The organism is Domibacillus enclensis, from assembly GCF_900156125.1.
Classification (GTDB): Bacteria; Bacillota; Bacilli; order Bacillales; family Domibacillaceae; genus Domibacillus; species Domibacillus enclensis.
Genome location: NZ_FTLX01000006.1, coordinates 1 through 115,343, shown reverse-complemented (window position 1 = coordinate 115,343; position 115,343 = coordinate 1). Strand labels below are relative to the sequence as shown.

Annotated in this window: 106 protein-coding genes, 2 tRNA genes, 1 rRNA gene and 1 pseudogene (1 of these 110 running past the window's edge); 40 read left to right on the top strand and 70 right to left on the bottom strand. The window is 47.4% G+C overall.

Annotated elements, in window-relative coordinates; translation table 11 throughout:
- Positions 1 to 778: the 3' portion of a Leu/Phe/Val dehydrogenase gene (locus BW952_RS13125; protein ID WP_045851169.1), read on the top strand. Its footprint begins 371 nt before the window's first position; the window shows 778 of its 1,149 coding nt (coding positions 372-1,149); its start codon lies beyond the left edge, outside the window; its stop codon occupies positions 776 to 778.
- A gap of 20 nt (positions 779 to 798) precedes the next feature.
- Here BW952_RS13125 and BW952_RS13120 read toward each other — a convergent pair whose 3' ends face one another.
- From BW952_RS13120 to hppD, 6 genes are all read right to left on the bottom strand, one after another.
- A complete protein-coding gene (locus BW952_RS13120) occupies positions 799 to 1,107 on the bottom strand; it encodes a YerC/YecD family TrpR-related protein (RefSeq protein WP_045851232.1) in 309 nt (102 codons plus the stop codon).
- 127 nt (positions 1,108 to 1,234) lie between these two features.
- Entirely contained in the window at positions 1,235 to 2,635 is a 1,401-nt protein-coding gene (gene nhaC, locus BW952_RS13115; protein ID WP_045851170.1) for a Na+/H+ antiporter NhaC, read from the bottom strand.
- Between the two features lie 141 nt (positions 2,636 to 2,776).
- Complete coding sequence (locus BW952_RS13110) at positions 2,777 to 3,937, bottom strand: homogentisate 1,2-dioxygenase (RefSeq protein WP_045851171.1); 1,161 nt, start codon at positions 3,935 to 3,937, stop codon at positions 2,777 to 2,779.
- Positions 3,934 to 5,232, bottom strand: coding sequence for a fumarylacetoacetase (gene fahA, locus BW952_RS13105; protein ID WP_045851172.1), 1,299 nt, complete (start codon positions 5,230 to 5,232; stop codon positions 3,934 to 3,936). Before fahA ends, BW952_RS13110 begins: the two co-directional genes overlap by 4 nt.
- Positions 5,233 to 5,242: 10 nt before the next feature.
- On the bottom strand, positions 5,243 to 6,112 hold the full coding sequence (locus tag BW952_RS13100) for a hypothetical protein (protein ID WP_045851173.1): 870 nt from the start codon (positions 6,110 to 6,112) through the stop codon (positions 5,243 to 5,245).
- Positions 6,113 to 6,116: 4 nt separating this feature from the next.
- A complete protein-coding gene (gene hppD / locus BW952_RS13095; protein ID WP_045851174.1) occupies positions 6,117 to 7,238 on the bottom strand; it encodes a 4-hydroxyphenylpyruvate dioxygenase in 1,122 nt (373 codons plus the stop codon).
- 219 nt (positions 7,239 to 7,457) lie between these two features.
- Between hppD and BW952_RS13090 the strand changes: the two genes are divergently transcribed.
- Both BW952_RS13090 and BW952_RS19825 read left to right on the top strand, forming a co-directional pair.
- Positions 7,458 to 7,679 (top strand): DUF1450 domain-containing protein, encoded by a 222-nt coding sequence (locus tag BW952_RS13090; RefSeq protein WP_045851175.1) that lies wholly within the window; start codon positions 7,458 to 7,460, stop codon positions 7,677 to 7,679.
- Positions 7,680 to 7,706: 27 nt separating this feature from the next.
- Positions 7,707 to 7,838 carry a hypothetical protein gene (locus BW952_RS19825; protein ID WP_269430736.1) on the top strand — a complete coding sequence of 44 codons (132 nt, stop codon included), beginning with the start codon at positions 7,707 to 7,709 and terminating at the stop codon, positions 7,836 to 7,838.
- 17 nt (positions 7,839 to 7,855) lie between these two features.
- On the opposite strand, the gene BW952_RS13085 is transcribed toward BW952_RS19825, so the two are convergent.
- Positions 7,856 to 8,725, bottom strand: coding sequence for an aldose 1-epimerase family protein (locus tag BW952_RS13085; protein WP_045851176.1), 870 nt, complete (start codon positions 8,723 to 8,725; stop codon positions 7,856 to 7,858).
- Positions 8,726 to 8,743: 18 nt separating this feature from the next.
- On the bottom strand, positions 8,744 to 9,796 hold the full coding sequence (locus tag BW952_RS13080; protein ID WP_045851177.1) for an LLM class flavin-dependent oxidoreductase: 1,053 nt from the start codon (positions 9,794 to 9,796) through the stop codon (positions 8,744 to 8,746).
- Positions 9,797 to 10,392: 596 nt separating this feature from the next.
- On the opposite strand from BW952_RS13080, the gene BW952_RS13075 reads away from it, so the two are divergent.
- On the top strand, positions 10,393 to 11,526 hold the full coding sequence (locus BW952_RS13075; protein ID WP_045851178.1) for a Fic family protein: 1,134 nt from the start codon (positions 10,393 to 10,395) through the stop codon (positions 11,524 to 11,526).
- 201 nt (positions 11,527 to 11,727) lie between these two features.
- Here the strand turns inward: BW952_RS13075 and BW952_RS13070 are convergent, their stop codons facing one another.
- On the bottom strand, positions 11,728 to 12,264 hold the full coding sequence (locus BW952_RS13070) for a chromate transporter (protein ID WP_045851179.1): 537 nt from the start codon (positions 12,262 to 12,264) through the stop codon (positions 11,728 to 11,730).
- Positions 12,264 to 12,866 carry a chromate transporter gene (locus BW952_RS13065; RefSeq protein ID WP_045851180.1) on the bottom strand — a complete coding sequence of 201 codons (603 nt, stop codon included), beginning with the start codon at positions 12,864 to 12,866 and terminating at the stop codon, positions 12,264 to 12,266. The genes BW952_RS13070 and BW952_RS13065 overlap by 1 nt, the downstream gene beginning before the upstream one ends.
- A 117-nt stretch (positions 12,867 to 12,983) precedes the next feature.
- On the opposite strand from BW952_RS13065, the gene BW952_RS13060 reads away from it, so the two are divergent.
- Both BW952_RS13060 and BW952_RS13055 read left to right on the top strand, forming a co-directional pair.
- Positions 12,984 to 13,925 (top strand): agmatinase family protein, encoded by a 942-nt coding sequence (locus tag BW952_RS13060; protein WP_045851181.1) that lies wholly within the window; start codon positions 12,984 to 12,986, stop codon positions 13,923 to 13,925.
- 28 nt (positions 13,926 to 13,953) lie between these two features.
- On the top strand, positions 13,954 to 15,162 hold the full coding sequence (locus BW952_RS13055; protein ID WP_231581409.1) for an Nramp family divalent metal transporter: 1,209 nt from the start codon (positions 13,954 to 13,956) through the stop codon (positions 15,160 to 15,162).
- 227 nt (positions 15,163 to 15,389) lie between these two features.
- Here BW952_RS13055 and BW952_RS13050 read toward each other — a convergent pair whose 3' ends face one another.
- The 3 genes from BW952_RS13050 to BW952_RS13040 all read right to left on the bottom strand — a co-directional run bounded on the left by BW952_RS13050 (position 15,390) and on the right by BW952_RS13040 (position 17,208).
- Positions 15,390 to 15,911 (bottom strand): PTS sugar transporter subunit IIA, encoded by a 522-nt coding sequence (locus BW952_RS13050; RefSeq protein WP_045851183.1) that lies wholly within the window; start codon positions 15,909 to 15,911, stop codon positions 15,390 to 15,392.
- Between the two features lie 30 nt (positions 15,912 to 15,941).
- Positions 15,942 to 16,865 carry a ribokinase gene (gene rbsK / locus BW952_RS13045; protein ID WP_045851184.1) on the bottom strand — a complete coding sequence of 308 codons (924 nt, stop codon included), beginning with the start codon at positions 16,863 to 16,865 and terminating at the stop codon, positions 15,942 to 15,944.
- Between the two features lie 73 nt (positions 16,866 to 16,938).
- On the bottom strand, positions 16,939 to 17,208 hold the full coding sequence (locus BW952_RS13040; RefSeq protein WP_045851185.1) for a hypothetical protein: 270 nt from the start codon (positions 17,206 to 17,208) through the stop codon (positions 16,939 to 16,941).
- 176 nt (positions 17,209 to 17,384) lie between these two features.
- Between BW952_RS13040 and BW952_RS13035 the strand changes: the two genes are divergently transcribed.
- The gene (locus BW952_RS13035) at positions 17,385 to 19,418 is read left to right on the top strand and encodes a sensor domain-containing protein (RefSeq protein ID WP_045851186.1); all 2,034 of its coding nucleotides are present in this window, start codon (positions 17,385 to 17,387) and stop codon (positions 19,416 to 19,418) included.
- 17 nt (positions 19,419 to 19,435) lie between these two features.
- Here the strand turns inward: BW952_RS13035 and BW952_RS19580 are convergent, their stop codons facing one another.
- Both BW952_RS19580 and mobB read right to left on the bottom strand, forming a co-directional pair.
- Positions 19,436 to 19,906: a COG4315 family predicted lipoprotein gene (locus BW952_RS19580; protein WP_052698468.1), complete on the bottom strand. Its 471-nt coding sequence runs from the start codon at positions 19,904 to 19,906 to the stop codon at positions 19,436 to 19,438.
- Positions 19,907 to 20,002: 96 nt separating this feature from the next.
- On the bottom strand, positions 20,003 to 20,488 hold the full coding sequence (mobB, locus tag BW952_RS13025; RefSeq protein ID WP_045851188.1) for a molybdopterin-guanine dinucleotide biosynthesis protein B: 486 nt from the start codon (positions 20,486 to 20,488) through the stop codon (positions 20,003 to 20,005).
- 43 nt (positions 20,489 to 20,531) lie between these two features.
- Between mobB and mobA the strand changes: the two genes are divergently transcribed.
- Positions 20,532 to 21,101 (top strand): molybdenum cofactor guanylyltransferase, encoded by a 570-nt coding sequence (gene mobA, locus BW952_RS13020; protein ID WP_045851189.1) that lies wholly within the window; start codon positions 20,532 to 20,534, stop codon positions 21,099 to 21,101.
- Between the two features lie 295 nt (positions 21,102 to 21,396).
- On the opposite strand, the gene nasC is transcribed toward mobA, so the two are convergent.
- The 3 genes from nasC to BW952_RS19820 are packed head-to-tail and all read right to left on the bottom strand — an operon-like array spanning position 21,397 to position 25,910.
- Positions 21,397 to 23,478 (bottom strand): assimilatory nitrate reductase catalytic subunit NasC, encoded by a 2,082-nt coding sequence (gene nasC / locus BW952_RS13015; RefSeq protein ID WP_045851190.1) that lies wholly within the window; start codon positions 23,476 to 23,478, stop codon positions 21,397 to 21,399.
- A 12-nt stretch (positions 23,479 to 23,490) separates the two neighbouring features.
- Positions 23,491 to 25,758: a nitrite reductase large subunit NirB gene (gene nirB, locus BW952_RS13010; RefSeq protein WP_045851191.1), complete on the bottom strand. Its 2,268-nt coding sequence runs from the start codon at positions 25,756 to 25,758 to the stop codon at positions 23,491 to 23,493.
- 23 nt (positions 25,759 to 25,781) lie between these two features.
- Positions 25,782 to 25,910 (bottom strand): hypothetical protein, encoded by a 129-nt coding sequence (locus tag BW952_RS19820; RefSeq protein ID WP_269430737.1) that lies wholly within the window; start codon positions 25,908 to 25,910, stop codon positions 25,782 to 25,784.
- A 194-nt stretch (positions 25,911 to 26,104) separates the two neighbouring features.
- On the opposite strand from BW952_RS19820, the gene BW952_RS13005 reads away from it, so the two are divergent.
- The 3 genes from BW952_RS13005 to BW952_RS12995 all read left to right on the top strand — a co-directional run bounded on the left by BW952_RS13005 (position 26,105) and on the right by BW952_RS12995 (position 28,588).
- On the top strand, positions 26,105 to 27,304 hold the full coding sequence (locus BW952_RS13005) for a nitrate/nitrite transporter (RefSeq protein WP_045851192.1): 1,200 nt from the start codon (positions 26,105 to 26,107) through the stop codon (positions 27,302 to 27,304).
- A gap of 143 nt (positions 27,305 to 27,447) precedes the next feature.
- Positions 27,448 to 28,302 carry an aldo/keto reductase gene (locus BW952_RS13000; protein ID WP_045851233.1) on the top strand — a complete coding sequence of 285 codons (855 nt, stop codon included), beginning with the start codon at positions 27,448 to 27,450 and terminating at the stop codon, positions 28,300 to 28,302.
- Positions 28,303 to 28,381: 79 nt separating this feature from the next.
- Positions 28,382 to 28,588 (top strand): hypothetical protein, encoded by a 207-nt coding sequence (locus BW952_RS12995; RefSeq protein WP_045851193.1) that lies wholly within the window; start codon positions 28,382 to 28,384, stop codon positions 28,586 to 28,588.
- Between the two features lie 67 nt (positions 28,589 to 28,655).
- Here BW952_RS12995 and BW952_RS12990 read toward each other — a convergent pair whose 3' ends face one another.
- Positions 28,656 to 29,087, bottom strand: a complete 432-nt coding sequence (locus BW952_RS12990; RefSeq protein ID WP_045851194.1) for a DUF2269 family protein — start codon at positions 29,085 to 29,087, stop codon at positions 28,656 to 28,658.
- Positions 29,087 to 29,431, bottom strand: a complete 345-nt coding sequence (locus BW952_RS12985; protein WP_045851195.1) for an ASCH domain-containing protein — start codon at positions 29,429 to 29,431, stop codon at positions 29,087 to 29,089. Before BW952_RS12985 ends, BW952_RS12990 begins: the two co-directional genes overlap by 1 nt.
- A gap of 289 nt (positions 29,432 to 29,720) precedes the next feature.
- On the opposite strand from BW952_RS12985, the gene BW952_RS12980 reads away from it, so the two are divergent.
- Positions 29,721 to 30,131, top strand: a complete 411-nt coding sequence (locus BW952_RS12980) for a DUF4395 domain-containing protein (protein ID WP_045851196.1) — start codon at positions 29,721 to 29,723, stop codon at positions 30,129 to 30,131.
- Between the two features lie 36 nt (positions 30,132 to 30,167).
- Here BW952_RS12980 and BW952_RS12975 read toward each other — a convergent pair whose 3' ends face one another.
- The 4 genes from BW952_RS12975 to BW952_RS12960 form a co-directional block, all read right to left on the bottom strand.
- Entirely contained in the window at positions 30,168 to 30,413 is a 246-nt protein-coding gene (locus BW952_RS12975) for a hypothetical protein (RefSeq protein ID WP_045851197.1), read from the bottom strand.
- 59 nt (positions 30,414 to 30,472) lie between these two features.
- A complete protein-coding gene (gene rlmN / locus BW952_RS12970) occupies positions 30,473 to 31,528 on the bottom strand; it encodes a dual-specificity RNA methyltransferase RlmN (protein ID WP_045851198.1) in 1,056 nt (351 codons plus the stop codon).
- 112 nt (positions 31,529 to 31,640) lie between these two features.
- The gene (locus BW952_RS12965; protein WP_045851199.1) at positions 31,641 to 31,871 is read right to left on the bottom strand and encodes a hypothetical protein; all 231 of its coding nucleotides are present in this window, start codon (positions 31,869 to 31,871) and stop codon (positions 31,641 to 31,643) included.
- Positions 31,868 to 32,485 carry a class I SAM-dependent methyltransferase gene (locus BW952_RS12960; RefSeq protein WP_045851200.1) on the bottom strand — a complete coding sequence of 206 codons (618 nt, stop codon included), beginning with the start codon at positions 32,483 to 32,485 and terminating at the stop codon, positions 31,868 to 31,870. Before BW952_RS12960 ends, BW952_RS12965 begins: the two co-directional genes overlap by 4 nt.
- Positions 32,486 to 32,684: 199 nt before the next feature.
- Here BW952_RS12960 and BW952_RS12955 point away from each other — a divergent pair, with 199 nt between their 5' ends.
- The 7 genes from BW952_RS12955 (at position 32,685) to BW952_RS12925 (ending at position 41,124) form a co-directional block, all read left to right on the top strand.
- The gene (locus tag BW952_RS12955; protein WP_045851234.1) at positions 32,685 to 34,121 is read left to right on the top strand and encodes an NAD(P)-binding domain-containing protein; all 1,437 of its coding nucleotides are present in this window, start codon (positions 32,685 to 32,687) and stop codon (positions 34,119 to 34,121) included.
- A 252-nt stretch (positions 34,122 to 34,373) separates the two neighbouring features.
- Entirely contained in the window at positions 34,374 to 35,483 is a 1,110-nt protein-coding gene (locus BW952_RS12950; protein ID WP_045851201.1) for a DNA alkylation repair protein, read from the top strand.
- A gap of 1 nt (position 35,484) precedes the next feature.
- Entirely contained in the window at positions 35,485 to 36,165 is a 681-nt protein-coding gene (locus tag BW952_RS12945; RefSeq protein ID WP_045851235.1) for a response regulator transcription factor, read from the top strand.
- On the top strand, positions 36,158 to 37,168 hold the full coding sequence (locus BW952_RS12940; protein WP_045851202.1) for a sensor histidine kinase: 1,011 nt from the start codon (positions 36,158 to 36,160) through the stop codon (positions 37,166 to 37,168). Before BW952_RS12945 ends, BW952_RS12940 begins: the two co-directional genes overlap by 8 nt.
- Positions 37,169 to 37,267: 99 nt before the next feature.
- The gene (locus BW952_RS12935) at positions 37,268 to 38,029 is read left to right on the top strand and encodes an ABC transporter ATP-binding protein (protein WP_045851203.1); all 762 of its coding nucleotides are present in this window, start codon (positions 37,268 to 37,270) and stop codon (positions 38,027 to 38,029) included.
- On the top strand, positions 38,019 to 39,965 hold the full coding sequence (locus BW952_RS12930; RefSeq protein ID WP_045851204.1) for an FtsX-like permease family protein: 1,947 nt from the start codon (positions 38,019 to 38,021) through the stop codon (positions 39,963 to 39,965). Before BW952_RS12935 ends, BW952_RS12930 begins: the two co-directional genes overlap by 11 nt.
- Positions 39,966 to 40,074: 109 nt before the next feature.
- Complete coding sequence (locus BW952_RS12925; protein ID WP_045851205.1) at positions 40,075 to 41,124, top strand: potassium channel family protein; 1,050 nt, start codon at positions 40,075 to 40,077, stop codon at positions 41,122 to 41,124.
- Between the two features lie 187 nt (positions 41,125 to 41,311).
- On the opposite strand, the gene BW952_RS12920 is transcribed toward BW952_RS12925, so the two are convergent.
- Entirely contained in the window at positions 41,312 to 42,859 is a 1,548-nt protein-coding gene (locus tag BW952_RS12920) for a bifunctional GNAT family N-acetyltransferase/carbon-nitrogen hydrolase family protein (protein ID WP_045851206.1), read from the bottom strand.
- Between the two features lie 143 nt (positions 42,860 to 43,002).
- Between BW952_RS12920 and BW952_RS12915 the strand changes: the two genes are divergently transcribed.
- Positions 43,003 to 44,406, top strand: a complete 1,404-nt coding sequence (locus BW952_RS12915) for an RQC-minor-2 family DNA-binding protein (RefSeq protein WP_045851207.1) — start codon at positions 43,003 to 43,005, stop codon at positions 44,404 to 44,406.
- Positions 44,407 to 44,455: 49 nt separating this feature from the next.
- Here the strand turns inward: BW952_RS12915 and BW952_RS12910 are convergent, their stop codons facing one another.
- Positions 44,456 to 45,958, bottom strand: a complete 1,503-nt coding sequence (locus BW952_RS12910; RefSeq protein WP_045851208.1) for a malate:quinone oxidoreductase — start codon at positions 45,956 to 45,958, stop codon at positions 44,456 to 44,458.
- 318 nt (positions 45,959 to 46,276) lie between these two features.
- Between BW952_RS12910 and BW952_RS12905 the strand changes: the two genes are divergently transcribed.
- On the top strand, positions 46,277 to 46,816 hold the full coding sequence (locus BW952_RS12905) for an ECF transporter S component (RefSeq protein ID WP_045851209.1): 540 nt from the start codon (positions 46,277 to 46,279) through the stop codon (positions 46,814 to 46,816).
- A 168-nt stretch (positions 46,817 to 46,984) separates the two neighbouring features.
- On the opposite strand, the gene BW952_RS12900 is transcribed toward BW952_RS12905, so the two are convergent.
- The 7 genes from BW952_RS12900 to BW952_RS12870 all read right to left on the bottom strand — a co-directional run bounded on the left by BW952_RS12900 (position 46,985) and on the right by BW952_RS12870 (position 52,638).
- A complete protein-coding gene (locus tag BW952_RS12900) occupies positions 46,985 to 47,551 on the bottom strand; it encodes a DUF4256 domain-containing protein (protein ID WP_414735811.1) in 567 nt (188 codons plus the stop codon).
- Positions 47,552 to 47,565: 14 nt separating this feature from the next.
- Complete coding sequence (locus BW952_RS12895; protein WP_231581412.1) at positions 47,566 to 48,303, bottom strand: DNA alkylation repair protein; 738 nt, start codon at positions 48,301 to 48,303, stop codon at positions 47,566 to 47,568.
- Positions 48,304 to 48,335: 32 nt separating this feature from the next.
- Positions 48,336 to 49,187 carry a MurR/RpiR family transcriptional regulator gene (locus BW952_RS12890; protein ID WP_045851211.1) on the bottom strand — a complete coding sequence of 284 codons (852 nt, stop codon included), beginning with the start codon at positions 49,185 to 49,187 and terminating at the stop codon, positions 48,336 to 48,338.
- A gap of 153 nt (positions 49,188 to 49,340) precedes the next feature.
- The gene (locus tag BW952_RS12885) at positions 49,341 to 49,616 is read right to left on the bottom strand and encodes a hypothetical protein (protein ID WP_076496318.1); all 276 of its coding nucleotides are present in this window, start codon (positions 49,614 to 49,616) and stop codon (positions 49,341 to 49,343) included.
- 16 nt (positions 49,617 to 49,632) lie between these two features.
- A complete protein-coding gene (locus BW952_RS12880) occupies positions 49,633 to 50,985 on the bottom strand; it encodes a TRAP transporter large permease subunit (protein WP_045851212.1) in 1,353 nt (450 codons plus the stop codon).
- A gap of 72 nt (positions 50,986 to 51,057) precedes the next feature.
- A complete protein-coding gene (locus tag BW952_RS12875) occupies positions 51,058 to 51,936 on the bottom strand; it encodes an NAD(P)-dependent oxidoreductase (RefSeq protein ID WP_045851213.1) in 879 nt (292 codons plus the stop codon).
- An 18-nt stretch (positions 51,937 to 51,954) separates the two neighbouring features.
- Positions 51,955 to 52,638: an S-adenosylmethionine--2-demethylmenaquinone methyltransferase gene (locus tag BW952_RS12870; protein ID WP_045851214.1), complete on the bottom strand. Its 684-nt coding sequence runs from the start codon at positions 52,636 to 52,638 to the stop codon at positions 51,955 to 51,957.
- 437 nt (positions 52,639 to 53,075) lie between these two features.
- On the opposite strand from BW952_RS12870, the gene BW952_RS12865 reads away from it, so the two are divergent.
- The 7 genes and pseudogenes from BW952_RS12865 to BW952_RS12830 all read left to right on the top strand — a co-directional run bounded on the left by BW952_RS12865 (position 53,076) and on the right by BW952_RS12830 (position 61,185).
- On the top strand, positions 53,076 to 54,128 hold the full coding sequence (locus BW952_RS12865; RefSeq protein WP_045851215.1) for an iron-siderophore ABC transporter substrate-binding protein: 1,053 nt from the start codon (positions 53,076 to 53,078) through the stop codon (positions 54,126 to 54,128).
- A gap of 1 nt (position 54,129) precedes the next feature.
- Positions 54,130 to 55,164 (top strand): FecCD family ABC transporter permease, encoded by a 1,035-nt coding sequence (locus tag BW952_RS12860; RefSeq protein ID WP_175607582.1) that lies wholly within the window; start codon positions 54,130 to 54,132, stop codon positions 55,162 to 55,164.
- Entirely contained in the window at positions 55,161 to 56,192 is a 1,032-nt protein-coding gene (locus BW952_RS12855; protein ID WP_045851216.1) for a FecCD family ABC transporter permease, read from the top strand. Before BW952_RS12860 ends, BW952_RS12855 begins: the two co-directional genes overlap by 4 nt.
- A complete protein-coding gene (locus BW952_RS12850; protein ID WP_045851217.1) occupies positions 56,192 to 57,013 on the top strand; it encodes an ABC transporter ATP-binding protein in 822 nt (273 codons plus the stop codon). The genes BW952_RS12855 and BW952_RS12850 overlap by 1 nt, the downstream gene beginning before the upstream one ends.
- Before the next feature lie 495 nt (positions 57,014 to 57,508).
- A pseudogene (locus tag BW952_RS12840) lies at positions 57,509 to 58,959 on the top strand (spore germination protein).
- A gap of 4 nt (positions 58,960 to 58,963) precedes the next feature.
- Positions 58,964 to 60,076, top strand: coding sequence for a GerAB/ArcD/ProY family transporter (locus BW952_RS12835; protein WP_045851219.1), 1,113 nt, complete (start codon positions 58,964 to 58,966; stop codon positions 60,074 to 60,076).
- A gap of 5 nt (positions 60,077 to 60,081) precedes the next feature.
- Positions 60,082 to 61,185, top strand: coding sequence for a Ger(x)C family spore germination protein (locus BW952_RS12830; RefSeq protein WP_045851220.1), 1,104 nt, complete (start codon positions 60,082 to 60,084; stop codon positions 61,183 to 61,185).
- A gap of 224 nt (positions 61,186 to 61,409) precedes the next feature.
- Here the strand turns inward: BW952_RS12830 and BW952_RS12825 are convergent, their stop codons facing one another.
- Positions 61,410 to 61,628, bottom strand: a complete 219-nt coding sequence (locus BW952_RS12825) for a hypothetical protein (protein ID WP_045851221.1) — start codon at positions 61,626 to 61,628, stop codon at positions 61,410 to 61,412.
- Between the two features lie 150 nt (positions 61,629 to 61,778).
- Between BW952_RS12825 and BW952_RS12820 the strand changes: the two genes are divergently transcribed.
- From BW952_RS12820 to BW952_RS12810, 3 genes are all read left to right on the top strand, one after another.
- Positions 61,779 to 62,291 carry a type 1 glutamine amidotransferase domain-containing protein gene (locus tag BW952_RS12820; protein ID WP_045851222.1) on the top strand — a complete coding sequence of 171 codons (513 nt, stop codon included), beginning with the start codon at positions 61,779 to 61,781 and terminating at the stop codon, positions 62,289 to 62,291.
- Between the two features lie 47 nt (positions 62,292 to 62,338).
- Entirely contained in the window at positions 62,339 to 63,055 is a 717-nt protein-coding gene (locus BW952_RS12815; protein ID WP_045851223.1) for an SDR family oxidoreductase, read from the top strand.
- A gap of 63 nt (positions 63,056 to 63,118) precedes the next feature.
- Positions 63,119 to 64,147 carry a zinc-binding alcohol dehydrogenase family protein gene (locus BW952_RS12810; RefSeq protein ID WP_045851224.1) on the top strand — a complete coding sequence of 343 codons (1,029 nt, stop codon included), beginning with the start codon at positions 63,119 to 63,121 and terminating at the stop codon, positions 64,145 to 64,147.
- Positions 64,148 to 64,283: 136 nt separating this feature from the next.
- On the opposite strand, the gene rlmH is transcribed toward BW952_RS12810, so the two are convergent.
- Complete coding sequence (rlmH, locus tag BW952_RS12805; protein WP_045851225.1) at positions 64,284 to 64,763, bottom strand: 23S rRNA (pseudouridine(1915)-N(3))-methyltransferase RlmH; 480 nt, start codon at positions 64,761 to 64,763, stop codon at positions 64,284 to 64,286.
- A gap of 252 nt (positions 64,764 to 65,015) precedes the next feature.
- Here rlmH and BW952_RS12800 point away from each other — a divergent pair, with 252 nt between their 5' ends.
- On the top strand, positions 65,016 to 66,749 hold the full coding sequence (locus tag BW952_RS12800) for a glycerophosphodiester phosphodiesterase family protein (protein ID WP_045851226.1): 1,734 nt from the start codon (positions 65,016 to 65,018) through the stop codon (positions 66,747 to 66,749).
- A gap of 93 nt (positions 66,750 to 66,842) precedes the next feature.
- On the opposite strand, the gene BW952_RS12795 is transcribed toward BW952_RS12800, so the two are convergent.
- The 35 genes from BW952_RS12795 to rpmH all read right to left on the bottom strand — a co-directional run bounded on the left by BW952_RS12795 (position 66,843) and on the right by rpmH (position 104,611).
- Positions 66,843 to 67,001, bottom strand: coding sequence for a CxxH/CxxC protein (locus BW952_RS12795; RefSeq protein ID WP_076496317.1), 159 nt, complete (start codon positions 66,999 to 67,001; stop codon positions 66,843 to 66,845).
- Complete coding sequence (locus BW952_RS12790) at positions 67,001 to 68,200, bottom strand: S1C family serine protease (protein ID WP_045851227.1); 1,200 nt, start codon at positions 68,198 to 68,200, stop codon at positions 67,001 to 67,003. The genes BW952_RS12795 and BW952_RS12790 overlap by 1 nt, the downstream gene beginning before the upstream one ends.
- A gap of 151 nt (positions 68,201 to 68,351) precedes the next feature.
- On the bottom strand, positions 68,352 to 69,146 hold the full coding sequence (locus tag BW952_RS12785; RefSeq protein WP_045851228.1) for an MBL fold metallo-hydrolase: 795 nt from the start codon (positions 69,144 to 69,146) through the stop codon (positions 68,352 to 68,354).
- A 25-nt stretch (positions 69,147 to 69,171) separates the two neighbouring features.
- Positions 69,172 to 69,975: a two-component system regulatory protein YycI gene (locus BW952_RS12780; protein ID WP_045851229.1), complete on the bottom strand. Its 804-nt coding sequence runs from the start codon at positions 69,973 to 69,975 to the stop codon at positions 69,172 to 69,174.
- A complete protein-coding gene (locus tag BW952_RS12775) occupies positions 69,962 to 71,281 on the bottom strand; it encodes a YycH family regulatory protein (protein WP_045851230.1) in 1,320 nt (439 codons plus the stop codon). Before BW952_RS12775 ends, BW952_RS12780 begins: the two co-directional genes overlap by 14 nt.
- Complete coding sequence (gene walK, locus BW952_RS12770) at positions 71,278 to 73,104, bottom strand: cell wall metabolism sensor histidine kinase WalK (protein WP_045851231.1); 1,827 nt, start codon at positions 73,102 to 73,104, stop codon at positions 71,278 to 71,280. Before walK ends, BW952_RS12775 begins: the two co-directional genes overlap by 4 nt.
- 5 nt (positions 73,105 to 73,109) lie before the next feature.
- On the bottom strand, positions 73,110 to 73,820 hold the full coding sequence (gene yycF, locus BW952_RS12765) for a response regulator YycF (RefSeq protein ID WP_045851239.1): 711 nt from the start codon (positions 73,818 to 73,820) through the stop codon (positions 73,110 to 73,112).
- A gap of 184 nt (positions 73,821 to 74,004) precedes the next feature.
- Positions 74,005 to 74,077 (bottom strand) — tRNA-Phe (locus BW952_RS12760).
- A gap of 119 nt (positions 74,078 to 74,196) precedes the next feature.
- A tRNA-Asp gene (locus BW952_RS12755) sits at positions 74,197 to 74,273 on the bottom strand.
- 731 nt (positions 74,274 to 75,004) lie between these two features.
- On the bottom strand, positions 75,005 to 76,291 hold the full coding sequence (locus BW952_RS12750) for an adenylosuccinate synthase (RefSeq protein ID WP_045851715.1): 1,287 nt from the start codon (positions 76,289 to 76,291) through the stop codon (positions 75,005 to 75,007).
- A 170-nt stretch (positions 76,292 to 76,461) separates the two neighbouring features.
- Positions 76,462 to 77,826: a replicative DNA helicase gene (dnaB, locus tag BW952_RS12745; protein ID WP_045851716.1), complete on the bottom strand. Its 1,365-nt coding sequence runs from the start codon at positions 77,824 to 77,826 to the stop codon at positions 76,462 to 76,464.
- A gap of 55 nt (positions 77,827 to 77,881) precedes the next feature.
- Positions 77,882 to 78,331, bottom strand: a complete 450-nt coding sequence (gene rplI / locus BW952_RS12740; RefSeq protein ID WP_045851717.1) for a 50S ribosomal protein L9 — start codon at positions 78,329 to 78,331, stop codon at positions 77,882 to 77,884.
- Positions 78,328 to 80,301: a DHH family phosphoesterase gene (locus BW952_RS12735; RefSeq protein WP_076496315.1), complete on the bottom strand. Its 1,974-nt coding sequence runs from the start codon at positions 80,299 to 80,301 to the stop codon at positions 78,328 to 78,330. Before BW952_RS12735 ends, rplI begins: the two co-directional genes overlap by 4 nt.
- Before the next feature lie 65 nt (positions 80,302 to 80,366).
- The gene (locus tag BW952_RS12730; RefSeq protein ID WP_045852240.1) at positions 80,367 to 81,296 is read right to left on the bottom strand and encodes a YybS family protein; all 930 of its coding nucleotides are present in this window, start codon (positions 81,294 to 81,296) and stop codon (positions 80,367 to 80,369) included.
- Between the two features lie 122 nt (positions 81,297 to 81,418).
- Entirely contained in the window at positions 81,419 to 83,395 is a 1,977-nt protein-coding gene (locus BW952_RS12725) for a methyl-accepting chemotaxis protein (protein WP_045852237.1), read from the bottom strand.
- Between the two features lie 125 nt (positions 83,396 to 83,520).
- Complete coding sequence (locus BW952_RS12720) at positions 83,521 to 85,524, bottom strand: methyl-accepting chemotaxis protein (protein ID WP_076496314.1); 2,004 nt, start codon at positions 85,522 to 85,524, stop codon at positions 83,521 to 83,523.
- 157 nt (positions 85,525 to 85,681) lie between these two features.
- The gene (locus tag BW952_RS12715; protein ID WP_076496312.1) at positions 85,682 to 87,688 is read right to left on the bottom strand and encodes a methyl-accepting chemotaxis protein; all 2,007 of its coding nucleotides are present in this window, start codon (positions 87,686 to 87,688) and stop codon (positions 85,682 to 85,684) included.
- Positions 87,689 to 87,833: 145 nt separating this feature from the next.
- Complete coding sequence (rpsR, locus tag BW952_RS12710; protein WP_045852641.1) at positions 87,834 to 88,070, bottom strand: 30S ribosomal protein S18; 237 nt, start codon at positions 88,068 to 88,070, stop codon at positions 87,834 to 87,836.
- Between the two features lie 24 nt (positions 88,071 to 88,094).
- Entirely contained in the window at positions 88,095 to 88,634 is a 540-nt protein-coding gene (gene ssb, locus BW952_RS12705; protein WP_045852640.1) for a single-stranded DNA-binding protein, read from the bottom strand.
- A 56-nt stretch (positions 88,635 to 88,690) separates the two neighbouring features.
- Entirely contained in the window at positions 88,691 to 88,984 is a 294-nt protein-coding gene (gene rpsF, locus BW952_RS12700; RefSeq protein WP_045852639.1) for a 30S ribosomal protein S6, read from the bottom strand.
- Positions 88,985 to 89,310: 326 nt separating this feature from the next.
- The gene (ychF, locus tag BW952_RS12695; RefSeq protein WP_076496310.1) at positions 89,311 to 90,411 is read right to left on the bottom strand and encodes a redox-regulated ATPase YchF; all 1,101 of its coding nucleotides are present in this window, start codon (positions 90,409 to 90,411) and stop codon (positions 89,311 to 89,313) included.
- A gap of 133 nt (positions 90,412 to 90,544) precedes the next feature.
- Complete coding sequence (locus BW952_RS12690; RefSeq protein WP_045852636.1) at positions 90,545 to 90,742, bottom strand: DUF951 domain-containing protein; 198 nt, start codon at positions 90,740 to 90,742, stop codon at positions 90,545 to 90,547.
- 3 nt (positions 90,743 to 90,745) lie between these two features.
- Complete coding sequence (locus tag BW952_RS12685) at positions 90,746 to 91,663, bottom strand: mechanosensitive ion channel family protein (protein WP_045852637.1); 918 nt, start codon at positions 91,661 to 91,663, stop codon at positions 90,746 to 90,748.
- A 76-nt stretch (positions 91,664 to 91,739) separates the two neighbouring features.
- Complete coding sequence (locus BW952_RS12680) at positions 91,740 to 92,717, bottom strand: ABC transporter permease (RefSeq protein ID WP_156149438.1); 978 nt, start codon at positions 92,715 to 92,717, stop codon at positions 91,740 to 91,742.
- 1 nt (position 92,718) lies between these two features.
- The gene (locus BW952_RS12675; protein WP_076496309.1) at positions 92,719 to 94,212 is read right to left on the bottom strand and encodes a sugar ABC transporter ATP-binding protein; all 1,494 of its coding nucleotides are present in this window, start codon (positions 94,210 to 94,212) and stop codon (positions 92,719 to 92,721) included.
- 71 nt (positions 94,213 to 94,283) lie between these two features.
- Positions 94,284 to 95,384 carry a sugar ABC transporter substrate-binding protein gene (locus BW952_RS12670; RefSeq protein ID WP_045852625.1) on the bottom strand — a complete coding sequence of 367 codons (1,101 nt, stop codon included), beginning with the start codon at positions 95,382 to 95,384 and terminating at the stop codon, positions 94,284 to 94,286.
- Between the two features lie 217 nt (positions 95,385 to 95,601).
- A complete protein-coding gene (locus BW952_RS12665; RefSeq protein ID WP_076496307.1) occupies positions 95,602 to 96,450 on the bottom strand; it encodes a ParB/RepB/Spo0J family partition protein in 849 nt (282 codons plus the stop codon).
- Positions 96,443 to 97,204, bottom strand: coding sequence for a ParA family protein (locus tag BW952_RS12660; protein WP_076496306.1), 762 nt, complete (start codon positions 97,202 to 97,204; stop codon positions 96,443 to 96,445). The genes BW952_RS12665 and BW952_RS12660 overlap by 8 nt, the downstream gene beginning before the upstream one ends.
- 111 nt (positions 97,205 to 97,315) lie before the next feature.
- The gene (gene noc / locus BW952_RS12655) at positions 97,316 to 98,152 is read right to left on the bottom strand and encodes a nucleoid occlusion protein (RefSeq protein ID WP_045851749.1); all 837 of its coding nucleotides are present in this window, start codon (positions 98,150 to 98,152) and stop codon (positions 97,316 to 97,318) included.
- 69 nt (positions 98,153 to 98,221) lie between these two features.
- Positions 98,222 to 98,938: a 16S rRNA (guanine(527)-N(7))-methyltransferase RsmG gene (gene rsmG / locus BW952_RS12650; RefSeq protein WP_045851748.1), complete on the bottom strand. Its 717-nt coding sequence runs from the start codon at positions 98,936 to 98,938 to the stop codon at positions 98,222 to 98,224.
- A gap of 15 nt (positions 98,939 to 98,953) precedes the next feature.
- Complete coding sequence (gene mnmG / locus BW952_RS12645; protein WP_045851747.1) at positions 98,954 to 100,846, bottom strand: tRNA uridine-5-carboxymethylaminomethyl(34) synthesis enzyme MnmG; 1,893 nt, start codon at positions 100,844 to 100,846, stop codon at positions 98,954 to 98,956.
- A 24-nt stretch (positions 100,847 to 100,870) separates the two neighbouring features.
- Positions 100,871 to 102,256, bottom strand: coding sequence for a tRNA uridine-5-carboxymethylaminomethyl(34) synthesis GTPase MnmE (mnmE, locus tag BW952_RS12640; RefSeq protein WP_045851746.1), 1,386 nt, complete (start codon positions 102,254 to 102,256; stop codon positions 100,871 to 100,873).
- A gap of 924 nt (positions 102,257 to 103,180) precedes the next feature.
- Positions 103,181 to 103,930, bottom strand: a complete 750-nt coding sequence (spoIIIJ, locus tag BW952_RS12635) for a YidC family membrane integrase SpoIIIJ (RefSeq protein ID WP_045851283.1) — start codon at positions 103,928 to 103,930, stop codon at positions 103,181 to 103,183.
- A gap of 24 nt (positions 103,931 to 103,954) precedes the next feature.
- Entirely contained in the window at positions 103,955 to 104,323 is a 369-nt protein-coding gene (gene rnpA / locus BW952_RS12630; protein WP_045851282.1) for a ribonuclease P protein component, read from the bottom strand.
- 153 nt (positions 104,324 to 104,476) lie between these two features.
- Positions 104,477 to 104,611 (bottom strand): 50S ribosomal protein L34, encoded by a 135-nt coding sequence (gene rpmH / locus BW952_RS12625; protein ID WP_076496304.1) that lies wholly within the window; start codon positions 104,609 to 104,611, stop codon positions 104,477 to 104,479.
- Positions 104,612 to 105,197: 586 nt separating this feature from the next.
- Between rpmH and dnaA the strand changes: the two genes are divergently transcribed.
- The 8 genes from dnaA to BW952_RS12585 form a co-directional block, all read left to right on the top strand.
- Entirely contained in the window at positions 105,198 to 106,553 is a 1,356-nt protein-coding gene (gene dnaA / locus BW952_RS12620) for a chromosomal replication initiator protein DnaA (protein ID WP_045851281.1), read from the top strand.
- A gap of 191 nt (positions 106,554 to 106,744) precedes the next feature.
- Complete coding sequence (gene dnaN, locus BW952_RS12615) at positions 106,745 to 107,878, top strand: DNA polymerase III subunit beta (RefSeq protein WP_045851280.1); 1,134 nt, start codon at positions 106,745 to 106,747, stop codon at positions 107,876 to 107,878.
- A gap of 94 nt (positions 107,879 to 107,972) precedes the next feature.
- On the top strand, positions 107,973 to 108,215 hold the full coding sequence (gene yaaA, locus BW952_RS12610; RefSeq protein WP_045851279.1) for a S4 domain-containing protein YaaA: 243 nt from the start codon (positions 107,973 to 107,975) through the stop codon (positions 108,213 to 108,215).
- 23 nt (positions 108,216 to 108,238) lie between these two features.
- Positions 108,239 to 109,357: a DNA replication/repair protein RecF gene (gene recF / locus BW952_RS12605; RefSeq protein WP_045851278.1), complete on the top strand. Its 1,119-nt coding sequence runs from the start codon at positions 108,239 to 108,241 to the stop codon at positions 109,355 to 109,357.
- Positions 109,358 to 109,395: 38 nt separating this feature from the next.
- Positions 109,396 to 111,315 carry a DNA topoisomerase (ATP-hydrolyzing) subunit B gene (gyrB, locus tag BW952_RS12600; protein ID WP_045851277.1) on the top strand — a complete coding sequence of 640 codons (1,920 nt, stop codon included), beginning with the start codon at positions 109,396 to 109,398 and terminating at the stop codon, positions 111,313 to 111,315.
- A gap of 59 nt (positions 111,316 to 111,374) precedes the next feature.
- Complete coding sequence (gyrA, locus tag BW952_RS12595; protein WP_045851276.1) at positions 111,375 to 113,852, top strand: DNA gyrase subunit A; 2,478 nt, start codon at positions 111,375 to 111,377, stop codon at positions 113,850 to 113,852.
- A 145-nt stretch (positions 113,853 to 113,997) separates the two neighbouring features.
- Positions 113,998 to 115,029: an HD-GYP domain-containing protein gene (locus tag BW952_RS12590; RefSeq protein ID WP_169714108.1), complete on the top strand. Its 1,032-nt coding sequence runs from the start codon at positions 113,998 to 114,000 to the stop codon at positions 115,027 to 115,029.
- Between the two features lie 220 nt (positions 115,030 to 115,249).
- Positions 115,250 to 115,343, top strand: a 16S ribosomal RNA gene (locus BW952_RS12585); the annotation flags it as partial.

The window sequence follows — 115,343 nt, the reverse complement described above, 5'->3', positions numbered from 1 at the left end:
CGGCACCGATATGGGCACGGTGCTTGACGATTTTGTTCATGCGTATAAAGAAACAAACTGCATCGCCGGGCTGCCCGAGGAATATGGCGGCGGCGGCGAAACGTCGATTCCGACCGCTCTCGGTGTTCTTTACAGCATTCAGGCTGTGGCGAAAACGCTGTGGGGGCATGAGGACCTGTCAGGGAAAAAATTCGCCATTCAAGGGCTCGGGAAGGTCGGCTTTAAAACAGCAGAGCATTTGCTTCAAGCGGGCGCCGATTTATACGTAACGGACGTAGACCCTTGCATCGTCCATGTCCTCACCGAAAAAGCAGAAGAAATGGGGCGCATTGCGGTTTCCGTCAGCAGCGATGACATATACGGGGTAGAGGCGGATATGTTCGTTCCCTGTGCCATTGGTGGCATCATTAATGACCAGACAATTGATCAGCTGAAGGTACAGGCGATCGTCGGTGCAGCCAACAACCAGCTTTTGCACGAAAGCCATGCGGAAAAGCTGAAGCAAAAAGGCATTTTGTACGCACCGGATTATATCGTAAACGGCGGCGGCTTAATTCAAGTGGCCGACGAGCTGTACGGACCGAATAGAAAGCGGGTGCTGGCGAAAACAGAAGCCATTTACCGTTCTCTGCTCGAAGTATTCAGCCAGTCTGATGCGCTCCATGTCACCACTGTTGAAGCGGCTAACCATATATGTGAAAAAAGAATGGACGCCCGAAAGCACCGAAACAGCTTTTTCTCCCCGCGCAAGCGCAATAAATGGGACGTTCGATTGTAACAAAGAAAGCCAGGCCCGATTTAATGGGCCTGGCTTCTTTCTGCTTTTTGCAGCCGGTCAAATGCGAGCTGAAAGCCGCTTTGCTCCTTGGCGAGACATTTGCGGACGCGCGAAATGGTCGTGGACCTAGCGTTTGTCTCTGCTTCAATCATTTCGTACGTATGTCCGTTCATCAGCAGACGCGCGACTTCCATTCGCTGCTCAAGGGCAGCCAGCTCCTGCACGGTGCATAAATCCGTTAAAAAATCGATGCACTCCTCCAGCGTCTGGAGCGACAGCACCGCTTGAAACAGCTGCTCGCGATTTGCTTGCTTCTTATCCACATAAATCCCCCATTCACTTGAAAATTCGAAAAAGGACTTATTTTTGGTGCAGCACATCATCTATTCGCCCCCAAAAAGGGATTTTTTCTTTAAAGATGTCTACATTTCTCTCGCCAATTTTTTGGCAATCTGATTACATCACATTTTCACGTTCTGAAAACGAGGCTTCTTTTAATTCCGCTTTTTTTTCAAGCGGTGTCAGTGTAAAGCCCGTGTAGCCGTAGATCAAGGCAATCAGTGGATTGATCAAGCAAATAAAGCAAAACAGCGCGTACTCCATCCCGATGTTGAGCGTCGACATAATAAACGCGCCCGTCACACCCCATGGGACAATCGGATGAAAAATCGTTCCGGCATCTTCCAGTGTTCTGGACAGGTTTTTCGGATGAAGATTTGCTTTTTTATATGCAGGCTCAAGCATCTGCCCTGGCAAAATGATCGAGAGGTATTGTTCTCCGATAACGGTGTTCACTCCTATGCCAGACAAAACCGTCGCAAGAATGACGTTGCCTTTGCGATGCAAAAAGCCCGCAATGCCTACTTGCTGGATGATGCCGCCGAATGCAAGAGCCACTAAAATAATCGAGACGCCGAACATCATGGCGGAAAGGCCGCCAATCGACAGCAGGCTGTCAATCGATTCAACTCCCGTTTCAGCTGTATAGCCGAAGTGGGCCGTTGCCATCATCTCACCGAGCGTTGTGCCCGGGGCCGTGTAAAAAGCAGTCAGCACAGCGACAATCAAGCTGATAAACAGCGTTGGAATCGGCGCCGTTTTCCGTAGAGCCAGCACGATAATGATCAGCGGCGACAGCAGCGTCACCGATGTAATGGCGAACTGCTCCTTTAACGTTTGCGTCATCGTCTGAATCTGGCTTATATCCGGGTTCACCAGCCGAGAATCAAACCCAATCCACAGAAAAATCGCGAGAGTAATGAGCAGGCTTGGCACGGCCGTCCACATCATATGGCGGATATGCTCGAAAATGTTTACCTTCGCTGTCGCAGAAGCTAAATTGGTCGTATCAGAAAGCGGCGATACTTTGTCCCCGAAAATAGCACCGCACACAATTGCACCCGCTGTCATCGCCGGTGAGATGCCCATTCCGTACGAAACGCCCATTAACGCTACACCCATCGTGCTGATCGCACTCCACGAGCTTCCTGTCATAATGGACACGACCACACAAATGAGTACCGCGGAGGCCAGGAAGAACTCCGGCGCCAAAAGCTGCAGGCCGTAGTACGACATCGTCGGCACTGTGCCGTTGAGCACCCAGATGCCGACCAGAATGCCGATCATGCACAGGATTAAAATAGACGGCAAACCGGCGGCGATGCTTTTCACCATAGAGGCTTCGATGTCCTTCCATCTATGGCCGAGCGTAAATCCGTACAGCGCCACAGCAGCCGCTGCAATCACGATTGGAATTTGCGGAGCAACCTGATAATATAAAATGCTGGTGCCGAGAATGCCGGCAACGAGCAGGATCATGAAAACAGACATCAGAAATGAGGGCTTGCGAATTGTCATAATAAACCTCCAGCTTCATTTTGTAAGCGTATACATTGGTGTATTAAAAGAAAAAGCGCTGGTTGAAGCGTGGCTGCCGCCAATCATTTCATGGCCGTCACACGCTCTTTAACATACAACATTCAGCGCTTCTCTGCAAGATTATTTCATCGGATTCCAACTGTCCATATATTCATTATCTTCAAACGAATGAGACTCTTTTATCACATGAAGTGGACGGAAGGTGTCGACCATCACCGCAAGCTCTTTCGTTTCCTTTTTTCCAATGCTGTCTTCAATTTTTCCCGGGTGCGGGCCGTGTGGCAGACCGCTCGGATGAAGAGTGATCGAGCCCTGTTCAATGCCCCGCCGGCTCATGAAATCGCCATCCACGTAATAAAGGACTTCATCACTTTCAACGTTGCTGTGCACGTACGGCGCCGGAATCGCTTCCGGATGATAGTCATACAAGCGTGGGACGAATGAGCAGACCACATAGTTGTGCGCTTCAAACGTCTGGTGGACCGGCGGCGGCTGATGGATGCGTCCGGTGATCGGCTCGAAGTCATGAATGCTGAACGCATACGGGAACAGGTAGCCATCCCAGCCGACAGCGTCCAGCGGGTGGAAATCAAACGTGTACGATGTCATCATCTTCTGGGCACGGACCCGAATTTCAAACTCTCCTTTTTCATCCTTTGGCATAAGCTTTTCCGGCGTCCGGAAATCACGCTCACAAAAGGGCGAATGCTCCAGCAGCTGGCCGAACTCATTCCGGTACCGTTTGGGCGGCAAAATAGATGAATTGGATTCAATGATAAAGAATCGCGCTTCGTCCGACTCAAGGACGATTCTGTAGGTTGTGCCGATCGGAACGACGATATAATCGCCAGGGCTGAATGTCAGCTCGCCGAAGATGCTTTCCATGATGCCGGTGCCTTCGTGGACAAACAACAGCTCATCCCCCTCGCCGTTCCGGTAAAAATAGTCCATTTGCTTTGTCGGACGCGCAACACCGAGCGCCACATCCTCATTCGCCATGACCATTTTGCGTGCTTCCAAAAAGTCCCCGCCGGCTTCCGTTTCCCACATCCGGAAATGACGGTGCTTCAGCGCGTCTTTTTCTTCAAATTCGTAATGAATATCACACAGCTTCTTTGCTGTTTTCACCTGCGTCGGCGGGTTGATGTGATAAATGATGGACTGCAGGCTGGAGAATCCTTTTGTGCCCATAACCTGCTCATAATAAAGACCTCCGTTTTCCTTGCGAAACTGTGTATGCCGCTTTTGTGGAATGCGGCCCATTTTTACGTAATGTGTCATGTCCGGATGCCCTCCTGCTTTTCCCCTAAAATGTGTGCTTCTGAATAAGCCGGCAGTACAGTACCGCTCACTTCGCCAAAGCCGATTTTAAAGCCGTCGCCCTCACACCAGCCGCTCATGGTGACCGTATCGCCGTCTTCAACCCACGAACGCGTTTTGCCGCTTTGAAGCGTGACCGGCTCTGCACCGCGCCAGGTGATTTCCAGCATGCTGCCGCGCTCATGAGGCTCTGGTCCGCTGATCGTGCCGGACGCATGGAGATCCCCCGGACGCATGTTGCAGCCTGTAATCGTATGATGGGCAATTTGCTGGGCGATGGACCAGTACATATGCTTGAAATTCGTTTCTGTGACACAGATTGTTTCACCGTCATCACATGTGAGATCGACCTTTAACTGAATATTGAAGCCGCCCGGATGCCGCTGCTGTAAATAAGGGAAAGGAACCGGCTCTTGTGCTGGACCTTTTTCCCGAAACGGCTCAAGCGCTTCAAGCGGAACGACCCATGGCGAAATCGATGTGGCGAAGTTTTTGGCCAGAAACGGGCCGAGCGGAACGTATTCCCACGCCTGGATATCGCGGGCACTCCAGTCATTCACGAGCACAAGCCCAAACACGTGATTTTCCGCTTCTCCTATTGGAACCGGCTCGCCCTGTGCATTGCCCGGTCCGATCAACCAGCCGATCTCCAGCTCAAAATCAAGCTGAATAGATGGACCGAAAACCGGCGTGTCGCTGTCCTTCGGCTTTCGCTGGCCAAGCGGACGCCTGACTGCTGTGCCGCTTGGAACGACCGAGCTTGCCCGGCCATGGTAGCCGACCGGCAAATGAGTCCAGTTCGGCATCAGGGCATTTTCTTTGCTGCGAAACATCGTCCCAACATTGGTCGCATGCTCCTTTGACGCGTAAAAATCAGTATAGTCGCCGATTTCGGCGGGCAGCTTCATTTTCACCTCATGTAGTGGAAAAAAAGCGCGGGTCCGCAATGCTTCATCATCTCGAAGCACTGGCGTTTCGGCATTAAGCAGGTGCTGCAGTCTTTCACGAACCGCTTTCCATACAGGTTTGCCTAGCGCCATAAACGCATTGAGCGACGGCTCATGAAAGGTTTTTCCGTGAGTGATGCCGGTTCCGTCAAGCAGCCCCGCTTCATCAAGGGCGGATAAATCGAGTACGTATTCCCCAATAGCCACTCCTGCACGCGTGGCGCTGCCCTTCGGCTGAAAGATGCCATAGGGCAAATTCTGAATCGGAAAATGAGACTCCGGTGAGACCGAAATAAATGATTGCTTCATCGTAAACCTCCTAGGAGAAAATCGCCAATAGGCTGAACTCTTCGCGCGGCTCGTCAAAGCTGCAGCTTCCGTATGAACCGGCAAACTGCCTGCGCGCTTGATTAATTTGTTCGGATGTAACCGTTAAGCCGTTCCAGGCAAGGCTTTGGCCGGCAAATGAAAAATGCTCCGGCTGCTCATCAAGCAGCAGCTGTTCAATCGTTCTTTCATCGATACGCAAGCTGTATACCATAATGGCCGCCGTAAAGACATTTACGAAGCCGTGCATCTTCGTTTGCACCTCCGGCCGGTATTCGCGGATCGGGTGATGCAGACCTGCTGTGAATTTCATCGGCAGCCCGCGCTTTCGGCATTCATCGATCATCCGAGCGGCTTCAGATGCTTCAGGAAACCGATCCGCCGACACACCGCCCATCCGTACCTTCACGCCAATCCGTTCTTTTCTTGCTCGAATCGCTTTTATCCGGTCCAAAATAGCTTCTGGCTGTTGAACCGGCACTTCTGCATAAAGAGGCGGCTTTGTTCGTTCCAGCAGCTGCTCAAGACTTTTTTCATCCGTCAGCGGTGTTTCAAGCGCCGTGATCGAGCCCAATTCCCCGAATGCAGCTGAAAAAGCGGAGAGCTGCTCCATCTCATTGAGGCTTTTGACAATGACCGACAAGCGAAGCGGAGCGTCGGAGCTGAACAATGACCGATGCTCATTCAGCTCCTGCAGCCGCGCGGCAGGTATAACAAAAGGCCCCATCATCCATCGACTGTCTCCCTTTATATAACGGGCATAGTTTGAGATCGCTTCTTTTAAAGGCAGCTCCGCCGGCGGAAACAAGCCGGCATAATCAATTAAGCCCCTCATAAAAGCGGATGCGGCATTTTTCTGCATCTCTTTACATGTTGCCCCGCAATTCCTGCTCACGCTCAATCGATTGGAACAGCGCCTTGAAGTTTCCTTCCCCGAATCCGAGCGCGCCTTTTCGCTGAATAATTTCAATGAACAGCGTCGGACGATCCACAATCGGCTTTGTGAAGATTTGCAGCAAATAGCCTTCGTCGTCGCGGTCCACCAAAATGTTCAGCTCCTGCAGCCGTTTCACATCTTCGTCGATGTCGCCAACCCGATCCGCTAATTCCTCGTAATACGTATCCGGCGTTTGAAGAAACTCGACGCCATTTTCCTTGAGCGCTGCAATGGTTGCGATAATATCATTTGTCAGCAGTGCTAAATGCTGAACGCCTGGTCCTTTATAAAAGTCCAAATATTCCTGGATTTGCGATTTGCGCTTGCCTTCCGCCGGTTCATTGATCGGGAACTTGATGCGGCCGGTCCCGTTCATCATCACCTTCGACATCAGCGCGGAATATTCGGTTGAAATGTCCTCATCATCAAAATGCTTCAGCACGTTAAAGCCGAAGACGTTTTCGTAATAGCTCACCCATTCTTCCATTACTTCAACGTTGCCGACAAGGTGATCCACACCGATTAATCCTGACGGCTCGATGCTCTGTCTGTCCTCGCGCGGTTCAAAGCCTGGCATAAACACCCCTTTGTAATCGACTGCTTCCACGAGCGTGTGAATCGTATCGCCATATGTACCGATGACCGCTTTTTTCACACGGCCGTTTTGATCTTCCTCCACCCACGGCTCCCGGATCGCGATTCCGCCCCGCTCAATTGCACCGGCATATGTTTTGTCCAAATCCTTCACAGCCAGCGCAATATCCTTGATGCCGTCGCCGTGCGTTTTCACAAACGCCGCTACATCCGTATCGTCCGACAGCGAGCCCGTAATCACAAGGCGGATCGCTCCCTGCTCCATCACGTACGACACCCTGTCTCTTGAGCCTGTTTCAAGCCCTTTATACGCCACGAGCTTAAATCCGAAAGCGCTTGCAAAATAGTATGAAGACTGCTTTGCGTTTCCTGTATAAATTTCTACGTAATAAACACTTCTCACTGGAAAAATCTCTTCTTTTTTCACGAGGGATTTCATCATCATTTTTTCAGCCATATTCGTTGCACTCTCCTTAAAAAATTTCTTTAATAAGCAGGCGTCGGCCTGGTTAATTGCTATGTTAATGCACCGTTTTTCACTGTGCAAACGTACATTTCACCGCGTTCCTCCTTCTCCTGAATGCTTCACTGCCGCATTAAAGCAAACAATTGCCGACTTCTACGTAAGCGGTTTATTATAAGCCTCATAATAAAGAACTGAAAGGAATGAACCGGGATGACCGTCGTGAAATTTTGCCCATGCAATTTTGAAGAGGAGCTGGAAGCAGTGAAGGATTCGCTCGCTGTCCTTCCTAACATAGAAGTAACCGAAGAACGCTGCTTGCTTTATTGCGGCCAGTGCCTGGTGGAGCCTTTCGCTGTCGTCGATGGAGAAAACGTGTCCGGCAAAAGCGCCGATCACCTTTTGCTGGCGGTTAAGAAGAAGCTTCACATCTGATACTCTCGTGGACCGGATTTCGGCTGAATGGACCGAATTCCTATACTCGATGACCGAATTCCTGCTTTTCCGGTCATCCACCTAGCGATTCCGGTCGTTCCTGCTTTTTCCGGCCATTGCTCCACGTTTTCCGGTCATAAAAAAGAAGCAGACCCGTGACAGGGCCGCTTCCTTTTTCACTTAAATGTAATCGTATAATCCGCTTGAAACACAGCTCCTTTTTCAAGCTTCTGAATGCCTTTTTTCTCCACCAGCTTCCCGGTTGTATCGACTGTATCCGCGATTCCGTACCAAGGTTCGATGCAAACGAATGGAGCCATCGTTCCGTTGTAGCTTGACCAGATGCCGACGAATGGAAATCCGGTTAACTCGACGTCAACGCCGTGCCCGGTTTGGTTCGACGTAAGTGAGACACGGTCAATGTTGCTGTAAATAAGCGCATCGTTTTTAAACAAGGAAGCTTCCACTTGAAGCGGATCAACCGTTTGGAGCGTTTGTTTTTCTCTTACTAATGATTGCGCCAATTCATATTGCGTCACCTGTTCACCTTCAGCCGGAGTAAACTGGAGCGTGTAATCCTCCGCTTTTTCCCCGCTTGTAAGCGGCACATTAAAAGCGGGGTGCCCGCCAATCGAGAAGTGCATCGTTTTGCCCTGCTCATTTCGAATTTCCCAGCCGATGCTGAGTGACGATCCCTTTAATTGATAGTGAATGATCGCTTGAAAACGATACGGATACACGTCTAAAAACGTATCGGATGAATCAAACAAAAAGGAGGCCTTGTCGCTTTCCTGCTCCAGCACAGAAAACTCCACATCGCGCAAAAAGCCATGCTGCGGCAGTTTATACGTTTTTCCATTCAGCTCATATTGATCCTTTTTCAAGCGGCCGATAATCGGGAACAGCACTGGTGAAACGCGGCCCCAGTACGTACTGTCTCCGCTCCACATATAATGCAGTCCGGTTTCCTTGCTTTCTACCGCTCTCAGCTCCGCGCCGGATGGAGAAATAGCGGCTTTTAAACACTCATTTTCAAGATGGATCATGCTCAGGCTCCTCTCTGTTTAGTTGTTTTCATTTTCCCACTTCGTGACTTCCTCTCGAACGATCGGAGCGACTTCTTTTCCAAGCAGCTCAATCGCGTTCATCACCAGGTCATGCGGCATCGAGCCAACCGGTACGTGCAGCATAAACCGCGTGACGCCGACGTTTTTACGAAGGTGAATGATTTTGTCCGCGACTGTTTGCACATCTCCTACATAAAGAGCCCCTTCAAAGCTGCGCGCCGCATCAAAGCTTTCCCGCGTGTACGGTCCCCAGCCGCGTTCACGCCCGAGCTTGCTCATGACCACCTGGGTGGACGGGAAAAACTGATCAGCCGCCCTCTCTGTCGTATCGGCAATAAAGCCATGTGAATGAGAAGCGACCGGCAGTGTGGACGGATCATGTCCAGCATGAGCTGCTGCCCGCTTGTACAAGTCCACAAGCGGCGCAAACTGAACCGGGCTTCCGCCGATAATTGCCAGAACAAGCGGCAGCCCGAGCAGCCCGGCCCGAACAACCGATTCCTGATTGCCGCCGCTGCCAATCCAGACCGGCAGCGGGTCCTGCACGGGACGAGGATATACGCCCAAGTCATGAATGGCCGCGCGGTGCTTTCCTTCCCACGTTACCTTTTCCGATTCACGGATTTTCAACAGCAGGTCCAGCTTTTCCTCGAACAGCTCATTATAATCCTGCAAATCGTAGCCGAACAGCGGAAACGATTCAATAAATGACCCGCGCCCCGCCATAATTTCCGCCCGGCCATTTGAAATCGCATCAAGCGTCGCAAAGTCCTGAAACACGCGAACTGGATCAGCTGAAGACAGCACCGTCACGGCACTCGTCAGCCGGATTCTTTTCGTCTGCTGTGCCGCTGCCGCAAGCACGATCGCCGGCGACGATGCCGCAAAGTCCTCGCGGTGATGCTCCCCGACACCAAACACATCAAGTCCCACCTGATCTGCCAGAATAATCTCCTCTACGACCTCGCGGATGCGCTGTGCGTGACTGACCGTTTCACAGGTGTTTACGTCCGGTGTCGTTTCCACAAACGTACTAATGCCAATTTCCATTTATTCGCCTTCTTTCCTTTTTTGTTTGCTGCCTTAAAAATAACACGATCCAATCATTTCACAAACTATTTTGGATTTTGAAAGCAAACTAAGCACACCGGGCGAAAAACACGTTGCTTCTTGGCCTGTCAAAAAGCCATTTCAGCTGGACATACGCAATCAATATTGAAATGAAAATGAGAGGATCGCCAAAAGTGTAGATTCATCTACACATATGCAAATCTATACGTCTACACATATACAAGTTTATTTGTATACGTGTAGATTTCAGTTAAGTTCTGTATTTAAGGGGATTATGACATTTTCATGATTTTTTCTCCTCTTGCCCACTCGGCATTTTACCACCTATAAAAGTCGAGTGTCAGCCCGTTTGTTAAGAGGAGGTAGAAAGGGATTCATCTGGACAAGTGATTTTCCTTCCATTTAAACTTTGCGCCAAATAATAATTTTACGCATAGTACGATGTAACTGTAGAAAATAGGCACCCTTAGTTTGCTTTACTGCAATGAGGCATTATAAAGCATTTTTTTATTTTTTTTGCGCTTAATTAGTGTATGCTTAGTAAATAATATCAAATAACCAAGGAGTGTTACCTAATGGCTATTCAAGGACTAATACACCTTCCCGTAAATGTTAACAATAGCGATGCGTTAAAAATTTTAAATGTGTTGTCTGATACTACTCATAAAATCGGTACTTTGGAGGAAAAATTTAAACACTCTATTGTCAGTGAAGCATTGGTTCAAATTCTTTCTCTTAGTGAATCTGTAGAATCAACTCGTATTGAAGGTACACAAGTAACCTTTACAGATATGGTGGAAGAAAAAGACGATAAGAACCCTAGATGGGAAATAACCGAAGTAAGCAATTATCAAGAAGCTTTATTTCAAGGATATGAACGAATCCGCCAGGGCTATCCCATCTCAACAAGACTCATTCAAGATCTCCATCAAGTTTTGATGCGAGGAGCACGAGGATCTGTTCAATCAAGCGGAAGCTTTAGAAAAATACAAAATTTCATTGGACCAACCAATAAAATTGAGGATGCCTCTTACATCCCAATATCTGCACAACAGATTGATGAATATATGGAGAATTTAGAGTACTTTATTAATGGTCATCCTTATGGCCAGAAATTATCGACAAGGCACTTAGGGAAAAATGCAAACCACTATATATTCGATGAACAAAGCAACCCATTGATCAAAACAGCCATTCTTCATGCTCAGTTTGAGTCTATACATCCTTTCTTAGACGGAAATGGCCGTTTAGGCCGTATCCTGATTGTTTTATACCTTCTTCAATCAAAGCTTGTAACGAAGCCGATCTTCTTTGTAAGCGAAGAGTTAGAAAAAGAGCGAATGCGCTATTATGACCTTCTTAATGGTGTCAGAGGCCGTCATCCAGATTGGGGTAGTTGGATACTGTTCTTCCTTAATGCGTGTAACCGAATGGCGGACAAAATCAATGAGAAGTTGGATAAAGCGGAGGAATTAGCTAAAAGAGGACTCGAGATTTGTGTGACCAATTCAGACAAGAGAGTTTGGATATATACTTTTTCAAATCCTTTTACAAGTGTAGCATCGGTCGCAGCCGCATTAAATATTTCCCCTAATACAGCTAGAAAATCACTCAATTTCCTTGTTGAGAATGATCTTTTATTTACAGACCGTCAAACAAAGCGCAACAAGAAATATCGAAATTATGATCTGGTTAGAATCTTAACTTAAAAAGTGAATCATCTGTAAAAAAGGCATGAATTATTAAGTGACTTATTAGCACCAAATAGTTCTCGTTGAATGCTGTTGTAAATTGAGGAGAAAATAAATAGAAGAGCATTGCCCTCCATTTTTTCAAGGAAGGACAATGCTCTTCTGCATCTCTTTAATGTACTGAATGGTTCCTGCTGCGACCATGGACCACATACGTCCTTACGAATAAAACGCCATGCCAAGCAAACCCGCCATGCCAATGACATACGCTGGATGTGCGCCGCGCTTCACTAATAGAAACAGCGAAAACAGAAAGATGCCGACCAAGCTTGCCGTGTGTGTATTCACGCCGTTTGTCATGCCTGCTGACAGCGCGAACGTGACAGCCGCAAACAAAATAAGGGCAATGACAACAGGCCGCAGCCCATAGAAAACAGCTTTCATTGTCCGGTTATGATTTAAACGGCCGAAAAAAGAAGCCACAACCAAAACAAGAATCAAGGAGGGAAGCACCATGGCCAGTGCTGCCACCGCTGCTCCGGACAGGCCATTCACCTGGAAGCCGGTAAAAACGGCCGTGTTCGTCGCGATCGGTCCGGGCGACATACCCGCAATGGCGACCACATCTGTGAATGTCTGCGTGTTCATCCATCCTTGCCGTACCACTGCTACTTTAATGACCGGAATGATCGCATAACCGCCTCCGAACGACACGAGCCCAATCACAAAAAACGTTTTAAACAGCAGCCACATCATCAAATATCCGCTCCCATAAAGTAATCGGGCTGCTTTTCATGATCATCGATGGCTGTCCGCATGCCGAGACGGTCACGTGCGCCGATCAGCAGGACACCGGACAGCGCGCCGAGAACGATGACGAGCACAGGATGCAAATGCAGGAAAAGGAGGCACACAAATGCGGACGCTGCGACGATAAACGTTGTTTTATCGACGATCGCACTCCTGCGCATTTTCCACGCGGCATAAACAATCAGGGCGACAACGGCCGGACGGATGCCTTCAAATGCCGCCTCCACCTTTGGATGTGTGCTGAAAAATAAATAAAAAAAGCTGAGCACCGCGACGATGCTAAAGGTTGGGATCATCACGCCGATGGTGGCCGCTGCCGCACCGGGGATGCCGGCAATCCGGTAGCCGATAAAGGTAGCCGCATTAATCGCGATGGCCCCGGGAATCGAGCCGGACAGGGCAAATACATCCGTGACATCCTCTTCGTCGAGCCAGCGCTTTTCTTCTACCACTTCGCGCTGAATGACAGGAATCATCGCATACCCTCCGCCGAACGTAATCGGTGATAATTTAAAAAAGGTCATAAAAATCGAGAATAATAGCTTCATGGTGATCACCTCTTCTCTTTTATTTTACCATCGGGCTTTTTTAAATTCCCGGTTTTCTTCCTATTTGTTAGGGAAAAGGGAAAACAAAACTATATGTGTGACGAAAGGAATGGTTCGATGACAGAGACGATCTATGGCAATACGCCCTGCTTTTTAGGCGCTAAAAATTTAGCAGGTGAAAACCGTTTGGAGGAAGTTGACGCTGTCGTTTATGGTGTACCGTGGGAAGGCGCTGTGACATGGGGCGATTACACGGGGTGTGAACTTGGTCCAAAGGTAATGCGCATCAGCTCAGGACGCTATAGCGGCTATTTGCCGGAGCTCGACCATATTGATGTATTTGAGCACATCAAGCTCGGGGACGTAGGCGACGTGGATGTGGTGCCAGCGGATGTGGAGGAAACGATGGAGCGGATTTCAAGCTTCACCGACCCTCTCTGGAAAAGCGGCAAGCTGTTAATCGGGCTTGGCGGTGACCATGGCGTTACGTTTCCGATCGTGAAGTCACTGACGAACCAAGGAAAAAAAGTCGGCATTATACATTTAGATGCACACTATGATAACCTTCCTTCTCATGAAGGCGATCCATACGCACGCTGCAGTCCATTTATGCGCCTGTATGAGCAAGAAGGTGTCCGAAATGAAAGCATTATTCATGCCGGCATTCACGGCCCCCGCAACAAGCCGGAAAGCGGCCGGAATGCACGTGATGCAGGAGCGGTCACGATTACCGTGAATGAGATCCGGGAGCATTCAGACTTAAAAGCATTAGGACGCCAGCTGCATGAAATGGCGGCGAAGGATGTAGACTGCGTGTATTTAAGCATTTGCAGCGACGTTATGGATTATGCCTTTAACCCTGGCGGACCTGTTGACGGGAATGGACTCACATCGTATGAGCTGCTGACGCTCGTTCATGAAATTGCCAAGCAGGGCATTGTCGGTATGGATTTTGTGGAGGTGTATCCACAGCAGGACCCATCCCAATTTTCAGCTCATTTGTCCTCAACGATCATTTTGTATGCACTGGCCGGTCATATTTTGCATAAAAACCAATAAGAGGGGATGATTCATTCTGGCGAAATCTGTGAAGGAACGCTTGAAAGTCATTGGACCCGGCGCGATCGTCACTGCCTCTTTTATTGGACCGGGAACAGTTACTACCGCTACACGAGCCGGTGCTTCATTTGGCTATGCCGTTTTGTGGGCCGTTGTTTTTTCCATCGCGGCGACGATGATTTTACAGGAGATGACGGCGCGGCTTGGAATCATTACGCAGTCGAGTCTTGGAGACGCAATACGGGAGCAGTTTTCCAACCCCATTTTAAAATACGGCTCGATGTGGCTCGTCATGATTGCGATCACTGTCGGCTGTTCCGCTTACATCGCTGGTGATTTGCTCGGAACGTCTCTTGGCATATCAACACTGACGGGCATTCCGGGCAATGTGCTCGGACCAATTGTCGGCGTGATTATTTTGCTGCTCGGTCTTTCCGGCAGCTACAAAATAGTTGAAAAAGTCATGATCGTTTTAATTGTCATTATGAGTGTCACATTTGTGACGACGATGTTTGTGGCACAGCCTGATGTCGGGGAAGTCTTGAAAAAAGCCTTTGTCCCTTCTATTCCAGCCGGCTCTATTTTGACGATTGTCGCATTAATTGGCACAACCGTTGTTCCTTACAATCTTTTTATCCATTCCTCTACCGTTCAGGAGCGGTGGAGCAAGCCGGCTGACTTGAAGGAATCACGCTGGGATATTATCGTATCAATTGGTGTTGGCGGTCTCATTACCGCGGCCATTTTAATCACCTCAGCCACAATGATTCGCGGCATTGAGGTGGAAAGTGTGGCGGAGCTGTCCTTGCAGCTTGAACCCCTTCTCGGCAGCTGGGCAAAGGTCTTTATCAGCGTCGGGTTGTTTGCGGCAGGCCTGTCTTCCGCGATTGCTTCCCCGCTCGGCGCGGCTATTACGATCGGCAGTGTCTTGAAATGGGAAAATGGGATGAAGGACCGGCGCTTTAAGCTTGTTTTTACAGCCGTCATGGTCATCGGGATTCTTTCCTCGGCGATCGGCTTTGAGCCACTGGATGTTCTCTTGTTTGCCCAGGCACTGAATGGGATCTTGCTTCCGTTCATTTCGATTATGCTGTTGATCATTATGAATAATAAGCACCGGCTTGGGGAGTATACAAATTCACTTAAGGCAAATATCATCGGAGGACTTGTCGCTCTTATTTGTACAGGGCTTGGTCTTTACAGCTTAACCGATGCGATTCGTGCTTTTGTGGGATAAAAAGCGTCGCTAACGCCGGAATAAGGAATGTTAACGCCGATATATTTTGTTTATCGCCGAAATAAGCAACGCTAACGCCGGTATCCCGATTTATCAGCGATAGACACGGTGATATCAGCGTTAGTGACAGAATATCAGCGTTAGCCATAGAATATCAGCGTTAGCAAAATTGATCCCGTCGTTACATAGCAAAAGCCGGTTCACTTCATCAGTGAGCCGGCTTTTCGTTATTTCAATTTTACTGTCAGCACAGGCGTTTCACCGGCTGTGGCTGGAACATTTTCGTGCTTGTCCATCCGTTCGACCATATCGCCATTTGAGATGATCATTGGGGTAATGATGCTGGCGGCTTTTTCACGAACAAGCTCCAGGCTGTACGTCAGCAGTACATCACCTTTTTTCACTTGATCGCCCTCGGCTACCTGTACATCAAATCCTTCACCCTTCATATTAACAGTATCGAGCCCGACGTGAATTAAAATTTCCAGCCCACCCGCCACTTCAAGGCCAATCGCATGCTTTGTTGGAAAAACATTCAATACTTTCGCATCTGCGGGTGCCACGACTTTGCCTTCGGTTGGATTTACCGCGACGCCATCACCCATCATCTTTTGAGAAAAAACCGGATCGGGCACCTCTGTTAATGCCACAACGTCACCGGTCATCGGCGATACAAGCACTACTTCAGACACGGATTGTGCAGCCCCGCTTTCATCCTTGCCGCCAAACAGTTTATTTAAAAATCCCATAAACATTCACTCCTTTTTTCTTTCTATTCCCTACTGATGGTCTTTTAAAAACGCTTTTATTTCATCTTGCGTTGGCATCGACGCAGCGGTCCCCATTTTTGTGACAGACAACGCGGCAACAGCTTGTCCGAATTGAACCGCTTCCTCCACGGGTGCGCCACTGCCGATCGCATGTGCAAATCCGCCATTAAACGCGTCGCCTGCTCCCGTTGTATCCATAGCCTTTACTGAAAACCCGTCCATCCATGCTCCTTTTCCAGCTTCCTTGGATAAAAACACACCTTGTTTTCCCAGTGTGATGACGACGGTTTTCACACCCTTTTCGTGCAGCACATCCGCCGCTTCTTGAGCAGACAACGCGTCCGTTACTTCAACACCTGTCAGTCCAAGCGCTTCGGTTTCATTCGGTGTGGCATATGTAATATACTTCAGCCATTCCTGTGGAAAATCCACGCAGGGAGCCGGATTCAGCAGCACCGGCACCTGATGATGCACAGCTTTCTTGATCGCCGCTTCAATGGCTTCGAAGCTGATTTCCAGCTGCAGCATGACCATTTGTGAACGCTTTATCTCCTCCTCTGCCTTTAAGACATCGGATCGTGTCATCGTCCCGCATGCACCCGGCGCAATGACAATATCATTTTCTCCCTGGTCATCCACTGCAATCAAAGCTGTCCCGGTTGCTTCCGTTTTGCTCCTGTGAACAAACTGAATGTTAAACCCTTCCCGCTCAAAATGCTTGATTGCTTCTTTTCCAAATACGTCATCGCCTACTTTCGTGACGAAAGCAACGTCCGATCCGCTTCTAGCCGCGGCAGTCGCCTGGTTTCCGCCTTTGCCGCCCGGACCCATCTGGAACGGACCGCCTAAAACGGTTTCACCGGGCTTCGGCAGCTGCGGCGTCCGGCTCATTAAATCGACTACATAGCTCCCTACTACTGTTATGCGCCCCATCCTGTTCACCTCACTAATTAAGCATAAAAGAAACAAGCCTCAATTGCCAGTGAATGCAACAGAGGCTTTCTGTTTAAGCTGTCTGATCGGAGTGAAACGCTTTCATTTTTTGAAGGAAAAAATTCTCCTGCTCCAGCCGCTTGCCTTCTAAGAAATCCACCCGCTCAATTTCTTTTACTGACACGACCCCATTATGCTTCACGCCCGGCATATTGGCTGCCTGGTCCATAACAACAACCGGCGTATAATGCTCTTCTGTAACCAAATAACGAGCCACGCTTATTTCATTCCGCTTGCCTACATGGCCATATCGTAGAACCACCTTCCAGTATTTCCATCCCATGTTGATCCCTCCGATTGTTTATATTATGTACTGTATACCCTTTTTACGTTAAAAAAACAGAATAAACAGAAAAGTTTTTTCGATAATTTTTTCCAAAGCAGCCGATAAATAATGTAAAAGAAGGAAATTCCGTTTAAAATAAAGAAAGAGCGCTAAATGGGAAAGGATTCAAACCTATGCTAAATCACTTAACAGACATTTCTGCTATGCTGCATGCACTCGAAAACGAATTTTCAATCTCTATTACTCACATCGATGGACACATTTTATACGTGAACGATAAATTTTGCACCATTTCCAAATACACACGCGATGAAATTATCGGACAGCCTCATTCTATATTTGATTCACATTTGCATCCAGCCGACTACTTTTCTTCCCTTCGCTCGACGCTAGAACAAGGGCTCGTCTGGAAAAAAGACGTACATAATAAAGCAAAGGATGGCTCGTTTTACAGCGTCAGCGCCACAATCATCCCGATCTTTAATGAACAGCATCAATTAGTGAAATACATGTCTGTTGACTCGGACATTACCGAAAAGGTTCAAACAAAGGACAAGCTTGAACTGGCGTTAAAGCAGCAATTTCAACATGTGGTCAAGCATCTGCAAAATGCAATTTTCAAATATAAGGAAACGGATGAAGGTCAATTGCTTCTCACCATGATCGAAGGCAAGCTGGCAAAGCGCATGGGAATGCCGAGCGATCTGGAAAGCCCCATTTCGTTCGAGGATATTTTGCCAGCGCATACTGTTCCACGCTTTTATCCTCATTTAAAGCGAGGGCTTGCGGGGGAAGAGCTGCATTTCGAAATTGATTTATTTGACCGGTTTTTCCTTGTTTATTTATCTCCCATAAAAGAAGATGGCCGCGTAATCGAGGTGGTCGGAACCGCTATTGACATCACCACACGAAAGCAAGCAGAAAAACGAATTCATCAAATGGCCCATTACGATGATTTAACGGGCCTTGCCAACCGCCGCCTTTTTCAAAAAGAATTAACAGCCGAACTGGATCTTTCCTCCAAAAAGAAAGAACCGTTTGCTGTCATGTTTTTGGATTTAGACCGGTTTAAAAATGTGAATGATACAATGGGCCACAGCAATGGAGACCTGCTTCTCATAAAGGTAGCGGACAGGCTCCGAAAATGCATTCGCCAGACCGATATCGCCGCGCGGCTGGGCGGTGATGAATACGCTATTTTGCTTCCTTCTATTACACGGAAAACGGCCGGAATGATTGCCAAGCGCATTTGCGATGAGATGAACCACTTTTTTCTCATTGAAAACCTGGACATCTTCATCAGCACGAGCATCGGGATCAGTATGTATCCGGCTGATGGAACCGACGCAGAAGCGTTAATTCAAAACGCTGACGCTGCCATGTATTTTGCAAAAGAAAAAGGAAAAAATAATTATCAGTTTTTCACCGTCGACCTGCACCGGGATTTAAGCGACAAAATGATGCTCGAACGCGAAATGCATAAAGCCATTGACGAGCAGCAGTTTTATCTTGAATACCAGCCACAGATCGATATGAAAACAAACAAAATCATCGGGACAGAGGCGCTCCTCCGGTGGAACCATCCAAAGATCGGGCTGATTTCGCCGGCGGACTTTATTCCGCTTGCGGAGGAAACCGGCTTAATTATCCCGATCGGATCGTGGGTGCTTGAAACCGCCTGCGCTCAAAACAAGGCCTGGCAGGAAGCTGGGTTTCCACCGGTCCGCATGAGTGTCAATGTGTCGCTTCGCCAGTTTATGCAGCAGCACTTCGTTGAAAAAGTCGAGCATATTCTGGAACAAACAGGACTTGCGCCTGAGTGGCTTGATCTTGAAATAACCGAAAGCATGACAGCGGACGTGTCTCACGCTCAAAAAGTGTTAAGCTGCCTGCGGGAAATCGGCATTCACGTCAGCATCGACGATTTTGGCACCGGCTACAGCTCCCTCAGCTATTTAGGGAAATTCCCAATCACGAAGCTGAAAATTGATCAATCGTTCGTTCGCGATTTATCCGAAGATCATCAAGCGATCGTGAAAACCATTATCGATCTTGCACGGAATTTAAATATGAAGGTTATTGCGGAAGGTGTGGAATCACAGGAGCAGGCGCGGCTTCTTCTGGAGATGAACTGCACAGAAGCACAGGGGTATTTGTACGCAAGGCCTTTATCCGCCCTAGACATGACGAAGAAGCTGTCCGGTTAATGGACCGGACAGCTGTTTTAGTTTGCTTGAGCCATTCGGTCAATGGCTTTATTGACGGTGTACCATTCATTGTCTGCACTATAGCCGTTTGTCTGACCGGCTACCTGGTCACGTGAAAAATAATAAAGCGGATATCCCTTATACGTAGACTGCTTTTCCCCGGTGTCAGGCCTTGTGATGACGCCAAAGTCCGACTTGCTGAACCCTTCCGGCACCTTGCTTGAGCCAAGATAAAAAGGCGGCCACTCATCTAAACAATGATGTGTGCAGGCGGAAACCCCTTTTTGATCGTTTACATAGTAGTAAAGCGTCATCCCGGCTGAATCAGCTAAATACTGCCCCGTCTCTTCCTTCTTCATTACCTTGAGCGGCTCCGACGGATTTTGAACAGCTTCACCCGGTTCGTTCAGCGGTGCGGACATGTTTTCCGGTGATTCATCTGCCATACAGCCTGCAAGCAACACAACAGCAAAAAGCCATTTCCACATGTGCTCCATCCCCCTTTTACAAAAAGGATGTCCCGAATTTATTTAAACTATTCACTGTTTCACGTGAAACATTTGTCGAAATTTGCTTAACTTTTTTTATCTGTGCACTATTTTATTCACGATAAACGGGATGTATTCATTTTCTTGTTTCACGTGAAACGCCGGATAGCTGGAAGCAGGCAGGTCAATCCAGCTAATTACACATTGGATGTTTTCGAGATGAAGCAGGTGCAGGTCTTCTTCATTTCGAATCAGCACCGCTTTAGGATAGGCTTCTCCTTTATACCCTTCTATGAAAATGCAGTCGATCGGAAACATCTCATACAACCGCAAAATATCGCGCAGCGCCCATTCACTTTGCTGAATGTTTAACTGCAGGATGCCGCTCCCTTCGACTCCTGCGATGACAGCACCTGCCTGCTGGTGACGTGTGCTGTCTTTTGCATCCGGTGCGCCGCCGTGACCGTGATGCTTAATGGACGCTACACGTACACCCTGTTCTGCCGCTCCCCGGATGACCTTTTCCATTAAAGTGGTTTTGCCGCTGTTTTGATACCCTACGATTTGAAACACCTTTTTCATTTGAGTGACCTCCACGTTATAATGGCTGTAGGAGTGATAAATAATGAAAACAGCCGGAATTGTGCTTGCCGGCGGCCGATCCTCACGCTACGGCCGTCCGAAAATGTTTGAGTTGTATAATGGCCGCCCGTTTTACACGTACAGTGTGCAGGCGCTTGCTGAGAATCAACTTGATCCTTTACTTATTTCAACGAACTCTTTTCTTGCCAGCCGATTCGATGCTCCTGAAGCCGAGCTTGTGATCGAACAGGAGGTTCATCACGGCCCTCTTTACGCGATCCATCACGTTATGAGCGAATACAAGGAGCCGGAGTGGTTTTTCGTCCTGTCGGCAGATATTCCGTTTGTCACCGCGCCGTTTGTTCAACAGCTGCTGCTGCACCGACATCCTGATGTTAAAGCGATTATACCGGTTCAAGGCGATAAATTACAGCCGCTGCTCGCTTTATACCACCGCAGCTGTCTTCCTGTCATGGACACTGCATTAAGGGAAAATAAACGCAGCTTGATGGCCTTATTAGATCATATAAAATTCAAAAAAATTCCTTTCGATCAGCACAATCCTTGTTTTCGTAACATAAACACTGAAGATGATTTTAAGCAATTTATGTGACAGGGACCCCGTCGGATTTTTCATCAAAAAAAGAGGTAAACCTTCTTATCACCGGTATATTTTATTTACCGCTGATATGGAGCGGCCTAACGCCGATATGGAGTCGATATCAGCTTTAGGCCGGCGGATACCGGCGTTATTTTCATTTTATCGGCGTTAGCCAAATAAATTGATATTGCTCTTTCATTGAAACAGATTTATCCTGACTCTTGTCAAAAAATAAGTCAAAAAACAGCCGAACGTCTAAACCGTTCGGCTGCTTTGACTATTCATCTGCTTGTATTTCGGGCTTTTTTCACGAGATAAGCGGTGCGATGGAAACGGCACACACTTTAAATCCGGGCATTTTACAAGCCGGATCAAGCTCTTCGCTCGTTAATTTATTAATATTTTGAATGCCGTCCCAATGCATTGGCACAAAAACAGTGTCCTCACGAATGGATGCGGTCAGCTTGCTCCGCACCACAATTTCACCGCGCCGTGACCGGACCTTAACGAGTGTGTCATCCGAAATACGCAGGCTTCGCGCTGTTTTCGGATGGATTTCCACAAATGATTCAAACTGGCGTGCCTCAAGCGTTGGGCTTTTGTGCGTCTGCACGCCCGTTAAATAATGGCCGAGCACACGTCCCGTCGTTAAATGCAGCGGATAATCAGCCTCCACTTGTTCTTTCGGAAAATGATTAGGCACAGGAATCATAGCCGCTTTTCCGTCAGGACGCGGAAACGACGCTTGAAACAGCCGTTTTTCTCCTGGATGGTCAAGTGACGGACACGGCCAGTAAATGCCTTCTTCCTTCCGCAGCCGGTCGTACGTGATGCCGAAATAATCGGCAATACCGCCTCGGCTTGCCCTCCGCAGCTCCTCAAAAATGTCTTCGGCGCTTTTATAAGGAAATAGCGTTTCTTTTCCGAGCAGAGCAGCGAGGTCTGACAGCACTTCCCAGTCCTGTTTTACGTCGGCTGGTGCAGGACGGGCAGCTTCACGAAGCAGAACACGCCCTTCTAAATTCGTCATCGTGCCTGTATTCTCTAAATACGAAGCAATCGGCAGAATAATATCGGCCAATTGAGCTGTTTCGGAAAAATGCATGTCGGCGGCGACGAAAAAGTCGAGCTTTCGAATGCCTTCTTCGACAAAATTAGCATTTGGATTTGAAACGATCGGGTTGGACCCCATAAGAAACAAAGCACGGATTTCCTGCGCATGCACCTTCTCCATCATTTCGTACGCAGAAACACCTTTACGGGGAATATCCTCCGCTTTTACGCCCCACACGCCGGCGATATACTCCCGGTGCTCCTCATTCTCGATTAAGCGGTAGCCTGGCAGCTGATCCGCTTTTTGTCCGTGCTCACGGCCGCCCTGTCCGTTCGCCTGGCCCGTTACGGCGCCGTAGCCACTGCCAGGCTTGCCAATCTTGCCGGTCGCGAGCAATATATTGATGAAATTCCGGACCGCCATCGAGCCATCTGTTTGCTGTTCCACACCGCGCGCGGTTAAAATCATGCCGGATGCTGCTTCACCAAACCGGCGGCCTGCTTCTTGTATATCGTCTAGCGGCACACCTGTGATCTCGGCGATGTCCTTCAAGTCGATTGATTCAATATGGTCTTTCACCTCTTGAAAGCCCGTTGTCCGGTCTGCTAAAAATGGCTCGTCTGTATAGCCGCCCTCCACAATGACCTTCAGCAGCCCGTTCGCAAGCGCCGCATCCATGCCAGGCTTTACTTTTAAATGAAGATCGGCCATTTCGGCTGTCGCTGTGAAGCGCGGGTCAATGACAATGAGAAATGCCCCATTTGCTTTGGCATCTGTGAAGTACGGCATTAATGTTGGCTGGCATTCCGCAATGTTCGTCCCCGCCAAAATGAGGCAGTTTGATTCTCTTATTTCAGAAAGTGCATTCGTCAGCCCCCGGTCTACCCCAAACGCTTGATTGCCTGCCGTAGCGGCAGCTGACATGCAAAACCGGCCATTGTAATCAATGTATTTCGTGCCGAGTGCCACCCGGGCAAATTTCCCAAGTGCGTAAGACGTTTCATTGGTTAAAGAGCCGCCGCCGTAAAGGCCGATCGAATCTGGCCCATACTCCTGCTGCAATTCGTTAAAGGCGCTGACAATCCGCTCATATGCCTCCTCCCATGAAACAGGCACAAATTGTCCGTTTTGTTTCATAAGCGGTTCGGTAATTCGTTCTTCACTCAGTGCATGCTGATATGCATTCATGCCTTTAATGCAAAGGCGGCCTTCTGAAGCAGCATTCGGCTTTGGCTCCACCTCATATGATGCAACGCCTGACTGATGTTTTTCAATAATCGTCATTTTGCATTGTACACTGCAAAATGGGCACTGTGTTTCCATTGAGACACTCATTTTCTCACCTGCTTAAAAGGCTGCGGCGGCCTGTTTATTTTTTAATTCTGTATACGATCCTTTTCTCGTTAACACTTCTTCACGAACGGACGTCACGCCGAATCGGTCCAGCCATACACCGACGGACTCCCCGTAAAAAGAAGAATCGCGGTAATAAGACAGCAGGGCGATCGTCATTCGAATCGCCTCTGCTTCTTTCATCACGGAATAAAGGCGCTCACCGGCCACATACAGCTCCCAGCCGCCCGGTGCGCCAATCAGTCCCACATCGGCTTGAAGCGATTTGGCATCGTCCCGCAGACCAGACGAGATAGCAATTGTTAAGCGTGCAGGGAAACTAAACGATTCCAGCTCCTCTTCCAGCTGTTTCCCCAGATTGATGGAATCTTGAAAAGCATCCTTTGTGTACTGAATGCCCGCACACGTCCCTACAGCAACCAGCTCGTTTCCGTAAGAAGGTGCTGTAATGGAAAGTGCGGCCCGCACAGCGGCAATATCCTGCTTCTTTATGCCATACAGCTCCATCCGCGGTCCATCTGCAAGCTTCGCGAGTGGAATCTTGTACGTTTCAATGGCATCTGCAATGATTCTGAGCTGATGAGCACCAGTGATTCCGCCGTACAGCCGCGGGGCCGCCATATACGTGCCATCCGGCTGCTGCACTTCTTCTATTTCCGGCTGCTGTCTGCTGTACATCCCCATATAATAGTGCAGCGCGGGACGGCACGTTTCACAGCCAGATGCCGTTTTCCAATCCAGCCGCTCCATGATTTGCTGCAATGATTCATTTGGAAAAAGCTGAACAGCTTCGATGATTTCCGCGTGATCCGCCTCCGCGCAGGCACAAATGGCTTCCTTCCTCTTGCCCTCATCTGCTCCATTGCGCTGGATAAAATCAAGAATGTCTGTTACAACGGGACGGCAGCCACCGCAGGAGCTCGACGCCTTCGTGCATGCTTTAATGTCATCGACACTTTGAAGCCCCTGCTCACAAATTGCGCCGACAATCGTTCCTTTGGACACACCGTTGCATGCACAGACAATATCATGGTCGGCCATTGAGGCAATTCGCTCATCCTTGTCTCCGGAACCACTGTTTAATTCTTTTTCCAGCACGGCGTAATCTGTTTTCTGCTGGATCATGCCAAGCAGCCTGGCGCCTTCTGTAATATCTCCGAACAGCACGGCTCCCGCTACCTTTTGATCGCGGATCACGATTTTTTTGTACGTCTTTTTGACGCCGTCAAACCATTGCAGTGACTGCGTTTCGTCACTGTCCATAAATTCACCGGATGAAAATACATCGACACCGGATACCTTCAGCTGGGTGGACAAAACAGAGCCCTGATAGCCCGGATGCTGCTTTTCACACAACGCAGCTGCCAGTGCCTTTCCCTGCTCGTACAGTGGTGCAACAAGACCATAGACAAGTCCGCGGTGCTCGGCACATTCTCCGACGGCATACACATTCGGAATATTCGTCCGCATGTAGTCGTCCACCACAATGGCCCGGTTTACTTCAATATCAGTCCCCGCCGCTACAGCCGTATTAGGCCGCACGCCGACCGCCATGACAATTAAATCTGCTTCCCGCCAGCTTCCATCTGAAAAGCGAAGCCCCTTCACCCGCTTATGACCGGTGATTTCTGCGGAGTTTTTTTGGAGAAGAAAGTTCATTCCCTGGGCTTCTAGCTCCTTTTGAAGCAGGCTGGCTGCCATCGGATCCAACTGACGGTCCATAATGTAGTCGCCAATATGAACGACGTCCACCTGCATGCCCAGGTTTAAAAGACCACGGGCTGCTTCAAGACCGAGCAAGCCCCCGCCAATGACAATAGCTTTTTTGTATTTTTTGGATGTTTCGACCATTTTCTCACAATCATATATATCTCGAAAGGCTGTGACGCCTTCTTTTTTTGCTCCTGGAAGCGGCAGCATGAACGGCAGTGAGCCTGTCGCAATAATTAATTCATCGTACGGCACAATGCGATCTTTGGCGGTCACCACAACCTTTTGATCCGTTTGAATGTGCATGACCGGTTCACCTGTATACAATGTAATTTGGTGCGCTTCATACCATGACCAGTCATTCAGCGTGATGCTTTCAACGGATGTATCGCCTTGAAGGACCTTCGACAGCAGAATCCTGTTATAGTTTGGATGAGGCTCTTTTCCGAATATCGTAATCTCAAACCTGTCCGGATGAATGGCTAAAATTTCTTCAACGGCCCGCACACCCGCCATCCCGTTTCCGATGACCACTAATTTTTGTTTTTTCACACGTAATGCCCTCCCTTCTTTAATCAATCTGCTTTGAAGGCCGGGTTCCAGTACGCTGCGTTGCCTTCAAACGAATCATGCAACATCTTTACAGATTCCTTGCACGCCTCTCCGTTCGTTATGAACGTCAGCACAAAAGCAAAAATCTTCATGTCCAGCACTCCTTTTATTTTCATGTAAGCTTACATAACACGATATAGAAGGTTTTTTTGAAAGTCAATCAGATTTTTCTGTGTTTTTGAAATAATTCGTCAGGTTTTCTAACAAGTATATGGAAAGTATCTTTTAACCCTCCTACACTTACATTAAGCAACATCACACTTACCGATGCAAAGGAGAGGAACACATGAAATTAGCAAGCTTACGAAAGAGCGGTCATGCACCGTCACTATTTGCCTCATTTCTTTATTTTGACATTAGCTTTATGATCTGGGTTTTGCTGGGGGCGCTCGGTGTTTACATTACCGAAGACTTTGGCCTTTCTCCTTCTCAAAAGGGAATGATCGTCGCCATCCCGATTTTGGCCGGATCGTTTTTCCGGATTGTATTGGGCATCTTAACCGACCGGATCGGACCGCGCCAAACAGCGATCGGCGGGATGCTGGTCACAATGATTCCGCTTCTCTGGGGCTTTTTCTTTGGAAATACCGTAAGTGAGCTTTACTTTATCGGTATTTTACTCGGCGTTGCCGGCGCAAGCTTTGCCGTTGCATTGCCGATGGCGAGCCGATGGTATCCACCGGAAATGCAGGGAATTGCCATGGGGATTGCCGGAGCCGGAAACAGCGGAACCGTTCTGGCTACGCTGTTCGGACCGCGCCTTGCTGAAACGATCGGCTGGCAAGGCGTAATGGGAGTCGCAGCGATTCCGCTCGTTCTTGTGTTCATCACCTATATTTTGATTGCAAAAAACCCGCCGAATCAGCCGGCGCCACAGCCGATTATTAATTACTTTAAAATCTTCAAGCAAAAAGATACATGGTATTTCTGCTTGCTGTACAGCGTCACATTTGGCGGATTCGTTGGACTGACGAGCTTTTTGAGTATTTTCTTTGTAGATCAGTACGGCCTGTCGAAAGTCCGTGCCGGCGACTTTTTAACCCTTTGTGTGATCGCGGGCAGCTTATTCCGTCCGGTAGGCGGCATGATCGCTGATAAAATCGGCGGTGCCAAGCTGCTGAACTTCTTATTTATCGGGGTTGCGCTTGCGATGTTTGGCGTAAGTACGCTCCCATCCCTTCCGATTGTCGTTGCCTTGCTGTTTTTAGGCATGATGGCGCTTGGAATGGGGAACGGCGCAGTATTCCAGCTTGTTCCGCAGCGGTTTCAAAAAGAAATCGGCATGGTCACCGGCGTCGTTGGAGCAGCAGGCGGTGTAGGCGGATTTCTATTGCCAAACATTTTAGGTACGCTAAAGCAAGTCACCGGTACGTATGCTTCCGGCTTTATGGTTTACGCTGTGATTGGGCTTGCAGCAATCGCCTTATTGACCGTCGCGCAAATCTCTTGGCGCAAAGCCTATGCACTTAAAGAAGAATCAGCTTAAGAACACCCTTCCCAAAGCTGGCTGGTCCGACCTATGCGTCGGCTCGGCCGGTTTTTTTGTTTTAGAAAAGATCGGCTCGGGAAAGGATTCATATAATAAGGAAAGGATTTGATTTTTTGGATAAAGAAGCGATTCAAGCGGCGATGAGCAAAAGAACGGTCTGCCTTCCGGATGGGACGCTCGTTCCAGCGATTGGGCAGGGAACGTGGAATATGGGGGAAAACCCGGCCGAGAAAAAAGCCGAAATAGCAGCTCTGAGGCTCGGAGTGGACCTTGGCATGTCACTGATTGATACGGCTGAGATGTATGGAGAAGGAAAATCAGAACAAGTAGTGGGCGAAGCGATCAAAGGCATCCGTGATGATGTGTTTTTAGTGTCCAAAGTGTATCCGCACAATGCCGGAAAGGATCGGCTTTTTTCCTCCTGCGAGCAAAGCTTAAAGCGTCTTGGGACGGATCACCTGGATTTGTACTTGCTGCACTGGCGCGGCCGTGTTCCCATGGCTGAAACCATTGAAGGCATGGAACAGTTGAAAAAAGAAGGAAAAATTGCGCGCTGGGGTGTGTCGAATTTCGATACAGACGATATGAAGGAACTTTTGAATACACCCGGCGGCGGCAACTGTGCAACGAATCAAGTACTCTATCACCTCGGCTCAAGGGGCATTGAATACGATTTGCTGCCGTGGCATCAGCAAAACAACGTTCCCATCATGGCGTACAGTCCGCTTGCACAGGGCGGATCACTTCGAAAGGAATTGCTGCATGATCCGGTCGTACGTAAAATAGCAGACGCCCATCAAGCAGAGCCTCTTCAAGTCGCACTGGCCTGGTCGATTCGTTCAAACCACGTCATCGCGATTCCAAAAGCGGGAAAAGAAAAGCATGTCACCGCGAACGCTCAGGCGTCCGCTCTTTTGCTGAATACAGACGAACTGAACCAGCTTGATACCGTCTTTTCACCACCTGCTCAAAGAATGCCGCTCGATATTATTTAATCCGGGTGGTTGTTTGGCCGTTGCAGAAAGGGCCGGCGATGCATTTACTGCCTGTATAGAACCGTGGAGGTGATAATATATGCATCGTCCTGTCCGTCCGATCATCTGCCCGCCGAGATGTATTGTGAAAGATACGTACACAACTCGTGAAGTGCCTGTGATTCATCCGGTGATTACCATTAACCGGCAGCACATCGTCAACGTCCCGCGTCACATGGTCCAGCCGATGACGCGGAATGAAGTAGTCGATCCCGGCTACCCGCGCAACTGCTGCGGCCGCCGGTAAAAGAAAAAACCGGGATGCTTTGGGCAGCCCGGTTCTTTTTTGTTTCACGTGAAACATGTTTAGCTCTTTACCATAATGTCGGCTTCGCTGTCATAAACCAGAGCATCACAGCCAGTATGCCAATATACAGCCAGGCTGACTGATGAAGCTTGGCAGCAAGCTCCTGCTGTGTTCGTTCGCCTGCCCGGAATTGCTTAATGACCGGCGTGAATGCACGGGCCAGAAAAACAATCGATCCGACCATAACCGCGATGGTCATGACGATCCACGAGGTGCCCCACGTCCAGGCGCTTTGCCAGATGAGCAGGATGCCTGTTGTCACCAGCACATGTCCGGCATGCTTCACTAGCCGCACCGCTGAACGGAATACATCTAAATAGGCAAGAAGCTCAGGCTTATTGGCTGTTTTCATTTTTTGCGTCATCGGAACGAGCACAAAAAAAGGCCCAATCGACAGCGCTGCACTGAAAATATGCAAAAATAAAATCAGTTCATACATTATACTGCGCGGAATTCATGCACCCATACACGCATTTGCGGAAGCCATGGCATACCCGGGTGATACGAAAGAATTGCATTTTTATAGTCTTCCACCGTCGCAAACCCTTCCTGCTTTGCATGCTCGTCAGTTAGCTCACCAAGCGACTGCGAATACACTTTTTCCACGACAAAGTCGCGTCCTTCAAGCGTCATCACCTCGCCAATATCCGCATAACGCCCATTGCGGCGCGTTGCCGTTTTTTCGCCGTTGAGTACTTTCTCAACATCTTCCTTCATTGTCACAAGCCGTTCAATCGTGCATGTTTTTGGCGGCAATTCATTTTGTGGCTGTTGATTTGTCATCTTAAATCCTCGCTTTACCGTAATTGTATAGGCTTTCACTTTATCATACTTTGCCGGTATATTGTCAATGGCTCAAAGATTGTGCCTGGCAGGAACAAATCAAGCGGCTTCTACTCAGGAAATTTCTTCTTTTATAAATGAAATTGAGCAAATGAGCAGAGATTTAAATAATTATGCTGCCAAAATTTAAAAACAAAAATTTATTTATTTACGGATGCCTTTTTTAAGCAAATCACTTTATTCCGATTAAATAACTATGTATAATCTGAATAAAGGAAGGTGAACGTGTATGGGTATTCCGAAACCACTTGTTCAAATCAATCAATTTTTTATGGTTTTCAGCGTCTTAGCAGGCTTATTGATCCATCCGGCTCTACTGCTTTTGCCCTTTCTGATTGGCGTCATTACGTTAATCACAAAGAAAAATCCGATTATTTTAGGAAGCCGCCGCTTTTTGAAAAAGCCAGCCAGTCAATACATTCAAGAAGACAAGGACCAGCAGATATTTAATCAGTGGATCGCCACGATCTGCCTGGCCCTTGCCCTGCTCTCTTTTAGCGCCGGCTGGACAGCCGCTGGCTATGCATTCGGCATCCTGGTGATTGCCGCAGCTTCCGTTGCCTTAATGGGCTTTTGCATCGGCTGCTTTATCCGCTATCAATATATGATGTGGCGCCACCGCCGTCAAAAACGCGCATAAAAAAAGCTGAACCGGGACCCGGTTCAGCTTTTTCTTTTACATAAAATACATCATTCGATTTTTCATCCAAAACGCCCCGGCCATAACAGCCACCGGAACGAGCAGCGCCAGCTTGAATAGGAATCCTCCGTCGCCCGCTGCAATGAGCAGCATCGGCGGCAAAAAGGAGAGACCGCTCCAAAGCAGTGCCTTCCATTCGTTTTTCCACAGTCCGACGACAAGCAGAATAACGGCAGCAATAAGCAATCCCCATAAAAGGAATCCAACGAGAAGAAAGTCCATCTTCAGCGCCTCCCCTATTGATCTGCACTTCCTTATTCTATACCCATTTTTTGACGATTTTACTGCGCTTTTTGAATTTGTTTGCTTCTGAGCTGTCCGCAGGCGGCATCGATGTCCGTTCCATGCTCCTGGCGCACGACACAGTTCAAGCCTTTTTTCTTCAACGTATCGTAAAAGGCCATGATCGCATCCGGCGTACTGCGCTGATACTGCCCATGCTCATCAACAGGATTGTATGGGATCAAGTTCACGTATTGCTTTTTGTGGCCGATCAGTTCAGCGAGCTCCAGCGCATCCTGAGGACGGTCATTGACGTCCTTCAGCAAAATATACTCAAACGTAATGCGGCGGTTCGTGTTCTCCAAATAATAGTCCACTGCATCCATCAGTTTTTCCAATGGAATGGCTTTGTTGATTTTCATAATCTGCGTACGCAGCTCATTGTTCGGTGCATGCAGGGAAATCGCCAAATTCACCGGCACCTTTGAATCGGTGAATTCATAAATTTTATCCGCCAGGCCGCTGGTGGAAACGGTAATATGGCGTCCGGCAATCTCCAGCCCCTTCTGGTTCATGACAACGTTCAGGAAATCCATTAAGTTCGTGAAGTTATCAAATGGCTCACCGATGCCCATAACAACAATGTGGCTGACCTTCTCGCCATTGCCCGCTTCATCCAGCGCCCGCTGCACGTTCATAATTTGCTCGACAATTTCGCCGCTCGTTAAATCGCGTGTTTTCTTGAGCAGCCCGCTCGCACAAAAGCTGCAGCCGATGTTACAGCCGACCTGTGTGGTCACACAAACCGACAAGCCGAATTTGTGGCGCATCATCACCGTTTCAATCAAGTTGCCGTCCGTCAGCTTAAATAAAAACTTCACCGTTCCATCTGCTGACTCCTGCTTAATGTGTTCCGTCAGCGTATGCATGACGAAGTGCTCCTTTAAAAGCGCAAGGCATTCCGGCTTCATGTCGGTCATCGCATCAAAATCCGCCACTCGCTCCCTGTACAGCCAGTTCCATAATTTCTGTGCCCAAAAGGTCTTATATCCATGCGGCAGCAGCCAGGCTTCCAGCTGGTCGAACGTCAATCCGTAAATGGATGATTTATTCATATATATTGTTCCTTCTTTCATTACATAAATTGAAAATGATCTACCTTTTAACATAACGCAAAAAGCCCGCAGACACAAGGAAAGAAATGTGCCTGCGGCGTGCAAATGGGGATCAATTATCGACGATCATTGTCAGCCGGTTGTTCCGGACTTCCTGTTCCTCGCTTGAAGCAAGATCGTACTTTTTCAACAAATGAAACAGCTCATTCAATAAATCCTGAGTGCGCTCCTCCTGCAAATAGTGCTGCACTTTCGCATACAGCGCTTCAGGCAAAAAATCTTTTTGGCTCTCCAGTTTATTCACGACATCTGCATATGAATGATTCAATTGGCATTCACTCATCCAATCTCCCCTTTCTTTTGAAAAACGACGAACCGTTCGTGTTCGCTTTTTTCATACAATCCGCTTAGCTTTACTTCATCCATCCATTCAAAGGCCGTTTCGTTTTGCAAATAAAAAAGATAGTCATCGGCCGGATAATACAAAATGATCGTCAAACAGCGCGGAAACTGCTCGGCCGACACTAAAATCCGCTGCACAAACGTAATGAAAATCTGAATAGAAAATGGATTAAAAAAGTAAAAAACCGTATCTTCCTTTTTTACCTCATAATCCTGTGCCATTAAACATTGAAAGTCGATAAAGCCACGCTGCCGCTTTTTTCTTTTCGTGTAAGACGCTTTGTTTTGCAGGCATATTTCGTAAAAGGCCGGATTCATTTCAATGCCTGTTGCCGAGGCACCGAAGCGATCATGTACGTAAAAAGCCACGCGCCCCTTCCCGCACCCAACATCGACAAATCCGTCTTCACGGCCCACTTCGCAGCTTTCAAACAGCTGATCAAGCCCTTCATACGGAGTCGGCTCATAGCGGTGATAATGAGCGTGCTGCGGAAATCCAATTTGATCCCCGGTCGTTTGAATGGACAGGCGGCTGTCATCATTTTTTTCACTCATCTTGTGTTCATCTCCATCCCGTTTCATTGTTTCTTTTATCTTAGCGAGATCAGCGGAAGAAATCTATCTTACGGCAGTTCCACCAATTGAAAAAAGAAAATTCAGATAAAGTGCACAAGAAAAAATGGAGAACACATGATAATGTATAATTAACTAACTTTACATGTAACTAAATATAACACGAAGGGATGGGTCAATGTTGAGCTTAGAACAATTAACAGAACGAGTGAAAACAGATTTATCGTACATTGCTTACGGAGGAGCCGACTGGGTAACGCCTGTTCACCATCCGGACGGGCATGTGTACGATGTCGTTATCGTCGGTGGCGGACAGAGCGGTCTTGGCGCTGCGTTCGGCTTATTGCGTGAACGCGTGTCCAACATTCTCGTCATTGATGAAAACTGTAAAGGGCTGGAAGGGCCGTGGGTAACCTACGCCCGGATGATGACGCTCCGGACACCGAAGCACTTGACCTCCATTGACCTCGGCATTCCTTCGCTGACATTCCGCGCCTGGTGGGAAGCGCAGCATGGACAGGACGGCTGGGAGGCGCTGGACAAAATTCCACGCGGAGAATGGATGAAGTACCTTCGCTGGTACCGGCGCATTCTCCAGCTGCCAGTCGTTAATGACGTGAAGCTGGATGTTATTGAACCTCTAGCTGAAGGTTTGTACCGCCTTCATATCGGTGGTGCCGGTGCGCCGGCGCCTGCTCTTTTAGCCCGGAAGGTCATTTTGGCGACCGGCATTCAAGGAGGCGGTGAGTGGCACGTTCCGCCGATGATTGCGAATAATCTGCCGCGCCATTTATATGCACACACGTCGGAAGCCATTGACTTCGATTCATTAAAAGGCAAAAAGGTCGCTGTGCTTGGCGGGGGTGCATCTGCTTTTGACAATGCGAACTTTGCATTAACAGAAGGCGTGGCCGAGGCGCACGTTTTTGTGAGACGAAAGGAGCTGCCACGCGTGAATCCGATCCGCCAGATGGAAACGTCCGGCATGATCGAACGGTTTCCGTCCTTGCCTGATGCGGACAAATATGCGGCGATCCGTCACTTTTTCCAGCATAATCAGCCGCCGACGAATGACACATTTGAGCGCGCTTCTTCCTGGCCGGGCTTTCATCTGCATATCGCCTCGCCATGGCTGGACGTAAAAGCAGCTGATCAAGGCGCTGTTGTGACAACACCTGCTGGTTCGTTTACATTCGACTTTCTGATTATTAGCACAGGCTTGTTGACAGACCCTGCCCTCCGACCCGAGCTGAAGCTGGTTGAGCAGCACATTGCCCGGTGGCGCGACCGGTACAAGGCTCCCGAGGCAGAAGCTTCACCGATGATCGATGCCCACCCTTACTTGACACCGGGCTTTGCCTACACGAGCCGGACAGAAGAAGGAGAAAAACACGTATACGGCTTGTTTGCGTTTAATTACTCCGCACTTATTAACAGCGGCATCTCTGCTTCCGCTCTTTCCGGTATGCGTTACGGCGTCCCGAAGCTTGTATCAGAAGTCGCCGATCAGCTTTTCCTGGACCACCGCACCGAAAACCTGCAACACTTTTTTGCTTACAATGAACCGGAATTTACCGGTGTTTGGCCAAAAGTTGCGTCAGCGGTGAAAGCGCCATAATCCGTTTTTTCTGACGATGTGGACCGGAAAAAGGGGCAAACCGACCGGATTGAGTCAGACGATGGCCGGATTCCCCGTTTTCCGGTCATCGCGCCTGTCTTTCCGGTCCATTGAAGAAAAATCCGGTCATGGACACCCGTTTTCCGGCCGATTGATCAGCCGCTAAAACGAAGAAACCCATCCTACACCTTCCCCCTTTTCACAAACATACATTCCATTTATGCTATACTGGTGAAAAAAGGACTGATCACGATGGCCGATTTGAAAGATCTGTTTACTGACTCTCTCATTCACTCCATAGCTGACCGAACCAGCCAGTATGACCCCACCTTTAACCAGGAGGTTTTCTTTGCCTGTACGTACACAGATGACTGGGAGCAGCTTGCCCTGAAGCAGCGGGTGCGTCGGCTTTCCACTGCTCTTCACAAAGGAATCAACAAGCCGTACACCGAAGCGTTACCGGTTATCAAAAAAACAGCGGCACACTTCAGCGGCTTAACTGGCATTGTCTTTCCTGACTTTGTTGAACAATACGGGCTGGACCACTGGCCGGAATCCGTCGAGGCCCTCGCCGAGCTGACGGCTTATTCCACGTCCGAATTTGCGGTCCGTCCCTTTTTACTGAAGGATACCGGCCGGATGCTGGCGCAAATGAAGGAATGGACACGAAGCGACAGCGACCATATTCGCCGTCTGGCGAGTGAAGGAGCCCGCCCGCGGCTTCCATGGGGACAGTCAATTCCTGCATTCAAAAAAGATCCTTCTCCTTTGCTGCCGCTGCTTGAGCCGCTTCTTGCCGATCCGTCCCTGTATGTACGAAAAAGTGTCGCCAACCATTTAAATGACATATCTAAAACGCACCCAGATTACGTGATCCAATGGGTGCAAGATCGTCATGGCCAGCATGCTCATACCGATTGGATTTTGCGGCATGCTTCCCGCACTCTTCTGAAGCAGGGGAACACGGAGGTGCTGCAGCTGTTCGGCTATCCTGATGCGGCAGAAGCCGTTGTCCAAACGTTTTCCCTCGAATCAGACTCCATTTGCGTGGGCGAGTCTCTTGTTTTTTCAGCCGACCTTTACTCTACAATCGATCTGAAGGTTCGAGTAGAATACGCGATTGACTATATGAAGAAAAGCGGCCGTCCGAGCCGGAAGGTGTTTCATCTGGCCGATACGCATTTGACAGGCGGCGAAGCGAAAACATTCAGCCGCTCCCAGTCTTTCCGGAACATGACAACGCGCACTCATTACGAGGGCGAGCACGCCGTATCCATTTTAATCAATGGAATGGAAAAAGCCCGCCGCTTCTTCCATCTAAATGGTACAATGAAGGAAAAGGAAATTCGTGGTGAAACATAACGTGAAGATTTTATTGATTGAAGACGATATGACACTGTTTCAGGAAATCAGTGACCGGCTTGCGATGTGGTCATACGAAGTAGCAGGCATTCCGGATTTCAGCAACGTGATGGAGCAATTTGCCGCCGTTCAGCCGGACCTCGTCATTATTGATATTCAGCTGCCGAAGTTCGACGGCTTTCACTGGTGCCGCATGATCCGCTCTCATTCAAATGTCCCGATTTTGTTTTTATCCTCGCGCGACCACCCGACTGACATGGTCATGTCGATGCAGCTCGGAGCGGATGATTTTATTCAAAAGCCGTTTCATTTTGATGTGCTCGTTGCAAAAATCCAGGCGGTGCTTCGGCGCGCTTACAATTACAGCACTGATTCTTCTATGCTGAAAACGTGGTGCGGTGCAACAATCGATTACGACAAAAGTACGGTCGAAAACCATCTCGGCACCATCGAACTGACGAAAAATGAACTGTTTATTTTCCGGCAGCTTATTGAGCAGAAAAACAAAATTGTCACTCGAAGCGAGCTGATTAAGCGGCTCTGGGATGACGAGCGGTTCGTCAGCGATAATACACTGACCGTCAACATGAACCGGCTCCGTAAAAAGCTGGATGAGCTCGAAATCGGCCAGCATATTGAAACCAAAGTCGGCCAGGGGTACATGGCGGTAGAGTATGATTAAAGCATTCGTAAAAGAGCGGCTGCCCTGGATTGGCTTGTTTCTTGTTCAGCAGCTGCTCATCCTGTTTATTGCGTTTATTGATCCGACGGTCCCCTTTTCGTCCGTTTTATACATCTCTGCTTTGTCGGCACTGCTGTTTTTATTGTTTTTCGCGGTTCGCTGCCGAAAGGAAACCGCGTTTTACAAACAGCTGCAGGCGCTTGATGATTCGCTCGATGCGCCTTCTCTTCCCCGTCCGGAAACACCATTTGAACACATCGCAGCAGCGCACGTGGAAAGCCAGACTGCCCGCTACAGGCAAAAGCTGACTGAAAATCAGCTGGCCCTTGAGCAGGAAAAGGACGACCTGCTTTCATGGGTACATGAAGTGAAAACACCGATGACGGCTATGCATTTAATGCTCGACCGGCTGGAGGATGAAAAAGCAAAGGAACAGCTGACATTCGAATGGCTGCGTATTCACCTGCTGCTTGACCAGCAGCTGCACCGGAAGCGGCTGCCCTTTATCGAAAACGATTTATATATAGAACAAGCGGCGCTCGAACCGATCGTATTCGGCGAAATACGCAGCCTTCAATCCTGGTGCTTTCAAAAAGGGATTGGCTTTGATGTCGACCTGCACGCCCTTCATGTGCTGAGCGACACAAAATGGCTGTCTTTTATTCTCCGGCAGCTGCTGACCAATGCGGTCAAATACAGTGAGACGGGCGAGATTGTGATCCGGAGCGTTGAACAGGACGGACGGGTGCTCCTTCAAGTGACTGATTTCGGACGCGGGATTAGCGCGCAGGATTTGCCGCGTATTTTTGAAAAAGGGTTTACGTCAACCGACTCCGTTCACCATCAGCAAAACGGGGCCACCGGAATGGGGTTGTACCTCGCAGCCAAAGCCGCTTCCACCCTGCTCATTCAAATCAAAGCTGAATCCGTTTTTAAAGAACGCACAACGTTTACCCTCACCTTCCCGAAGCAAAATGAACTGGGCCGGCTAACAGGCATGTGACAAAAATGTCACATGCTTTTTTCTTTTGTTCGTCTGGTGAAAGGACTTTTTTGGCATTTATTTTTACAATGAATGTATCAAGAAAAGGAGTGAGACGGAGTGAGCATTTTAAAAGCAGCCAAGCTTCGCAAAAGCTACGGCCTTAAATTTAATCGACAGGACGTTTTAAAAGGAATCGATCTTCACGTAGAAAAAGGGGAATTCGTCAGCATTATGGGCGCTTCCGGCTCCGGGAAAACAACACTGCTGAATGTGCTGTCCTCCATCGACCGTGCCAGCCAGGGCTCAATCTGGATTGACGGCAACGAAATGACGGCCATGAAAGAAAAAAAATTAGCCCAATTCCGCAAGCATCACTTAGGTTTTATTTTCCAGGAATACAATCTGCTGGACACCTTGACCGTGAAAGAAAATATTCTGCTTCCGCTGTCGATAACCAAAACGCCAAAAGCAGAAGCGAATCAGCGGTTTGAATCGATTGCCGATGACCTGGGCATAGGAGATATTCGCGACAAGTATCCGAGCGAGCTGTCCGGCGGACAAAAGCAGCGGACATCTGCGGCCCGTGCGTTTATTCATGAGCCGAGCATCATTTTTGCGGATGAGCCAACCGGGGCACTTGATTCCAAGTCCGCCTCTGACCTGTTAAATAAGCTGACCAGCTTAAACGAAAAACGGGCAGCGACGATTATGATGGTAACACACGATCCCGCTGCGGCAAGCTTCGGCAGCCGGGTTATTTTTATCAAAGACGGACTCATGTACACACAGCTAAACAAAGGCGACCAGTCCCGCCAGGCGTTTTTCGAGGATATTATGAAAACACAAGGGCTGCTGAGCGGGGTGCAGCATGAGCATTAACAAGCTGATCGGACGCAACTTAAAGAAAAACCTGCGTCATTATTATTTATACGTCTTTGCTCTTGTTTTCAGTGCGGCGCTTTATTTTTCATTTGTGACGCTTCAATATGATCCGTCCATGGATGCCGCAGAAGGAAGCATAAAAGGAGCCGCCGCCACCCGTACCGCTTCGATTCTGCTGGTGGCGATTGTGACCATTTTCCTTCTATACGCCAACTCGATTTTTATTAAGCGCCGCAGCAAAGAGATCGGCTTGCTTCAGCTGATTGGCATGACGAAAGGGCAGATCATCCGGCTGCTTAGCGTGGAAAATATGATTCTGTACTTCGGCTCCCTTCTCGCAGGGCTCCTGGCGGGGTTTGCTTTTTCCCGGCTTGTGATCATGGTGTTATATAAGATTACCGGTGTTCAGGCCATTGCGTCGCTATCGTTTTCACCGCAGGCACTCTGGCAAACCGTTCTCGTCTTCGTTTTTATTTATGCGGCCATTGTTGCGATGAATACACTCTTTATCAAGCGCCAGACGATTCTTTCTCTTTTCCGCACATCCGGTACAGCGGAAGAAAAAAACCAGCGCATCACAAAGCTTGATGCTGCAATTGGGCTGCTCGGCATCGGGCTCATTGCCGCCGGCTACATCGTTTCGTCGCGGCTGTTCGGCGGCGACTTCATGTCGATGAATGCACTGTTCGGCGCCATGGCGTTTATTCTGGCTTCTGTTATTATCGGAACGTATTTATTTTACAAAGGCTCCGTCCGCTTTTTGTTTCACCTCATCCGCAAGCGGAAAGGCGGCTATTTGACTGTAAATGATGCCTTGTCGCTTTCGTCTATTATGTTCAGAATGAAATCCAACGCGCTGATGCTGACCATCATTACGACGGTGTCGGCACTGGCGATCGGGCTGCTGTCGCTCACCTACATTTCGTATTATTCGGCGGAAAAAGCAGCCGAGCAAAGCGTGCCGCAGGATTTCGCTTTTTTCACTCCTCAGGACGCCGCCCTGTTCAAGCAGTCCCTTGATCAGCATGCGATTGCGTACGAGGAAAAACAAATTGAAACCATCCAGGTGGAGGTGAACGTTGCCTCTATTATGGAAAGCAAAATGGAGGACGTGACCTTTGATGCGGATAAAATGCTGATGCCCGCCATGAGCGACCGCGATGCGCCAGGCTTTGATGTGCATCCGGAAGACACTGTTTTTTCCGGCTACAGCGATGCGTTAAGCCGCTTTATGCCATTAAAGGAGTCCGGAGAAATTGAATTGCTCGGTCTTACTGAAGTGATTCCTCAACACTATATCGGCCTGGAGCGCGACTTTTTGCTGCCTTACTTTTTTTCAAGCGGCGGGCTGCCTGTTGCCGTTGTTGATGACTCTGTTTTCCGGCGGCTGAAGCAGGACATCGATCCAGCTATTCAAAGAGAAACGTCGCTTTACATCGGGCTGCAAATAAGAAATGAAGATGAGCTTCATCAAGCGAATCAGCTGTTTTTAGAGCAGTCCTTCGGGAGCACGATTGCGCCTCTTTCCCAGCTGGAAATGGCGGTGAATCAAAAGCAGAACATGGGACTGATCATGTTCATTGTCGGGTTTTTAGGCTTAACCTTCCTCATTACATCCGGCTGCATTTTGTACTTTAAGCAAATGGATGAAAGCGAGCAGGAAAAAGGCAGCTACACGATATTGCGCAAGCTCGGGTATACTCAGGGCGACTTGCTGAAGGGGCTTCAATTCAAGCAGCTGTTTAACTTCGGCATTCCGCTCACCATCGGCTTGCTTCACAGTTACTTTGCCGTTCAGTCCGGCTGGTTTTTCTTCGGCGCAGAGCTGTGGATGCCGATGCTGATCGTGATGATTCTTTACACAGCTCTGTACTCGATATTTGGCCTTCTTTCCGTTTTCTACTGTAAAAAGGTTATTCAAGACGCGCTGTAAAAGCGAAGAAACGGCCCCCTCTGCGGCGGCCGTTTTTTTTTGGTTTCAGTTTTTATCAAAGAAGGGAATGATAGAGGAACAATCGCGTTTGATTAAAGGATGAATCCAGATGAAAAAAACCTTTTATTATTTAATCCGCTTGAGAAGCAGGATCTTTCTTCCCTTCTTCTTTCTTTATATCGCGGCCGTTTCGTGGGCAGCCATGCTGATTGAGCCCCGGACATTTGATTCCTACTTAACCGCTGTGTACTGGGTGCTCACGGCGCTGGCAACCGTCGGCTTTGGTGATTACGCTCCGGTCACGGATGCCGGCAAGCTGTTTACCATTTTTCTTTATGTAACAGGAATTGGGCTAGTGAGTATTTTTATCGGCAACATCATCGAATCCATTTTCAGAATCGAACAATTAAAGGTTGGGGGAAAAATGACGTATACCGGAAAAGATCATGTCATTATTATTGGCTGGAGTGAAAAATCCGAAGCGGCACTAAAGGAAATTGTCCGTTCGGATCAAAGTGTAGATGTTGTGTTGATTGATCAATTGGACAAAACACCGGTTGATGATGAGCATTTGTTTTACGTATGCGGGGATGCGGCCGATGAAGAAACATTGATGCAGGCCAATCTTCCTCACGCAAAGGGCGTCATCATTTTTGCAGAAGACATCGTTCAAACCGGGGACGCCAAAAAAGATCCGCTCCTGTCTGACGGCAAAACGCTGCTGATTGCCACGGCGATTACAGCGATTGAAGAAAAAATGAACATTTCAATTCATGTGACCGCTGAAGTGATTGACCAAAAGCATATTCGTTTGTTTGAGCGGGTGAAGGTGGATGAATTTATCCCGACACAGGAAATGATTTCACACGCAGCAGTACGTTCTCTGTTTTCACATGGCATTACCCATATTTACTCTGAGCTGATGAGCCGTCAGCAGTACGGAGAAAGCATTTACGAAGTGAAACGGCAGCCTGAATGGCGCACGTACCGCGATGCATTTTTAGCGCTGCTTGAACAGGGGGCTACACTTGTCGCGGATCACACTGACCTGCACATCAACCAAAAGCTGGACGAACCCATTCCAGCAGACGCTCGGCTTTTTGTCCTGTGCAACAAAGAAACCGCCGAAACGCTTCCCGCTAAAAAAGAGCTGGAATAAAAACAAGCAGCCTCGTCATTTGTAGACGAAGCTGCTTGTTTTCAGTTTGGTGGACCGGAAAAACGCGGAAATCGACCGGATTTCAGCAGCGGATGACCGAATTCCCCGCTTTCCGGCCGTTGCCTAATGGAATCCGGTCATCTTGAACAAAAAACCGGCCATCTCGCACCGTTTTCCGGTCGATTCGTCAATCAACCTCTAAACTGTTCAGCTCAATCCGGTACAAGTCACGGCGGCGGTCACGCAAATGCTGAACCGATCCTGTATTTCTTGATCGTCTCAGCTTTTCCAAATCAACATCCCCTACGACGACGGTATCAACGTTTGCATCACACTCGCCGACAATACCGTCCCGTGCGAAGCCGAAGTCCGATGGAGAGAAAATGCCCGACTGTGCATATTGGATGTCCATGTTCTCAACATGCGTCAGGTTGCCAACGGTTCCGGCAATGCATGTGTATACCTGGTTTTCAATGGCACGCGCCTGTGCACAGTAGCGGACACGCAAGTACCCCTGGCGGTCATCCGTACAAAACGGAACAAAGATAATATTCGCGCCCCGGTCGACCGCAATGCGGGCAAGCTCAGGAAACTCCACATCGTAGCAGATTTGAATGGCAATTTTGCCGCAGTCTGTGTCAAACACTTCAATCGCATTTCCTTCTGAGATGCCCCACCATTTGCGCTCGTTTGGAGTGGCATGAATTTTTTCCTGCTTTTCAATCGTGCCGTCGCGGCGGAATAAATACGCCACATTAAAGATATTTCCGTCTTTTTCTACGAAGTGCGAGCCGCCGATAATGTTCACGTTGTACCGCACTGCGAGTTCAGTGAACAGCTCGATATATTGATCCGTATACGTCGCAAGCCGGCGCACCGCACTGTCCGGACGCTTTTCCTCGAGAAACGACATGAGCTGGGTTGTGAAAAGCTCGGGGAATACAGCGAAATCGGAGCCGAAGTCAGCCGCTACATCAACATAATATTCGACCTGCCGTGAAAAATCCTCGAAGGAATCAATTTTTTTCATCATGTACTGAATCGCACAAATACGGACGGGAAACGACGCCCGGTACACACGGCGCGATTTAGCCAAATAGTCAATGTTGTTCCATTCCATTAACGTCGCAAAAGAAGCCGAATCTGTATCATCCGGCAAATACCGCGTGTTAATCCGCTTGATCGTAAAGCCCTGCATCAGCTGGAATGACAGTACCGGGTCGTAAATGCTGTGCTTTTCAACAGCCGTCACATATTCCCTCGGTGTCATATCTGCTTTATATTGATGATAATTTGGAATGCGTCCGCCGATAATAATGCTTTGCAGATTTAATTCACGGGCAAGATCCTTTCGTGCGTCATACAAGCGCTGGCCAATCTTCATCCGGCGGTACTCCGGATCGACCATCACTTCAATTCCATATAAATTAAACCCATTCGGATCATGATTCGTAATGTAGCCATGGTCCGTAATGGTGTTCCACGTGTGCTGGTCATCATACTCGTCGAAGTTCACAATCAAGCTCGAGCAGGAGCCGACAATTTTATCCTCGTATTCCACACAAAATTGCCCTTCCGGAAACGTATGAATGTGGCTCTCTAGCTGCTCACGCTTCCATGGCTCCATGCCCGGAAAACAGCGGTTTGACAGGCTCAGGATCGCATCGATATCTCCGATGCGGATGTTTCGTACAATAATTTTTTTCTCGTATTTCGACATATCTCGCTCTGACATATTCCCACGTCCTTTTTTCAGAATGTTTCCTATCATAAGAATACACTGAAATACGCTTTTGCGCTTCTCAGAGGGTACAAAGTCGAGATTCGTTTCCTTGCACCTTATAATAGAAGACATCATCATAGAGGAGTGTTTGGCTAATGAGAGAATCGATACCGGGCTTCGTCTTTGAACCGTATACATCCCTGCTGTTTGTTCCGGTCGGACGAAAGCACCCAGAAATCCGGTCAATTGGCCATAAAGAAGAACGGGCGATTTTGTCCCGAGTGCAGCAAATTGTCTCAGCAGAAATAGCCGCGCTGTCTCCTGAAGAACATCTGCTGCTCGAGCAATTTTTAGCGGCCAGTGATGTGCGCCTGCCTATTGGCATTTCGAAAAAAGAACGGCTTTATCCTCATTTCATCAAGCCGGTAATGTTTTTATGGAAAAAACATTCTTTAAAGCGCGGACTTCCCCTGCAGGACGACCTGTTTTATGACGTTCGTTACGGAACACTTTCGGCCGACGAGCTTGTGTTTCACGTGAAACAATTAGTAAAGGAATATGTTTTTTATGCCCGCATCGATCAGGCGCCGCCGCATACATGGCTTGAAAAAATCAAGGAAGCCTACGCTGATCATCCGTTTATTTCCCTTGCCCGTTCGAAAAAGAACGTGATCGAAGCTGTGGAAGTGATGAACAAATCATCTCTTCTTGCCGTTTTAAAGTACCCGGAGGATCTCGCCTTTTGGCGTCACCGGGTTGAGATTGTCATGCGCCCTTATCGTCAGATTCCCGCTGATTGGAAATGGAGCGTGTGCACACACGAAAAAGAGCTCACACTTCACTACGAGGAGGACGCTCTTTTATGCAGCTGCCCTGCGTGCTCGTTTTCGGTGAAATGGAACCTATTCAACGGCCGTGTCGAGCTTCCGAACGAGGTCAGCATCGAGCAGGCCGTGAAACGGATTGCCACCATCGAACGGCAATTTAACGAGATTGCCCTGCAAAGCATGAATGTTATCGAAGGACTGCGGACACTCCAGCAGCTAAAGCAGCAGCTGGCGCCTTACGAGGAAATCATTCGCAGCTGCGCCGGCGAAGCGCATCCGGCTGTGCTCTTTTCTCTGTCGCTGCGTGACGCCACCTTCCCGGAAGAACAGATCGAACCTGACCTGCTTTCTTTGTCCCACGTGAAGCTGCCGGACGTTACGTTATTGAAAAAAGCAGAGCACATCCGCTTCGATACGCTTCAAAAGGAGCTGCTGCAGCTCCATGAAGAGCTCAAGGAGCAAGCACTTTTGCGCCAGCCAAAGCCAACAGATGTCTTGTTTCATATAGGCGAGTTCCACTTAACACGCTCGGACGTGCTGGCCGTTACCGATTTTTTGCAGGAAACAGACATAAACATGACACTTCACCTGCTCGCTCAGCTGCTGAAAGGAACGGCAACGGCCAAAATCCGTCAGCTTGAGCTTCACCACGCCAGCATCTTCGGCTTGCTCGCTGCATGGCCGGACAAATACATTGTGAAGGCGGTCAAAGCAGCCATCCCGCTAGGCTGACCATAAAGAAAAAGAAGCACCAGGACGATTCCTGATGCTTCTTTTATCGTTAATTGTAAACGGGTTTTTTGCTGCTCAGCTGAAGCGTTTCTTCTGTTGATGTGTGAATGTCATTCAGCAGCGCTGGATTCTCCATCAGCGACAGGCCGTACGATGGAATCATTTCTTTAATCTTCGGCTCCCACTCCTGAATCCGGTCCGGGAAGCATTTCGTCAAGACTTCGAGCATGACCTGAACTGCGGTTGACGCACCCGGTGAAGCCCCGAGCAGTGCTGCAATCGAACCATCCTCTGCACTGACGACTTCTGTGCCGAATTGAAGTGTTCCTTTTCCGCCTGCTTCCGTATCCTTGATCACCTGCACGCGCTGGCCGGCTACAACAAAGTCCCAATCCTCGCTTTTGGCGTTCGGGATGAACTCACGCAGCTCTTCCATGCGCTGTTCCTTTGATAACATAACCTGACGGACCAGGTAGTTTGTTAAGGACATATTTTTAGCCCCCGCTGACAGCATCGTCAGGAGATTATCCGGTTTAACGGATGTCACAAGGTCCATCATCGAGCCTGTTTTCAAAAACTTCGGCGTAAAGCCGGCAAACGGGCCAAACAGTAATGACTTTTTATTTTCAATAAACCGTGTATCCAAATGTGGAACCGACATCGGCGGTGCTCCGACCTTCGCTTTGCCGTATACTTTGGCGTGATGCTGTGCGATCACGTCCGGATTGTTGCACACCATAAAGATGCCGCTCACCGGGAATCCGCCAATGTGCTTGCCTTCCGGGATGCCGGATTTCTGCAAAATGTGCAGGCTTCCGCCGCCGCCGCCGACAAAAACGAACTTCGCTGTATGGTATTCAAGCGTATTCTTTTCATGATTGCGCACTTTCACTTCCCATAATCCGTGTTCCGTGCGTTTTAAATCCTCTACACTGTGACGGTAGCGAATATCTGTGTTCTCGGTCTTTAACCGGTCAAAAAGCATCCGTGTCAGCGCACCAAAGTTCACGTCTGTTCCGGAATCAATTTTGGTTGCGGCAATCGGATCACTCGATGAACGTCCCTCCATAATAAGCGGAATCCATTCCTTTAATGTGGATGGATCATCCGAGTATTCCATTCCTTGAAACAAGGGATTGGCTGAGAGCGCTTCAAACCGTTTCTTTAAAAACGCGACATTTTCGTCCCCTTCTACTAAACTCATGTGAGGCAATGGCATGATAAATTCCTGCGGATTCTCGATCAGCTTGTTTTTCACAAGGTGTGACCAGAATTGCATAGATACTTGAAACTGTTCATTAATATTGATCGCTTTGCTAATGTCGATCGATCCATCCGGCTTTTCCGCCGTATAGTTCAGCTCACACAGCGCTGCATGTCCTGTTCCTGCATTGTTCCACTCATTCGAGCTTTCTTCTCCTGCACCTTCGAGCTTCTCAAATACTTTAATGTTGCAGTTAGGGTCCAATTCCTTTAACAGAATTCCCAGGGTCGCACTCATAATTCCGGCACCAATCAAAATAACGTCTGTATTCGTTTCTCTGTTACTCATGTTTACCTTCCCTCTACCCTTGAATTTGCAGAAAGGATGTAAGCGCTTATGCTCAGATGTTCCACCGAGCCAAGGCGCGACCGTGTCACACACCTTTTCTGTCTCACTTCTACCTATGTGATAGCCCATTCCTGTTTTTTATAAATTAAACTATCTCCTATTATATGATAATTTTGATTTTTTTAAAAGGGCAGAAAAACTGAGCAGTCCGTTTTTGATTAAAATCCCTTCAGATTCACTCTTTTCAAGCGGGCGGTTCTTTGCTACTGTTATCAAGGACATCTTTACAGATGGATCATACAAGGAAGGTATTTGAACATGAAAAACAACACAGCTTCTGCACGTACATTTCATTTAATTTTGACGTCAATGGCCATTGCACTCGTTTTTATCGCCACCCTTTTATTAAACATCCGGCTACCCATTGCAGCGAACGGCGGACTGGTCCACCTGGGTACTGCCATGCTCTTTATTATTTCTATTTTATTCGGACCAAAAAAAGGCGCTATCGCTGGCGCAGTCGGTATGGGGCTGTTTGATTTAGTTTCTGGCTGGACACTCTGGGCTCCGTTTACGGTGGTCGCCCGCGGTCTTCAAGGCTACGTCGTCGGCAAAATCGCCTGGTCAAACGGGCGAAACGGCCAAAGCAGCGCTTTCAACATTTTAGGCGCCATCGCTTCTGTTCCGTTTATGCTGGTCGTTTACTACATTTGCGAAGCGGTGCTGTTCGGCAGCTGGATTGTTCCTGCCGCCTCGATCCCGGGCAACCTCGTGCAAAATGTTGTCGGGCTTTTGGTCGCGATTCCAGTTTGTGCTGCGCTCAAGAAAATTCCGTTTTTCAAATCGATGGATTCCTGATCAATCCGCGATCGACGGTTGTCTTGGTGCAACGCCGAAAAACGTTCCCGATCGCCGGTATCTCTCTCCTAACGCTGGAAAACCACGCCCGATCGCCGATATATTCAGTTACCGGCGATCGGGAGATGGATACCGGCGTTCTTTCTCTTTTTCCGGCGCTCTCCAGCGCTACACTCTCAGCAAGCCGCGGAATCCCCGTGCCGCATAATACGAATCCGCTCCATTATGATACACAAACACCGTTTTATAGCGGCAATCACAAAAAAGAGCGCCGCCAAGCTGCCTGATCGGCTCAGGCGTCCGCACCCAGCTTGATGTTTTCCTGTCAAATTCTCCAAGCGTTTGCAGCTCCCGGTACTGTTCTTCCGTCAGCAGCTCAATGCCCATCGCAGCAGCCATTTCAACCGCGCTGCTTTCAGGCTTATTCTTTTTCCGGGCTTCCAGCGCCTTTTGGTCGTAGCACACACTCCGGCGGCCTTTAGGGCTTTCCGTTGCGCAATCCACAAAAAGATAGTCCCCGGCTTCCCCATCAAACCCGGTTACGTCCGGCTCACCACCCGTTTCTTCCATTTGATAAAGCGACCATACTTTCTCTGCATTTGCTTCAAGCTTCGCCTGGACTTTTGCCCACTCCATCCCTTCATGACGGCCCCGGTTTTTCTCGAAACGGTCCCGCAACGTTTGAAACAACATGTCCTGCTGTGCGGCCGTGATCTTCTCCTTTTTCATCATCATCGTTCGCTCCCCTTTTAACATCTGACGTGCTTGCGCTTAAACCCGATCCGTCCTTTATCCACTTCTTTTTGAATGCTCTCAAACGCATTCAGCACGCTGTTTTTTTTGCCTTCCCGCTTGATTTCAATCGGCCCCGCTTCCTTTGCTGCCTGAAGCGCCTGTTCATGGAGCGGCTTATAGGATACGCCAACCGTGGTTAAAAACAGATTCATCGCGATTTGCGTTCGCACCGGCACTTCGTGAATCGAACGCTTCACCATGCCCAGCATGCTAGACAGCTTTTCGCTTGAAAACGCCTCATCCGGCCGGTTCCCGAGCATCCAGCAGTAGCAGCTCCATCCGGCCGACATCGCCAGCTCTTCACCGCTTTTGATCCACCGGTCCGCCACCTGCTCGGCAATGGGCGCCTCCGCCAGCGTAACGGCCACGACATAATCGGAAAGCATAAAGAAATAAGCTCCCTTCAGCCAGCGGTCAAAATCCTCCTCCGTCATCGCCTCCGGGTCCGCAATGATTCCTGCAAAATACATCGCATCGTAATTCCCCGTTTCATACAGCTCATCCGCCAGCGCCTGATCCTGCTTGATTTTTTTGGCCATCGGCTTCATCGCGCCTGTTGCTACACCAAACAGCGGCTCTTGTGCTCCATTTCCGACATACACCTTTTTCGTTCGTGCTGTGCCGAGTGCTTCGAGCTCCTTTAGGACAGCTTCACATGTATCAAATCGTTTCACTTTATCGTTTTCTTCCACTCGCGACCTCCCCCTTCTTATGGTTGTGCTTCTCACTGGATAGAATGATAGTTCATATTCGTCAGCGTTTCATTTACCTTATCGAGACGTTCCTTTGTTCTTTCCGGATAATTAATCGCAATGGCGCTGATTAAATAATCGGCCACAAACATAGAAGAGACCGCCGAATTATGAAAAGCAATGCTGCTTGAGTTGCAAGGCAGCACGATGTCGGAATACTTCATTAAAGGAGAGGAGTAGCTGTCTGTGATTGAAATCACCTGCACACCGTTTTTCTTTGCTGTTTCAGTAAGGTCAATAATTCTTCTGGCATAGCGGGGGAAGCTTACGGCAATGACCACATCATTGGAGGTCATATTGACAAGCGTATCCACCCAGTCACTTACATCTGAGAGTATAAGCTGTGTATTGCCAAGAAGGCGGTTCAGCCCGTGTGTCAAGTATTGGGCGACAGGCAAGCCGCTTCTGACACTCGTGCAGATGATCCGATCAGCGGAAACCAATTTATCCATCACCTGGTCCAGCAGTTCCGGCGAAACCATGTTAATCGTATCTTGAATATTATCGATCTGACTTTCCACGTACCGTCCCCATAAATTGTTTTCGCCCATCTCTTTTATATTCGCTTCCAGTCGCGTTTGCGGTGCAGCACGGTTGCGCAGTATTTCCTGAAGGCCTTTTTGAAATTCTGTATAGCCTGAATAGCCGACACTGAATGTTAATCGCATAATCGTCGTTGTACTCGTTCCAACAAGACCTGCTAATTGATCGACGGTCAAAAAAGCAACATCAAGCGGGTTTTTAATAATGTAATCGGCTACCTTTTTTTGAGTTTCCGTCAGCTTTGAAATATTTTCTTGCAACGCAATAATTGGGTTTTCCATTTTATCTCTCCCATTGGACATCGGCTGTCGTAAATTTTCCACCTTTTATCTTTAACGAAATAGTATCACCTATTCGATTTTTTGTAAAAATGGCTGGCTTTACACAAGAAAAAGCAGACATCCCCAAAAGGAGTGTCTGCTTTAAGTAACCGATCAGCGAATATTCTCTACATTTTCATTCCATTCGTTCGACGCATACTGCTCTGCTTCTTCTGCTTTTTCGGCTGGAAAATAGCTTAAGATAAAACCGAGTACGCCGCCAATGGCACTGATTGTGAATGTTGGATTGGCAAATAGATTCCACGTTCTCGTCACCATATCGCCGTTTTGCAAAAGCAGCCCGCCGATTTGTCCGGCCACAAGACACGTGCCGCCCGAAAGAAACAGGACAAGACACAGTTTAAATAAAGTTGCCAGCAATTTTCTCATTGTTTCCCCTCCTTTTTTACATTGGCACTGGAAGAATGCCCATGGCGATCAAATAGCCGATCAATAAAATCGGAATAACATAATAAATAATCAACGGCACAAACGTTTTTTCTGCCTGCGCGCCGGCTAATGAAGCGGCGATAAAGATCGAACCGGATGCCGGTGGAGAAGCGCCTTCTGTTGAAGCAAAGACGAGAATCGCCACGACCGCCAGCAGTGGGTCCACCCCTGCTGACACCATTCCAGTAAAAGCGACCAAACCGATTGCCGTAAGCGTTGCAGTAGAAGACAGCGGTCCTGCCACAAGCGCTACAAGCAAGCCTACCAAAACGACCATCAGCCATTTAGAAATGGCAATCGAGCCCATCAACGCGGTTAAATCTTCAGCCAGTCCGAGGTCTGTCAATACTTGACTTGATGCGTACGCAAAGACCAGCAGGGCGCCAATTGTTGAAAAGCGCGGGATCGCATCGGTTAAAAAGGATGACCAGTCCTTTTTTGTTTTCGGAAGGTGAGCACGCCCGACAATCATACTGATGATGATAATTAAAATCGGAATCCATGTGATGAGTGAAATGCTGTCCAACGCGCCTTCACCGATAGACGGATTAGCCGCAAAAAAGTCGGCGAGTGGACCAATCGTCATCACAATTGGAATTAATGCTCCCAGGAAAATGAGTGTAGACGTCCAGCCTGTACGCAGCGATTCCTTTAATGGCTGGATAAAATCCGGCGAAACCGATTTAATCTTGTCTCGCTTTACAAAAAACATAATTAAAAAGATGCGGTAAATGACTTGATAGGCCCCGGCAATAAACAAGGCAACATATAAATCACCCTCTGAAATAACCGCTGCAACAGGTGCAAAACCAAGCATAATGAACATGGATGCACTCGGCGGAAGCGCGGCACCCAGCCCGCCGTTTCCTGCGACGACCGTTGCCGACAGTTCTTTGCTGAAGTTGGACCGGACCATCCACGGTGCAGTAATCGAACCGGTCGTCGCGGTGTTGCCTGAATTCGAGCCAGCCAGCGTGCCCATCACACCGGAGGCAATCGTATCCACATACGCTGCTCCACCCGGCAAACGTCCGAGAAGCGAGTTCAAAATTTTAATCAAACTGGCAATGACTTCTGTTTTATCGATGACATATGCCATGAAAACAAATGCGACAGAGGCGTATAAAACATCATTTGTTGCTGCAAACACAAGTCCACTCCACATCAATTCTGGCGCTTGAGCCCCACCAAATAAAGCGGTTACAATAAAGCCAGCAAGCATCGCCTCCGCAATGTTCCGCTTCAGCACCAGATTAAAGAAGACAATGACCACAATAAACATGAGCAACGCCCAAATTCCAATACCCATAAGGCACCCCTTTTCTTCAGAATGAATAACGAAAGCGTGCGGCACTGACGAACGCCGCAGCTCTTTTGCTCATCAGCTTGTCACTTTAAAGGCTTCAATTACCTGCAGCCAGTGCGCAGGCTTTTCTTCATTCCATTTCTCTTTTACGTTCAACGAAGCAAGCTTCTCAATTTTTTCTTTTGCCGCTTTCGACATAGAAGAATCGATATTGGCTGCATCCAGCATCTCAATCGTACCCCCGAGCTCTATTGATCGTCTTGTTGCGTGAAAAGCCGTTCCCGTTACAAGCCGGTTCATCGTTTCTTCAAACGAGCGGCCGTTGATCGTCTCACTAAGAGAATCAAGAACCAGCGTTTCTACACCGAATTCGTGAGCGGCTTCCAGCAGTTCAATATACAGGCCCGCAACGCCCTTCATGTAAATACTGCGTATAAGCTTTACCGCCGTAGCTTCTCCCGGCACCTGGCTTACCTTTGTTATGTTCATCGCATACGGCTGCATGGCCGCGATCCATTCATCCGTCCCGGTTCCGCTCGCCAAAATGGGGACGCTTTGCTTGTAAACGGGCAGCGGTCCCATCATCGCTGCATCAATAAACCGGCCGCCTTTTTCTTGAATATGAGCGGCTGCTTGTTTTTTTACAGCTGGACTGGATGCAGACACATCTACATACAGCATACCGCTTTTTACATACGATTTTAATTCAATGCTTGCCTGGAGTGCTTTATCCGCCGGTACCGCAACGATCACGACATTCGTGTTTTCCAGCACGGCCTCTGCCCGCTGTACGAGTGCTACCCCTGCTGACGCCGCACGGTCTGCAATCCGCTCACTATGCATCGGTACGTTCCAAAGCGGGTCATACGCTGTCATCTTGTTAAGTCCTTGCTCTCGTAAACCTGAGGCCAGTTCAAAGGCTGCTTCCCCAAATCCGACAAATCCTACGTGCATCGATATTCCTCTCCTTTTTTAAAAGCCGAATTCTTTTATTTTATCTGCCAGCCATGGCGGTGCGATACTTAATCCTTCTGCACGCCCCTGCTTACGCTTTTCCTCGTATTCCGCTATCGTTTGAACGCGTTTTTCTTCATATTCCAGTTTAGCTTCCGCCTTCATTAACACCTCTTCTATTGTGTTCTGCGGAACGACAATGACGCCATCCTCATCCCCCATGACAAGATCACCGGGATGAACGGTGACACCCCCACAGGAAATCGGCGTATTAATCGCTCCCGGTCCATTTTTAAACGGCCCGTTTGGCGTAAAGCCTTTCGCAAAAATCGGAAAGCCCATTTCAGCGAGCATCTCTTTGTCCCGAACAAGTCCGTCAATGACAATCCCTTCAAGCCCTATCGCCTTCGCTGCTCCGGCCATCAGCTCTCCGAGGTATGCATTTTCGGTGTGGCCTTTTCCATCTGCGACCAGAACATACCCTTCTCCCCCGCAATAAATTCCTTGATGCAGGAACAGGTTGTCTCCCGCTCTTAAATCAACCGTCAGCGCCGTTCCAACAACCTTCATCCCTGAAGCTGCGGGCTTGACGGTGTGGTGCATGGAGCCCGTACATCCCATCGCATCCGAAACAAGCGTCGTATTCAGCCTTCTGGCTCGTTCAATTACACTCATCGATAAAAGCGGTGCTGTATAACTCAATTTAAAACACTCCTTCCACACTTTCTGATTGAAAGCGTATTCAATGATGACTTTAAAAAAAGACCCTTCTCACGTGATAAAAATAACACTAAATTAAATAAAAGTAATAATTATTACTACATCTAAAAGCATCGTAACATCTATTTCACGCAAAGTAAATAGCTTTTCTTATTGTTTATTTTCTGTACTTGTTAAGTCTTGTAAAGCTGTTAATAAAAAAGGACCACAGATTGGCTAGTGCTTCAGGTTTTAAGTGAGAAAATCGATAACTATTCCTCCTTTTCTGAAAGCTAAAAAAAAGCCGCTTTCCCTTGTTCCTCCTTGTTTTCTACTGTATTACACGCGAAATACTTATTGACAAGCCTACCAAGACCATATACATTAATGATATTGATAATTATTATCAACTAAAATTACATAAAGGGTGGATACACAATATGATTAAGAAACAAAAATTCTCATTATTCACACCATTACTTATGGCGCTGCTTTTGCTTGTTCTAGCCGGCTGTTCCGGTCAGCAAGCAAGCGATGAGCCTGAATCGTCTTCAACTGACGAATCCAGCACAGAATCAGCGGAATACCCAATTGTCATTGAGCATGCGTTTGGTGAAACAACGATTGAAGAAAAACCAGAACGCGTGGCGACGATTGCCTGGTCAAACCAGGACGTAGCTCTTGCTCTTGACGTTGTCCCTGTCGGTTTTTCAGCTGCAAACTATGGTGTTCAAGATGATAGCGGAATGCTGCCATGGACTGCTGAGAAAGTAGAAGAGCTTGGCGGAGAAGCGCCAACGATTTTCCAGGATACGGACGGTTTGGACTTTGAAGCAATTGCGGATACAGCTCCAGATGTGATCCTTGCCGCTTATTCAGGGATTACACAAGAAGAATATGATACATTAAGTGAAATTGCTCCTGTTGTTGCGTACCAAACAAGCCCTTGGGTTGCTTCATGGCGTGAACAAGTAACATACAACTCAATGGGCATGGGCATGGAAGAAGAAGGGAAGCAACTGATTGCAGATACAGAGAAATTCATTGCGGATAAAGTAAGTGCGTACCCGGAATTAGAAGGGAAAAAAGCGGCTTTCGTCAGCATCAGTGCAGCTGATTTATCGAAGTTTTATATTTACTCGCCGACCGATCCACGCGGAGAATTCCTGACTGAACTAGGCATGGAGTATCCGGAAAACATTACAAGCGAACTGGAAGGCTCAGATAGCTTCTATTTAGAATTAAGTGCGGAAAACGCAGACATGCTGAATGATGCAGACATTCTCGTTTCATATGGTGATGACAGCACGCTTGCTGCTTTACAAGCAGATCCAATCTATGGGAAAATCCCAGCAGTAGAAAGAGGATCTGTCGTCATCATTGGAGATAATACACCCCTTGCCGCAGCAGGAACGCCAAGTACACTTTCGATTGAATATACGCTTGATGACTACTTGACATTGCTTTCCGAAGCGGTAAGCAAAGTTCAGTAAAATGAATACGACATCCGCTTCCGAACGTAAGCAAGTATATTTGCCGAAGCATTTCCTGAAAGTGCTGATCTTATCCGTTGTGCTGCTCGGTATGTGCGTAGTGGCTTCTCTTGCTTTTGGATCTCGTCTCGTTGGGTGGAATGAGCTAATGAACGGCTTGTTCCATCCTGATGTTCAAACTCACGGCGCAAATGTTGTGCGCCAGAGAATTGCAAGGACGGTATTCAGCTTGATGTGTGGTGCGGCTTTGGGTGTTTCCGGGGCTCTCATGCAATCCGTTACGCGCAATCCGATTGCGGACCCCAGTATATTAGGGGTTAACACCGGCGCAGCGCTGTTCGTCGTTTGTGGGATTTCCTTTTTGAATATTGGTTCACCGGGCCAATACATTTGGCTTGCGTTAGCGGGAGCGATGATAACAGCTATTTTTGTATTCGGAATTGGGTCGATGGGGAGTGGCGGTGCCACGCCCCTTAAACTCGTTTTAGCAGGTGCTGCTACCAGTGCTGCGTTATCATCTCTCGTCATGGCGATTATGATTCCCCGCTCAAACGTGATGGATCAATTTAGATTTTGGCAGGTGGGCAGTGTGGGGTCTGGAAACTGGGACTCTCTCTCGCTTCTTGTTCCTTTTCTTGCTGTCGGGCTGTTGATCGCTCTTCTTACAGCGCCCGCACTAAATGCGCTGGCTTTAGGGGATGAAGCAGCTACAGGACTGGGCGTACGTACAGGAACACTTCGACTCGTTGCGGCCTTTGGCGGCGTCATCCTGTGTGGTGCTGTAACTGCACTGGCAGGTCCAATCGGCTTTATCGGTCTGCTCGCCACCCATGTGATTCGACTGGTCATCGGTCCGGACCTGCGTTTTGTTATTCCGATGTCTGCTCTTTCAGGGGCTATTATTTTAACCCTGTCAGATGTGTGCGGCCGGATCCTTGGAAATCCCGGTGAGCTTGAAGTGGGCGTAGTGACAGCATTTGTTGGCGCTCCGATCTTAATCTTAATTACTATGAAAGCGAAAATGCGGTCTTTATGATGAATGAATCAATGAATGTTATTATGGCAGGCAGAATAAAGAGACGTCGTCGTTTTATCTTCGTCACCTCCTCCCTTGCACTCATTGCTGTTGCGCTGTGCTGCACGATGCTGATGCTGGGAAACACGATTTACCCTGTGTCGGATGTCGTGAGGGTGCTTTTGGGTGAGCAGGTGAAGGGGGCATCATTTGCAGTGGAAACGATTCGTTTTCCACGAATGGTTGCAGGTGTTTTTGCCGGATTTGCTTTCGGTGTGGGCGGGCACGTGTTTCAAACGATGCTCCGAAACCCGCTGGCCAATCCAAACGTGATCGGCATAACCGCCGGTTCAAGTGCTGCGGCTGTTTTTTGTATTATCGTGCTGCAGACAAGCAACGCCGTCGTTTCGATCGCTTCTATTGTTGGCGGACTTGCGACTGTACTCATTATCTTTTTCTTATCAAAAGGCTCTTCCTTCTCCATCGGCCGCTTAATTTTAATCGGGATCGGCATTCAAGCTATGCTCAATGCGGTGATCTCTTACTTGCTGCTGATCGGTCAGGAGCATGATATTCCGACTGCTATGAGATGGCTCAGCGGCAGTTTAAATGGGGCCAAGGTGGAGGAGCTTTATCCGCTTATGCTGGCCGTTCTCTTCTTCACACCTATTCTCATCGTGTTCGGGAAACGGTTAGAGATGCTGGAACTTGGCGAGCAGGCAGCTACCTCACTTGGCGTCGACACGAATAAAACGCGGCTCGTCCTGATTATCAGTTCCGTGCTTATGATTTCGCTCGCGACTGCTGCAACAGGCCCGATTGCCTTTATTTCGTTTCTTGCCGGCCCGATTGCCAAAAGACTGGTCGGTGCTGGGTTTTCAAGCCTGATCCCGGCAGGTCTTGTTGGCATTATTTTAGTTTTAGCATCTGACCTTATTGGACAATTCGCCTTTGTTGCCAGATATCCTGTAGGTGTCATCACAGGCATTCTCGGCGCACCTTACTTGATCTACTTGCTGATCCGAATGAATCGAAAGGGAGATTTATAATGAAACCGACACATACTTTTCAATCTGAAGGAATCACCGCTGGGTACGATCAAAAAACCATTCTGCATAATGTCAGCCTGTCGATTCCAAGTAATAAAATAAGCATTATTATCGGCGCCAACGGCTGTGGAAAATCAACCCTCCTGAAAACCATGGCGCGGCTGATCAAACCGACCTCCGGGCAAGTAACATTGGACGGACAGCCTATTCATAAAATGCCGCCAAAACAGTTAGCCCGCGTCTTAGGGCTTTTGCCGCAGTCCCCAATCGTTCCTGAGGGAATAACCGTTGCCGACTTAGTCGGAAGAGGAAGGTTTCCGCATCAGTCGTTTTTAAAAGGCTGGACGAAAAAGGATTACGAAGCGGTGACGGAAGCGATGGACATGATGAACATCACGGAGTTTGCGGATCAGCACATTGATGAACTTTCAGGCGGTCAAAGGCAGCGCGTCTGGATTGCCATGGCGCTGTCGCAGCAAACAGACATCCTGTTTCTCGACGAACCGACAACGTACTTAGATATTACGTATCAAGTTGAAATTCTGGATCTTTTAACAGATCTGAACCGTAAGCACGGCACAACCATTGTCATGGTGCTTCATGATATTAACTTATCCGCCCGGTATGCCGATCATATCTTTGCTCTCCATAAAGGACGCCTGGTCGAAGAAGGCAAGCCGTCAGATGTTATTACTAGCACATTGATTGAAGATATTTTCGGCCTTCATTGTACAGTAGTCGAAGATCCTGTTTCGGGTTCTCCTTCTGTCGTACCGATCGGACGGCATCATAACCAGCTGAGAATGTATTCTGTTCAGTAATATAAAAAAAGAGACCGTCTCGCGTCGATCATTATCGACTCTGGAATGTCTCTTTTTTGTGCTATTTTAATTTATAAAACCGCATTTAGCCCTGGTACGGCTCACCGTAGCAGGGCTAAATGCGGTTTTTTCCCTTGTCCATTTTAGATAGCTGGATGAGGGAGCACCCACTCTCTCTTCAACAGCTCTTCCGGAAGCAGCTTAAATCCTTCAATCATCGTGTCTTCAACCACCTGCTAAAATGCCCTTTCCGCTTTTTCCGTATTCACATCTTTTACGCCGCTTGCCTTCAGCACACGTTCCATCTCTTTAGTATAACAATCTTTAAGATGAAGAAGGTCTATCTATTATGGATTGCCTTTGTTCCTCTTGGGTCGTTATGCACCTCTACGTGTTTTGTATATTTTAAAATTAAATTGCTAATAATGTGTATGAATATGAAGTTTTTAAGTACGACCAGAAAAGTTTTTTCTCAATAAGAGGGGTGGGATGTACATGTTTTGGAAAAAAAAACAAAGTGAAAGTAAGCTTGTTGCTCAATCAATAGCTGAATCAGAATTATCGATAGAAGCTCTGAAAAAAAGCCTCGTTCAAATGGATGATGCACAATTTGTGGAAATTGACATTTCCGATATTCGAAAAATTCATCTTGTTTATATACGAACTCTCATTGACCAAGAAAAATTAAATGAAAGTATTGTAAAACCTTTAACTCATTGTTCCAAACCGTCTATTCAAGAGTGCATTATGAATTCCTCCATTATTCCCATTTCTATTTTTATAGAGGCAAAAAAACAATTGTTTTCAGGGTCCGTTTTGTTATTTGATTCTTCGCAAAACCTTTGGTTAGCTGTGCCATTGAAACTTCCGAAACAGAAACCATCCTGTTCGGAGCAAAAGACAGCTTTAGTGAACAAGTAGAACACAATATTACGCTGATTCGAAGACGACTCCCCATACATGAACTGAAAGCAGAGAAGTTTTCTGTCGGTTCTATGAGTGAGACAAAAGTTGTATTAATGTACATAGATGGGCTGACTAATCCAGATTTTGTTTCAACAGTCAAAGAGAGAATTTCTGAAATTAATTTTGATCTCTTCTTTGACTCCTCTCAAGTTGCGGCATTCCTGGAGGAACATCAAAACAGTATTTTTCCTCAGTTTCAGCAAACTGACCGGCCTGATGTAGTTGCTTATTCTCTGGGATTAGGAAAGATCACCCTTCTGGTAGACAATACACCATTTGCGCTTGTTGCACCCATTACTTTTTTCCATTTGTTCCAATCACCCGAGGACTATATTAATCGATGGGTAGTTGCCAGTTTTTTGCGCATCATCCGATATATCTGTTTTATTCTGTCAGTGACATTGATTCCTTTCTATGTGGCATTGACAACTCATCACTATCAAATGATTCCTATACAAACACTTCTGATCTTGGTCGACTCAAGGAGCAAGCTTCCTTTCACTCCTTTTTGGGAAGCATTTATCATGTTAATTTTTATTGAAATCATAAAAGAAGCAAGTTTAAGAATGCCTACAAAAACAGGTCAAACACTTGGGGTTATTGGTGGTATTGTGATTGGTCAAGCGGCTGTTGAGGCTGGATTCGCTAGCAACGTATTAATTGTCATTGTTGGGATCTCGACGATCGCTTCCTTTCTTATTCCCAACTACCTTATGACAAAAGCAAATTCATTAATTCAATTGATGTTTCTTATTTTTTCTTCTTTCCTTGGGTTAATTGGGATTGCACTAGGAAGCATTGCTATTTTAGCCCATCTTAATAGCTTGTCTTCAATCAAGCAACCCTATTTTTCACCAGTTTCCCCTTTCTTTAGAAAGGATTGGAATGATTTATTCATTCGAGGGCCATTAGTTAAAATGTTGGAGCGTCCAGAGCATCTTAAACCCCTAAAACTGAAGAGATATAAAACTAGGAGATGACTTGATGGAAACCCACCAATTATTTAAAAAGAATGAAACCTATAATGGGTTCTATGCCATGTTGTTAGTAAATCGCCTCCAAATGCTATACTTTTTTCTGATTATGCCAAATATCTTGATCAATCCATATATGATTTGGGTGCTTATAGCTGTCGGGATATTATCCCACCTAAACCTTCTTCTTTTATCGAAGTGGCTTTTAACCCGTTTATCTAGTAATGGCTATAATGGATTTGTCCAATTGTTTGGAAAAAAATTGGTGCGATTTCTCTCTTTCATCGGGTTGTTCTTTATTCTACTTAAACTTTCCGTCATAACGTTAGGATACAGCGAAATTATTCAAACATTTATGCTTCCAGCAACAGATACAAATTTTCTTGTCTTTTTTATTTTATTGTTCTGTTTTTATGTCGCAGGTAAGGGCGTTGAACATACCATTCGTTTTGTGTTGATTTCTTTTTTCTGTACATTTTGGATAATCACATTTTTCATTTTTTTCTTCTTTCCTCCAATAGCTCACCTCAGTGATTTGTATCCACTTATTCCAATGGAGTGGAAAGTAGAAAATTGGAAAGCCTTTTTTTTAATTTTGTCTTCCTATTCTGGTCCGGAATTTCTGGTATTTTTGGGACCATGGCTTAAAACAAACAATAAAACCTTTCGCTATTTGTCTTACGGTAACGCTCTCACCGTTGTAGAGTATGTATTCCTATTTATAGCATCCCTGCTTTATTTCGGTTCCGATTTTTTAAGTAAAAGTCAATATCCAATTGTTAATATGGCCCGTTATTTTCAAAACCCAGTGATTGAACGAACTGATATGATCATGCTTTCCTTTGAATTATTTAACCTAGTTTTTGCAGTTTCTCTATTTCTACTATTGTTTTATGGAGCATCTAAAATAGCTTTTGGTAAAATGAGCAAGCCGTCCAGTGGAAAAGGTTTGTTATTCAGCGCATTCCTTATTTTTATCGGAATGGTTCTTGTGAATGAATTATTTTGGAAGTCTTGGGAGAAGCAGACCTTTTTACTTAATCTTCAAATTATAGCTGGAAGCATAGGCTATTTTCTTGTGCCACTTGTTGTTGTGTTAGTAATGAGAAAAAGAGGTGGTTAAAAAACATGCGTCTACATAAAAAGAGATGTAAAAGATTGATACTCCTTTTTATGACTTTTTCGTTATCTGGCTGTGCCCCTTTTACCGAAAATAACCTTATTGAAGAAATTTCTCCCATTACCTTTTTGTCAATTAGTAAGGGGGATAAAGGGGAATTAAAAGTCAGTACAATTATGCCTCCTCTAAGTAAAGAAAATAAGGTTGTTATGTCGCAAGAAGTCAGCTTATTAAAGGAGGGAGTACAGAAGTACAACTTAAACTTCTACCAGGAAATGAAATCCGGACAAATGCGGATGCTGGTAATTAGTGATGAGCTTGGAAAAGACGGGATTATGTCCATTATAAATGTATTATTGACTGATCCGGATATTTCTTCGAGAATCTATTTAGTTATCGTAAAAGGAAATTTTGAAAAATACATGGAAAGTCAATTGGACAAAGATGAAAACTTTGATTACTCGTTTTACCGAATGCTGAAGCATTATGAGGTACAAAACCAAGGAGAATTAACTGTCGTTAATCTTCATGAATTTAAAAATTTGCTCTATACTCCTTATTCAGATCCTTTCTTGCCTGTATTCAAATTAGAAGAGGATGGGGTCAACTATGAAGGTACAGCCTTGTTTAAAGATGAAAAGCTAGTTAAAACGATTTCATCTATAGATGATCGTATCTTCCAGCTGATAAACAACGATCACTACTTAGCAGTTTTACCGATTCAAGAATTTGAAGTTGTACTGGGTCATGTCAGATCTAAAATAAAAGTAGATATCGATAGCAGCTATTCTACAATGACCTATACCGTGAATATAGACACTAGGATTGAGGAATACCGGGGAGAGAAGCAATTATTTGATCCAAAGGAGTTAGAAAATATGAAAAAAGATATTGAAACCCATCTTGAAAAACAAACACATGAGCTACTTAAAAAGATGCAAGAATTGAAAGTGGATCCATTACAGCTTGGCATACAAACAAAAAGACCATTCTCAAAACCAATGGAAGAAAAAAAATGGAGTGAAATGTATGAGAAGATGGACATTAAAATAAAATACGATATTAATATCGACCCTTTGACGGATGCAAATTCAAAAAGGCAAAACCTTTAATTTTTCCTATCGAATAACTCATAACGTAAACAAAAGAGGCTGTTACCATCATGAAGAGTTCAAAAGAAAGCCGAATGTGCTCATTCGGCTTTTTCTTCTATCCAGAACTTTTTGTCCCAAGCTCCTTTTGTTTACAACCTATCGCTTTGTATAAATCTTGTCATAATTATACAATAATACAAGCGAGCATTGTGTCGAAAACTTGGGAAATGACCATGATTTCATCACATCCGCCTGGCTTTCCTCCAAAATGTCTGCGGCTTTTCTTTTACCGTTTGTTTGCTACCAATAATCCACTCCATATGTTGTATTACTATAACAGCAGCTTCTTCTTCTTCATTAAACTCCGCCAAATAAATTTTTTCAAAAGGAACTGTAAATCTTTCTTCAGTTAATACCCTTTTTTCACTTAGCACACGGATCAATGGCAGTATCATCTTCACATGATTTCCCCCTATATTTATATTTGTTGAGCATATTACGTGAGAAATAGAACATGCTGCAGTAGTGTATTTAATACACAGGAGATCAGATCATGGAACAAAAATACATATTTGTACTTCTGATTTATCATTTTAAGGAGGTTAGTACGCATGGGCAAAAAAATCGCTACACTTCTAACAAACTTATTTGAAGATGATGAGTACACCGAACCAGCACAAGCCTTTAAAGAAGCTGGTCATGAAGTGATCACGATTGACAAACAGTCAGGCAACGAAGTAACCGGTAAAAAAGGCACATCTGTAAAAATTGATAAGGCCATTAATGAAGTCAATCCTGCAGACTTTGATGCTTTGCTCATTCCTGGTGGATTCTCTCCTGACTTATTACGTGAAGATGATCGTTTTGGTGAATTTGCAAAAGCATTTATTCAAGATGAGAAGCCTATTTTTTCCATTTGTCATGGACCACAAGTGTTAATCGATACAGATCTTTTAAAAGGTGTCGACATCACTGGTTATAAATCCATTCGCAACGATTTGAAAAATGCTGGTGCAAACTATAAAGATGAAGAAGTTGTCATCAGCAAAAATATTGTAACAAGTCGAGAACCAAAAGATATTCCCGCATTTAATCGTGAATCACTAAAACTTTTGGTTAAATAAACGTAATGATGTAAACACTTAAATGTAAAAATAAGGAGGATATAAATATGTTACTCAAAGGAAAAAAAGTGGTTATTTTAGGAGGCACATCTGGTATTGGTTTAGCTGCTGCCAAGGCGTTTCTCGATGAATCCGCTCAAATCATTATTGCCAGCCGTTCTGCTTCAAAATTATCTGACGCAAAAGCAATGCTTGGTGGTAACGTAGAAGGTTATGAAATCGACTTTCGTCATGAGGAAAAAGTTTCTGACTTTTTTAAGCAGGTTGGAAATTTCGACCATCTAATCGTTACTGCAGGTGAAGGCGCAATGGGTCACTTTAGCGAACTACCTGTTGCGGCCGTAAGAGAAGCTTTTGATAGCAAGTTCTGGGGCCAGTATATTTCGGTCCATGCCGCTCTTCCATACTTGAATAATGAAAGCTCCATTACATTAACTTCCGGTGTATACGGGAAACGCCCTCCTCAAGGTGCAACGACACTCGCTTCCATCAATTCAGCAATCGATGGATTAGTACGAGGCCTTTCAGTAGATCTGGCACCTATCAGAGTAAATGTGGTATCACCTGGTATCGTTGATACTCCTCTTTACGGCGGAATACCAAAAGATCAACGACAAGATATGTATAATGGCATTGCCCAGCAATTACCTGTTGGGCGTGTTGCCCAGCCTGAAGATATAGCGGAAACCTATGTTTATTTAGCGAAAAATGGTTTTACAACTGGTACATCGGTACTTATCGATGGTGGAGCTCATTTAATCTAATCCCCTGATATCAATTCGGCTGATTAATTGATTTAAAATAGAAAGGAAAGGATGTCGTTCCTCATGAATACAATGAAGGCGGTAGGATTAACTCGTTACCTTCCAATTGACAATCCCCAAAGCCTGGTGAACGTAGTTGTAGAAAAACCAAAAGCAACGGGTCGTGACATTTTAGTCAGAGTTGTGGCCATATCGGTCAATCCTGTTGATACAAAGGTACGAGCTCCTAAGGAAAGAGTTGAGGAAGTTCCTAAAATTCTAGGTTGGGATGTAGCAGGAATTATTGAAGATGCGGGGCCTGAATGCTCATTGTTTCGTCCGGGGGATGAAGTTTTTTATGCTGGCAGTATTGCACGACAAGGAGGAAACAGTGAATACCACCTGGTCGACGAACGAATCGTTGGGCGCAAGCCCGCTTCCTTGAATTTCGCGGAAGCGGCAGCCCTTCCCCTAACCTCTATCACAGCTTGGGAAGCGTTATTTACCCGAATGTCTATTTCCCAAGATCCAGGTGCCAACGAAGGAAAGGCCCTGCTGATCATTGGGGCAGCCGGGGGTGTAGGGTCCATTGCCACTCAGCTTGCAAAACAGGCTGGGCTTACTGTAATCGGGACTGCTTCCCGATCGGAAACGGTCAGTTGGGTTAAATCAATGGGCGCCGACTATACCATTAATCACCATGACCCGCTCCTTCCACAGCTTCAGGCAATTGGATTTCAAAATGTTCCGTACATTTTCTGTCTGAATGCTTTGGAGAAGCACTGGACCGGCATCAGTGAAGCCGTTTCTCCCCAAGGGGTTGTATGCGCAATTGATGATCCGGAGTCTCCGCTTGACCTCAAACTGCTCAAGCAAAAAAGCGTCACCTTCGTGTGGGAGTTTATGTTTACACGCTCGCTTTATGAAACAGATGATATGATTGAACAGCATCTGTTGCTTAATCATATCGCTGATGCAGTGGACCATCAAAAACTGAAGACAACGCTCGCCGAAGTGCTTGGACCCATTTCAGCAGAGAATGTTCGTCAGGCCCACAAGCTACTCGAAAGCAATAGGACGATAGGCAAGGTTGTTCTAGAAGATTTTGTTTAAAAATCTGTTTGTGGAAAGAACAAAATAATAGAATTCCTCTGCTCGATAAATCGGTGGTATGATTATTGCAATGGGAAATAAATAAAAGGCCGACTGCTGATCGCAGCCGGCTTTAATTACACAAAGAAACTTTCTTTTACTTATGATACGGCTCCCCCCGGTTAATCCGAAAACTCCGATACACTTGCTCCACTAGGATCAATCTCATCAGCTGGTGCGGAAACGTCATCGGTGAAAACGACAGCTTTTCATTTGCCCGATTTAAAACGGTGTCACTCAGCCCGAGTGAGCCGCCGATCACAAAGGCGATTTTACTTTTGCCGTATGTGGCGAGCTTGTCAAGATCGGCGGCGAGCTGCTCGGATGATTTCATTTTGCCGTTAATGGCGAGGGCGATCACGTGGGCATCCGGATGGATTTTAGCCAGGATGCGCTCTCCTTCTTTTTCCTTTACTTGACTCATTTCGGCTTCGCTCAACACTTCCGGCGCTTTTTCATCCGGCACTTCGATAATGTCCAGTTTGGCATATACGGACAACCTTTTCACGTACTCGTCGATGCCTTGCTTTAAGTACTTTTCTTTCATCTTTCCGACTGTTATAATCGAGATATTCACAATTCGACCCCACTTTACAAACATTTTACGAACAGGTTGTCCACAAAAGTTATCCACATATCAACAACCACTTTGTTTACATTTTACCATAGTATCCACATGTGAATATCCTACTTTTGATTGTTTCTTTTTTCATTTAGAGGTAAAAAGAATGAATTTTCGGTTTATTTTGCTAACTTATCGTTTTCTTTATATTTCGTTAATATTTCCCTGCCACAATAGATCACGAAGTCTATTTTAGGAGGAATTTTAATGAATAAGAAAACAACCGTGCCTTTGTTTTTAGCCGCTGGGTTTTTAATGTATGGCGGTGAAACGCCTCACAACGTTCTGGCTGCTGAACCGGTTTTATCCCAATCGCTGGCCGAGTCTGAAGCGTTTTTAGGTGATCAGCCGGAAACGGTCATCTTGAATGCGCCTACTGTAATTTCGGAAACACCTTCGCTTGAGCAGCAGTCTGGCGTTTCTTCTATGCTTTTGGCGCCCGACAATGAACTTCTAGTTGAAGGTATTCCGCTGCGCACCTATTTAACTGAAATGACAGGAAAGACGATTCCGCTTATTAAGCTTGAAAATGAAGAAACGGCACAAAAAACCGCGACGCTTCTGCAGGAGCTGTCTATTGAAGATGTACATATTGTTTCCACTCAGCCGGATCTGTTAAAAAAGGTAAAAGAACGCGTTCCATCCGCACGCGGGGCTCTCTCCTATGACGGTCATTCGTTAAATAAGCATGATATCAACCAGTTGATTCAGTCTGTTCATGCTTCAGGAGCTAAAACAGCTGTGCTGCCGCAAAAGCTGCTGACGGCTGAGACGGTGCATCTTTTTCATACACGCGCTGTGGCTGTCTGGAGTGATCTGGCGGGTGAAACAGAGCTGGATGCGCACAAAGCGATTCATACGGGAGCAGACGGCTTGATTGCACAAAACACAGAAACGGTTACAGCCGCCTTCAGCCGGTATCCCGACAACACACTCGTTCAGCGCCCGATTGTGGCTGCCCACCGCGGAACCCCTTCGCTGGCACCGGAAAATACGATGGCCGGCTATCATCTGTCTTACGAGCTTGGTGCTGATTTAATCGAAACGGATGTCCAGAAAACAAAGGATGGCGAAATCATCATTATGCATGACTACACGGTCGACCGGACAACAGACGGCACCGGCAATGTGAAGGATCTGACGCTGGAGGATATTCAGAAGCTGGATGCAGGCTCTTATTTTGGAGAGGAATTTGCCGGAGAAAAGGTGCCGACGTTCCGGGAATTTTTACAGGCGTTTAAAGGAAAAGAAGTGATTTTGCTTGTAGAACTTAAAGCGGACGGCCTGGCCGAAGAAACGATTCAAATTATTGAAGAAGAAGGCATGGCTGACCAGGTTGTGCTGCAAAGCTTTCATTTAAACAGCGTTAAAAAATCGGTTGAAGCAGCTCCACACTTGCCATCGGGCTATTTGTACTCTGCCGCAGTCCCGCAAACAGAAGCGGCCAGACTGACAGACGCACGCACAAAACTGAATGAAGCCACCCGCTTGAATGCGTCGCTTAATGCGAGCTACAGCAGCTTATCACCGGAATTTACTTCTTATCTCCGCCAGCGGGGTATGATCAGCTTCCACTGGACGTTCCGGAATCAAGCCGATTTTGGCGAGCAGCTGCAAAACGGTGTAATTGGCCCGATTACGGATTATACGCAATGGCTGACAGAGGCGCCTATCCGCATTGAGACGCCCGTTAAAAAGCGGAACCTGAAGGTCGGGCAGCAATCAACTGTCCAGGCAAATGCATTTTTAAGCTACCGGACGGAAAAGAAAGAACATATTGATACCACTCTTTTTGCTGCAGGTGATAGCGTGAGCGTTAATGGGAATACCATTCAAGCAGAGAAGTCGGGGACGTCATATGTTTTCGCGCAGCATACCTTTTCGATGCTCGGCCAGGAATGGACACTCGTGTCAGAACCGATTGAAGTGATTGTAAAATAAAGAAAAAATTCCCGTTATCAACAGGTTGATAACGGGAATTTTCTGACTTTATCCACATACCCACAGAATTCATCCACATTTTGTGGGCGAATATTAGTTTCCTACCACATATGCGGCTTGATTTTGACAAAATTCGCATGAGAGAGTCTCTGTTGTTTTTTCCATCACCGGTGCTGTTTCGTATTCATCTACGGCAATATCAAGCGCAAGCTCCACGTGCTCGAGACAGCAGGCCATTTGTTTTTTCTCCATTATAAATCACTCTCCGCCACCAGCGTCATATCCGTTTCCTGCTGTTTGCCGTCGCGGTAATACGTCACTTTTACGGTGTCGCCTTCTTGTTTATTGTTATACATATATTTCCGCAGTGCAATAACGTCCTGCACAGGCTCTCCGTCAAGCGCAGTGATAACATCATACTCCTGCAGCCCTGCTTTTGCGGCCGGGGAATTTGTCAGCACCTGCTCAACGATCACGCCTTCTTTAATATCTTCGGGCAGCTTCAGCGTTTCCTGCTGATGGTAAGAAGGCAGCTCATTGACGTTTTGAAGCGTCACACCCATCGCCGGACGCTTGACTTCACCAAACGCTTCGAGGTCTTCAATAATCGGCTGCGCAGTATTGATCGGAATCGACAGCCCGATGCCCTCCACCGCGCTTTCGGCAATTTTCATCGAGTTGATGCCGATCACCTGTCCCGCGATGTTCACAAGGGCGCCGCCGCTGTTTCCGGGATTAATCGCGGCGTCTGTCTGCAGCACTTCCGCCTGCCAGTCATTCACCATATCTCCGTTTAAATCAACCGGAATGGCACGTTCAAGCCCGGACACGACACCCTGCGTAACAGAACCGGAAAACTCAAGCCCAAGCGGGTTCCCGATCGCAATAACAGGCTCGCCGATTTTAAGCGCTTCGGAATCACCAAACTCCGCTACTTTGTTTACATTGGCTCCGCTGATCGTCAGGACGGCTAAATCGGTCCACACGTCGCCGCCCAACAGCTCAGCCGGCTCCTTTGTTCCGTCTGCGAGCGTCACTTCAAGCTGCTGCGCGCCTTCAATCACGTGGTAGTTCGTGACGATAAACGCCGTGTCACCTTCTTTTTTATAAATCACACCGCTGCCTGTACCGGCTTCCTGCGTTGTGGATTCAGAACCGAAGAAATTCATCGTCGCCTGGATGTTTGTAATGCCGACGACCGCATCCTGTGCTTTTTCCACAGCCTGTGTCACATCGGTGGTCACATCAAGGGATACTTGCTCCGATGTGCCAGCCGATTCATTTTCGGAAACAGAGACGTCTCCATTGTTTTGATAATCCACGACCGACGGAACCGTTGCCACGACAAGACCCGCTCCGACAACAACACCGGCAAGGCCTGATAAGAAATAACCGCCCTTCCCGCCGCCGCGTTTGTTTCGCGCTGTACGCCCTTCATCATAGTAGCCCAATCCTCTCATCCTTTCTGCCAACTTATTGTTTCACCGTTTTCAGGTTCTATCCTAAAAAAAGTATACGCTTTTGGCGAAAAAAGAAGCAACCGATACGCCGCCGAGAGTCGGTTTCTGCATAAAAAAACTGCCTCAAAAGAGACAGCCTGTGTTAAATCACTGCAAGCGGCGTCGGCACCTTTGGATCGGTGTCGTATAAATGAAACTGGTGGCCGACTCCGGCGTCCTTTAATTGAAGCGTCTGGGTTACGCTCATTTTCGCCAGTTCCTTCATATTATTATCTGAGCTTAAATGCGCCAGATAAATCCGTTTTGTATTCGGTCCGATCACGTCATTCATCGCGAGCGCCGCATCTTCATTGGACACGTGGCCCACATCGCTTAAAATCCGCTGCTTAATGCTCCACGGATAGCGTCCCATCCGCAGCATGCCCACGTCGTGATTGCTTTCAAATACGTAGGCATCTGCGTTGGAAATAAAGCCTTTCATCCGGTCACTCACATAGCCGGTATCCGTGATCAGCACGAGCTTTTTGTTTCCGTTGTGAAAAATGTAAAACATCGGCTCTGCTGCATCGTGCGACACGCCGAACGACTGGATATCCACAGCCCCGAACGACTTCACCGTTTCGGTTTCAAAGACAAATTTCTGGCTGTCGTCAATCACACCGGTCAGGCGGTCCATCGCACGCCACGTTTTTTCATTGGCATAAACCGGCAGCTTGTATTTTCTCGCCAGCACACCGAGCCCTTTAATATGGTCGCTATGCTCATGTGTTACAAAAATGCCCGACAAGTCGGCGAGGCTTCGGCCAATCGACGAAAACAGCTCGTCCATCTTTTTCCCGGAAAGGCCGGCGTCCACAAGAAACGACTGGCCGTCTGATTCCACAAAAACCGCATTTCCTGTACTGCCGCTTGCCAGTACGCTAAATTGCATTGTCATGCTGTTTCACTCCAGTTTCATTCCGTTATGACTCACTTGACTCTGTTTGATAAATCGATCCGTCAAATGCATTCACAAACACTTCTTCTGTCGTATCGCCTTTTTCCAGCTCAACGTACCATGTAGGTGTCAGCACTTGCAGCACTTGAGATTCATTCAGCTGAGCAAGGGTGTAGTACCCGAGCTCCACATCGCTGATCTCGCTTTCCGGCTGAATGTACCCGTTTTTATAAAGCGCGTCAATCGCGGCTACCGCTGGCAAAATGGCCTCTTCGTTTTCGTTTTCTTCCACACTGTCCAGCATCGTCTGTGTGTAGCCCACAATATTTTCGTTTTCATCCAATGTAAGAACCAGCTTTCCATACGCATTTTCAAAAAGCTTTTTGTTATCGATTTTTTGAAAATAGGTGACAGTCTGGGCTTCACGATTCCGTTCCCAGTAGGAATACTCACCGCCCTGATATACATTGTTTTTCACGAATGAGTTTAATTTATCCCGCGTTGCCCCGTCTGTGCTGTATGGCTTTTCGAGCACACTTTCGATTTCCGTCCGATCCTCGTTTTGAATCGTCAGCGTCTGCTTCGTCAAAAACAATAAATCGTTTTCGGTGAATTTCTTCGGCTTTGCTGTGATAAGCGCACGCTCTCCAGTATCAGTCGGGAGCTTTTCATACGTGACACCGTCGTTCTGCAGTTTTTCTTCAATCGTTGTTTGTTTAATGATGGTGAATTGGGACGTACTGTACTTATTAAAAAACATGACCGCCAGAAAAATATCTAGAACGAGGAACACGGCGATAAAAATGGTTTTTGTTTTACTCCAGTCCATCTGCCTGTCCTCCTTCGTCCGATTCCAGCTTCACCCAATTTCCGTTGTACTCATAAAACCAAAAGGGCTTTAACGAGAAAATCTTCGATGACTCCTGCTCGACGGTCATCTCATAGCCAATCCGCATATCGGTCAGAAAAACCGGATCAATGTCTTCCTGGTTCAGTACGGCATCCAGTGCGTTCTTTCCTCCAGGCAGCGCAACCGTCGCCTGCGAATCAGGCAGCAGCTCTAATATGTACGAGGAACGGTTGTATTCATAGATGCGTTCTTTCCCCCAGATTTGCGACAGCACATCCATTCCAGAAGAATTAAACACAGGATAGTCCCCCATAAACAAGCGGTAGCTGATTTCAGCTGATCCCGGCTCTGCCTGGAACAGACGGTAATCATTGACCCATCCTTTATGGTTATTCACATAGGTAATGCTTTTATCAATCAGCTGATCGAGCGGCATGGACTGCGTGATTTCAGCCAGGTTGACGTACTCCACAATACCGGTATTGCTGTTAATACGCATCAAGCTTGACCCATCTGTGTATTCAGCACTGCCGGAATTGGAGCCTTTTCTGACATAGCTCGGATCACTAAATAACGCCTGCCGGAAGGTGTCCGCATCAATCTGATCCGTTAACGAATTTCGAACGGTCAGCACCGGCGGATTTTCGCGCACGTATAAAAGTGCTCCGTTCGGCACCTGATACGCGATATACGGCTCCAGCTCTTCTGATGCTTCCATGTAGCGGCTTTTAAACGCGGCCAGCGACCGTGCCTCAATCTCGCTTTTAAAAACAAGCCGCTCCTCCACCGAAACAAAATAAACGAATGCTTTATTGGCTTCTTCTGCTTCGGTGATCACGATGCGGTTAAACACGGCATTCGGCACGAGATCCTCCCGAAACCGCAGCATCGTTTTTATCGTATTAAACGGAACAGAAGAAGAGAAAAAAAGCTCTACATGTGAATCGCCAGACAGCAGCTTGTCAAAACCTGCTTCACTCAATGAGTTGGATACGTTCTCCGGCTCAAAAAAAGTCCAGCTCCCCATTTCGTCCATCACCCAGCTAAGCTCATTTTCGGAGACTGTCCCGTAATGGCTGTCGCCTTGATGCGAGATGATTTTGGACGGCTTCAGCAGGTCCGAGATCTCCAGCTGCCTGCCTCCTTGCACTTCAGCAACGGTGTCTTCCGCACTGTCGGTGATCGTTTCATAGCTGGGCTGGTAGTTCCAGATACCCCATGTAAACGTCAGACTGATAATGACAAGAAGCGCCAGCGCCCCGGATTTGATTTTTTCATAGTTCATTCCCAATCATCCTCTTCGGAAAGATCCGCCGGCAGTGTAAAGAAAATCGTCGTTCCCTTTCCTTCCACACTCGTTGCCCAGATGTGGCCGCCGTGCGCGGTGATGAGTTCTTTTGCAATGGCCAATCCAAGACCGGTTCCGCCCATTTTTCTTGAACGCGCGCGGTCCACCCGGTAAAACCGTTCAAAAATACGGTCCAGGCTTTTCTTCGGAATCCCCATGCCCTGGTCGCTTATGCTTACTTGAATGGTGTTCCCGTGCTCCTCGACTTTAAAGGAAACGAGCCCGCCGTCCGGTGAGTACTTTAATGCATTCGAGATAATGTTATCAATGACCTGCGTCAGCTTATCCTGATCAATTGTCACGTAGATCGGGTAACGCGGGAGCTTGCGCCGGAACGTAATATCCCTGGATTTGGTCATTTCAAAGCGGTCAATAATCTTGTTGAAAAATTCAATAAAATCCGTATCCTTTTTCGTTAAGTTATATTCCTGGCTGTCGAACTTGGACAGCTGCAGCAGGTCATTCACGAGCCGGATCATCCGCTCGGTTTCTGTTTGGGTTACATCGAGAAAATTCGGTGCGATGTCCGGGTCCTGCCAGGCCCCGTCCGCGAGCGCTTCTAAATAACTGCGCATCGTCGTCAGCGGCGTGCGCAACTCGTGCGACACATTCGTGACAAACTCTCTGCGCTCCATTTCGATTTTTTCCTGCTCTGTAATGTCATGCAAGACCGTAATCAAGCCGTTTACAAAGCCGGTTTCTTTTTGAATAACAGAAAAATTGGCACGCAGCACGTACGGTCTGTCATGCGTGCTGTAATCCAGAATCACTGAATCCTGCTCATTTAACAGATCATCAAACGAATAGTCTTCTTCTAAATTAAGCAGTGAAACAATCGGCTGTGAAATAACTGTTTCACGTGAAACACTCAGCATTTTCGACGCCGGCTCATTAATCAGGATGACGCGGCCGCGCCGGTCCGTAGCAATAACGCCGTCTGTCATATAAGAAAGGACGGAGGAAAGCTTGCGGCGTTCGCCTTCTGTTGTCGCCTGCGCTTCTTGAAGCCGCTTCGTCAGGTTGTTGAACGTCACAGCCAGCTCGCCAATTTCATCCTGGCCGTACACTTTTACTTTCCGTGAAAAGTTTCCTTTTCCGAGCGCAACCGCCTGCCGTCTCATATCTGTAATCGGACGGGTGATCGTTCTGGCCAGTGTGACGCCGAGAATAGCGGTAATGGCCAGTGCCAGGACAGCTGCGGAAAACAGAATTTCATTAATATCATCCAGCTGGGTAAAAACCGTTTCAATATTCCCGACGAGATAAATCGCACCAATCACTTCACTGTTGGACAGGATCGGGGAGGTCAGCACCCAGACACGCTGACCGGTGCTTTCGTCCACTAGCATTTCATCCTCTGTCTGGCCGGCTGACAGCGCCCGCTTAACGGAAAGATCCGGCAAACGCTGGCCGACGAGACCGCGGTTATTGGAGTCCGACGTGCCAATAATTTTGTTTTCCATGTTAATGACACGCACTTCATTTACATCACTGGCCGAAGCAAAGTCCTCTAACACCCGCCGTATATCCTGCTCCAGCGTATTCGACTGCAGATCGCGCTCCTTCAGCATTTCTTCCCCTAAATTATACTCAAGCAGCTCTACTCGCTGCTCCAGGGACGTTTGAAAATTGGAGGTGAACTTTTCTTCAAGAGAATTAACGAAGTAGACACTGATAATCTGCATGGCAAATAAAATAAGCAGCACATAAATCAGCACAAACTTCATTTGAATCGAACGAAAAAAACCGACTCGTTTCATTCAGATTACTCCTGTTCAGGGTTGCGCAAGTAGTAGCCAACACCTCTTCGTGTCACGATCCATGATGGATGGCTCGGGTTGTCCTCGATTTTTTCCCGAAGGCGTCTAACGGTAACATCCACGGTCCGGACATCTCCATAGTAATCATATCCCCATACTGTTTGCAGCAAATGCTCACGGGTCATGACCTGGCCGATATGCTTCGCTAAATAATGAAGTAGCTCAAATTCACGGTGTGTCAGCTCAATTGTTTCGCCGCGCTTGGATACAATATACGCATCTGGGTGAATCGTCAGCGCGCCGACCGTAATTTCATTGGTATCGGCTGCCTCTTCTTCTGGCGAAGGTACCGCCTGATGGCGGCGCAGGTTTGCTTTCACTCGCGCAATCAGCTCACGCGTTGAAAACGGCTTGGTCACATAATCATCGGCACCGAGCTCCAGCCCGAGCACTTTATCAATTTCAGAATCCTTGGCCGTCAGCATAATGATCGGCATTTCGTACTTTTTCCGCACTTCGCGGCATACTTCCATTCCGTCACGGCCCGGAAGCATAATATCAAGAAGAACAAGGTCCGGCTGCATTTCTTCGACCATTTCAACCGCCTGGTCGCCGTCATACGCACACTGAACGTCGTAACCTTCTTTTTTTAAGTTAAACTGCAAAATATCTGCAATCGGTCTTTCGTCATCGACAACCAATATTTTCTTTTGCATCATAAGTACCTCACTTTTAGTTTCCTGAGTAAAAGATGGCTTCAAATATAATAGTTTATCATATTTTCGCTTCTTTCGCTTTCCTTAACTCTATCACGACATGTGAATCGTGGCATCGGGCAAAATAACGACAGAAATAACAAAAAGCACCACGGGAGCGAAATCACCGCGATGCTTCTTATGATGGCTCAGGACGGAATCGAACCGCCGACACAAGGATTTTCAGTCCTTTGCTCTACCGACTGAGCTACTGAGCCAGATAAATTTTTCAGAAAATACAGCGGCCGCTGCTGTTCATGAAGGACATTTCATTAGTGAACACGGCCGCCATCAAGACATAACATAACATAGACATAACGATAGGTTAAAGTAAAAATGGCGGTCCGGACGGGACTCGAACCCGCGACCTCCTGCGTGACAGGCAGGCATTCTAACCAACTGAACTACCGGACCATTTTTTCGCTGCACAACTAGCAGCAACGTTGTTAATAGTATCACATAGGGGTAAGGGTGACAATACATTTTCTCGATATTTGTCACAAAAAAACGAACAAAACGATGAAATCTTGACAATTTTGCGTCTATTCCCAAACATTCCAAGAAAAAACGACCGGTTTTTTACATTTTTCTCCCTTATTCGTGAACATTCGCTTTTTAAATCATAATAAAAAATGAAAATGACTTTCTTCCATAGCAACTGTTCTTGCACCCAGACGATGAAAAGAACTTCCTCTGAGAGAAGCAGCTCTTTCACAATGTTGGAAACCAAAAGTGTCAAGGGAATGCAGGTGTTCTTGAAAAAGCGTGTGCCATCAAGAATGAAGCCTATTTTTCCTACATGGTGAAAAACAGAGGGTCCCTGTCGCTTTGTTTCCAATCAAAACGTATGACCATTTTTGGTTTTATGATCTGCTTTTCCTCCCCACCAGGGCGGCTGGCGCAGGACGAAGACTCGGGAGGGATCAAGCGGGTCAGGTGAGATCCACTTTTGGAGCGCAGCGACAAAAGTTAGCTCACCGCCCGCCCCTCCGAACGCGAAGTCCTGCAGAAGCCGCCCGAACCGTGTTCGCGCAAGCACATTCGCTTTGAAAGAGAGAAATGGTCACCTGGTTTCCGTTTACATATTCTTTTTTGATCAGCGTGAAAAGAGCTGCCTCTGAGAGAAGCAGCTCCTTTTTAACTAATTAGCTCCAAACGCTGCGGACAACGTTTGTTTGATTGCGGTCTGGCCCTACGGAGAACACAGACAATGGAATACCTGTCAGCTGTGATACGCGCTCAATGTAATGACGTGCATTTTCAGGCAGCTCACTTAAGTCTTTGACTCCTGTCACGTCTTCTGTCCAGCCTGGAAGCTCTTCATACACAGGCTCACATTCAGCAAGCGTGCGCAGGTTGGCTGGATATTCTGTGATCAGTTCACCTTTGTAACGGTAAGCTGTACAGATTTTCAGCGTTTCGATACCTGTCAGGACGTCAATAGAGTTCAATGAAAGATCTGTCAGCCCGCTTACACGGCGTGCGTGACGGACAACAACACTGTCAAACCAGCCGACACGGCGCGGACGGCCTGTTGTTGTTCCATATTCACGGCCGACTTCACGGATCCGATCACCAATTTCGTTGTTTAGCTCGGTCGGGAATGGGCCATCACCGACACGCGTTGTGTACGCTTTCGACACACCAACCACATGAGAGATTTTAGACGGTCCAACGCCGGAGCCGATCGTGACGCCGCCCGCTACTGGGTTGGACGATGTAACAAACGGATAGGTTCCTTGATCGATATCAAGCATAACGCCTTGAGCGCCTTCAAACAGCACACGGCGGCCTTCATCCAGCGCGTCGTTCAAGACAACAGATGTGTCGCAAACAAGGTCTTTAATTTGCTGGCCGTACTCGTAATATTCGTCCAGGATATCTTCTACTTTAAAGCCTTCTGTTTCATAAAAACGCTCAAGCAGACGGTTTTTCTCTGCAATGTTATGCGTTAGCTTTTCTTCAAACGTTTCACGGTCCAAAAGATCCGCCATGCGGATTCCCATGCGGGCTGCTTTGTCCATGTAAGCAGGACCGATTCCTTTTTTCGTTGTGCCGATTTTGTTGGCGCCTTTGCGTTCTTCTTCCACTTCGTCAATCTTCAAGTGGTACGGCAAAATCACGTGTGCACGGTTGGAAATCCGAAGATTGTCTGTTGAGACACCGTGTCCATGCAAGTACTCAAGCTCTTTAACAAGTGCTTTCGGATCAACAACCATGCCGTTTCCGATTACACAAATTTTATCCGAATAAAAAATACCGGATGGAATTAAGTGAAGCTTGTATGTAACACCATTGAATTTAATTGTATGCCCTGCATTGTTCCCGCCCTGGTAACGAGCGACAACTTCCGCGTTTTCAGAAAGAAAATCGGTTACTTTCCCTTTTCCTTCATCGCCCCACTGCGTTCCTACTACGACTACTGATGACATTTTTTGCACCTCCGAAGGTTCATGAAAAACGTTTTGTCAAACACGTTTATTTTACCAGTAAAAAACACTGTACGTCAAACAGAAAAGGCGAACATTTATAGATTTATTGCACCGATTTATTCGCATTTACATAAATGATCAGAAAAGACCGCCCAGAAAAGGCGGTCACATTATGCTCCCGGCGGTGCGCCCATGTCGTCCATGCGCCGCTCGACGTTCACAAATTTATTGTATTCTTTCACAAACGCCAGCTCTACGGTGCCGGTCGGACCATTCCGCTGTTTGGCGATAATGATTTCAATCATGTTTTTGTTTTCGGATTCCTTGTCATAATAATCATCACGGTACAAAAACGCGACGATATCGGCATCCTGCTCGATTGACCCGGATTCCCGAATATCGGACATCATCGGCCGTTTGTCCTGCCGCTGCTCAACGCCACGGGAAAGCTGCGACAAAGCAATCACCGGCACTTCAAGCTCACGAGCCAATGATTTTAAGGAACGGGAAATTTCCGATACCTCCTGCTGGCGGTTTTCGCCGGAGCGGCCATTCCCCTGAATCAGCTGCAAATAATCAATTAAAATCATGCCGAGACCCTGCTCCTGCTTTAAACGGCGGCATTTCGACCGGATCTCGCCAATACGCACACCAGGTGTGTCGTCAATGTAAATGCCGGAATTAGACAAGCTGCCCATCGCCATCGTCAGCTTTCGCCAATCCTCATCTGTTAAAGATCCTGTCCGAAGACGCTGCGCATCAATATTGCCTTCCGCACACAGCATCCGCATAACCAGCTGCTCGGCCCCCATCTCCAGACTGAAGATGGCCACCTGCTCCTCTGTATTGGTTGCGACGTTTTGCGCGATGTTCAGGGCAAAGGCGGTTTTACCAACAGACGGGCGGGCGGCGACAATGATTAAGTCGTTGCGCTGAAATCCTGCTGTCATCCGGTCTAGTTCCGCAAACCCAGTCGGAATGCCGGTGACATCTCCTTTACGGTTGTGAAGAAGCTCAATATTGTCATACGTGCGCACAAGCACATCTTTAATATTATGAAACGCACCGGCGTTTTTCCGCTGCGCTACTTCCATGATGCTTTTTTCCGCTTCGCTGAGGAGTCCTTCTACTTCATCCTCCCGTTCGTAGCCGTCTGTTGCAATGGTCGTAGCGGTTCGGATCAAGCGGCGCAACAGTGATTTTTCTTCTACGATGCGGGCGTAATACTCAATATTGGCTGCGGTTGGGACAGCTGCAGCCAATTCGCTTAAATAGGAAATCCCGCCGACGTCTTCAATCATTTTTTGAGCGGCGAGGTCTTCCGTCACCGTCACGACATCAACCGCTTTTCCGTGATCGCCAAGCTTCAGCATCGTTAAATAAATCTGCTGGTGGGCATTCCGGTAAAAATCTTCCGGAATCAATATTTCAGAAGCGACTGTTAACGCGGACGGTTCAAGAAAAATCGCTCCCAGCACAGCCTGCTCTGCTTCAATATTTTGCGGCGGCACACGATCCGTTAATACATCGCTCATCTTTACCCTCCTCGCGAAAAAAATGTGATCAGAAAAATCCGATCACATTGTTTGCTTATTTTTCTTCTGTTACATGTACTTTCAATGTAGCGGCTACTTCGTTATGAAGCTTGACTGGAACATTCGTATAGCCAAGACCGCGAATGCCGTCCGGCAAATCCATTTTACGTTTATCTAATTTAATATTATGTGTCTTTTTCAACTCATCTGCAACCTGTTTAGCTGTAACGGAACCGAAAAGCCGTCCGCCTTCACCCGTTTTTGCCTGCAATTCAATCGTCAGCGCTTCAACGGTTTCTTTTAATTTCTTTGCTTCTTCCACTTCTTCTGCGGCAAGCGCTTCTTGTTTTTTCTTTTGCGCATCTAAGGCATTTTGATTGCCTGACGTTGCTTCCACTGCATATCCGTTTTTGATGAGGAAGTTATGGGCGTAACCATCCGCCACATTTTTCACATCGCCTTTTTTGCCTTTGCCTTTTACATCTTTTAAAAAAATGACTTTCATTCCTCTGTTCCTCCTTCAATCATATCATCAATGACCCGGCATAACTCTATTTCAGCGTCTTCAACAGTTGCTTCCCGCAATTGAGTCGCCGCGTTCGTTAAATGACCGCCGCCATTCATTTGTTCCATAATAAGCTGTACGTTTACGTCGCCAAGAGAGCGGGCACTGATGCCAACCGCGTCCTCTGAGCGGCGGGCAATCACGAACGACGCCTGTACGCCATTCATCGTTAAAATCGTATCCGCTGCCTGCGCGATGAGAACCGAATCATAAATATAATCATCGTCCCCTTTAGCAATCGCGAGACCGTCCTTGTAAAAATAAACGGTTTCGATCAGCTGGCCGCGCTGAATGTACGTGCCAATATCTTCTTTTAAAAACTTTTGAACTAACACCGTGTCTGCCCCGTGCGTCCGCAAGTAAGCAGCCGCATCGAACGTCCGCGAGCCTGTCCGCAAAGAAAAGCTTTTTGTGTCCACGATGATGCCAGCCAGCAAAGCCGTTGATTCCAGCATGGATATTTTTTTCTTTTTCGGCTGATATTCCAACAGTTCTGTGACAAGCTCCGCAGTTGAAGAAGCATACGGCTCCATGTAAACGAGCAGCGGCTGTTTAATAAATTCTTCTCCCCGGCGGTGATGGTCGATCACAACGACACGCTCCGCTTTTGACAGCAGCCTGTCTTCAATGACCAGCGACGGTTTATGTGTATCAACGACCACAAGAAGCGTACGGCTGGTCACAATTTCCAGCGCTTCCTCCGGGGTGATAATTCTTGAATACAATTCCGGGTTTTGCTCTTTGACTTCTGCGAACAGACGCTTGACGGCTGTATCAATTTGCGAAAAGTCGATCACAATATATCCTTCACGCCCGTTTAATTCAGCGACGTAGCGAATGCCCATCGCAGCGCCAACCGCATCCATATCCGGGTACTTGTGTCCCATCACAATGACCTTATCGCTATCCGCAACAATATCACGAAGCGCGTGAGAAATCACGCGTGCGCGCACGCGTGTACGCTTTTCTGTCGGATTTGTTTTGCCGCCGTAAAACTTCACTTTTCCATCGCCCTGCTTGATTGCGACCTGATCGCCCCCGCGTCCCAGCGCGAGATCAAGACTTGACTGGGCAAGATCGCCAAGCTCCGGCAATGGCACATCCCCCTGACCGATGCCCATGCTTAATGTAAGAGGAGCATGGTGCTTGGCGGTCTGCTCCCGAACTTCATCCAGAATGGAGAATTTATTTTCCTCCAGCTTTCGCAAAACCCGCTCGTTCATTACCGCAAAAAACCGTTCAGACGACACACGCTTTAAAAACATGCCTTGTTCCTTTGCCCAGCCGTTAAGCGTTGACGTAACGAGGCTGTTTAAGCTGCTTCGCGTCTGGTCATCCATGCCCTGCGTTAAATCATCATAATTATCAAGGAAAATGATGCTCAGCGCTGTTTTTTCTTCTTTAAACAAACGAGCTGTTTGTTCTTTATCGGTTACATCAAAAAAATAAAGCAGTTTTTCATCCGGCTTGGATATGACGTGAAAGGATCGGCCGTTCAACTCAACGGTCGCACTTTTGTCACTTTTCATCGCCGGAATCAGCGGCTCAGCCACCTCGTAAAGAGACTCTCCCACTAACGTTTCTTCCTCAAAATAAGACGTTAAATAGGCATTGGCCCACTCCACAACGTATTCTTTATTATAAAGCAAAATCCCGACTGGCAGTTCCTGAAGTGTTTCCTCTCCTACTTTTTGAAGCCGGTAGGATAACGTTGTCACATACTTTTGTACATCTTCATGCAATTTTTTTTCTGCCAAGTATAAAAAGAGGAGGAGAAAAACCGTCAGCCCGGCAAGCATAAAGCCAGCCAGCCGGTTATACGTAAATAACCAGACTGAAGCAGCAGCCAGCACAAGTGCGACGACGATAAGCGGTATTTGAATCATTCGCCTATTATAATACGAAAGCATCCATTTCAGCTCCTCATGTTAAAGCTCCATTTTGAACTAGACAATAGAGCTGATTTTCAAGCACCTTATGGCTTTTTTTGCATCCGCTGCCTTAAATCAAATCCTAAGTCAATTATACCTAATAATCGAATAAGATAAAGAAGCGGAAAAATAGGAATCGATAAAACCGTTATGATCACCGGTATTGCTTTCGGCCACTTTTTGCTGTGAGCCAAAAAGAAAATAAACGTGATGCCCTGTATGTATAAGCAGGCCTGCAAAATGAACATAACGTTTACATACATATCATACCAGGCGGTGCCGGCTTCCGGCTGAACGATCAGCGCACCGACCATAAAAATAAGGTAATACCATAAAATCGCACGGGGAAGCCGGACATTTCGCACAGGTGTAAACGGCTTGACCTTCACACCGAGACGCTTGATCACTGGATAATTCACAGCCGTGATGAGGAGCATCGCCACAAACGCGGTCAGCACGAAAATCGCCGGCAGCAGCGCGCCAATATACTGGATCACCGCATTAACTTCACTTTCGGTATAGGGCGCTTCCTGTCCGAGCATCTCACTCGTGTCGGCCATTGACTGCTTAAATGCTTCTGCGAACACATCTAAAAAGGAAATGTCGAGCAGTGTGACACCAATAATATAATCCAGCACAATGTTTACAAGGAATACGAGACTTCCCGCCATGTAAACAATCCAGCTGTCTGACTGTTTTCGAATAAATGCACCCATGACAAGACCTGTTGTTCCATACATTAAAGCCAACGGAACCGCTACCAGCCCGCCGGCAATAAAGGAAATTAGAAGAGCAGCAGCAAGCAGTCCAATCGAAGGACCGGCTGGATATTTGGAACTATACACTAAAAAAGGAAGCAGCAAAAACAAGGCACCGGCTATGGAAACAATCGGTACATACACAGAAATCATGAGCAGCACCGTGAAAATCGCCAGCATCATTGCCCCTTCCGTTATCACGTTTGTCTTTCTCACTCCAACACTCCGTTCATTTGCCGCATATGACGGCATTCTCTTTCCTATTCTACATTCCTTTAGTCCCTCATTCAACTTTAAAACAAAAAAAGCCCGAACACAAGATCGGACTTTTTTTCTGCTTATATATGAAATTGACGGATCGCCTGAATCAGTTCTTCATTTAATGACGCCAGCTGTTCTGATGCTGCAGCAACTCCTTCAATAGAAGAAAGCTGTGTTCTTGTCCGGTCCTGCACTTCTTCACAGGAAGCAGCCGACAATCTCGCTTCCTCTGCGATCGAATCCGCTGTTTGAACAACAGCATCTTTTTCTTTATTGGCCGTGTGAATGCTGCCTACCATCTGGGCGATTGCCTGATCCATTTTGATCATGACCTCTTCTTGGTTGGCAAAAACGTTTTCAGTTTCCCGCACCGCTTCTGTCTGAGCGCTAATATGCGTTCCCGCCTCACTGACCGTTTCAATCGCATGATTTGAACCGACTTGAATCGCCGCTATTTTTTTATGGATTTCTCCTGCTGCTTTATTAGACTGCTCGGCAAGCTTTCTTACTTCCTGTGCAACGACAGCAAAGCCTTTGCCATGGTCGCCGGCACGCGCCGCTTCGATGGAGGCGTTCAGCGCCAGCAAATTCGTCTGAGCCGAAATATCTTCAATGACGTGGACAATGCTTTCAATGCGCCCAATGTCCTCAGCAAGATCTCGGATCGCTTTCATCGCGGCCTGCATCCGGCCAGCCGATGCGCTCATCGATTCAGCTACCGCCGACACATGGGTAGTTCCTTTATCTGCTGCTGTCGAAGCCTCGCGGGCAAGCGTTGCCATAGAATCCGCTTCGTCTGACATCGAGCTGATCAAAAAGCCCAGCTCTTTCGATCGTTCGGCCGCTACTCTTGAGCTGTCTGCCGAACGCTCCGTTCCTTCTGTCAGCTCATCAAGGGAGGCAACAGCCATCGTTCCTGATTCATTGATTTCCAAAACGGCTGTATTTAAATGATGAATGGATTCACGGACATTTTTAGCCGCATCTTCGGTTACTTCCACAATGCTGCGCATTTTCACAATCATGTCATTAAAATTACGCCCAAGCACCGCCACTTCATCTTTTCCCGAGACGTGCACGTGTGTCTGCAGGTTGCCGTCTGCTACCTGCTTGACGGATGCTTTCAGCTTTTGAATCGGTTTTGTAATCGTGGAGGTTAAAACAAAAACAACGGCCATCACAATGAACAGCACCGATAAAGCAGTAATGGCGAGAATTTTTTTCAAGTCATCAGATACGCCGAACAGGTTTTGCTTTTCATAAACAGCACCGATTTTCCAGCCGGTCTGCGCAGCTGTATCGTAGACAGTCAGTACCGTATCCGTTTCAATTAGTCCGCTTTTTTCTCCTGAAAGAACAGCGCTCAGCACGGCGTCCTTCGAAATATCCTTTCCTTTTTGCGTCGGATGAATAATCGCTTTTCCTTCGTTGGAAAGGACAATCGGATACCCGTCATAGCCGATATTCAATGCATTCATCCGATTGGTCATGCTCGTTAAGTTAATATCGGCGCCGAGGACGCCCAGCACGTCCGATCCGCTCTTGATCGCTTTTGACACGGTAATCACATAATCGCCGGTTTCACTTTCATACGGTTCACTCCATACAGGCTCTTCACTTTCTGCTGCTTCCTGGTAAGAAGGGGCCTCGACAGGATTAAAGCCTTCTGGCAAAGCTGTAGCCGGAGCCATTTTAAACGTGCCTCCTGCTGAAACGTAATATACGCTCAATGCGTCCTTGTATATATCCGTGTACCGGTTAAAAACAGCTTGCAGCTGACGATCCGCACCGCCGTCAGGTACATCCACTGCAGCGGCATTTGCGTAGTTTATTACTTGAGCGGACTCGGATAAAAGCTGAATGCTTTCTTCATATTTTTGCAGAAAAGCGACGGCTGAGTTATTTAATTCCTTTACGAACCCTTCTGTCTGCCCTGCTGTATCTTTCTCAATACGCTGTTCGGTTTTAAATCCAGAAAAAAGAATGATAAACACAAATGCACAAATCAGCACAATGGCGATTGGCAGCATAAACTTCATTCGAATTGATTTCATCGCTCTACACCTTTCTCCCTATCTCCGCCTTCCATTATAGTTTCATAGACCCATACTATTATTAATAGAATGTAAAGATTTTATTAAAAAAGAGCTGCTCGTTTTTGAGCAGCTCTTCTGTGGCTTTATTTCAATTTAAACTGGTCGACGACTTCTTTCAGCTCAACACTCAGCTCCATCAGCTGCTCGGAGGAGTCGGTGACGGTCTTGATGGCTTTCAGCTGTTCTTCTGCTGATGCACTGACCTCCTCGCTTGCAGCTGCGGACTGCTGGCTTGCGGCTGCGATGCCGGTCATCGTGTGAATAACGTCTTCTTTCGCGGCACCGGCTTCTTTTATCTCGCGGTTTATCGTCAGAATAGAGGCTTCCATCGTGTCTACAACGGAAGACAGCTGATGAAAAACGCGGCTCGTTTCTTCAACCGATGTCATCTGGTCGTCGAAGTTTTGCCGTGTTTTGCTCATCTGATCTACAGCGATTGTCGAATCGGATTGAATCGCTGTAATCGTTTTTCTGACTTCATCGGCCGCCTGGCGCGACTGCTCAGCAAGCTTTCGCACTTCCTCTGCGACGACCGCAAAGCCGCGGCCATGTTCACCTGCACGTGCTGCTTCGATGGATGCATTCAGTGCAAGAAGGTTCGTTTGAGCGGAAATGTCCGTAATCGCTCCAATGACGACTTCGATGGATGTCATCTTGGACGCCAGCTCTTCAATGACGGTTTGCATGCCGGCAATGTAGGCCTTTGTTTCATCGCTTGACTCGCTCAGCTCATTAATTTGGGCAGTCCCTTCATCGTTCGCCTGCTTTGCTTTGAGCGCAGCCATTTCCATCTCAGCTGCTTGTTCTGTAATCACGTCCATTTGGCTGCCGAGGCTGTGTGACCGTTCCATCGCACCTGCCGTTTCTTCTGCCGAACGCGAAACCCCCAGTGTAATCTCCGTGATCGCCTGCGTCATTTGTTCACTCGACGCATTCGTTTCTTCAGATACGGCACTTAAATTCTCTGCTGAAGCCTTTACCTCCTGGACAGAATGATTCACCTTTTGTAAAACGCTGCGCATATTGTCCGTCATTTTGTTAAAAGCAGCGGCTACCTGGCCCACTTCGTCGTTTGTCGTCACTGGAACCTGCACGGTTAAATCCCCTTCAGACACCCGTGAAGCAGAGCGCTCCAGTTGGCCAAGCGGCTTAATAATCTTCGAGACGACACCAAGCATTGCCGCGCTGATCAGCAGAAGCAGAACAATGCCGGTAATCAGCAGAGACTGGCTGACAGACTGCGACAGCCCGAGCAGGTTCGCTTTGTTGTACACAGCGCCCGCTGTCCAGTTCAAGCCCGGCACGTTGTTGAACACAAGAATGCGATTTTCTCCGTCGAGCTCATAGTACTTTGTTCCAGATGGCGAAGAGCCGTCGATGATCTCCTTGATCACCGGCACCTCCGTTAAATCCTCTCCCTGCAAGGTCGGATGCACAATGCCGATTCCTGCAGTCGAAAACACAATCGGATAACCTTCATAGCCGGGATCGGTCGCTGTAACCCGTTCCGTCAACACCGTTAAATCAATATCGGCGCCAATCACGCCCAAAAACCGGTCGTTTTCATCGTAAACGGCTCTTGAGACGGTCACAACGGAAGCACCTGTAGCCGTATCCTCATAAGGCTCGCTCCAAATAGCGGTTTTTTTATCCTTCGCCTGCGCATACCATTCCCGCTCACGAGGATCGAAGTCTGCAGGCAGGTCAATGACCGGCACGATTAGCGTAGCCCCATCCTCCACACCGAAGTAAATGTTCGTTACTTCCTTGTACGTATTTAAATAATCGGTCAGCAATTGCTCCACGGGCGCACGGTTCGCTTCGTCCCCGCTCAGTTCAGCGGTTCCATACGTCTGTACAGCCTCGTTAAATACAAGCAGATCAATGCTTTTTTCATATTGATCTAAAAAGGATTTCACTGTACCGGCCATGCTTTCAACCGTTCCCTCGCTTTGTGCAATGACACTTTTTTCGACGCTGTTTTCCGTTTGCCAGCTGATAAACCCGATCATAAACGCAAACGCTAAAATGAGCGCTGCAACAATCGGAAGAAGCAGCTTTGTTTTGATTGATTTCGTTCTATTCAATTTCCCACCATCTTTTCTATAAAAAATACGCTTGTGTCTATTTTACTAATTCTACGCAGCAAATCGAACCAGTTTTCTGCTTTTTTTACTTACAAAATACAACTGCTGTCCAAACAAAAAAGCACAGTGCTGATCCTGTGCTTTTTTGCCTGACCTTTTAAGCGTTCAATTTAAACTCGTTGACGACTTTTTTCAATTCAATGCTCAGCTCCATCAACTGCTCAGACGCCTCTGTTACAGTTTTCACTGCATTAAGCTGCTCTTCCGCCGAGGCGCTGACTTCTTCGCCCGCAGCGGCCGACTGCTCACTGGCCGCTGCGATGCCGGTCATTGTATGAATCAGGGCGTCTTTTGTAGACCCTACTTCTTTTATTTCAACATTGATGGCTTCAATGGAATTCTCCATCGTGCCAACAAGTGCCGACAGCTGGTGAAATACCTGGCTCGTTTCTTGAACGGCAGCAGATTGTTCATCAAAGTTCTGGCGCGTTTTCCCCATTTGCTCAACTGCCAGTTTTGAACTGGACTGCACACGGGCAATGGTTTTCTGCACTTCCTCTGCCGCTGCGCTTGACTGCTCGGCAAGCTTCCGAACTTCTTCTGCCACAACCGCAAACCCGCGCCCGTGCTCTCCCGCTCTCGCTGCTTCAATGGATGCATTCAGCGCCAATAAATTCGTCTGGGCGGATATATTCGTGATCGCTTGAATAACGGTTTCAATCGACGCCATATTTACTTCCAGTTCGCCGAGCACCTGCTGCATGCTTGCAATATAGCTTTTCGTTTCTTCACTGGATTGGCTCAGTTCCTGAATTTGAACCGTGCCTGTTTTATTCGCTTCACGCGCTTCCTTTGCAGCGGCGGCGATTTCATCAGACTGGCTGCTGATCGTATCAATCTGACGGCCAATGCCATTTGACCGTTCAAGTGCTTCCGCTGATTCTTCTGCCGATCTCGATACACCCGCTGCAATCTCATCTATCGCCAGCGTCATTTGTTCGCTTGACGCGTTTGTTTCCTCTGACACAGCACTTAAGTTCTCTGCTGATCCTCTTACTTCTTCCACAGAATGATTGATTTTCTTTAATATTTCATTCATTCTCTCCGTCATCCGATTAAACGATACAGCGAGCTGACCGGCTTCGTCCTTTGTTTCAACCGGAACGAGAACCGTTAAATCGCCTTCAGCCACCTTCGAGGCAGACTGCTCAATCTGTTTAATCGGCCGTATTAAGCGCGTCACCATATAAATAATGACTGCGCTGGCCAGTACGATAATGACGACAGCAGTCCAGATCAGCACTTCGGTTACCGCTTTGGAAAGCCCGAGCAAATTGGATTTAATATAAACGGAACCAACCTTCCAGTCCACACCAGGAACAGTGTTGAACACCATTACCCGATCTTCTCCGTCCAGCTCGTAATGGCTCGTCCCGCTTGCTTCATTTTGCTCAACGATCGCCGCCACTGCTGGTATCTGCGTCATGTGCTCGCCTTGAAGCTCAGGGTGTACAATGCCAAGTCCCGACTTGGAAAAAGCAATATTATACCCATCGTAGCCCGGGTCTGTACTTTGTACTCTTTCGGCCATGGTAGCCAGATTAATATCCGCTCCAATCACACCCAGCAGCTGATTTTGGCCGTTGTAAACGGCTTTTGAAACGGTCACGACGTAATCTCCCGTGGATGCATCGACGTAAGGCTCACTCCATACAGCCGTTTCAGCATTTTCGGGTTTTTCGGAATCCTGGTACCAGCCTCTTTCACGCGGATCGTATCCATCCGGCATCTCAGGATTCGGGAAGTTGTTCATAGTGCCGTCTGGCGTCCCCATGTAGACACTGAGTGTATCGCCGTACGATTCTAAATACTCCGCCATGACGCCGGATAGCTGTGTATTGGCTGTGCCTGGTGTCTCTAATTTTTGTTGTCCATATGCAAGAATGTCTGTATTCTCAGACAGCATATTGATACTGTTTTCGTATTGGTCTAAAAATAGCCGTACGGTTCCAGTCAGCCCTTCTACGGTCCCTTCACTTTGCACAATCACACTTTTCTCAACGAGATCCGTCGTTTTCCAGGCAATTGTGCCGATCATAATGGCAAAAGCCACAAGCAGCAAAAGCAGAAGAGGGATAAGCAGTTTCGTTCGAATGGATTTCATTGTCTTCACCTCTTACTCAATTAAATTCTCTCATGATTAATGTATCGGCGAATAAGAGAAGATCTACGCTGTTTTTTTCATTTTTTTTATTTAATCAAAAAAAAAAACACAATGCTGAATCGTCAGCATTGTGCTTCTGTCGTTCTTATCTTTCTTCTCCAACGAATGGAAGAAGTGCTACCTGCCGCGAGCGTTTGATTGCAATTGTCAAACGGCGTTGGTATTTAGCGCTTGTACCCGTTACACGACGTGGAAGAATCTTTCCACGTTCTGAAACGAACTTTTTAAGCAAATCAACATCTTTGTAGTCGATATGTGTAATACCGTTAGATGTGAAATAACAAACCTTTTTACGCTTACGTCCACCTCTGCGTCCTGCCATGTGTTTCCCCTCCTCTTATGTGAATTAGAACGGAAGATCGTCGTCTGAAATGTCGATCGGCTGACCGTTATCTGCAAACGGATCTTCATTCATTTTCGAATAACCGGCATTTTGATTGCCGCGCTGTTGATTCTGCTGTTGCTGGCCAAATGGGAAGTCCTGATTGCTTTGCTGACTGCCGTAGCCGCCGTTCTGCTGCTGCTGAGGTGCCTGGTTGTTATACTGGCCTCCCCCGCCATTGCTTGAACGCGGCTCAAGGAATTGAACGCTGTCTGCCTGAACTTCCGTCACGTATACGCGCTTTCCGTCCTGGCCTTCATAATTGCGTGTTTGAATGCGGCCTTCAACGCCTGCGAGACTGCCTTTTTTCAAGAAGTTCGCGACGTTTTCCGCCGGCTTTCTCCAGACAACACAGTTGATGAAGTCCGCTTCCCTGTCGCCCTGCTGGTTTGTGTACGTGCGGTTAACCGCTAGCGTAAACGTTGCAACAGCGGCGCCTGCTGGTGTATAGCGCAGCTCAGGATCTTTCGTTAAACGGCCGACTAAAACCACTCGGTTTATCATCAGAATCAACTCCTTTTCTTTTAACTGGAAAAAGATGTGTATTTATGGTGTTGCGATTACTTTTCTTCTTCTTTAACAACGATATGACGGATAATGTCATCGCTGATTTTCGCAAGACGGTCAAATTCATTAACTGCTGCTGCATCTTCAGCTTTAGCATGAATTAGTTGGTAGAAGCCCTCGCGGAAATCATTGATTTCGTATGCAAGACGACGTTTACCCCATTCTTTTGACTCGATGATTTCAGCACCGTTCGTTGTAAGGATGTTATCAAAACGCTCAACTAGCGCTTTTTTCGCATCATCTTCAATGTTCGGGCGGATAATGTACATGAATTCGTACTTTCTCATCTTCGTTCACCTCCTCGTGGACTATGCGGCTGCCAAATTCCTGTTTTCAGGCTCGACAGCAAGGAGCAAATTTTCATTACTCACAAGTTGAAATTATAACACGTTTTTCTCAACAGCGCAATATGTTTTCGTCATGCGGTTATTCTAGAAGGAGGAGAAGCAGTGCAGGTGAACACTCTTTTATTATAGAACACACGTTTGATTAATGCAACCTAAATGATCTGCTCAGTTGTCACCTGCTTTTCATTGCACATTCTGTTTTCAACAGCACGAAAGCCTTCAATGCCAAGGAAATGGCGTTGAAGGCTTCGTACACATTCATTTATTTATACGTTAAAGCGGAAATGAACAACGTCTCCGTCTTTCATCACGTATTCTTTTCCTTCAAGACGGACTTTCCCCGCTTCTTTTGCCGCTGTCATTGAGCCGTTTTCCACAAGATCGTCATAGGAAACGGTCTCTGCACGGATAAAGCCGCGTTCAAAGTCGGTGTGAATAATACCGGCACATTGCGGTGCCTTCATGCCTTTACGGAATGTCCAGGCACGAACCTCCTGTACGCCTGCCGTAAAGTACGTCGCAAGGCCAAGCAATGAGTACGCCGCTGTAATCAGCTGATCAAGGCCGGACTGCTCGATGCCAAGCTCTTCTAAAAACATCGCTTTTTCGTCGTCGTCCAGCTCGGCAATTTCCTCTTCCACCTTCGCGCTGATCACGATGACTTCTGAGCCTTCGCCGGCTGCGTAGTCGCGTACTTTTTGCACGTGCTCATTCTTCGAAGGATCAGCGATTTCTTCCTCGCTCACATTGGCCACATACAGCATCGGCTTCGCTGTTAGCAAATGAAGCTGCTTCACGATTTTTTGCTGTTCCTCGGTGAACTCAACGGAACGGGCCGGCTTGTCAGACTCCAGTGCTTCTTTTACGAGCACAAGCACATCATGCTCGGCAACCGCATCCTTGTCCTTTTGCTTTGTCAGCTTCACAACACGGGCAATCCGCTTATCAACAGATTCCAGATCCGCCAGAATCAGCTCCAGGTTAATGACTTCAATGTCATCGATCGGATCCACTTTTCCGGATACGTGGGTAATGTTTTCATCATCAAAGCAGCGGACCACCTGGCAAATTGCATCCACTTCACGAATGTGAGACAGGAATTTGTTGCCGAGTCCTTCTCCCTTGCTTGCCCCTTTTACGATGCCGGCAATATCGGTGAATTCAAATGCCGTTGGAATGGTTTTCTTCGGTGTCACCATTTCCGTCAGCTTGTTCAAGCGGGCATCCGGTACTTCTACAATCCCGACATTCGGATCAATTGTACAGAAAGGATAGTTGGCAGACTCTGCGCCTGCTTTTGTGATTGCGTTAAATAAAGTTGATTTTCCGACATTCGGAAGACCGACAATTCCTGCTGTTAATGCCATATTTATGTTCACTCCTTGTTTTCATTCCAAAACGGACCGTTTCCTGACCTTTCCTCATTATATGGACTCGTTTGAAAAAAGGCAACGCCAATAAAAAAGCAGCCCGCCTGTTTACAGGGGGGCTGCTTTCCTTTTAGTCACCGTTTTCGTTCAGCACTTTTTTCATTTTTTTGGAGAATTCGCGGCGGGGCAGCATCACACTGTGCCCGCAGCCTTCGCATTTAATCCGGATATCCATGCCGAGGCGAATAATCTTCCACTTGTTCGTGCCGCACGGGTGGGCTTTTTTCATTTCAACGACGTCGTTTAATTCAAACTGCTTTTCTTCCATCGCTTATCCTCCGCTCTTCGCCTGTTTTGAATCCGCTGGTGCACCCTGATCGTTCCGTGAGTACATCACCATTTTTGGGTACGGAATTTCAATGCCGTTGGCGTCCAGGCATTCCTTAATGTCCTTGCGCATCATCCGGGCAATATACCAGTGATTCATCGGTGTCGTTTCCGCGGTAATGCGGAGGGTAACGTCAGACGGGGAAAATGTTTGAATGCCGAGCAATTTCGGTGTGTCGACAATTTCCGGATATTTCTCTTTTAATGTTTCTAAAAGTCCGTTGATCACGTTTTCCGCTTTTTCAATGTTTTCTTCATACGCGATGCCGACGTCCACGACCGCGACACTGTTGCTGATCGAGAAGTTCGTGACTTCAATGATACTGCCGTTCGGCAAAATATGCGTTTCCCCTGTCCACACCTTCAGCTTCGTTGTCCGGAGGCCGATTTCCTCAACCGTTCCTTCAAACTGGCCAATGCGGACAAAGTCTCCGACCGAAAACTGGTCCTCGAAAATGATGAAAAAGCCGGTGATGACATCCTTCACTAAGCTCTGGGCGCCAAAACCAATCGCAAGACCGAGCACCCCGGCCCCGGCAATCAGCCCTTTAACATCAAACGACAGGACCGCCAGCACGTTCACAAGCGCGATAAAATAAACAACGTATGCCAGTACATTTTCAATAAGCTTTAACAGTGTATTTTCACGTCGCTCTGACAGCGTCAGCGGTGCTTTGGACCGAATGGCGAAAAAATTCCGAACCGCAATTTTTCCGACCTTGACAATAAGCCAGGCCGCAATAAGTGTCAGTGTAATTTTAAGCGTAGCTTGCCCAATCGTGAGCCACGTTTCTTCGTTTGTAAATTGTGCCCACAATGCTTCGAGGGCGCGCTGATAGGTTGATAACGATTGTTCCTCCAAAAAGAGCCCTCCTTCTTTTTTACGAATGTGTTCTCATTTTAACAGGAGCGGCTCTTTTTTTACAGAAATTCGAGCTTTAGCTGTGTGTTTGCTTGTAATACGTGAGCGCCAGGGCAAAAGCAAGCACCGAGCCTTTTACGATGTCCATTGCGTAATACGGCACCGACATCATGACAAGGCCGTTTTGCAGGATGCCAATTAAAACGGCGCCGACAAATGTGCCAAGTGCATTCGGCTTGCCGGCTCCTAGTACAGACAGTCCAATAAAAGCAGCTGCCACAGCGTCCATTAAATAAGGACCGCCGGCATTGATTTCGGCTGTCATGACGCGTGACGCCAGCACAATACCGCCAAGAGCCGCCAGCAGCGCGGATAGGAGGTACGCGGCCACCTTGTAGCGATTCACCGGAATGCCTGACAAGCGGGCAGCTTCCTGATTGCCGCCGATCATATACATAAACCGGCCGTGCTTCGTTAATGAAAGAAAGCCTTGCGCAATGAGCACAACCGCCAGCATGATCACAATAATCCAGGGCAGCTGGCCAAACTTGGCAAAAAGCGGGCTGATCGTGCCTTCTGCGTACGAGCCGTCTGCCATGACCATGTTTTCAGAGATGGTCGCTCCTTTTGTATAAGTGAGCGCCACTCCTTGAATAATGAACATCATCGCCAGCGTCGCCAGCATGTCCGGAATTTTTAATTTTACAATCATAATCGAATTTAACAGTCCGATAACGATTGCGCCTAAAAAAGCAGCGAGGAGCGCAACAGCCAGGTTTTGAGAAAACCAGACAAACATCGAGATGACAATCGCACTGGCCAGTGAAGCCGATGAGCCTACGGACAAATCAAATCCGTTCACTGCAAGCGACACGGTCACCCCGACCGCAATGATCGTGACGATGGAGATGGACCGCAAAATATTTAACAGGTTGTCACTGCTGATAAACGCAGGATTAAGGGCGGTAAACACCGCGATTAAAACGATAATCGTCAGGATCGTGCCGTATTTATAGAAAAAATCAAATAGCTGAAACGGTTTTTTTTGAGACACACTAGTTTCCTCCTGTTGAGTAGTACATGACTTCTTCTTCTGTTGTATGAGCTGTTTCTTTTTCCGCGGCAATGCGGCCGTCGTACACAACATACATCCGGTCCGTCATGCCGAAGATTTCCGGCATTTCACTGGAGGTATATAAAACACCTTTGCCACGGGCAGCCAGCTCTGCGATCAAATCAAAAATTTCCCGCTTGGCTCCGACGTCCACCCCTTTGGTCGGCTCATCAAACAAATACACATCCGCTTCCGCCAGCAGCCATTTGCCAATGGCGATTTTCTGCTGGTTTCCGCCGGATAAATAACGGACCTTCGTTTGGGCGGATGGCGTGCGGACATCCAGACGCTCAATCATCGCGGCAGCGGTTTCTTTTTCTTTGCGGAAGGAAATAAAGCTTCTTTTCGCTAAAGCACCCAGTGTCGTCACGGTCAGATTGGCCAAAACGGATTCGGAGACAAACACCCCTTCACGGCGCCGCTCTTCCGGTACGAGCACAAGCCCTTTTTTCACCGCATCGTGAGGCGAGCGGAAGGAAACGGGCTGTCCATTTATTTCGACTGTGCCGGATGTATGCTGGTCTTCACCGAAAAGCGCTTTGTTGATTTCAGACTTGCCGGCGCCGACAAGCCCCGTTAATCCAACAACTTCCCCTGCGTGAACGGTCAGGTCGACACCGTGGACGTCCCTGGCAGTTAAGCCGGATACGCGCAGGAGCACGTCTCCTTTTTGATGCTTTCGCGCAGGAAACTGTTCATCCATTTTTCGTCCGAGCATCATTTCAATGACGTCATTTTGTGTCGTTTCGGCGATTTGCTTTTTGCCGACAAGCTCGCCGTTGCGCATGACAGTAATATCATCGCAGATGGCGAACAGCTCCGGCAGCCGGTGTGAAATAAAAATGATGCTGACATGCTGCTGCTTTAAATCCCGTACTACCCGGAATAGCTCATCTGTTTCTGTTTGGCTGAGCGGTGCCGTTGGCTCATCCAGGATTAAAAACCGGCAGTCATTTGAAATGGCGCGGGCAATCAGCACCATTTGTTTTTCCGCCAGCGTTAAGTCGCTTACCGGCTTTTTCGGCGAAAGCGGGATGTTCAGCTTTTTCAGCAGTGCTTCAGCCTCACTCCACAACCGCTTCCACTCGATCCATTGCTTGTCCGCGCCATTGACGAGCTGGTCCATCATGATATTTTCACCAACGGATAAATTCGGAATAAGCGCTGTGTCCACTTCCTGATACACCATTTGAATGCCATGCTTTTTCGCATCGGCGGGCTGGCGGATCTCGACTTGCTCCCCATTTAGCAGCAAGTTCCCCTCGTAATGGCCGTATGCACCGGACAAAATTTTCATTAACGTTGATTTTCCCGCTCCATTGGCGCCAATCAACGCATGAACGCGTCCTGTTTCGGCTCGGAAATCAACTCCGTTCAGTGCTTGTACACCTGGAAAAGCAATGGATATCTTCTTCATATCAAGAACGGTTTTCATACAAACGACTGCCTCCTTCATGACAGAAAACGAGGAAACCTCTTGAACGAGATTTCCCCATGATCTGTTTCTTATTTAGCGTGATGCTCTTTTAGCGTCGTCATCCACTCTTCCGTGAATTCATCCGACTGTCCCCAGCCTTCCACAACGTCAGACAAGCTTTCCATGTTCACCGCGCCATCTGCTTTTTGAAGATCTTCTTTGGAAATAAGAGAAGCTTCTAGTGCATATTCCTGCGGTGTTTCTTCTCCTGCAATCTTTTTCGCCAGGATACGCATATCAATCGCACCGATTAGCGATGGATCAACAGCCGCTGTGTATTGCCACGGGCTTTCTGGATCTTGAATTTCCTGCAAGTCCGCATTCGATACGTCAATGCCGTATATTTTCACGTCGTCACGTCCTGCTTCCTGGAGCGCGCGGGCTGCCCCGATCGCAAACGCATCCCACGTAGCAAAGATCGCATCCAGTTCGCCTTCAGGATACTTTTTCAGCATGGCCTGTACCGCATTTTGCGTTTGAACGGTCGTATCTGCTGCCGCAACACCAAAGCGGTCCACTTCTTGAATGCCCGGGTTTTCGCTCAGCTTTTGCTCATATACTGCATTGCGTCGGACCATTGGCGGGAAGCCATCCACCCACAGGTAGGCAATATCCGCCTCGCCGTTTGTATCTTCAATCAGCTGATCCAATGCCAGCGTCGCAAGTGCTTCATCATCCTGAGACGTCAGCGTGACGCCCTCTACACTTTTCAGCTCTTCATTGGAATCAAATGTCACAACACTTTTGCCCGCATCCACAAGCTTTTGCACTTCTGTCACTGTCGCCGCGTCGTCGCCGTGTGAAATGATAAATCCGTCATAGTCCTGTGTCAGCCCCTGATTAATGGCGTCATGGAATTTGGCTGAATCGCCGTTTGCTGTGAAGGTGTCCACTTCAAAGCCGAGCGATTCGCCTTCTTTTTGAGCACCCGCTAAAAATTGAGCGGTATGATCGTCTCCGCCAATTTTGCGGATGACTTTAATCTTTACCGGATCTTCTCCATTTACTTTTTCTGGAACGTTTTCAACCGGTGCGCTGCTACCCCCGGTCGATGCCGTTTCCCCGCCGCAGCCTGCCAAAAAAAGCGAAGCGGCTATCGCTGTAAGTCCAACTGTTTGTTTTAGTTTCATTGTCATTGCACAGAAAAAACTGTGCTGCCCCCCTTTTACCTTATAATTCTTATGTATTAAGTAGGATTATTACACGGTGCTTTGGACGTGTCAATCTATTTTTTGAAAATAACAAAAGCTTTCCCTTGGCAGGAAAGCTCCGTTTATGAAGATGACTTCTTTACGAAAAGAAATTGGGTTTTTTCCTCTATCCAATTCTTTTGTGCAAACCTCGCATTTATCTATTTTCATCCAGCATGTCTAATATGCGGTTTAAATCGTCCTGGGTCATGTATTCAATTTCAATTTTTCCTTTTTTTCCGCTTTTGGACTGGCGAATCTGTACAGCCGTGCCAAACCGTTCACGCAGGGCTTCTTCCCGGTCTAAAATAAACACATCTTTTTTTACCGGCTTTGTTTCACGTGAAACATTTTCTTTTGATTCACGAATCCAGCTTTCGAGCTGCCGCACGGTCCAGCCTTCTTCCGCCGTTTTATGAGCGGCTTCCAGCTGCCGCTTTTTAGGCTTTACACCGAGCAAGGCACGAGCGTGGCCCATCGACAGCTTTTCTTCTGCGATCATCTCTTGAATGTCGGCTGGCAGATCAAGCAGACGCACGTAATTGGCGATGTGCGGACGGCTTTTGCCAATGCGGGTGGCAAGCTCGGTTTGCGTGACGCTCAGCTTATCCATAATCAGCTTGTATGCAGCGGCTTCCTCCATCACCGTTAAGTCTTCCCGCTGGAGGTTTTCAAGAAGCGCCAGCTCCATCATTTGCGCTTCTGTCAGCTCTTTTACAATCGCGGGCACTTCTTTTAAGCCGGCTGCTTTGGCTGCCCGGTATCTCCGCTCTCCTGCGACGATTTCATATCCTTTAATGCTTTTGCGCAGCACGATCGGCTGTAAAATGCCATGGGACAAAATCGATTGCTTGAGCTCCTCAATCGCTTCTTCGTTAAATGTTTTACGCGGCTGATGCGGATTGGGGCGAATGTCTTTGACCGAGATGTCTTGAACCGCACTGCCGCTGTCCGATCCCATATCGGTAAAAAGCGCATCGAGCCCTCTGCCTAACCCTTTAGCCATGTGCTGCCACCTCTTTCGCAAAATCAAGATACACTTCTGCGCCCCGTGAACGCGGATCGTACAATAAAACCGGTTTTCCATGGCTTGGCGCTTCACTCAGCCTCACGTTTCTCGGAATAACCGTTTTATATACTTTGTCATGAAAATATTTCTTCACTTCTTCTACCACCTGAATGCTCAAATTGGTTCTGGCATCAAACATCGTCAACAGAACCCCTTCTATGTACAGGTCTTTATTCAAATGCTTTTGAACGAGCTTGACGGTATTTAATAATTGATTCAACCCTTCAAGCGCGTAGTATTCACACTGAACAGGAATCAAAACTGAGTCCGCTGCTGTCAAGGCATTTATCGTCAGCAATCCGAGAGAAGGCGGACAGTCAATCACAATATAATCAAAGCTTTCCCGGAGCGGCTCAAGTGCTTTTTTCAACCGCTGCTCACGTGAAATAGCGGACACGAGCTCAATTTCCGCTCCAGCCAGCGCAATGGTTGCCGGCGCCGCAAACATTCCTTCTGCTGTCGTTTGCTTGACGACATCTGCGAGTTCTACATCATCTACAAGCACGTCATACACGCATTGCTCCACACTGCTTTTTTCGATGCCCGCTCCACTTGTTGCGTTTCCCTGTGGATCTATATCGAGAAGCAGCACTTTCTTGCCGATTGAAGCAAGGGATGCCCCAAGGTTAACGGATGTGGTCGTTTTGCCTACGCCGCCTTTTTGATTAGCGACAGCGATTACTTTTCCCAAAAGAAGCCACCTGCTTTCATCTATCGATCTCATCTCCTCTTATTCTATCAAAAAGGACGTGTTTTGGCTTTTTATGCCCGCAAAAAAAGCCGCTTTTGTGTAAAAACGGCTTTACGGCTTTGGTTTTTTCGGAATTTGTATGGTAATCCGATAATATTCGTCATGGTCTTCTTCCGACTGTTCCACAGGAATGCCGCTCTTTTCGACAAGCGAAAGGGACTCGCGAATCGTGTTGAGTGCGATGCGGATATCGCGGCTGACGGCTTTTGTCCGGGGGCGCGACGGCTCTTTTTCGAGCATTTTTACAACCCGGTCCTCTGTTTGCTTCACGTTCAGCTGCTTGTCGATCATCACTGCCAGCAGTGTGCATTGCAACTCCGGTTTTTTCAGAGGCAAAAGGGCCCGCGCATGGCGCTCGGTTATTTTTCTTTCTGCGACGGCTTGCTGCACTTCTTCCGGAAGCTTTAACAGCCGAAGCTTATTGGCCACAAATGATTGGCTTTTCCCGACCATTTCTGCGAGCTGCTGCTGCGTTGTTTCATGTATATCCAGCAGTTTTTTGTACGCAATGGCTTCTTCGACGGGCGAAAGCTCTTCTCGCTGCACATTTTCAATCAAAGCGGCTGAAGCCGTTTGTTCATCGGTAAATGGACGGACCATAACGGGGACAGTTTCGTGTCCGAGACTTTTGGCTGCCCGAAACCGCCGCTCACCCGCAATGATTTCGTACTGGTCATCTCCCCGTTCCCGTACGACAATGGGCTGTATGATGCCATGAATTGCAATTGTGGCGGCCAGTTCTGCTATTTTATCTTCTTGAAACACAAGCCGGGGCTGAAATTGATTCGGGATGATCCATTCAATCGGAATGTTCTTTACTTCATCAACGGGAAGCATCACGGCTGTTTCACCTTTTCCGCCAAAAAGACGGGAAAAAGGACGCTTCATGTTTACACCACCTTTTCCATTCTCCACCTTTGTAGTATTCGCCATGAGGCGCCCTGTTCCTGCCACGGACTATTCAATTGGTGTTTTATTCGGTGTCCCGGCTTTACGCGGATATTTCTTCGGCGTTTGTTTTTCTTTTCGTACCACAATAATCGTTCGTTCGCTGTTTTCAATCGGCAGCTTAAACGAAAAAACATCATCTGTTTTTCCGCCAAGCGTCTGAATCGCTTTTTTGGCTGTATCCATTTCATCAGAGGCGCTGGCCGCTTTCATTGCGACGAATGAGCCGCCTGTACGCGCAAAAGGCAGACAAAGCTCTGATAACACAGACATACGCGCGACTGCCCGCGCTGTGACAAGATCATATTGCTCGCGGTGCTCCGGCTTTTGGCCCATCTCCTCTGCTCGTCCGTGAACAAACTGAACGTTTTCAAGACCGAGTTCCGACGCCAAATGATTTAAAAAGGTAATGCGCTTGTTTAATGAATCAATAATCGTCACGTTCAGATCAGGAAACACGATTTTCAGCGGAATGCTTGGGAAGCCCGCTCCCGCCCCTACATCAAGGAGGCGGAGCGGCTTCGTTAAATCGATATAAAAGCCGGCTGTGATCGAGTCGAAGAAATGCTTCATATACACGTCTTCCCGCTCGGTAATCGCCGTTAAATTCATTTTTTCATTCCATTCGACGAGCAGCTCGTAGTAGCGGTTAAACTGCGCAAGCTGCTCCTCTGATAATACAATGCCCCGCTCAGCGAGCGCGGATTGAAATTGTTCAATATTCATGGTTTCTTTCCCTTCTTATTCGCTTGCCGTGCGCGCAACACGGCCCTGCTCAATGTAAATAAGCAAGATCGAAATGTCAGCTGGATTCACGCCGGAAATGCGGGATGCCTGTGCGATGGAAAGCGGCTGAACTTCTTTTAAGTTGGTCCGCGCTTCATTCGCAATGCCGCTGATAGCATCGTAATCGATATCAACTGGAATTTTTTTGTTTTCCATCTTTTTCATCCGGTCTACCTGCTGCAGGGACTTTTCGATATAGCCTTCGTATTTAATTTGAATTTCCACTTGCTCTTCTACGTCTTCACCGAGCGCTTCCGGAGAAGGAATCAACTGCTTGATCGCGTCGTAGGTCATTTCCGGGCGGCGCAGCAAATCAGCGCCGCGAATGCCGTCCTTCAGCTCGCTTCCGCCGGCTTCTCGAATGACGGCTTGTGTTGTTTCGTCCGGTTTAATAATCGTTGCTTTCAACCGGTCTATTTCCATCGCAATCGCTTCTTTTTTCGCTGTGAATGCGGCATAGCGTTCATCCGAAATCATGCCAAGCCGATGGCCAATGTCTGTTAAGCGGAGATCGGCGTTATCGTGGCGCAGCAGCAAGCGGTATTCCGCACGCGACGTCAGCAGACGATACGGTTCGTTTGTTCCTTTTGTGACCAGGTCATCGATCATCACACCGATGTAGGCGTCCGAGCGGCTTAACACCACTTCTTCTTTGCCAAGCACGCGGCACGCGGCATTCATGCCCGCCATCAGCCCTTGGCCGGCTGCTTCCTCGTAGCCGGATGTGCCATTGATCTGGCCGGCTGTGTACAAGTTTTTAATGCGTTTCGTTTCAAGCGTCGGCCATAGCTGTGTCGGCACCATCGCATCATATTCAATCGCGTATCCGGCACGCATCAGCTGTGCTTTTTCAAGGCCTGGAATCGTGCGGAGCATCCGGTACTGCACGTCCTCCGGCAGACTTGTCGAAAAGCCCTGTACGTATACTTCTTCCGTATTCCGTCCTTCCGGCTCCAGGAAAATCTGATGGCGCGGCTTGTCGTTAAAGCGCACAACTTTATCTTCAATCGATGGACAGTAGCGCGGTCCGCGGCCTTTAATCACGCCGGAGTACATCGGCGAACGGTGCAGGTTGTCTCCAATAATGGTATGGGTTTCTTCATTCGTATACGTAAGCCAGCAAGGCAGCTGATCCATGATAAATTCCTTTGTTTCATAGCTGAACGCACGCGGCACATCGTCGCCGGGCTGAATCTCTGTTTTGGAATAATCGATGGTGTTGCTGTTGACGCGCGGCGGTGTGCCCGTTTTAAAGCGGACAAGCTCAAAGCCAAGCTCTTCTAAATGCTCGGACAGCTTCACAGCCGGCTGCTGGTTGTTTGGACCGCTGGAATATTTCAAGTCGCCGAGAATGATTTCTCCACGCATAAATGTACCGGTTGTGACAACAACGGCTTTGGAGCGGTAGATGGCGCCCGTTTGCGTGACGATTCCGCGGCATTCACCGTCTTCTACGATAAAGCGCTCGGCCATTCCTTGAATCAATGTCAGGTTCGGTTCATTTTCAATCGTTTTTTTCATTTCCTGCTGGTACAGCACTTTATCCGCCTGTGCGCGCAATGCTCGGACAGCCGGACCTTTTCCTGTATTCAGCATTCTCATTTGAATGTGTGTTTTATCAATATTTTTGGCCATTTCGCCGCCCAGCGCATCGATCTCTCGGACGACAATTCCTTTCGCCGGTCCGCCGACAGACGGGTTGCACGGCATGTAAGCGATCATATCAAGGTTGATCGTAATCATTAACGTTTTGGCTCCTGTGCGCGCAGAAGCAAGACCTGCTTCGACTCCAGCATGGCCTGCTCCAATGACAACAACCTCGTATTCGCCTGCTTCATAATAATTCATGCTCTATTTGATCCTTTCCATTGCTTATTTCCCGAGGCAAAATTGCGAAAACAGCTGGTCAATTAAGCTTTCATGGACACTTTCTCCGATAATTTCACCGAGAAGCTCCCACGTTCTTGTTAAATCAATCTGGACGATGTCGATCGGAACACCCGACTCGACTCCACTGATCGCGTCTGAAATCGAACGATTGGCCTGGTTCAGTAAAGCAATGTGGCGGGAATTCGATACGTATGTCATATCCTGCGCCCCGACCGCTCCAGAGAAAAACAAGCCGGCAATGGCTTCTTCAAGCTCTGTAATCCCCTGCTCCTCAAGCAGTGAGGTCGTCACAAGACGACTCTTTCCGGCCAATTGCGCCACCCGGTCCATATCGATTTTCGGCTCCAGGTCCGTTTTATTCACAATCACAATGACATCCATACCGGCCGCTGCTTCAAACAGCTTCTCATCCTCCGGTGTCAGCTCATCGGAATAGTTTAGCACAAGCAAAATCAAATCGGCTTCTTTTAGAACTTTTCTTGAGCGTTCCACACCGATGCGTTCCACAATGTCTTCTGTTTCCCGAATGCCTGCTGTATCCACAAGGCGAAGCGGTACGCCGCGAACATTCACATATTCTTCAATAACATCCCGTGTTGTTCCGGGGATATCCGTTACGATCGCTTTGTTTTCCTGCACGAGCGCATTTAAAAGAGAAGATTTCCCGACATTTGGTCGTCCGATGATCACCGTGGACAGCCCTTCCCGCAAAATCTTCCCTTGCTCTGCTGTACGCAGCAGCCCGTCAATTTCCTGCTGAACAAATTGTGATTTCTCTAAGAGCACCCGGTGCGTCATTTCCTCCACATCGTCGTACTCGGGATAATCAATGTTGACTTCTACATGAGCCAACGTTTCTAAAATTTCCTGACGCAAACGGTTGATCAGCTTCGACAACCGGCCTTCTACTTGATTCAAGGCCACGTTCATCGCTTTGTCTGTTTTCGCCCGAATTAAATCCATGACGGCTTCTGCCTGGGATAAATCAATACGGCCATTTAAAAAAGCCCGCTTTGTAAATTCTCCCGGCTCTGCCAGACGAGCGCCTTCATTTAAGACAATCTGCAGCACGCGATTCACTGCCGTGATCCCGCCGTGGCAATTGATTTCCACTACGTCTTCCCGCGTAAAGGTTTTCGGTCCTTTCATTAAAGAAACCATCACTTCTTCGGCAACACGTCCTGACGACGGCTCGATTAAATGACCATAATGGATCGTATGGCTCGGTACTGTGGACAGTTTTTTCTGTCCGGGCGCTTGGAATACTCGTTCCGCAATAGAAATGGCTTCGTCGCCGCTCAAGCGGACGATCGCAATGGCTCCTTCTCCAGGCGGAGTGGAAATCGCAGCGATTGTATCAAATTCCATATCGTTCACCTCTTTCACTTTGATGCTTTTATATGATTAGCCAGCTGGCTTTTATTTCATTCCCTAAATAAATAGAATACCACAGCCGGCTGCTGAAAAAAAGAACAAGAATCATCCACATGTGAATAACTTTCTCGCTTCATCCATCTTGATTCCCCTATCAGAAATATCTTCTACACCCAGTTATTTTGTTACATAAACACCCTTTTAATATGGTTTATATATCCTTTTTGTATGCAAAAAAGACACTTACTGGAACGGAAGTGTCTTTTTACAGTGTTGAAAAAGAGTATTTCAATGAAAAGCAGGTGACAATTCCGCTTTTTAAAATCCATTATGCTTGTGCGAACATGGTCTGGGCGGCTTCTGCAGAACTTCGCGTTCGGAGGGGCGGGCGGTGAGCTAACTTTTGTCGCTTCGCTCCAAAAGTGGATCTCCCCTTACCCGCTGATCCCTCCCGAGTCTTCGTCCTGCGCCAGCCGCCCTGGTGGGGAGGGAAAGCAAATCGTAAAACCAAAAATGGGAATCGTTCTGAGTAGAAACAAAGAGACAAGGATCTTCTGTTTTTCACGATGCAGAAAAAGCGGGCTTCTTTCTTGATGTCACATGTTTTCAAGAACATCTTTCTGTTATTCTCGCTGTTCCTTTAGAACCACTACGGGCGGAGGGCTGCCGGTGAAGACTCCCGTTGGACGAGCGGACAGGCTGAAACAGCCGCGCCTTTTGGGCTGGTTCAGCGTTCGCCCAACAGGAAAGCGGAACCGGCAGACCGGAGCCCCTGAATCGTCTTTTTTAGAAAGTCAGACTGTTTTTGCTCTAAAACATGAATTATCGCCCGAAAAAATCTGAATTCTATTGACACGTTTGTTTTTAAACAATCTAAAAAGACACTTCCTGGACCGGAAGTGTCTTTGTTTTGTACATTTATGAAAGGTTCGCATCTTTTTTCTTCGGCCATCCATTGATGATCAGCGTTTGGCCAATCATGAAGATGCTGCCGACTACCCAGTACAGCGCAAGCGCAGATGGGAGTGTAATCCCGAACACGATAATCATGATTGGCATGAGCCAAAGCATCATTTTCATTTGTGGATTATCTGCTGCGGCGCCTGACATCATCAATTTTTGCTGGAAGAAGGTGAATACACCGGCCAGCACGGAAAGAATGATATCCGGTGATCCTAAATCAAACCATAGAAACGTATGGTTTTTAATTTCACCTGTCCGCATAATTGCTTGATACAAGCCGATAATGATCGGCATTTGCACCAAAATTGGAAAACAGCCGGCAAGTGGATTCACGCCATTTTGCTGAAACAGTGCCATCGTTTCCTGCTGAAGCTTTTGCTGCGTCTGAGCATCCTTCGATTTGTACTTTTCTTGAATTTCTTTAATCTTCGGCTGGATCTCCTGCATCGCTTTTGCACTTTTTGTTTGCTTGATCATAAGTGGCAAAATAATGATGCGGATAATGATGGTCACCACAATAATACCGGGACCGTATCCACCGACTAAATCCGACGTAGCTGTAATAAATTGTGAGAGTGGATAAATGACATATTCGTTCCAAAATCCTTCACTATCCGGCGTAATGTCCTGATTGACTTCCGTACACCCTGCTAACAGTACGGAAAAAAGAGCCACGATCAGGAATGAAAGCGTTCTTTTACTCAAGCGGCTGCGCCTCCTGTCATTGGCTTAGTTCTTATTTGGTGGAGTTGATTCATTTCGCTGAAGTGCCCGCGCCAGTTTCAGTACGTGTACAAGACTTCCCTTTACTTCAGCACATGACATATCGGCTGCCGGTTTTCTGGCAATGATGATAAAATCCCAGCCGGGCTTAATGTCTGCTTTTAGTTCCGTAAAGCTCTGTCTTATATATCGCTTTATGCGATTGCGTACGACAGCGTTGCCCAGCTTTTTGCTGACGGACAAGCCGATCCGGAACGGGACGTTTTGTTCTTTTCTATACATATACACAACAAACTGGCGATTCGCGAACGACTTCCCTTTACTGAAGACCGTTTGAAAATCGTCGTTTTTTTTAATTCGGAATGATTTTTTCATATATGGCACCTGCCGGGTATTAGTAAGGATCAAGGAGCAGAACGAATATGACGAGTCACGGCCGCTGCACCTTGATGACCTGCTTCCATTGGTCCCAATAGATCAAAGACACACTGTGGTCCTAAAAAAAGACCACTGAAATGGTCAGTGGTCTTATGCAGATAGTACTTTTCTGCCTTTAGCACGGCGGCTAGCTAAAACACGGCGGCCGTTTTTAGAACTCATACGTGCACGGAAACCATGAACTTTGCTTCTTTTACGTTTGTTAGGCTGGAACGTTCTTTTCATATTAAAACACCTCCCTGAGGTTTTCAAATTCATATTTTCAAAACAGTCTTTGTTAATTATAAGGATGGGCACTCATCCTGTCAACCACATTTTAAAATCCCGGCAAAACCAAATTATTTTACTGTCCTTTTGCTGAGGAATGCATGTTGTACAAACCCCTCCAGCGGATCTCCCTGTTTTCCCTGTGGACAGCAATCGACAGCATTTTTTGATTATCCACAACTTCTCCTATGGTCTTTTCACAAGTCCTCACCCTGTGGACAATCTTTTAAACAGCGTTTTTAACCCTGTGGATAATTAATACAAGTCATTGCACCATCTCATTTTTTCTGCTATTATTATTTTGTTTTCACTCTGGATAACTAAATTCCGTCATTGTTTTATCCACAACTGTGGATAAAGTGTGGAAAAAGAATAAACAGGGTGTTTTTATTTTTATCCACAGACTGTAGATTTTGTCGAAAAACTACTTTCATCTTATTATATATTTATTCACAAACATTGTCATGAATATTTATGAATAACCGCCATTTTAGACTTATACAAACATTGAACAAGCTGCAATAGCAGGCGTAAGGAGGGGCCAATGGAGAATATTGACGATTTATGGAATAGCGTGCTCGAACGGATCCAAACAAGAATCAGCAAGCCCAGTTTTGAAACGTGGGTGAAATCAACAAAAGCACATTCGCTTCACGGAGATGCCATTGTCGTAACTGCACCCAACGTGTTTAATCGCGATTGGCTGGAAGGGCACTATACGAATTTAACATCCGAAATTATTGACGAAATAACAGGCGAAAAGCTGGACGTGTACTTTATTTCACCGGATGTGCACGATTTGTCATCATACGTACCGCCAAATTACCGGACAGAGCCGCAGGCACCGGCGCCAAAATCCACTGGCGAGCCGATTATTCACAGCATGCTGAACCCGAAATACACCTTTGACACGTTTGTCATCGGCTCAGGCAACCGATTCGCTCACGCTGCCTCTCTCGCGGTTGCTGAAGCGCCGGCGAAGGCGTACAATCCGCTTTTTATTTACGGAGGCGTGGGGCTTGGCAAAACGCATTTAATGCACGCGATCGGCCATTACGTGATTGAACATAATCCAGGCGCAAAAGTGGTGTATTTGTCTTCTGAGAAATTCACCAATGAATTTATTAATTCGATTCGCGACAACAAAGCGGTGGAGTTTCGCAACAAATACCGCAACGTGGATGTGCTTCTCATTGACGATATTCAATTTTTAGCAGGTAAAGAACAAACGCAGGAAGAGTTTTTTCATACGTTTAATACGCTTCATGAGGAAAGCAAGCAGATTATTATCTCCAGTGACCGTCCTCCGAAGGAAATCCCGACGCTTGAGGACCGTCTTCGTTCCCGGTTTGAGTGGGGGCTGATTACAGATATTACGCCGCCTGATCTTGAAACCCGCATTGCCATTTTGCGTAAAAAGGCACGTGCGGAAAACCTGGATGTGCCGAACGAAGTAATGCTGTACATTGCGAATCAAATCGATACAAATATCCGGGAGCTTGAAGGCGCCTTGATCCGGGTCGTTGCCTACTCGTCATTGATTAACAAAGAAGTAAACGCGAACGTAGCAGCAGACGCGCTTAAGGACATTATTCCAGGAGCCCGCCCGAAGGTTGTGACCATTCCTGATATTCAGCGGGTGATCGGGGAGCAGTACGATATCCGATTAGAAGACTTTACAGCGAAGAAAAGAACGAAATCCGTCGCATTTCCACGGCAGGTTGCGATGTATTTGTCGCGCGAGCTGACGGACTTTTCGCTGCCTAAAATCGGAGAAGAGTTTGGGGGCCGTGATCATACGACGGTCATTCACGCTCACGAAAAAATCTCCAAGCTGCAGGAAAGTGATCCTGCCTTTGCACAAAAGCTCAAAGAAATCATCACCATTTTAAAAGCTTAATAAGCTGTGAATAACAAAGGGCGTTCATCAACAGTCTGTCCACATGTGGATAGACTGTTGTTCTTTGGTTTTCACCCACTTATCCACAAATCAACAGCGCCTACTACTACGGCTATTATTTTTTTAATATAAAATAAATAAAACAGCCGTCAGGTGAAAAGCTATCTTAAAATAATTTCGGAGGGATCCCCATGAAATTTTCAATTCAAAAAGACCGACTGTCCGCTGGCATTCAAGATGTATTAAAAGCAGTGAGTTCGAGAACGACCATTCCCATTTTGACGGGTATTAAAATTCACGCCTCGGATGAAGGAATTACACTAACCGGAAGTGACTCTGACATTTCAATCGAGTCTTTTATCCCGAGCGAAGAAGGGGACGTATCGATTGCGACGATTGAAGAAACGGGAGGGGTTGTATTAAACGCCCGCTTTTTCAATGAAATCGTCCGAAAGCTGCCGGCCTCCACGATTGAATTTGAAACGTCTGATTCCTTTCAGGCCATCATCCGGTCCGGCCACGCGGAATTCAGCTTGAATGGACAGGATGCAGATGAGTATCCGCATTTGCCTCAAATTGATGATCAAAATGCTTTTAAGCTGCCAGCCGATCTCGTAAAAACATTAATCCGTCAAACCGTTTTTGCTGTCTCCACTTCGGAAACACGCCCGATTTTAACCGGGGTCAACTGGAAGATTGAAAACGGAACTCTCATTTGCACGGCAACGGACAGCCACCGTCTTGCTCTTCGCAAAACAACGGCGGATGGTCTGCCGGAAGGAGAGTACAATGTCGTGATTCCCGGCAAAAGCCTGACAGAGCTCAGCAAAATTTTGGATGACTCAAACGAGCCGGTTGAAATTGTCATGACGGAAAATCAAGTGCTGTTCCGTTCCAAGCATGTTTTGTTTTTCTCAAGGCTTCTAGACGGCAACTATCCGGATACAAGCCGGCTGATTCCAGATGAGCACAAAACGAAAATTGACTTGAATACAAAAGAATATTTGCAGGCCGTTGACCGCGCTTCGCTTCTGGCACGTGAAGGACGCAACAATGTGGTGAAAATGAGCAGTGATGCAGGGACAGTGGAGATTTCGTCCAACTCGCCGGAGATCGGCAAGGTCACCGAGCAAGTGAGCAGCCTGTCTTCTGAGGGGGAAGAATTAAAAATCTCGTTCAGCGCGAAGTACATGATGGATGCGCTAAAAGCCATTGAAGGAACAGAGATTGAAATTCAGTTTACGGGAGCCATGCGTCCGTTCGTCATTCGTCCGCTGCATGACGACTCCACGCTTCAGCTTATTTTGCCTGTGCGCACGTATTAATGGATCGCGAAAAAAGCGGGATGTCTCAGCCCCCGCTTTTTTTTGTATTTGTGTTAAAATAAAGTATTAGGATAATGACGGAGGAAACGAACTTATGACCATCAAAAAAGGACCGGATGCAGAAGTGGAATTTATCACACTCGGGCAGTTTTTAAAGCTGGCAGGCGTCATTCAAACCGGCGGCCAGGCAAAATGGTACTTGAGCGAGCACGAGGTATATGTAAACGGCGAGCTTGAAGACCGGCGCGGACGGAAGCTTTACGAAAATGACGAAGTGGAGATTCCGGGCGACGGTGTATATGAAGTTGGGTTTGGATCTGAGGAAGATCAAGATTAACCGTCATCGAAAGGTGCGTTCGTATGCATATTGAACAGCTGGTCCTGGAGCATTACCGAAACTACGAAGCACTGCAGGCGGAATTTGACAACACGGTCAATGTCATCATTGGCGAAAATGCCCAGGGAAAAACAAACATTATTGAATCTATTTATGTGCTGGCGATGGCGAAATCCCACAGGACCTCGAATGATAAAGATTTAATTCGCTGGGAAGCGGAATATGCTAAAATAAAAGGGCGAGTGCAAAAAAAGCATCAGTCGCTGCCAATGGAACTAGTTATCTCGAAAAAAGGGAAAAAAGCCAGAATCAATCATTTGGAACAAACAAGGCTTAGCCAATACATCGGAAACATGAATGTCGTCATGTTTGCGCCGGAGGATTTAACGCTCGTTAAAGGCAGTCCTCAAGTAAGAAGACGGTTTATTGATATGGAAATCGGACAGGTATCGCCTGTTTATTTGCATGATTTAAGCCGTTACCATAAAGTGCTGCAGCAGCGGAATCATTATTTGAAGCAGCTGCAGACAAAGCGCGCCTCTGATTACACGATGCTTGACGTACTGACGGAACAGCTGATCGAGCTGGCGGTTAAAGTGACGGCCAAGCGGTTTGAATTTATCCGGCTGCTGCAGCACTGGGCCGGCCCGCTTCACAAAGGTATTTCACGTGGAATTGAGACGCTTGAGATTTTGTATGAGCCTGCTGCCGGAATGAAGGAAGACCAAACGCAGGAACAAATGCGCACTACGCTGGCAGAAGCGTTTCTGAAGGGGCGCACGAGAGAAGTGGACCGCGGCGTCACCTTAACCGGGCCGCACCGCGATGATCTTCTTTTTTATGTAAACGGAAAAAACATTCAAACATTCGGATCGCAAGGACAGCAGCGGACAACCGCACTCGCTGTAAAGCTGGCTGAAATTGAACTGATTCAATCCGAAATCGGCGAATACCCGATTTTGCTGCTGGATGATGTGTTGTCCGAATTGGATGATTACCGTCAATCCCATTTGCTAAACACGATTCACGGCAAGGTACAGACATTTGTGACGACGACGAACACAGATGGAATTGAGCATGACACATTAAATGCCGCATCCGCTTACAGCGTCACAAGCGGTGCGATGACGCAGATAAAGTAAGATTATTTAACCGAAAGAGAAGGTGACTGGATTTGACTATGGACCCGCAAAATACGACACCTTCCTATGATGAAAATCAAATACAGGTGCTCGAAGGACTTGAAGCTGTCCGAAAACGTCCAGGGATGTACATTGGCTCCACAAGCTCACGCGGCCTGCACCATCTTGTATGGGAAATTGTCGATAACAGTATCGATGAAGCACTGGCAGGCTACTGTGACGAGATTAACGTCATCATAGAAGAAGACAACAGCATTACCGTTAAAGATAACGGACGGGGCATTCCGGTTGGCATTCATGAAAAAATGGGCCGTCCGGCGGTGGAAGTGATTTTAACGGTGCTGCATGCCGGCGGGAAATTTGGCGGCGGCGGCTATAAAGTGTCTGGCGGTTTGCACGGCGTTGGCGCGTCGGTCGTGAACGCTTTGTCGACTCTTTTAGAAGTATATGTTCACCGCGATGGGAACATTCATTACCAGGCCTTTAAACGCGGTGTTCCGCAAGAGGATTTGAAGGTAGTTGGAGAAACGGATATTACAGGAACACATATCCGCTTTTGTCCGGACGCCGAGATTTTCAGCGAAACGCTCGTTTACGAATACGATATACTGGCTCACCGCCTGCGCGAGCTTGCTTTCTTAAACAGAGGCATTAAAATTACGCTCGAAGACAAGCGTGAAGAGGGCAAAAAAAATGAATATCATTACGAAGGCGGCATTAAATCGTACGTTGAACACTTGAATCGTTCAAAGGAAGTGCTGCACGAAGAAGCGATCTTCATGGAAGGCGAACGCGAAGGCATTCAAGTAGAGGTTGCCCTTCAATACAATGACGGCTATGCCAGCAATATTTATTCTTTTGCGAACAACATTAGCACGCACGAAGGCGGCACGCATGAATCCGGCTTTAAAACGGCGCTGACGCGTGTCATTAATGACTACGCGCGCAAAAATGGCCTCGCGAAAGAGCTTGATGGCAATTTGTCCGGTGAAGATGTGCGTGAAGGGCTGACAGCGATTATCTCGGTTAAGCATCCGGACCCGCAGTTTGAAGGACAAACGAAAACGAAGCTTGGCAACTCCGAGGCGCGTACGGTAACAGACAACGTCTTTGCCGGCCGTTTTGAAACCTTTATGCTGGAAAATCCGACAGTCGCACGGAAAATTGTCGAAAAAGGCATGATGGCTGCCCGGGCTCGAATGGCCGCAAAAAAAGCCCGCGAATTAACACGGCGCAAAAGTGCGCTTGAAGTGTCGAGCCTTCCCGGCAAGCTGGCAGACTGCTCGTCACGCGATCCGAAAATCAGTGAGCTTTACATCGTAGAGGGTGACTCAGCGGGTGGTTCAGCCAAGCAAGGACGTGACCGCCACTTCCAGGCAATTTTGCCGCTGCGGGGGAAAATCCTGAACGTTGAAAAAGCCCGCCTGGACAAAATTTTATCCAATAATGAAGTCCGGGCAATGATTACCGCCCTTGGCACCGGCATCAGTGAAGACTTTGACCTTTCCAAAGCGCGGTATCACAAATTGGTGATCATGACCGATGCGGATGTCGACGGTGCTCATATCCGGACATTGTTGTTAACCTTCTTTTTCCGGTATATGCGGCCGCTCGTTGAAGCCGGGTACGTGTACATTGCCCAGCCGCCGCTTTTCAAAGTGCAGCAGGGAAAAAACATCAGCTACGCCTACAACGACCATGAACTGAATGAAATTATGAAAACCATTCCGGCTAACGCCAAGCCGATCCTGCAGCGCTACAAGGGTCTTGGGGAAATGAACCCGACTCAGCTGTGGGAAACGACGATGGATCCATCCACTCGGACGCTGCTTCAAGTGACGCTCACCGATGCGATGGAAGCGGATGAAACGTTTGAAATGTTAATGGGCGACAAAGTAGAGCCGCGCCGCAATTTCATTCAGGATAATGCAAGATACGTTAAAAATCTTGATATATAAGTTGATCAAGCGTCCGCCGCAAGCGGGCGCTCCGACTTTTTTAAAAGGGAGGATTTTTCATGGCTGATATGCCAAGCTCCAATGTAAAAGAGATTAATATAAGCAAGGAAATGCGTTCGTCGTTCCTTGATTACGCGATGAGTGTTATCGTGTCACGGGCACTTCCAGACGTGCGTGACGGGCTTAAGCCGGTTCACCGCCGTATTTTATATGCAATGAACGACCTTGGCATGACGGCAGACAAAGCCTATAAGAAATCGGCCCGGATTGTCGGTGACGTCATCGGTAAGTACCATCCGCACGGCGACTCCGCTGTTTATGAAACGATGGTCCGCATGGCGCAGGATTTCAACTACCGTTACATGCTCGTTGACGGCCACGGGAACTTTGGTTCAGTCGATGGCGATGCAGCTGCGGCAATGCGGTACACGGAAGCACGCATGTCGAAAATCGCAATGGAAATCACCCGCGATTTAAACAAAGACACGATCGACTATAAAGACAACTACGACGGTTCTGAACGGGAGCCTGTTGTGCTGCCGGCCCGTTTTCCTAACCTTCTCGTCAACGGCGCTTCCGGCATCGCGGTCGGTATGGCAACGAATATTCCGCCACATCAGCTTGGTGAAGTCATTGACGCTCTTCTTGCGGTCAGCCAAAATCCTGATTTGACCGTGCTCGACTTAATGGAGTACATACCTGGTCCCGATTTCCCGACAGCAGGCATCTTGATGGGAAGAAGCGGCATCCGCCGTGCTTACGAAACAGGCCGCGGTTCGATCATTTTACGGGCCCGCACTGAAATCGAAGAAAAAGCAAACGGGAAAGAAACGATTATTGTTACAGAAATTCCATATCAAGTAAACAAAGCCAAGCTCATTGAACGGATTGCAGAGCTTGTACGGGACAAGAAAATTGACGGCATTACCGATCTTCGCGACGAATCAGACCGTGAAGGCATGCGCATTGTCATGGAAATCCGTCGTGATGCCAATGCCAGTGTGGTTCTGAATAATTTATATAAATATACAGCAATGCAAACGAGCTTCGGCATTAACATGCTGGCTCTTGTCGACGGCCATCCGAAAGTGCTCAGCTTAAAAGAGTGCTTAACGCATTACTTAGCCCACCAGCAGGAAATTATTCGCCGCCGTACACAATTTGATTTAAATAAAGCGGAAGCCCGCGCCCACATTTTAGAAGGGCTGCGCATTGCGCTTGATCACATTGACCAGATTATCGCCTTGATTCGCGGCTCACAGACGACGGATATTGCCCGCTCCGGATTGATGGAGCAGTTCGGCTTATCCGAAAAGCAGGCTCAGGCTATTTTAGATATGCGTCTGCAGCGGTTAACCGGACTAGAGCGCGACAAAATCGAAGAAGAGTATCAAAATCTGATCGCGCTGATCACAGAGCTGAAAGCGATTTTGGCAGATGAAGAGAAAATTCTTGAAATTATTCGTGAAGAATTGCTGGAAATCAAGCACCGCTTTGATGACAAGCGGCGCACGGAGATTACCGACGGAGCACCGGGCGATTTGATGGATGAAGATTTAATTCCAGTGGAGAAAATCATCATTACCTTAACGCACAAAGGCTACATTAAGCGTCAGCCTATTTCAACATACCGGAGCCAGCGCCGCGGCGGCCGTGGCATTCAAGGAATGGGCACGAATGAACATGACTTCGTTGAGCAGCTGCTGACGACTTCTACTCATGACACCATTCTATTCTTTACGAACAAAGGAAAGGTATACCGATTGAAAGGGTATCAGATTCCTGAGTTCAGCCGGACAGCTAAAGGCATTCCGCTTGTTAATCTGCTTGGCGTGGAGCAGGATGAATGGGTCAATTCCATGCTGTTTGTTGAAAAGTTCACCGAAGATGCTTTCTTGTTCTTTGCGACAAAGCAAGGGATCGTGAAGCGGACCTCGCTGATGGATTATGCGAACATCCGGACAAATGGATTAATTGCATTGAATATTCGTGACGAGGATGAGCTCATTTCCGTTCGATTAACGAATGGGGAGAAACATATTGTAATGGGCACCCGCAACGGAATGTTGATCCGTTTCCCGGAAGACAACGTCCGGTCAATGGGCCGAACGTCAACCGGCGTTAAAGGCATCACCTTATCTGAGGGCGACCAGGCTGTCGGAATGGAACTCGTAGAAGAAAACGACTACGTGTTGATCGTGACAGAAAACGGGTACGGCAAGCTAACCCCCGAATCGGAATACCGCATTCAGACGCGCGGCGGCAAAGGGTTAAAAACGTTAAACATTACAAGCAAGAATGGTCCTCTTATCGCGGTGAAAACCGTGACAGGCGAGGAAGATTTAATGCTGATGACAATGGGCGGCGTCATGATCCGTATGGACATTGGCACCATTTCCATTACAGGCCGCAATACGCAGGGAGTCAAATTGATTCGTCTCGGTGACAGTGAAGTCGTGGCGACAGTTGCAAAAGTTGAAAAAGAAGATGAAGAAGCCCTTGAACTTGAAGGGGAAGAAATAGAAAACGAAGAATAATCAAAGACAGCGCACAGGATGTTTCAACATCCTGTGCTTTTTTGTCTATCCAATAAGTTTGAAATTGGTTATACTTAGGTATAAAGGCGTATAGGTAGGTGATTTTATGTATGTGTCAGTCGAGAAATTGCAGGTAGGCTTTTGCGTGAAAGAATCAGTGATGGGAGAAACGAACTATCCACTCATCGCATCAAATACAATTTTAACAGAGCAGCATATCCGGTTTTTAAAAGCTTTTTCCATTCAATCTGTCGATGTCGTAATCGAAGAAGACAGTCCGCTTTCTCCTTTTCCATCTCCGTCTCTGCCTTTTGGTGAGCGGCCGGCTATAGAAGCGATGGAACAAATTTATTTTAAAACGTTAAAAAAAGTAAAAGCAGAATTTCAACGGTGGCAATCCGGTATGAATGTTGAAATTGCTCGAATTCGAACAATTATCTTACCAATCCTAGAATACACACTGCAGCATCCTGATCAAATGACCCGTATCTTTTCGTACTCTAAAAAAGATGAGTACCTTTATCACCATGCTTTATCCGTCAGCTTGCTGAGCGGCATGATGGCATCGAAGCTAAACGAGGACAAAGGCTTGATTGTTCAGGCGGCATTGTCAGGCTTATTAGCGGACTGTGGAATGTCCAAGATGACCATGTCCCTTTTGGCCAAAAAAACAGCGCTCACTGAAAAAGAATATAAGGAAATACAAAATCATCCGATTGTCAGCTACAAAATGGTTAAAGACTTAACGTTATTGAAGCCGGAAGCCAAGCTTGCCATTTATCAGCATCACGAAAGGCTGGACGGGTCGGGATACCCCGCTGGTACAAAAGGCGATAAAATCCATACACTTGCTCAAGTAGTGGGTCTCGCCGATACATACCATGCTTTAACGACAGAGAGAGTATTTAAGCCAAGGATGCCTTTATTCAAAGCAGTGGAAGTCATTCAACAGGATCTGTTCGGTCAATTCGCATTTCCGGTGATGGAGGCGTTGTTTTCACTAATCATTGAATTGTCCCCGGGAATGAACGTTCAACTATCCGATGGAAGACAGGGAAAGATCTTATTTATTCAGCCGGACAATAAAACAAGACCCCTTATTCAGTTTGCAGGCGGAGAAGTAATGGATCTGACGAAAAATCGAGACCTTTATATTGAAGAAGTTGAGGAGAAATAAGCCTTTTGAAAAAAGGTTTATTTTTTTTTGCGAAAAAGCTTGCATGCTTTTTTTAACCGTGGTATATTATTTAAGTCGCCAGTTGATGACGACATAAACGAAGCGAATTGAACATTGAAAACTGAACAAAATCAATAAAAACGTCAACGTTTTAAGTTTTATCTTCTTATTGAAGTGCACCCCGCATTTTCAATAAGAAACAAATGAGCAAGTCAAACACTTTTTGGAGAGTTTGATCCTGGCTCAGGACGAACGCTGGCGGCGTGCCTAATACATGCAAGTCGAGCGGATTTGATCAGAGCTTGCTCTGGTCA

Coding starts and splice junctions, on each gene's coding strand:
- nhaC (WP_045851170.1), bottom strand. CDS start 2,635: ATGACAATTCGCAAGCCCTCATTTCTGATGTCTGTTTTCATGATCCTG.
- BW952_RS13110 (WP_045851171.1), bottom strand. CDS start 3,937: ATGACACATTACGTAAAAATGGGCCGCATTCCACAAAAGCGGCATACA.
- fahA (WP_045851172.1), bottom strand. CDS start 5,232: ATGAAGCAATCATTTATTTCGGTCTCACCGGAGTCTCATTTTCCGATT.
- BW952_RS13100 (WP_045851173.1), bottom strand. CDS start 6,112: ATGCAGAAAAATGCCGCATCCGCTTTTATGAGGGGCTTAATTGATTAT.
- hppD (WP_045851174.1), bottom strand. CDS start 7,238: ATGGCTGAAAAAATGATGATGAAATCCCTCGTGAAAAAAGAAGAGATT.
- BW952_RS13090 (WP_045851175.1), top strand. CDS start 7,458: ATGACCGTCGTGAAATTTTGCCCATGCAATTTTGAAGAGGAGCTGGAA.
- BW952_RS19825 (WP_269430736.1), top strand. CDS start 7,707: ATGGACCGAATTCCTATACTCGATGACCGAATTCCTGCTTTTCCGGTC.
- BW952_RS13085 (WP_045851176.1), bottom strand. CDS start 8,725: ATGATCCATCTTGAAAATGAGTGTTTAAAAGCCGCTATTTCTCCATCC.
- BW952_RS13080 (WP_045851177.1), bottom strand. CDS start 9,796: ATGGAAATTGGCATTAGTACGTTTGTGGAAACGACACCGGACGTAAAC.
- BW952_RS13075 (WP_045851178.1), top strand. CDS start 10,393: ATGGCTATTCAAGGACTAATACACCTTCCCGTAAATGTTAACAATAGC.
- BW952_RS13070 (WP_045851179.1), bottom strand. CDS start 12,264: ATGATGTGGCTGCTGTTTAAAACGTTTTTTGTGATTGGGCTCGTGTCG.
- BW952_RS13065 (WP_045851180.1), bottom strand. CDS start 12,866: ATGAAGCTATTATTCTCGATTTTTATGACCTTTTTTAAATTATCACCG.
- BW952_RS13060 (WP_045851181.1), top strand. CDS start 12,984: ATGACAGAGACGATCTATGGCAATACGCCCTGCTTTTTAGGCGCTAAA.
- BW952_RS13050 (WP_045851183.1), bottom strand. CDS start 15,911: ATGGGATTTTTAAATAAACTGTTTGGCGGCAAGGATGAAAGCGGGGCT.
- rbsK (WP_045851184.1), bottom strand. CDS start 16,865: ATGGGGCGCATAACAGTAGTAGGGAGCTATGTAGTCGATTTAATGAGC.
- BW952_RS13040 (WP_045851185.1), bottom strand. CDS start 17,208: ATGGGATGGAAATACTGGAAGGTGGTTCTACGATATGGCCATGTAGGC.
- BW952_RS13035 (WP_045851186.1), top strand. CDS start 17,385: ATGCTAAATCACTTAACAGACATTTCTGCTATGCTGCATGCACTCGAA.
- BW952_RS19580 (WP_052698468.1), bottom strand. CDS start 19,906: ATGTGGAAATGGCTTTTTGCTGTTGTGTTGCTTGCAGGCTGTATGGCA.
- mobB (WP_045851188.1), bottom strand. CDS start 20,488: ATGAAAAAGGTGTTTCAAATCGTAGGGTATCAAAACAGCGGCAAAACC.
- mobA (WP_045851189.1), top strand. CDS start 20,532: ATGAAAACAGCCGGAATTGTGCTTGCCGGCGGCCGATCCTCACGCTAC.
- nasC (WP_045851190.1), bottom strand. CDS start 23,478: ATGAGTGTCTCAATGGAAACACAGTGCCCATTTTGCAGTGTACAATGC.
- BW952_RS19820 (WP_269430737.1), bottom strand. CDS start 25,910: ATGAAGATTTTTGCTTTTGTGCTGACGTTCATAACGAACGGAGAGGCG.
- BW952_RS13005 (WP_045851192.1), top strand. CDS start 26,105: ATGAAATTAGCAAGCTTACGAAAGAGCGGTCATGCACCGTCACTATTT.
- BW952_RS13000 (WP_045851233.1), top strand. CDS start 27,448: ATGAGCAAAAGAACGGTCTGCCTTCCGGATGGGACGCTCGTTCCAGCG.
- BW952_RS12995 (WP_045851193.1), top strand. CDS start 28,382: ATGCATCGTCCTGTCCGTCCGATCATCTGCCCGCCGAGATGTATTGTG.
- BW952_RS12990 (WP_045851194.1), bottom strand. CDS start 29,087: ATGTATGAACTGATTTTATTTTTGCATATTTTCAGTGCAGCGCTGTCG.
- BW952_RS12985 (WP_045851195.1), bottom strand. CDS start 29,431: ATGACAAATCAACAGCCACAAAATGAATTGCCGCCAAAAACATGCACG.
- BW952_RS12980 (WP_045851196.1), top strand. CDS start 29,721: ATGGGTATTCCGAAACCACTTGTTCAAATCAATCAATTTTTTATGGTT.
- BW952_RS12975 (WP_045851197.1), bottom strand. CDS start 30,413: ATGGACTTTCTTCTCGTTGGATTCCTTTTATGGGGATTGCTTATTGCT.
- rlmN (WP_045851198.1), bottom strand. CDS start 31,528: ATGAATAAATCATCCATTTACGGATTGACGTTCGACCAGCTGGAAGCC.
- BW952_RS12965 (WP_045851199.1), bottom strand. CDS start 31,871: ATGAGTGAATGCCAATTGAATCATTCATATGCAGATGTCGTGAATAAA.
- BW952_RS12960 (WP_045851200.1), bottom strand. CDS start 32,485: ATGAGTGAAAAAAATGATGACAGCCGCCTGTCCATTCAAACGACCGGG.
- BW952_RS12950 (WP_045851201.1), top strand. CDS start 34,374: ATGGCCGATTTGAAAGATCTGTTTACTGACTCTCTCATTCACTCCATA.
- BW952_RS12940 (WP_045851202.1), top strand. CDS start 36,158: ATGATTAAAGCATTCGTAAAAGAGCGGCTGCCCTGGATTGGCTTGTTT.
- BW952_RS12930 (WP_045851204.1), top strand. CDS start 38,019: ATGAGCATTAACAAGCTGATCGGACGCAACTTAAAGAAAAACCTGCGT.
- BW952_RS12925 (WP_045851205.1), top strand. CDS start 40,075: ATGAAAAAAACCTTTTATTATTTAATCCGCTTGAGAAGCAGGATCTTT.
- BW952_RS12920 (WP_045851206.1), bottom strand. CDS start 42,859: ATGTCAGAGCGAGATATGTCGAAATACGAGAAAAAAATTATTGTACGA.
- BW952_RS12915 (WP_045851207.1), top strand. CDS start 43,003: ATGAGAGAATCGATACCGGGCTTCGTCTTTGAACCGTATACATCCCTG.
- BW952_RS12910 (WP_045851208.1), bottom strand. CDS start 45,958: ATGAGTAACAGAGAAACGAATACAGACGTTATTTTGATTGGTGCCGGA.
- BW952_RS12905 (WP_045851209.1), top strand. CDS start 46,277: ATGAAAAACAACACAGCTTCTGCACGTACATTTCATTTAATTTTGACG.
- BW952_RS12900 (WP_414735811.1), bottom strand. CDS start 47,551: ATGATGATGAAAAAGGAGAAGATCACGGCCGCACAGCAGGACATGTTG.
- BW952_RS12890 (WP_045851211.1), bottom strand. CDS start 49,187: ATGGAAAACCCAATTATTGCGTTGCAAGAAAATATTTCAAAGCTGACG.
- BW952_RS12885 (WP_076496318.1), bottom strand. CDS start 49,616: ATGAGAAAATTGCTGGCAACTTTATTTAAACTGTGTCTTGTCCTGTTT.
- BW952_RS12880 (WP_045851212.1), bottom strand. CDS start 50,985: ATGGGTATTGGAATTTGGGCGTTGCTCATGTTTATTGTGGTCATTGTC.
- BW952_RS12875 (WP_045851213.1), bottom strand. CDS start 51,936: ATGCACGTAGGATTTGTCGGATTTGGGGAAGCAGCCTTTGAACTGGCC.
- BW952_RS12865 (WP_045851215.1), top strand. CDS start 53,076: ATGATTAAGAAACAAAAATTCTCATTATTCACACCATTACTTATGGCG.
- BW952_RS12860 (WP_175607582.1), top strand. CDS start 54,130: ATGAATACGACATCCGCTTCCGAACGTAAGCAAGTATATTTGCCGAAG.
- BW952_RS12855 (WP_045851216.1), top strand. CDS start 55,161: ATGATGAATGAATCAATGAATGTTATTATGGCAGGCAGAATAAAGAGA.
- BW952_RS12850 (WP_045851217.1), top strand. CDS start 56,192: ATGAAACCGACACATACTTTTCAATCTGAAGGAATCACCGCTGGGTAC.
- BW952_RS12835 (WP_045851219.1), top strand. CDS start 58,964: ATGGAAACCCACCAATTATTTAAAAAGAATGAAACCTATAATGGGTTC.
- BW952_RS12830 (WP_045851220.1), top strand. CDS start 60,082: ATGCGTCTACATAAAAAGAGATGTAAAAGATTGATACTCCTTTTTATG.
- BW952_RS12820 (WP_045851222.1), top strand. CDS start 61,779: ATGGGCAAAAAAATCGCTACACTTCTAACAAACTTATTTGAAGATGAT.
- BW952_RS12815 (WP_045851223.1), top strand. CDS start 62,339: ATGTTACTCAAAGGAAAAAAAGTGGTTATTTTAGGAGGCACATCTGGT.
- BW952_RS12810 (WP_045851224.1), top strand. CDS start 63,119: ATGAATACAATGAAGGCGGTAGGATTAACTCGTTACCTTCCAATTGAC.
- BW952_RS12800 (WP_045851226.1), top strand. CDS start 65,016: ATGAATAAGAAAACAACCGTGCCTTTGTTTTTAGCCGCTGGGTTTTTA.
- BW952_RS12795 (WP_076496317.1), bottom strand. CDS start 67,001: ATGGAGAAAAAACAAATGGCCTGCTGTCTCGAGCACGTGGAGCTTGCG.
- BW952_RS12785 (WP_045851228.1), bottom strand. CDS start 69,146: ATGACAATGCAATTTAGCGTACTGGCAAGCGGCAGTACAGGAAATGCG.
- BW952_RS12780 (WP_045851229.1), bottom strand. CDS start 69,975: ATGGACTGGAGTAAAACAAAAACCATTTTTATCGCCGTGTTCCTCGTT.
- BW952_RS12775 (WP_045851230.1), bottom strand. CDS start 71,281: ATGAACTATGAAAAAATCAAATCCGGGGCGCTGGCGCTTCTTGTCATT.
- walK (WP_045851231.1), bottom strand. CDS start 73,104: ATGAAACGAGTCGGTTTTTTTCGTTCGATTCAAATGAAGTTTGTGCTG.
- yycF (WP_045851239.1), bottom strand. CDS start 73,820: ATGCAAAAGAAAATATTGGTTGTCGATGACGAAAGACCGATTGCAGAT.
- BW952_RS12750 (WP_045851715.1), bottom strand. CDS start 76,291: ATGTCATCAGTAGTCGTAGTAGGAACGCAGTGGGGCGATGAAGGAAAA.
- dnaB (WP_045851716.1), bottom strand. CDS start 77,826: ATGAGCGATGTATTAACGGATCGTGTGCCGCCGCAAAATATTGAAGCA.
- rplI (WP_045851717.1), bottom strand. CDS start 78,331: ATGAAAGTCATTTTTTTAAAAGATGTAAAAGGCAAAGGCAAAAAAGGC.
- BW952_RS12735 (WP_076496315.1), bottom strand. CDS start 80,301: ATGCTTTCGTATTATAATAGGCGAATGATTCAAATACCGCTTATCGTC.
- BW952_RS12725 (WP_045852237.1), bottom strand. CDS start 83,395: ATGAAATCAATTCGAATGAAGTTTATGCTGCCAATCGCCATTGTGCTG.
- BW952_RS12715 (WP_076496312.1), bottom strand. CDS start 87,688: ATGAAATCCATTCGAACGAAACTGCTTATCCCTCTTCTGCTTTTGCTG.
- rpsR (WP_045852641.1), bottom strand. CDS start 88,070: ATGGCAGGACGCAGAGGTGGACGTAAGCGTAAAAAGGTTTGTTATTTC.
- ssb (WP_045852640.1), bottom strand. CDS start 88,634: ATGATAAACCGAGTGGTTTTAGTCGGCCGTTTAACGAAAGATCCTGAG.
- rpsF (WP_045852639.1), bottom strand. CDS start 88,984: ATGAGAAAGTACGAATTCATGTACATTATCCGCCCGAACATTGAAGAT.
- ychF (WP_076496310.1), bottom strand. CDS start 90,411: ATGGCATTAACAGCAGGAATTGTCGGTCTTCCGAATGTCGGAAAATCA.
- BW952_RS12690 (WP_045852636.1), bottom strand. CDS start 90,742: ATGGAAGAAAAGCAGTTTGAATTAAACGACGTCGTTGAAATGAAAAAA.
- BW952_RS12675 (WP_076496309.1), bottom strand. CDS start 94,212: ATGAAAACCGTTCTTGATATGAAGAAGATATCCATTGCTTTTCCAGGT.
- BW952_RS12670 (WP_045852625.1), bottom strand. CDS start 95,384: ATGAAACTAAAACAAACAGTTGGACTTACAGCGATAGCCGCTTCGCTT.
- BW952_RS12665 (WP_076496307.1), bottom strand. CDS start 96,450: ATGGCTAAAGGGTTAGGCAGAGGGCTCGATGCGCTTTTTACCGATATG.
- noc (WP_045851749.1), bottom strand. CDS start 98,152: ATGAAGCGTCCTTTTTCCCGTCTTTTTGGCGGAAAAGGTGAAACAGCC.
- rsmG (WP_045851748.1), bottom strand. CDS start 98,938: ATGAATATTGAACAATTTCAATCCGCGCTCGCTGAGCGGGGCATTGTA.
- mnmG (WP_045851747.1), bottom strand. CDS start 100,846: ATGAATTATTATGAAGCAGGCGAATACGAGGTTGTTGTCATTGGAGCA.
- mnmE (WP_045851746.1), bottom strand. CDS start 102,256: ATGGAATTTGATACAATCGCTGCGATTTCCACTCCGCCTGGAGAAGGA.
- rnpA (WP_045851282.1), bottom strand. CDS start 104,323: ATGAAAAAATCATTCCGAATTAAAAAAAACGACGATTTTCAAACGGTC.
- rpmH (WP_076496304.1), bottom strand. CDS start 104,611: ATGAAAAGAACGTTCCAGCCTAACAAACGTAAAAGAAGCAAAGTTCAT.
- dnaA (WP_045851281.1), top strand. CDS start 105,198: ATGGAGAATATTGACGATTTATGGAATAGCGTGCTCGAACGGATCCAA.
- dnaN (WP_045851280.1), top strand. CDS start 106,745: ATGAAATTTTCAATTCAAAAAGACCGACTGTCCGCTGGCATTCAAGAT.
- yaaA (WP_045851279.1), top strand. CDS start 107,973: ATGACCATCAAAAAAGGACCGGATGCAGAAGTGGAATTTATCACACTC.
- recF (WP_045851278.1), top strand. CDS start 108,239: ATGCATATTGAACAGCTGGTCCTGGAGCATTACCGAAACTACGAAGCA.
- gyrB (WP_045851277.1), top strand. CDS start 109,396: ATGGACCCGCAAAATACGACACCTTCCTATGATGAAAATCAAATACAG.
- gyrA (WP_045851276.1), top strand. CDS start 111,375: ATGGCTGATATGCCAAGCTCCAATGTAAAAGAGATTAATATAAGCAAG.